The following is an 83,026-nucleotide window of genomic DNA, read 5'->3' on the forward strand; positions in this document are numbered from 1 at the left end:
TCCGGTGTGACCGTGGTGACTGTTACTGGCATGGCTTGTTTTTCTGCCCTGCCAGGCTGCGGGCGCATTGGGCGCCCGGCATTCCCTGCGCCCTCTGATCGGAGGGTTGAGGATTTCTAGCAAAACTCGGACGCATCGCGCCGCGAGAATGCGAAGTCATATTCCGTCGTCATTGCGAGCGAAGCGAAGCAATCCAGCTTTCTTTGCGAAGGGCAAGAAAGCTGGATTGCTCCGTCGCTTCGCTCCTCGCAATGACGTTGGGCTGTTTGAAATTCGAATCGACCGACCATGCGTCGTTCCTGCGAACGCAGGGCGACTCGTCAACCCGCCGGTAACGAGTTTTGTTTACACTCCGCCAACGATAGACCGCAGCGGTCGCGGTTTGCCGGCGAGCGAGAGCATCATGTTGCGTTTCAAGATCCTGGCCTCGGCTGTCCCATTGATCGTTGCCGCGGTGTTCGCGGGCGGCGGGTTGTTACCGGGCCCGCATCCCTGCGTCGCGATCGGCGAAGCGTCCGTACAGATCAGCTCGATGCCCTGGCATGCCCACCTGCATGTCGCCTTTACCGACGATCCGGCGCTCGCCACCGTGCGGGTCCAGATCACCGATCAAGCCGAGGCCGCCGATTTCGCCGTGATCGACGATATCGACAGCCCCGACGCCAGCGCCTGCGAGGCGTCGCCGGCGACGCGGTTTATCGCGGTCTCCGCCAGCCCCTCGGCATCCGGGCCGGTGATCTATCTGTCACCGGACGGCCCGGCCGACTACCGGATCTTCGTGAAGTCAAAGACCTTCTCGCTGCGCGACGCCGCGGCGCTGATCGTCGGCGCCGGAGGCGGCCGCCGCCTCGCCTCCGCCTCGCTCTAACGGTCCGCTGCGAAAACCGGCATCCGCTTTTCGCAATCACGCCCGCTTAACATTTCATTAACCCTGTTCTCATTGGACGGCACGAGAACTCCCGGCCTCAAGCACTTTGCAAGGTCGCCGCCGCATCGTCGTCGCCGGGGCGGGCGCGGCAAGATCGAGACGGCTTCAAGGTAATCGGCGATGATGGATCGGGCTTTCCGGATCAAGATACGCATACGCCGCTTCACGCGGCGCCATCCGTGGCTCACTTTCGCGATCCGCTCGTTCATGATCTTTTCGGCGGCCTTCGGCGGCGCCTATGGCTTCATTGCCGGCAGCCGCTCGGAGAGTTCCGGTTACGACCCGCACGCCTTTGCGATCGGCGCGAGCTTCCTGTTCGCCATCGCCTGCGTCGCACTGGCGACGCTGAGCTTCCGGCTGCGCTGGATGCGCCGTAAACTCCGCAAGATCGCCCTGCACAATGAAACGCTGGCCGACCGCAATTGGGAATTGAAGGAGGCCGAGGAGCGCGCCCGCAGCCTGTTCGAATCGCAAGGCGACCTGATCGTGCTGCGCGACGCCGACGGCTGCATCACCTTCGTCAACGATGCCTATTGCGAACTGGCGCAGCAGCCACGCAGCGCGCTGGTCGGCACTCATTTCAACCTCGTCGTGCTCGAGCAGGGCACCTCGGCGCTGGAGCGCAACGGCACCCGGATTCACGACCAGAAGATCGCAAGCCCGCTGGGGCCGCGATGGATCGCATGGCGCGAAGGCCTGGTTCGATCGGATGCCGGCCGGCCGGCCGAAATGCAATGCGTCGGCCGCGATGTCACCGATCGCGCGGAAACCGAACGTGCGCTGAGCGACGCCCGCGACCAGGCCGATGCCGCCAGCCGCGCCAAGTCGCGCTTCCTCGCGATGGCCTCCCACGAAATCCGCACGCCGCTCAACGGCATCATCGGCATGAGCGGACTGTTGCTGGACACGCCCTTGACGCCGGAACAGATCACTTACGCCAGGGCGGTGAAAACCTCCGGCGACGCGTTGCTGTCGCTGATCGAGGAGCTGTTGGATTATTCCAAGATCGAAGCCGGCAAGATCGACCTCGAGCAGCGCCCGTTCGCACTCGCCGCCCTGATCGAGGACATCACCGAACTATTGGCGCCGCGGGCGCAAGCCCGAAAGCTCGAGATCGCGGCCTATGTCGACGAACGGCTGCCGATGGAAGTGGTGGGCGATGCGGCGCGGCTTCGCCAGGTGCTGCTCAATCTCGCCGGCAATGCCATCAAGTTCACCTCGACCGGCGGCGTGGCGCTGATCGTCGAGCCGGGCATCTGGCCCAACGAGATCAGCTTTTTGGTGCGCGACACCGGCATCGGCATCGCGCCCGAGGCGCAGCAGCGGATTTTCCGCGAGTTCGAACAGGCCGACGAACGCATCGCCCGCAGCTATGGCGGCACCGGATTGGGACTGAGCATCTCCGAGCGCATCGTCAAGCGGATGGGCGGCCGCATCACGCTGGAGAGCAAGCCAGACGTCGGCTCGACGTTCGAGGTATCGATCCCGCTTGCTGCGTCCGACCGCGAGAACAGCGGACAAGAGGCCTTTGCGGCTCCGGATCTGACCGGCCAGTCGATCATGCTGGTCGCGCCGCAAACCATCGAGGCCTCATTGGTCGCGCACCGGCTGCAACGCTGGGGCGGCCAGACCTGCGTGGTCTCGGATGCCGCGGTGGCGCAGGCCTTGCTGCCGGAACGCTCCTGGCACGCGGTGCTGCTCGATCGCGCACTGGGTACGGCCGACGTCGAATGGCTCGGCGAGGCGGCGCGCCCGCATGCCTCGCACCGGATCGTGATGTTCACGCCGGCCACCCGACATGAAATTCAGCCCTCCTCCGCCTTCACCGGCTATCTGGTCAAGCCGTTGCGCGCGGCCTCGCTCGCGGCGCGCCTTTCGCTGGCGCCGGAAATTGCCGCACCGAATCTTGCCGGCGACGAACTGATCGAGACGGTCGAGGCCGCGGAGCGCCGGGCCGCCGCACCATTGAAAGGTCTTTCGATCCTGGTCGCGGAAGACAACGAGATCAACGCGCTGCTGATGCGTTCGCTTTTGACGCGGCTTGGACATCACGCCGTCGTCACCACCAATGGCGAGGAGGCGATGGAATCCTGGCTGGCGGCGAAATCCGCCGGCGCGCCCTACGATCTCGTCCTGATGGACATCCAGATGCCGCAGCTCGACGGCATCGAGACCACCAGGCGCATCCGCGCGCATGAAGCCGGCCAGTCCGGCCGCCGCACGCCGATCCTGGCGCTGACCGCGAACACGCTGGTGGAGGATCGCTACGCCTGTTTCGAAGCCGGCATGGACGGTTTCCTGATCAAGCCGCTCGATCGCGAGAAGCTCGCCGAGGCGCTCGCCGGTCTCGCCGCCTCGCGGCACCTCGCCGCCTGAAGCGCTATAGCCGCCGCAGCGCTACGGTTTCGACGACGTGATCGGCGCCCTTCTTCAGGATCAGCTTGGCGCGCGGCCGCGTCGGCAGGATATTGTCCTCGAGATTGGCAAGGTTGGTGCGTTCCCAGATCGCCAGCGCGGTCGCGGCGGCCTCTTCGTCCGACAACAGCGCGTAGCGATGGAAATACGATCGCGGATCGGTAAAGGCGGTATCCCGCAGCGTCAGGAAGCGCCGGACGTACCAGTCGCGCAGCACCGACACTTCGGCATCGATATAGACCGAGAAGTCGAAGAAGTCCGACACCACCGGCACCGCCTTGCCGTCGCGCGGGAGCCGGCCGGTCTGCAGAACGTTGATGCCCTCGAAGATCAGGATATCCGGCCGGTCGACCTCGATCCATTCGTTCGGAACGATGTCGTAGGTCAAATGCGAATAGACCGGCGCGCGCACCCGCTGCCGCCCCGACTTGATATCGCTCAAAAACGCCAGCAGCGTCGGCAGGTCGTAGCTCTCCGGAAAACCCTTTTTCTGCATCAGGCCCTGCCGTTCGAGCACGGCATTGGGAAACAGAAAACCATCCGTCGTCACCAGGTCGACCTTCGGCCGCGGCGACCATCGCGCGAGCAGCGCCTGCAGCACGCGCGCGGTGGTCGATTTGCCGGCCGCTACCGAGCCGCCGACGCCGATGATGTAGGGCATCTTGCGGTCTTCGATGCCGAGAAAGCGCCGCTGCGCGAAATACAGCCGCTGCGCGGCATCGACATAGATCGACAGCAGACGCGACAGCGGCAGGTAGATTTCCTCGACCTCCTTGAGATCGAGCCGATCGTGCATCGAGCGCAACGCCGCGATCTCGCCGGCTTCGAGCGTCATCGGGGTATCGTCGCGCAGCCGCGCCCATTGCTCGCGCGAGAAGATGCGATAGGGGTTGTACTGTTGCTCGACCGCCCGAATATCCATCACGTGCCTTTGAATATCAAATATCGCGCTTGCGCGCGGCTTTCTCTTCGAGACCGGACATGTTGGTGCGCTGCGCCAGCGCGGCCTCGACATCTTCAAGACTTACGCCGCGCGATTTCAACAGCAACAGCAAATGAAACAGCAGGTCCGCGCTTTCCGCGATCAGCTGATCGCGGTCGTTCTCGACCGCGGCGATTACGGTTTCCACCGCCTCTTCGCCGAGCTTCTTGGCGCAATGCTCCGCGCCCTTGTCGAGCAGCTTGCGGGTATAGGACGCCTCTCCTCCCGACGCCGCGCGGGCGTCGATGGTGGCGGCAAGATCATGGATCGTGAAACGCGACATCAACTCAACTCAACACGCGCCCGCCAAAGGGCGCCATTCGTCAGCCGGATTTAGCACTTCTGCGGTCCAGAGTCGTCAGGGATCGAGCCGCATCGGCAACCCGGCACGCACCATGTGGTCCTTGGCTTCACGTATGGTAAATTCCCCGAAGTGGAAGATCGACGCGGCCAGTACGGCCGTCGCGTGCCCCTCGCGGATACCGTCGACCAGGTGATCGAGGTTGCCGACGCCGCCGGAGGCGATCACCGGAACCGTGACACTGTCGGCGACGCCTTGCGTCAGCGGAATGTCAAAGCCCTGGCGGGTGCCGTCCCGGTCCATCGACGTCAGCAGGATTTCACCGGCGCCGAGCGAGACCACTTCCTGGGCATATTCGATGGCATCGATCCCGGTGGAATTGCGGCCGCCATGGGTGAAGATCTCCCAGCGCTCCGATCCGCCGCCGCGTTTCACCCGCTTGGCATCGATCGCCACCACGATGCATTGCTCGCCGAATTTCTCGGCCGCTTCCTTGACGAATTCGCGGCGGCTGACGGCGGCACTGTTGATCGAAACCTTGTCGGCCCCTGATCGCAAAAGCGTGCGGATATCGTCGACCGTGCGTACCCCGCCGCCCACCGTCAGCGGCATGAAACAGGCCTCCGCCGTACGCCGCACCACGTCCAGCATGATGCCGCGATTTTCGTGGGTAGCGGTAATGTCGAGAAAGCATAGCTCGTCGGCGCCAGCGGCGTCGTAGGCGATGGCCGCTTCGACGGGATCGCCGGCGTCGCGCAGGTCGACAAAGTTGACACCCTTGACGACCCGACCGTCCTTGACGTCGAGACAGGGAATCACGCGCACCTTGAACATCAAGAACTCCTACGCCGCGGCGCGCGCGTTGCGGATCAGCGCCAGCGCCGCAGTTGCATCGAGCCGGCCGTCGTAGAGCGCGCGGCCCGCAATCGCGCCGGCCAGTTCCTTGGCGCGCGGCGCCAGCAACTCCTCGACATCCCTGATCGAGGCGAAGCCCCCCGACGCGATGACGGGTATCGAGATTCGCTCGGCCAGCGCAATGGTCGCATTGAGATTGAGGCCCTTGAGCAGGCCGTCGCGCGCAATATCGGTAAAGACGATCGCGGCGACGCCGGCGTCCTCGAATCGCCGCGCGATTTCAAGCGCGGTGACTTCGGAAGTTTCGGCCCAGCCTTCGACCGCAACCTTGCCGTCGCGCGCGTCAAGACCCACTGCGACACGGCCGGGGAATCTCTTCGCGGCAGCCTTCACCAGCGCCGGATCGCGCACCGCCGCGGTGCCGATAATGACGCGCGCGATGCCTTTCGCCAGCCAGGCTTCGACCGTCTTCAAATCACGAATCCCGCCGCCGAGTTGCACCGGCATGGTGACCGCCTTGAGCATGGCTTCCACCGCCTGCGCGTTCATCGGCTTGCCGGCAAAGGCGCCGTCGAGATCGACCACGTGCAGATATTCGAACCCTTGGGTGGCAAAGGCGCGCGCCTGCGCCGCCGGATCAAGGTTGAACACGGTCGCGCGCGCCATGTCGCCCTGTTCCAGACGCACGCACTGGCCGTTCTTCAGGTCGATGGCGGGGAACAGAATCACGGCTTCCATTTCAAAAAATTTGAAATCAGAGCCAGCCCGAACCGTTGGCTCTTCTCCGGGTGGAATTGGGTGCCGATGGCGGTGTCCTTGCCGACGATCGCCGTCACCGGCCCGCCGTAATCGGCACGCGCCAGCACGTTGCCCTCGTTGGTGGCGTTGAGATGATAGGAGTGCACGAAATAAGCGTGGCGGCCCTTTGGCCCCAGCGGCAGACCCTCCAGCACCGGATGCTCCCGGACCACATCGAGGGTATTCCAGCCCATATGGGGGATTTTCAGATTCTCCTCGCGCGGCGAAATTTTCTCGACGTCGCCGGCGATCCAGTTGAAGCCTTCCGTGGTGACGTGCTCCTTGCCGCGGGTCGCCATCAACTGCATGCCGACGCAGATGCCGAAGAACGGTCGCGCCTTTTTGCGCACCGCTTCGGTCATCGCCTCGATCATGCCGTCAAGCGCGTCGAGGCCGCGGCGGCAATCGGCGAATGCGCCGACGCCGGGCAGCACGATGCGGTCGGCGCGAAACACCGCTTCGGGATCGCGCGTCACCACGATCTTTTCCGGATTTTCCATGCTCCGCGCCGCGCGCTCGAACGCTTTCGCGGCCGAGTGCAGATTGCCGGAGCCGTAATCGATGATGGCAACGCTCACCGCGATGCTCCCGGTTCCGGAAACAGTCCGATGATCTCGCTCTGCGATGACGGCGGCCGCGAAAACGGCTGGCCTGGAATGTCCCGCGTCGGTGGTGGTGCGCCGCGATCGATCGCCGATTGATCGTTGAGGAGCGCGCGCTGGCTGGCGGTCCAGCGATCGAAGAAGCGCCGTTCGGCGGATTCCTCGTCATCGGCCACCACGATGTCGAGCTGGCGCCAGTTGCGCCGCGACAACGTCCAGCGCTGCAGGCTGGCCGCCTCAAATCCCAACAGCAGCGCGATCAGCACATTCGCCGCAAACACCGTCATCCGGCCGGCACCGGCGGCCGTCATTCCGAAATCCATGGCGCCGATCACCACGATCCAGCCGATCAGCGCCAGCCACAGGCGGTGCCAGGCCAACCAGACCAAGCCAAGGACAAAAGCCCAGAAGTGGAAACCATCGCGAACGAATACGAATCGGTCGGTCGCGGCGACACCCGCATTGGCCGTCACCGGAGCATGAACTGTGTAAACCGGCATCGCATCTCTCCGCCGATGAAACCAAAAATCAGCCGCCGAGCTGACCCTTGGTGGATGGCACTTCGCCCGCGGCGCGCGGATCGATCGCCACCGCCGCCCGCAGCGCCCTCGCCAGACCCTTGAAGCAGGATTCGGCGATATGATGGCTGTTCTCGCCATATAGGGTCTCGACATGCAAAGTCACGCCGGCATTGATGGCAAAGGCGTTGAACCATTCGCGCACCAGTTCGGTGTCGAATTGGCCGACCTTGTCGCGCGGAAACTCCACCTTGAACACCAGCACTGGCCGCCCCGAAATGTCGATCACGACGCGCGACAGCGTCTCGTCCATCGGCATGTGGACAGAGGCATAGCGGGCGATGCCGACCATGGTGCCGAGTGCCTGCTTCACCGCCTGTCCGAGCGCGATGCCGACATCCTCGGTGGTGTGATGATGGTCGATGTGGAGGTCGCCAACCGCTTTCACCGTGATATCGATGCGCGAATGCCGGGCCAAGAGGTCGAGCATATGGTCGAAAAAGCCGATGCCGGTCGCGACGTTGGCCGCACCGGTGCCGTCGAGGTTCACCGTCACCTCGATATCCGTCTCTTTGGTCTTGCGCTTGATGGTCGCCGTGCGCATGAAAAATGTGCTCTCTCTTGACCGGCGTTTGGCCGAAAACGCGGCCCTTTTAACAGGCCGGTCCCGCCTTCGCTACCGCAGGATGGCCCGCTCGGGGCTGAACTTCGGCCTATGGTGACCGAAATCCGGCGTTAAGGCACGCCGATTGCAACCGCCCCCGCCAGTCCCTAGATCTGGCCGAACCAAAGGGTATTCCATGCAAGCATCGCAACCCCCGTCGCCGGTCTGGCACGGCACCACCATTTTGACGGTCCGCAAGGGCGGCAAAGTGGTGATCGGTGGCGACGGACAGGTCTCGATCGGCCAGACCGTCATCAAATCCAACGCCAAAAAGGTCCGCAAACTCGGCAAAGGCGACGTCATCGGCGGTTTTGCCGGCGCCACGGCGGACGCCTTCACGCTGTTCGAGCGGCTGGAAAGCAAGCTTGAGCAATATCCGGGGCAGTTGACCCGGGCTGCCGTCGAGCTTGCCAAGGACTGGCGCACCGACCGCTATCTGCGGCGGCTGGAGGCCATGATGATCGTCGCCGACAAGGACGTGTCGCTGGTCCTGACCGGCACCGGCGACGTGCTGGAGCCAGAAGCCGGCGTGATGGCGATCGGGTCCGGCGGCAACTATGCCCTGGCGGCCGCCCGCGCTCTGGTCGATTCGGACAAAGACGCCGAGACCATCGTGCGCCGCGCGCTCGATATCGCCGCCGACATCTGCGTCTATACCAATCGCAACGTGACCATCGAGACGCTGACGGCGAGCTAAGCATGACCACCTACGCGTTGCGCCCGATGGCCGCCACCGACTTGCCGACGATCCGGCGCTGGCTCGAGACACCGCATGTCTGGCAATGGTGGCACGATCCGTCCGAACAGTTCGAACTCATCAGTGGTGATCTCGGTCATCCTGACATGGCGCAGTTCACCGTCAGCGCGGATACGCGGGAGTTCGCTTATTTGCAGTGCTACAATATAGGCGCCTGGGATACCGGTTTCGGCCCGCAGCCGCAGGGTACGCGTGGGCTCGACCAGTTCATCGGCGAAGCTGACATGGTTGGCTGCGGCCACGGTTCGGCATTTATCCGGACCTTTACCGATCAACTGCTCGCATCCGGAACGCCGCGTGTCGTGATCGACCCGGATCCCGCCAATGAACGGGCGATACGGTGCTATGAGAAGGCGGGATTTTGCCGCGACCGCCTGGTCGATACGCCGGATGGACCGGCTTTACTGATGATGCGCAACCGATGACGCTGGAACGCAGCGCGCCCAACGCCAGTCGCGCGCCATGGCAGTGGCTGCTGATCGCCGCCGGCTTGCTGGCGTTGCAAGCGTCGATCCTGTTCGCGATGGGCCGGCTGCCGATCTGCGCCTGCGGTTATGTGAAGCTGTGGCACGGCGTGGTGCAGAGCTCGGAGAATTCGCAGCACATCACCGACTGATACACGTTCTCCCATATCATCCACGGTTTCCTGTTCTATGCCGCAACCTGGTGGCTGCTGCCGCGCCTGTCCTGGCCCGGCCGCCTGATAGTGGCGATGCTGATCGAAGGCAGCTGGGAGGTCGTCGAGAATTCCAACTGGATCATCGAGCGATACCGCGCCTCCACGATGTCGCTGGATTATTTCGGCGACAGCATCGTCAATTCGCTCTCCGATACGCTGTCGATGGTCGCGGGCTTTTTGCTGGCGCGAAAGCTTCCGGTTGCGGCAACGATTGCACTGGCACTGGCGTTCGAGGTTGTGGTCGGCCTTCACATTCGCGATAATCTGACCCTGAACATCATCATGCTGATCCACCCCGTTGACGCGATCCGCCAATGGCAGGCGGGGCCACCGATCATCTAGCCGCTTGTCCCCGGCGCTTTCCAACCTAGCTAAAGGCCCATGACCGACTTTTCTCCCCGTGAAATCGTTTCCGAGCTCGACCGCTTTATCGTCGGGCAAACCGACGCCAAGCGCGCGGTTTCGATCGCGCTGCGCAACCGCTGGCGGCGGCTGCAACTCTCGGGCTCGTTGCGCGAGGAAGTGCTGCCGAAGAACATCCTGATGATCGGGCCGACCGGGGTCGGCAAGACCGAGATCGCGCGGCGGCTGGCAAAACTTGCCGGCGCGCCGTTCATCAAGGTCGAAGCCACCAAGTTTACCGAGGTCGGCTATGTCGGCCGCGATGTCGAGCAGATCATTCGCGATCTGCTCGAAGTCGCGATCGCGCAAACCCGCGAACGCAAGCGCAAGGACGTGCAGGCCCGCGCGCAGCTTGCCGCCGAGGAGCGCGTGCTAGACGCCCTGGTCGGCGCCAACTCGGGTGCCGCGACGCGCGATTCGTTTCGCAAGAAATTGCGCGCAGGCGAGCTCAACGACAAGGAAATCGAGGTTGAGACGCAATCCTCCGGCGGCATGCCGATGTTCGAGATTCCGGGCATGCCGGGCGCGCAGATGGGCGCGATCTCGATCGGCGATATCTTCAGCAAGATGGGCGGCCGTACCAAGACCCGTCGCCTCACGGTTGAGGACTCGCACGAGCTTCTCGTCAACGAGGAATCCGACAAGTTATTGGACAGCGACAAGCTGACCCAAGAATCGATCCATGCGGTCGAGAATAACGGCATCGTGTTTCTCGACGAGATCGACAAGATTTGCGTGCGCGACGGCCGCACCGGCGGCGATGTCTCGCGCGAAGGCGTGCAGCGCGACCTGTTGCCGCTGATCGAGGGCACCACGGTGTCGACCAAGCACGGCGCGGTCAAAACCGATCACATCCTGTTCATCGCGTCAGGCGCGTTTCATATCGCCAAGCCCTCCGACCTGCTGCCGGAATTGCAGGGGCGGCTGCCGATCCGCGTCGAGCTCGAAGCTTTGACGCGTGACGACATGCGTCGCATCCTGACCGAGCCCGAGGCATCGCTGATCAAGCAATATGTCGCGTTGATGCAGACCGAAGGCGTGACGCTGGACATTACCGATGGCGCCATCGATGCGCTCGCCGACGTGGCGGTGGCGGTCAACTCCACGGTCGAGAATATCGGCGCGCGGCGGCTGCAAACCGTGATGGAGCGCGTGCTCGACGAGATCTCGTTTGTCGCCCCCGACCGCAACGGCGAGACCATCCGGATCGACGCGGAATACGTGCAGAAGCATGTCGGCGATCTCGCCAAGAACGCCGACCTCAGCCGGTTTATTCTCTGATCGTTTAGACCCGCAATCGCCGGATCCGCACGTAAAGCGCACCCTCGCCGCCATGGCCGACATGCGCTTCCTCGAACCCGACCACCAGTGCACGGAATTCCGGCAGATTCAGCCACTGCGGCACCTGACGGCGCAACACGCCCCGCTCGGATTCGGGCCCGGTTGTCTTGCCTTTGCCGGTGATGACGAGGACGAATGTCAGGCCATCGCTGTGGGCGCGTTGCAAAAAACCCGACAGCGCGCGGTGGGCGCGGGTCTGCGTCATGCCATGCAGGTCGAGCCGGGCATCGATTTCTTTCCGGCCGCGTGAAAGTTGCGAACGTTCGCGGCGGCCAAGCGGCGCCAGCGGCGGTGCAACCGGCCTTGGGGCTCTCGACATTTTGGCTGCCGGAAGTGGTTTCGGCGGCGATCCGGGTTTTGCGGCAAGCAGGGTTTCCGCGGCCGGCGAACCGTCCGGCAGCTTTGCGGCACGCGACTTTTTACGCAACGGCCTGGTTTGCCTGGCAACGCTCTCCCACAGCACACGCTCCTCTTCGCTGAGCGCGCGCTTGCGTCGTGGGGCAGCGAACAATTCCGGGATCGGTGTTGCGGGTGGACGTTTCATCGGCAAGGTCATCGGCCGATGCGGCTGCGACGATGGTAACGGATGCGCCGCATGTCACGGTCCGGCTTGATGTCCGGTCGCGCCACCGGCAACGGCACCGTTATCGCAGCAACCGCTTGCGGGGCCGAAGGATGCGCCGCGGCCGGCGCAGCGCCGGCAGTATTTTTTGAGCTCCCTGCCACGGAAGCCTCCGGCGGCTTGATGTCATTCTTCTGATCTTTCGGTTGATCCTTCAAGGGATCCACCTGCGGAAACAGTTTGGCGATCTTCTCGGACGGCCTCGGGTCAGGCGTCGGCATCTTGCGGCCTCGGGCCACCGGATCGAGGCTCTTCGGAACAAAGATGACGAACCGCGCGCTGTTCCTCAGGCGGCCGGAAACCCGTCCGGCATCCGCGCCGGCGCCAAAATAAATATCGGCGCGCGCCGGCCCCGTGATCGCAGAGCCGGTGTCCTGCGCCACCATCAGCCGCCGGAACGGCGTCTTCGATTGTTCCGACTCGATCGGCAATTCGCCTTCGATGAAGAACGGCGTGCCGTAAACATGGAGCGATTTATCGACCGCAATCGACCGGCCCGGCGTCAAAGGGACGCCCTGTGCACCGACCGCTTCATCCTTGTCGGAAAGTTGCACTTCGCGGAAGAACACATAGGCCTGGTTCTGCCGCCGCAATTCGTTGGCGCCGTCGGGGTTCTGATTCATCCACTCCCTGATCCGCTGCATCGACATCTCTTCCTTCGGAATGATGCCGCGGTCGATCAGGATCCGGCCGACCGGCGTGTAGGGATAACCGTTATGCGCGTCGTAATTGATGCGGATGGTCGAGCCGTCCTCGAGGCGGACCCGCGCCGAGCCCTGAATTTGCGAGAACAAGAGATCGGTCTGATTCTTGAGCCAGCAGATTTCGAGGCCGCGGCCCGCGATCGCGCCATCCTCGATCGCGGCGCGGTCATAATACGGCACCAGTTTGCGGCGGCCGATCTTGCGAAACACCTGCCCCTTGTTGGGCAGTCCGACCGAGGCCTGGCTGAAGCCGCGAACGAACAGGTTCGAAGGCCGGCGATAGACCGGCACATTGTAGACATCGGTCTGCGTCCGCGATCCGTCGATGACGGGTTCATAGTAGCCGGTCACGAAGCCATCGGCTTCTCCAAGCCGCGAGATTCTCAAAGGGAGAAAATGTTCCTCGAAGAAGGCCCGTGCCCTGGCGTCGTCGGAAATGTCGGCGGCCCTGGCCAAGCGGCAGGGCTCGCGCAGCGAGGTGCCCAACGCCTTGGGATCGGAGGGAGGCGTGCTTTGCGCGGCGATCGGCGAACAACTGATGCGAAACGCCTTGTAGGCTGCCAGATGATCGTCCTGGTTCCAGCCGGCGATATCGGCCCACCCCAGCGGCGCATATTGACCGCCATTGATCTCAAACGGCCAGTCGAGAGCAGGATATGGAACGGCGCGAGGATGCGGCAGATCGGGACGCGCGGCGTGAGTAGCGTGGACGACACGCCGCGCCTGCGCGATAAAGGGAGCCAGCGACAATGCAATGACGATCACACACGACGCTGCGGCGTATCGCCGAAAACCGCGCGCGTTAGTGAGCGCTGCCCGTGCCAACCAGCTTCCAGTTCGGATCGCGTGAGGTAATGTCACGGGCGAATGTCCAAACATCGGTGATATCGGTGACTTTGTCGGGATTGCCATCGACAATCGTGCCGGCCTTGTCGCGGGTGACCGAAACCATCTGCGACACAAAACGAACCGTCAGTTGCGCCGAACGATCCCGTGTCTCCGCATTCACAAGCTCGGCCTTGTCGATCGAAACAAATCGCGTTTCGGTCTTTTGCTCGTGTTTTTCGCGATCCCTGATCGCGCTGTCGAAACTGTCATAGACGTCGGACGACAGCAGGTCCTTGAGGGCGCGGCGATCGCCGTTGGCGAATGCCAGCACGATCATCTCATAGGCGCTACGCGCGCCGCTGAGGAAATGCCGCGCGTCGAACGAGGAGTCCTGGACTGCAATGGCATCAAGCCCTTGCGCGAGGGCCGTGCCGGGCTCGGCCAGGCCTTTCCACCGATCGGTCGGCGGCACCACGTCCGCCGTGGGCGCCAGCGGCGCCTGCTGATCGATGACGGCGCCGGGCATCGGAACCACATTGGTATTGTCCTGCGCGCCCTGCACCAGGTTGCGCGCGGCGCGGTCATACGGCGGACGCTCGCTTCCGGTGCGTTGTCCAAGCACGCTACGCAGGCGCAGGAAGATAAAGACCGCCAGCGCCAGGAAGATGATGGTGTAAATATCAAACACGTCGCATTCGCTTTCTGGTCGGCACCGGCAATGGGTCCGGCGATAGAGCATACCTCTTTGACAAACGGCAGAGGTCACGTCTTGGATGTCAGCAGCATGTAGGCACGAAACTTTGCCCAGCCAATGGCGCGTCTTGGCTCGAAAAGCCAAAGCGGTCGAAACAGGGCCAAGCCGATGGCTTTTGCCGGTTTACCGCAAGCGGATTGTAGCGCGTTTTGACCGCAAGGGGAAACCCGATCATGCCCGGAAATCGCGCATATTCAACAATTTAGGATAGCCTTCCGGGGCGGATCGGTTCGCACTCCGGCCATCTGCCGGGATATTAACCCAGTTGGCGCGCTTGAGGGGAGTGCGCCACGGCCAGCGCTGCGCGATTGTCGTCCTTGTAGAGTGAGGCGGGGCTATGATAGCCACTCGCCCGATAGCGGCACTTTCACGCCTCATTGGCGAATTCAGACGCAAAAGCGGTCCATTCGCTCGTAAACGCTCCAGGAGAGACTTCCATGACCAACGGCAATGGCACACCTCCCGAGGCGGCCCCTCCTCCCCAGTTGAACGTGCTGGCGCAATATACCAAGGACCTGTCGTTCGAAAATCCGAACGCGCCGGCCTCCCTGGCGCCGCAAACACAGCAGCCTGCGATCAACATCCAGATCAACGTCAGCGTCAACAGTGGCTCCGAAAACGAGTACGAAGTGATCCTTTCGGTCGAAGGCAAGGCTGAAAACGCCGGCAAGGTGATGTTCAGCTTCGATCTCGCCTATGCCGGCGTGTTCCGCCTTCAAAACGTGCCGAAAGAAAACCTGCATCCGCTGCTCATGATCGAATGCCCGCGGCTGCTGTTCCCGTTTGCGCGCGAAATCATCGCGACTTCGGTGCGCGACGGCGGCTTCCCCCCGCTGATGCTCGATCCCGTCGATTTTGTCGGTTTGTATCGCCAGACCCTGGAACGGCAGGCCGCCGCGCAGGCGGCGCAGGCCAAACCGAGCTAATCAGGCGCTTAACAGGAAATCATTCCAGATCGGCTTGTCGCCCAGCGTGGCGACAAAGTCCCGATGCGCGGCGCGATCGGCCTCGGTAATCCGCAGCACGAGCGGCACGGTACGTTGCCGCCGCGGCATTTCGCCGTATCCGCCGGCGCGCGCATCGCGGACCTCGGTCGCCAGGATCAATTGCGACTGCCGCGCCCCGATCAGATCGATGTAAACTTCGGCCAGAAGCTCGGCGTCGAGCAATGCGCCATGCTTGGTGCGGCGGGAATTGTCGATCGCATAGCGCGAGCAGAGATCGTCGAGACGGTTCGACACCCCTGGATGCTTGCGCCGCGCCAGCAGAAGCGTATCGACCAGCCGCTCGCGCGCGATCGGAGGCTGCTTGATGCGGTCAAGCTCGGCGTTGATGAAGCTGATGTCGAACGAAGCGTTATGGATCACCAGCGGCGCATCGGCGATGAATTCCAGGAAATCCTCGACGACTTCGGCGAACAGCGGCTTGTCGGCGAGAAACTCGGTGGAAAGGCCATGCACCGCGAAAGCTTCGGCCGGCATCTCGCGTTCGGGATTGAGATGCCGGTGAAAGGTCTGCCCGGTCGGCATGCGGTTGAAAATCTCGACACAGCCGATTTCAACCAGCCGATCGCCCCGCAAGGGGTCGAGGCCGGTGGTTTCGGTGTCCAGGATGATTTCGCGCATGAACCAAAGACCGCAGGGATTGACGAATCAGGATCGCCGCCGCGGCATCCTAGCAGCCTGATCCAGAATGTCGCGGATCCGCGCCCGCACGGGGTCGAGGCCGTGCGAGGTATCCACCACGAAATGCGCGCGCTGGCGTTTTTCAGCGTCCGGCAATTGCCGCGCCAGGATGGCATCGAGCTTTTCGCCGGTCATGTTGTCGCGCGACAGGATCCGCTCGCGCTGGATTTTCGGGGTCGTGGTCACCACCACCACCGCATCGACGCGGTTCTCGCCGCCGGTCTCGAACAACAGCGGTACATCGACCACCGCAACCGCCGCGCCGGATTGCTCGGCCTCGCTGAGGAATTTCTGGCGGGAGGCGCCCAGCATCGGATGAACGATCTGCTCAAGCAGCTTCATCGCCGCCGGATCATGGACCACCCTCGCTGAAAGCTTGATGCGATCGACCCTGCCATCGGCGGTCGTGCCCGGAAACGCCGCTTCGATGGCGGGCGCCGCCTCGCCTTCGTACAGCCGGTGTACGGCCGCATCGGCGTCGTAAACCGGGACGCCGGCCTCTGCGAACAGCTTTGCGGTGGTCGATTTCCCCATGCCGATCGAGCCGGTCAGGCCAAGCACTATCATCTGGATATCGCCATTCGCTTCGTTGTTCGGGACTTCATACATTGAGCAACCGCTCGCTGCGCAGAAACGCGAGCAATGACAGCAGCGGCAGGCCGAGGATGGTGAAGTGATCGCCCTCAATCCGCTCGAACAAGTGAACACCGAGCCCCTCGAGCTGGTAGGCGCCGACGCTTGACGTAACCGCCTCTCCTGCCTGATCCAGATAGGCGTCGATTTCGGCATCGCCAAGCTGCCGCATCGTCATGCGCGCGGTGGCTATCGCTTCAAACAATATCTTGCCGTCGCGCGCCACCGCAACCGCGGAGTGCAGCTGATGGCTGTGGCCGGCAAGGACGCGCAACTGCTCGGCGGCCTGTTTGCGGCTGGCCGGCTTGCTGAAAAGCCGTGTTCCCAGCGCCAGTGTCTGGTCCGCGCCGACGACCAACCTGCCGGAATGCTGCGCCGACACGACAACCGCTTTCTGGCGCGCCAAAAGTGCTGCGACGTCGCCAGGCGCCGAAAGGCTTGAGGCTTGCTGAGCCGCGCGCTCATCGAGTTTGGCTGGAACAGCTTCGAAGTCGATGCCGGCATTGGCGAGCAGCGTCTGCCGCGCACGGCTTTGCGAGGCGAGGATCAACGGATATTTACTCCGCCATAGCGTCATTCCGAAAGCCGCTGCCGCTGCCGGTCGGCGAACAGTTTCAACACCGCGGCGGCGGTTTCCTCGATCGACCGCCGCGTGACGTCGAGCAGCGCCCAGTTGAACTTGACGCTTAACTTTCGCGCGAACGCGACTTCATCGGTGACTGCCTGGCGATCGATGTAGGTGTCGTTATCCCGATCGCCCATGCTCAACAGCCGGTTCTGCCGGACCTGGATGAGCCGCTCCGGCGTGGCATGGAGGCTGACCACGAGCGGCTTTTTCAGCGTTTCCAGTTGATGCGGAATAGCGATACCCGGCACCAGCGGAACGTTCGCAGTGCGCACGCCGCGATTGGCAAGATAGATCGAGGTCGGTGTTTTCGACGTACGGGAAACGCCGACCAACACCACGTCGGCTTCTTCCAGGCCTTCGACATGCTGGCCGTCATCGTGGATCATCGTGTAATTCAATGCATCGATGCGTTTGAAATATTCCGCATTCAACGTGTGCTGGGCACCTACGCGCCCGGTGGTCGCCGCCCCGAGATAGGCCTGAAACAGTTGCATGACCGGACCGATGATCGAAAGGCTGGGGACATTGATCTGCTTGCACTTGGCTTCCAGCCGGCCGACCAGATCTTTCTCCAGCAGGGTAAACAGCACGATGCCCGGCGCTTCCTCGATTTCGTCCAGCACGCGATCGAGCTGCTTCTGGCTGCGCACCAGCGGATAGACATGTTCTACCGGCGTCACATTGGCATATTGCGCCGCGACCGCGCGCGCCACAGTAATCAGCGTTTCACCGGTCGAATCAGAGACAAGATGCAGGTGAAAATAGTTGTTGTTGTTGGCCACCATGACCGTGTGTGTCCTGTGAATCGCTGTGGAGCTTACTCGACAGAATCGCATGCCGGTCGAACGGCCCGGGATAACCCGGTCTTTTCTTCACAGGCGCTCGCGGAAGGATAAGTCCACATGTCGAAGGCAATGATAGTGCGGTTCTGTGGACTTGTCTCTTCATAAGGTTGCCGTGACGCAGCCCAAGCGCTTGAAGCCAGTGACGTTATTCGGTTTGCCCGACGCGGGGCTGGAATTGTTGATGAATGTGAACAAGCCCGGAAGAGTGCGGGACAGTTTTGCGTGGGCCCAATTCACCGCTACTTAGACTCAAACCTAAGATTCTAAAATTATTGTTTTAGAAAAGGCGTGCTTGCGGATATGTCTCTGCCCAAGGCTTGGAAGGGCTTGCGTGCAACGCCGATTCCAGCCAAGCGTTCCCGACCGGATAAAGTATTTGAGTTTGAGCGAGACATCCTGGATGTACGAATGGATCAAGGCGCTGCACGTGATCGCCGTCATCGCGTGGATGGCGGGCATGCTCTATTTGCCGCGGCTGTTTGTCTATCATTGTGACGCAGAGATCGGATCGAAACAGTCCGAGACGTTCAAACTGATGGAACGGCGGTTGCTGAAGGCGATCATCAATCCGGCGGTGATCGTCACCTGGCTGGCCGGACTTTACCTCGCCTGGGCCGGCCATTGGTTCTCGGCAGGCTGGTTGCATGGAAAGCTTTTATTGGTGCTGGTGTTGTCGGGTGTCCACGGGTTTTTCTCTCGCTGGGTCAAGGATTTTGCCGCCGATCGCAATACGCGAAGTCAAAAATTTTATCGTATTATCAACGAGGTACCGACGGTTTTGATGATCGGTGCGGTTATCCTGGTGGTGGTGAAGCCATTTTGAAGGATGTTTCCCGTCAACACCTCGAACTGTCGGCCGCCTTGCAGAAAGCCGGCCGATTTTCTATATTGGCAAAATCCCACCCCACGCAGGCGGATGTGGTTGTGTTCCGGTTTCCTCGTTGAACCGGCCGCCGCATCAGGTTTGAAGCCTCTCCGGCACTTTCCTTGCTCAGACCTGCGGACCTTCCTTTTGCTCGCGTCCGCATTTTCTTAAAGCCACCTTGCAACCCCCTTCCCCCGTTACTCCACAGGACCATCCCAATGCGGGAAATGAAACTTCAAGACCTCAAGGCTCAAACGCCGGCCGAACTCGTCACGTTCGCCGAAGAGAAAGGGGTCGAAAACGCCAGCACGATGCGCAAGCAGGAGCTGATGTTCGCCATTCTCAAACAACTCGCGATCCAGGAGACCGACATTATCGGTGAAGGCGTCGTTGAGGTTCTCTCCGACGGCTTCGGCTTCCTGCGCTCGCCGGATGCCAATTACCTGCCCGGACCGGATGACATCTATGTCTCGCCGTCGCAGATCCGCCGTTTCGGGCTTCGTACCGGCGACACCATCGAAGGCCACATCCGCAGCCCGAAAGAAGGCGAACGCTATTTTGCGCTGCTCAAGGTCAACACGCTGAATTTCGAAGATCCGGAAAAGTCCAAGCATAAGGTCAATTTCGACAACCTGACGCCGCTGTTCCCAGACCAGCGCTTCCGGCTCGAGCTGGAAGACCCTACCAGAAAAGACCTTTCTGCAAGGGTTATCGACATCGTCGCCCCGATCGGCAAGGGCCAGCGCGCCTTGATCGTCGCTCCACCGCGCACCGGCAAAACCGTGCTGATGCAGAACATCGCGCACTCGATCACCGCCAATCATCCGGAATGCTACCTGATCGTGCTGTTGATCGACGAGCGTCCGGAAGAAGTCACGGACATGCAGCGCTCGGTGAAGGGTGAAGTCGTTTCGTCGACGTTCGACGAGCCGGCCGTGCGTCACGTCCAGGTCGCGGAAATGGTCATTGAGAAGGCCAAGCGGCTGGTGGAGCACGGCCGCGACGTCGTGATCCTGCTGGACTCGATTACGCGCCTGGGGCGCGCCTACAACACCGTGGTGCCGTCATCCGGCAAGGTACTGACCGGCGGCGTCGACGCCAACGCGCTGCAGCGGCCCAAGCGTTTCTTCGGCGCCGCGCGCAACATCGAGGAGGGCGGTTCGCTGACCATCATCGCCACCGCGCTGGTCGATACCGGCAGCCGCATGGACGAAGTGATTTTCGAAGAATTCAAGGGCACCGGCAATTCCGAACTGATTCTCGATCGCAAGGTTTCGGACAAGCGTACCTTCCCGGCGATCGATATCTCGCGTTCCGGCACCCGCAAGGAAGAACTGATCACCGATCCGCAACTGCTGAAGAAAATGTACGTGCTGCGCCGGATTCTCAATCCGATGGGCACCATGGACGCGATCGACTTCCTGCTCGACAAGCTCCGCAACACCAAGAACAACTCGGAATTCTTCGAATCGATGAATACCTGAGACTTTTTGCCGGGGTTGGAGGGCGTCCGCCGGTCGCGGACGCCTTTTTTCGTGCCCGTGCCGTGTTGCGGCCTATGCTGCAGCAAAACTGCAGCATAGCGGAACACAGGGCCGCTCCATAAATCCTTTGCCCTAGCGGAACCGGTTTGGCCGAAATTTCGTTGCCTTTTCAAGGGCTCGGGCACAAATAGGCGATGCATCCGCGGGAACAAACTATCTTCGCGCTGTCATCGGGCCGGCCTCCGAGCGCGATCTCCATTGTGCGGGTATCCGGACCGCAGGCCGGCCCGGCGCTGACGGCGCTTGCGGGCAGGATTCCAGCACCGCGGACGGCGGCGCGGGTGTTGTTGCGCGACGCGAATCAGCGGCCGATAGATGACGCGGTAATCTTGTGGTTTCCAGGGCCGGCCAGTGCGACCGGCGAGGACGTCGCGGAATTTCATGTCCATGGCGGGCGGGCGGTGCTCGCGGCATTGTTCGCAGCGCTCGCCACGTTTGAGGATATGCGCGCGGCGGAGCCGGGCGAGTTCACCCGCCGCGCGTTCGAGAACGGCAAGCTGGATCTTACCGAGGCGGAAGGCCTTGATGATTTGATACATGCCGACACCGACCGGCAGCGCCGCCAGGCGCTGCGCCAGTTGAAAGGTTTGCTCGGCGACAAAGCGCGGAACTGGCGCGCGCAGATCATCGAAGCCTCGGCGTTGATCGAGGCCGGAATCGATTTCTCCGACGAAGGCGACGTATCGGCTGAATTGGTCGCGCCGGCGCTGGCCAGAATCAAAACGCTGCTGGGCGAGATTGAAGAAGTGCTGGCGGCGCAGGGACGAAGCGAACGGCTGCGCGACGGGCTTGTGGTCGCCATCGCCGGGCCGCCGAATGTCGGCAAGTCGACGCTGATGAATCAACTGGCGCGGCGCGAGGTCGCGATCGTCTCGCCGCATGCCGGCACCACGCGCGACGTGATTGAGGTGCAGCTCGACCTCGACGGTTATCCGGTGACGGTGATCGACACCGCCGGGATTCGAAAGACCGATGATCCGGTGGAGCAGGAGGGCGTGCGTCGCGCCCAAGCGCGCGCTGCGGAAGCCGACCTCGTGTTGTGGCTGGCCGACTCAGAGTGCGAAAAAACCCTGCGCGAAGATGCCGTACCGGCCTGGACGGTGCGAACCAAGATTGATCTCGACGGGGCGAGCCGAAGCGGCGGCGATTTCGATTTCCGGATTTCAGCAACCCAAGGCGACGGGATCAAGGAACTGATCGCAGCCCTGGTCGGGTTTGCGCAGAATTATTTTGGCTCGGGTGAGGGCGGCCTCTTCAGCCGGCAGCGGCAACGGGAATTGCTGCAGCAAACGGCGGATTTGTTGCGACGCAGCATAAGTGAATTCGACAACGGGGAGGAGTTCGTGGCGGAGGAGCTGCGAGCGGCCGCTCAATCGCTCGGGCGACTGCTCGGTAGGGTGGATGTCGAGGATGTCCTTGATCAGATTTTCCGGGAGTTTTGTATCGGTAAGTAATGATTATAAATTCATTTCTTTATTTGTCGGGAAGGCGCTTGAAACGACGTAGTTCCATGATTGGAACTCGGCTGTTTCACGTGAAACGTCGAAGCCACCAAGTTCTACTTTCTGCTTTTACCATCCCGCGATAGAAGTCGCGGCATGATCGCGGACCAGGAATCATTCGACGTTATCGTCATCGGCGGAGGCCATGCCGGCTGCGAAGCCGCGGCCGCAGCGGGGCGCCTCGGGGCCGGGACCGTGCTCGTCTCCCATCGCTTCGCGACCGTCGGCGCGATGTCCTGCAATCCCGCGATCGGAGGACTCGGCAAGGGGCATCTGGTCCGGGAGGTCGATGCGCTGGACGGACTGATGGCGCGGGTTACTGACGCCGCCGGCATTCAATTTCGCATGCTCAATCGCCGCAAGGGTCCGGCGGTACGCGGCCCGCGTGCGCAGGCCGATCGCAAGCTCTACGCCGCCGCCATGCAGGCCGCCATCAACGAGACCGCCAATCTCAGCGTGATCGAAGGCGAGGCGGATGAACTGATCGTCTCAAACGGCCGCGTTACTGGCATTCGCCTGGCCGATGGCCGCGCACTATCGGCCGGCGCTGTCGTCATCACGACCGGCACTTTTCTGCGCGGACTGATCCACCTCGGCGAAAAGAATTGGCCGGCTGGACGCGTGGGTGAAGCACCAGCCATGGGTCTTTCGAAGTCTTTCGAGCGCGCCGGATTTACCTTGGGGCGGCTGAAGACCGGCACCCCGCCGCGGCTCGATGGCAGCACCATCGATTGGACGGCGATCGAAATGCAGCCCGGCGACGATCCGCCGGAGCCGTTTTCGGTGATGACCGATCGGATCACGACGCCGCAAATCCAGTGCGGCATCACCCGCACCACGCCTGCGACCCACGAGGTGATCCGCGCCAACGTGCATCGCTCGCCGATGTATTCCGGGCAGATCGCCAGCCGCGGGCCACGCTATTGCCCGTCGATCGAGGACAAGATCGTCCGCTTCGGCGACCGCGACGGACATCAGATTTTTCTGGAGCCGGAGGGACTGGACGACAGCACAGTCTATCCCAACGGCATCTCAACCTCGCTGCCGGAAGAGGTGCAGCTGGCGATCCTGGCGACCATTCCGGGCCTTGAGAAGGTGCGGATGGTTCGTCCGGGTTACGCCATCGAATACGATCACGTCGACCCGCGCGAACTTGATCCGACCTTGCAGACCAAGCGGCTGCCAGGTCTGTTTCTCGCCGGGCAGATCAACGGCACCACGGGTTACGAAGAGGCGGCGGCGCAGGGGCTTGTGGCAGGCCTCAACGCCGCATTGGCGGCCAGCGGAGCCGCGCCCGTCATCTTCGACCGTGCCGACGGCTACCTCGGCGTGATGATCGACGATCTGGTGACGCGGGGGATCACCGAGCCGTATCGGATGTTCACCTCGCGGGCCGAATATCGGCTGACGCTGCGGGCCGACAACGCCGATCAGCGCCTGACCGACAAGGGCATTGCACTTGGTTGCATAGGGCAGGCGCGCTCCGCCCGGCATCGCGCCAAGATGGGAGACCTCAACGCCGCAAAGGCCCTGACCAAATCGCTGGCGATCACACCGAACGAAGCCGCCAGGCATGGGCTGGCGCTCAACAAGGACGGCCATCGACGCTCGGCCTTTGAACTACTGGCCTATCCGGAAATCGGCTGGGCTGAGATACGCGGGATCTGGCCTGAGCTGTCGGCCATTGACCCAGCGATCGCGGTTCATTTGGAGATCGATGCCAAATACGACGTCTATCTGCGGCGCCAGACCGCGGATGTCGATGCTTTCCGCCGCGACGAGGGGTTGATCCTGGTCGACATCGACTATGACCTGGTGCCAGGCCTTTCCAACGAGGCCCGTTCAAAACTGGAAGCGGCACGGCCGAGAACGGTGGGGCAGGCGGGCCGGCTCGATGGCCTGACTCCGGCCGCGCTCGGCATCCTGGCGGCCTATCTGCGCCGCGAAGCGCGACGGAAGACTGCCGCCGTATCCACATAGGAGCCGTTTCACGTGAAACACGCCGGCTCTCCGATCCTCGTTTCCGACAAGGCCGCGGCGTTGGCGCTCACCCCTGTTTCACGTGAAACAGAGGCGCGACTGGATCGCTATGTCGAACTGCTGCTGGCATGGCAGGCCAAAACCAACCTGGTGGCGTCGTCCACGCTGCCGAACCTGTGGACCCGGCACATCTCCGATTCGCTGCAACTTTTGACCCTCGCTCCACCGGCCAAAACCTGGGCCGACCTCGGCAGCGGCGGAGGTTTTCCCGGCGTGGTGCTGGCCTGCACGCTAGCTGAAACGCCCAACGCCATGGTCCATCTGATCGAGCGCAACGCCAAAAAGGCCGCCTTCCTGCGCGAGGCGCTGCGGGTTACCAACTCGCCCGGCACGGTTCATCTGTCGGATATTGGGGATAATGTGGATAGAATTACTGGCCCGGTCGATTGCGTGACTGCACGCGCGGTGGCTCCGCTACACCAACTCATCGGTTTTGCCGAGCCGCTGGTGCGCCAAGGGGCAAAAGCCTTATTTCTCAAAGGCCAAGATGTAGAGGCTGAATTGACCGAAGCCACTAAATATTGGAAGATCAAGCCGCATCTGTATTCCAGCCGCACCGGCGGACATGGCTGGATCGTCGAACTCGACCACATCGAACGTCGCATTCAGTCCGCGACCATTCATGGCACCCGCGCATGACCGTAATTGATCAAGTCTATCAGGGGGATAAATCGTCTTCCGGTCACCCGCGCATCCTGGCGCTGGCCAACCAAAAGGGCGGCGTCGGCAAGACCACGACAGCGATCAATCTCGGCACCGCGTTGGCGGCCATCGGCGAGCGCGTGCTGATCGTCGATCTCGATCCGCAAGGCAACGCCTCCACCGGCCTCGGCATCGATCGCCGCAGCCGCAACTGCTCGACCTATGACGTGCTGATCGGCGAAGCGCAGCTGCGCGATGCGGTGGTGCCGACGGCTGTGCCTCGCCTGCATATCGCGACTTCAACCATGGACCTGTCGGGGCTCGAGCTTGAGTTGGGATCGACCCGCGACCGCGCGTTTCGGCTCCGCGACGCGATCGCGGCCTTGAACACCAACGCCACCCCGGAATCCGACTACACCTACGTGCTGATCGATTGTCCGCCGTCGCTCAATCTTCTCACCGTCAATGCGATGGCGGCGTCGGACGCGATTCTGGTGCCGCTACAGTGTGAGTTCTTCGCGCTCGAGGGATTGTCGCAATTGCTGCAGACCGTGGAGCAGGTGCGCACCACGCTCAATCCAAACCTTTCGATCCATGGAATCGTGCTGACCATGTTCGACTCGCGCAACAACCTGTCGAACCAGGTCGTCGCCGACGTCCGGCAGTTCATGGGCAGCAAGGTCTACAAGACCATGATCCCGCGCAATGTGCGCATCTCCGAGGCGCCGTCCTATGGCAAGCCGGTGCTGGTGTACGATCTGAAATGCGTCGGCAGCGAAGCCTATCTCAAGCTTGCGACGGAAGTGATCCAGCGCGAGCGTGAATTGCGCGCGCCTTGAAAATGCCGCCGTCCAGCGGTGCGAGGGCATCGTCCCGCGCCTCGAAGGATAACTGAAAAACACAGGCGTCTAAATCCGGAGTAGTGACGTTGAGTCCAAGGGAGCTGGCGATGGCCGACGAAGCGCGTTCGCGACTGGGCCGCGGTCTTGCAAGTCTGATCGGAGATGTCGGCGGCGAGGCCGCGCATCTGGATCGGCCGCGCGCGCAACGTAAGGTGCCGATCGAATTTCTCAAACCGAATCCGCGCAATCCGCGTCGCGATTTTTCCGATGCCGAACTCGGCGAACTCGCCGATTCGATCCGGCAGCACGGCGTGATCCAGCCGATTGTGGTGCGTCCGGTCAAGGGCGCGCAGGACCGTTTCGAGATCGTCGCCGGCGAGCGCCGCTGGCGTGCATCGCAGATCGCGGGCCTGCACGAAGTACCGATCGTACCGGTCGATGTCAGCGACTCTGACGCGCTTGAGATCGCGATCATCGAGAACGTGCAGCGCGAAGACCTCAACGCGATGGAAGAGGCGCAGGGCTATCACGCACTCGCCGGCGAATTCAAACGCAGCCAGGAGGAGATCGCGAAGGTCGTCGGCAAGAGTCGCAGCCATGTCGCCAACATGATGCGGCTGACGAAATTGCCGGCGGAGGTGCAGGCTTATATCGCATCGGGTAAATTATCCGCGGGCCATGCGCGGGCGTTGATCGGCGTGCCCGATCCGGCTGCCGCGGCCAAACGCATCGTCGACGGAGGTCTCAATGTACGACAGGCCGAGGCGCTGGCGCATGTCGAGGGCGTGCCCGAGCGCAAGCCGCAAAAGGTCCGCGGCGGCAAAGTGAAAGACGCCGATACGATCGCGCTTGAAAAACGCGTGAGCGACGCGTTGGGCCTGGCCGTCACCGTCGATCACCGCGCTCCTGGCGGGACCGTGCATATTCGTTACCGCAACCTCGAGCAGCTCGACGAGATTGTGCGGAGACTGGATACGAAGGGGTAGGGACGCGCCTTTCTTCTCCCTCCCCCGCAAGCGGGAGAGCTGAGGGTCACTCATCCCCTTCGCTTCGCATTCACCGCAATCGACAGCAATGCGCGCTGCGCGATCGCGGCCGCGATCGCGGCCTGCTTGCGGGTTTCCAGCGCGGCGGCGGCGAGTTGTTCGATGACCAGCACCAGCCGGGCCGCACTGAAATTGCGCAGCGCCGTTTCGACATTTGCCTTCCGCGAAAAATGCAGCCGCGGAAACCCGCTGTCGAACAACGTCGATACCGGTGTTCCCTCCGCAACGGCGAGCGCCGATTTATGCAGCCACGCCGCCTGGCGCTGCGCCGCCGAGATGATCATGCCCGGGTAGGTGCCGGCGATCATGGCCTTGGCAAATTCGGTTTCGACCAGATCCGGCTTGCCTGCGAACGCGCCATCCACGATCGGATCGATCTTGAGTTCGGATGCATCCGCAACCACCGCCATCACGTCGTCCAGCGTGACTTCGCTGCCGCCGTGGGCATAGAGCGTCAATTTGCGCAGTTCGTTGCGCGAGGCCTGACGATCGCCACCGAGGAGCGCCATCAGGGCGGCGCGCGCGTCGGGCGCAATGTGCAAATTCGAGACCCGCAACTCGTCGTCGATCAGTTTGGCAAGGTCGCGTTCGCCGTCGGGATAGCAGCCGATCGCAACCGCGGTCCGGGCGCGCTCGCAGGCCTTGCGCAGCGGCGATTCGGGCCGCAGCTCGCCGGCCTCGATCACGATGCGGCAATCCTTCAAATTCTGCTCGGCCAGCGTGTCGATGCCGCTGGCGAAGCTGCGCGAGCCGGCGCGGACGCGTATGGCGCGGCGTCCGCCGAACAGCGGCACCGTCATTGCTTCATCGATGAGCCGTGACGGCTCGGCCGAAAGTTCGTCGCCGTCCAGCCGGACCAGCGAAAACGGATCGCTGGGGTCGTCGACCGCGGACGCCAGCAGGGCCTCGGCGCGTTCACGCACGAGCCCGGCATCGGGACCGTAGAGCAGGATAATCGGGCGTGCCGGATCGGGTCGGGACAGAAAAGCGTCGATCTCTTTTCCGCGAAGCGCGACCACTTGCAGCCCTTTTGGAGTTGGGTTCGCCGCTGCCGGACGCGCGCCTTCGCGTGGATCCGGAATGACGACCGATCAGGTGCCGGCGTAGAAGAACGACGCCAGCCGGGTCTGGATATTCTCCGCGATTTCCTGGCACGCGCGATCCTCGGCGTCGCGGAAGGCCCGGGCCCGGGCGAAGCGCTGGTAGCTGCCGGGGATATCGTAGGAGACGCGGGTGAACGTGCTGCCCGTCATCACCGATTTGTTCGACGCGATGTCGATCAGGTTGTATTGCGCATTGATGCCGTAACTTTCAATCGACGGCAGCGCCGTGGCCGGATCGACGATCAGCGACGAGTGGTTCGTGGCAAGCTTGATCTCCAGCCGGTGGGTTGGCGGCATGCCGGTGGCGTTGCCGTACATCTTGAACGCCAGCGCGTTGCGGATCTCCACCCCGAGCCGGGCTTCGCGCGAGGCGTTGGGATAATTGAGCGGAGGAACCTCCACCCCCAGCAGTTTCTCCCGTAAATCCGGCGTGCCGTCGGTGTGGGCAGCGTACATCGGCTGGAAACAGCCGGCCGTCAGCGCCGCCAGGGCGGCTACGGCAACAAGCCGAGCGGCGATGCGGATGCTAGCCAACGACATTCACAATCCTCATGGGCACCACGATCACTTTGCGGACGGGGTTGCCGGCCAGCGCCTGTTTTACCGCATCGAGGGCCAAAACGGCACCCTCAATTTCCGGATTCTGGGCATTGCGCGCCACCGTAACCTCACCCCGTTTCTTGCCGTTGACCTGAACCACCAGCGTCACCGTGTCTTCAACCAGCAAATCGCGTTCGATTTTGGGCCAATTGGCCTCCGAAACCAGGCCCGGCTGCCCCAAGACCCTCCAGCACTCCTCCGCCAGGTGGGGCATCATCGGGGAGAACAGTTGAACAAGGATGACCGCGGCCTCGTGGACCGACCACGCCAGATCCGGCGAGGGTTGCCCCCCGTGCCCCAGCACCTGGGCCAGCGCATTGGTAAATTCCCTGATGTAGGCGAGGCAGACGTTGAAATGCAGCTTCTCGATGCCGGTCGAGACCTTGTCCAGGGCCCCATGCGCCGCCTTGCGGAGGCCTAGCGCGTCGGCACCGAACGCCGCCGGCCGCGCCGCCGGCGCCGCCTTGGCGATATCGGCGGATTCATTCACCAGCCGCCATAACCGCTGCACGAAGCGCGACGCGCCCTGCATCCGCTCGTCGCTCCAGATCACGTCGCGATCGGGAGGCGAATCCGACAGCATGAACCAGCGCGCGGTATCGGCGCCATAGGTCTCGATGATGTCGTCGGGGTCGACGGTATTGCGCTTCGACTTCGACATCTTCTCGATCGCGCCGATGCTGATGTCTTCGCCGGTCGTGACCAGGTTGGCCCGCCTGCCGTTGCCGCCGACCTCGATCTTCACCTCGGCGGGCGTGACGTAGGAGCCGTCGGCCTTCTGATAGGTCTCGTGCACCACCATGCCTTGCGTGAACATGCCGGCGAACGGTTCCTCCATGTCGATATGGCCGGTCGCCTTCATCGCGCGGGTGAAGAAGCGGCTGTACAACAGATGCAGGATCGCGTGCTCGACACCGCCGATATACTGATCAACCGGCATCATCCGGTTCGCAACCGGCGGCGTGGTCGGCGCGTGTTCATTCCATGGATCGGTGAAGCGCGCGAAGTACCACGACGAATCCACGAACGTGTCCATGGTGTCGGTCTCACGCGTGGCGTTGCCGCCGCATTGCGGGCAGGTGACGTGCTTCCAGGTCGGATGATGGTCGAGCGCGTTGCCGGGCTTGTCGAAACTGACATCCTCCGGCAGCACCACCGGCAGGTCCTTGTCGGGCACCGGCACCACATCGCATTTCGGGCAGTGGATCACCGGGATCGGGCAGCCCCAATAGCGCTGGCGCGAGATACCCCAGTCGCGCAGGCGGAAGTTCACCTTGCGCTCGCCCACCGGCGTGGTGCCGCGCACTTCCTTTTCGAGCCGCTTTGCGACTTCTTCTTTCGCCTGCTCGATGGTCATGCCGTCCAGAAAACGCGAATTGATCATGCGGCCGTCACCGTCATAGGCGGTGTCGGTGATGACGAACGTCTTGGGATCCTGTCCCTCAGGGCAAACCACCGGCGTGTTGCCGAGGCCATATTTGTTGACGAAGTCGAGGTCGCGCTGGTCGTGCGCGGGACAGCCGAAGATCGCGCCGGTGCCGTATTCCATCAGCACGAAGTTGGCGACGTAGACCGGCAGTTTCCAGTTCGCATCGAACGGATGCACGGCCTTGATACCGGTGTCGAAGCCCAGTTTCTCGGCGGTGTCGATGATTTCCTGAGCGGTGCCGTGACGTTTGGCTTCCGCGATGAAGGCGGCGAGCCCTGGATTCTTCGCAGCCACGGCCTGCGCCAGCGGATGATCGGGTGCGATCGCCATGAACTTCGCCCCGAACAGCGTGTCATGCCGCGTCGTGAATATCCTGAGCTCGCTCTCGCCGTCGGGCGCGGTTGCCGGATCGAGCGCGAAGCGGACCAGCATGCCTTCGCTGCGCCCGATCCAGTTGCGCTGCATCAACCGAACCTTGTCTGGCCAGCGATCGAGCGTGTCGAGTGCGTCCAGCAATTCCTGCGAATACCGGGTGATCTTGAACACCCACTGGTTCATTTCGCGCTGCTCTACGAGTGCGCCGGAGCGCCAGCCGCGGCCGTCGATCACCTGCTCATTGGCAAGCACGGTCATGTCGACCGGATCCCAGTTGATCTTGCGCTTCTCGCGCTCGGCGAGACCCGCGCGCAGAAAATCCAGAAACATCTTCTGCTGATGCTTGTAATAGCCGGGATCGCAGGTGGCGAACTCCCTGCTCCAGTCGAGCGACAGCCCCATGGTCTGAAGCTGCTTCTTCATCGAGGCGATGTTGTCGTAGGTCCATGCCTTGGGCGCGACCTTGCGCTCGATGGCGGCATTTTCGGCCGGAAGGCCGAAGGCATCCCAGCCCATCGGGTGCAGCACATTGAAGCCCCTGGCCCGCATCGTGCGCGCCACCACATCGCCCATGGTGTAGTTGCGCACGTGCCCCATATGGATGCGCCCCGAAGGGTAGGGGAACATCTCGAGCACGTAATACTTCGGCCGCGGGTCGTCGTTCCTGGTGGCGAAGATGCCCCGGTCGGCCCAGGTCTTCTGCCAGTATTTTTCGGATTCGCGGGCGTTGTAGCGTTCGGAGGACATGGAATCTGAAGGGCTTTTGTGGATTCGAGGCCGGTCGAAATGACGGCGGACTAGGCCATAGAAGACCGCGAGGGGTCAACGCCTTAAGTGCCTTGATCGGGCCGGTGGGTGTGCCCTCAGCTCGCCAGCGCGATCTTGCCGACGCCATCCAGCATCCGCACGAACCCGTGCTCGACCACTGCGTTGCGGCCGCGATGTTTGGCGGCATAAAGGGCGGCGTCGGCGGCCTCGATCAGATCGCCCGGCCGCTGCATGTCGCTCGGCGTGGCGCCGGCAACGCCAATGCTGACGGTGACGGTTTTATGGCTGGAGGTGGCGTGAGGCATCGCGAGATTTTGAACCGCGCTGCGCACCATCTCGCCGATCTGCAACGCGCGGTTCGTATCGGTGTCCGGCAGCAGCAGGCAGAATTCCTCGCCGCCATAGCGCCCGGCAAAGCCCTTGGTCTCGGCGGCCACGCCGGCCAGCGTTTCGCCGAGCCGGGAGAGGCAGACGTCGCCTTCGGGATGACCGTAGGTGTCGTTGAACAGCTTGAAATGATCGACGTCGATCATCAATAGCGACAGTTCGCTGCTGTATTGCTGGGCCTTCATCCATTCGAAGTCGAGCCGGCTCTGGAAGCCGCGCCGGTTGGCGAGGCCGGACAGCATGTCAATCGACGCCATCACGGTGAGCCGGTCATTGGTGGCGACCAGTTCGCGCTCGCGCTGGCCAAGCTCGGCCGCCATCGTGTTGAAGGCGCGGGCCAGCGGGAAAAATTCCGCGGGCAGGCGGCTTTTCGCCGCCCGCACCGACCAGTCGCCCTGGCCGAAGCGTTTTGCTATCGCCGCCATCATTTCGATCGGCTGGATGATGAGCCTCTCCGCGGCGATCAACGCGCCGAGCAGCACGAACAGGCAGACGAACGCCAGTTGCAGATAGACCGTGCGAATCTCGCGATTGATGCTCGCGGCGATCTTCGCTTCGTCAAGGCTGACGATCAGGCGCGAGCCGGTGCCGGGAATACGGGCCGAATGCACCACGCGTTTGGAGCCATCGGCGGCGATGAATGAAATCGATTGCGTGGCCTGGTCCGAACCGATCGCCTTGTCGGCGATGGCCGCCAGCAACGGCACGTTGTCCAGCGCCCGGCCGACCATGCTGGCCTGATCGAAGGGTGCCGCGACAACGGTTCCCTCGCTATCGATCAGCACGGCCGAAACGCCAGAACGGCCGCCGAGGTCGGCCATGACTTTCGACATCCAGTCGAGATTGATGCCGGCAACAATAACCGCGTCCTCGCCGGCGGCGATCGCCGCCACCGGGTAGGCCGCCGTCATGATCGGCAGCTTGGCTGCTCTGGCGAGCAGATAATCGCTGAACACGAAGCCGCGGGTCTCCACCGCCTTTTTGAGATAGCTACGGTCGCTGAGATCCACGCCGACGAGGCTGGGCAATGTCGAGCATTGAACCCGGCCATTGCCGGCGACGATCGACATGCTTCTGATCCAGGGCAGCTCGACCTGCATGCTCGCGCGCAGAATATCGCAACTGCGGCTGACGCCGCCCGCCGAGGCCCTGATGTAGGCGGCCGATTTCATCATCGTCTCGACCGAGGAGACGATTTCGCGCTGCGCCTGGACGCTTTGCCGCGCGATCGTGGAAAATTCCTGGGTGGCCTGTGCGATCTGCTTGGCGCGGGTGTCCTCAAGCGAGCGGGCGCGTTCCAGCATCAACGGCGTCACCAGGATCAGCGCCAGCAATGCGAGCCGCGCGCGGATTCCGAGAAGCTTCTTGAGTTTCACTCTTTTGCGGTTGAAAGTAACGCGCGACATCTTCGTCCCCCGACCCCGCGCGCAAGCTAGACAGAAGGGTTCAAGAAGCCTTTCCTGAATTCGGTAAAATTCGAACGAACCGGCAAATTTACGACCGACCGATGACATGACAGCCGAAAACCCGCCGCCGATTACCCCGTCTTTACCAAACGCGCTTTCCGCCGTGCAGCAGGAGATCGTGCGCGCCTGCAAGCAAGCGCGTCGGGACCCGGCATCGGTGACGCTGATCGCGGTGTCCAAAACATTCGACGCCGGCGCCATCACGCCCGTAATCGTGGCGGGGCAGCGCGTATTCGGCGAGAATCGCGTGCAGGAAGCCAAAGCGAAATGGCCAGGGTTAATGTCGGCTTACCCCGGCGTCGCGCTGCACCTGATCGGGCCGCTGCAATCCAACAAGGCGAAGGAGGCCGTGGCGCTGTTCGATGCCATTCATTCGGTCGATCGCCCGAGCATTTGCCAGGCGTTAGCCAAGGAAATCGATTCTCAAAAACGGCGGCCGCAACTGTTCGTCCAGCTCAACACCGGCGAGGAGCCGCAAAAGGCGGGTGTCGCGCCATCAGAGGCGGACGCCTTCATTGCCGATTGCCGCGACCAGTATGGGCTGGCGATTTCGGGCCTGATGTGCATTCCGCCGGTCGATGACGCGCCGGCGCCGCATTTTGCGCTGACCGCCAAAATCGCCGCGCGCAATGGCCTGAAGAACCTGTCGATGGGCATGAGCGCCGACTTCGCCATCGCGATTCAGTTCGGCGCGACCCATGTACGCGTCGGCTCGGCGATCTTCGGGCACCGTTAGCCCAGCGTCGCCTACTTGAATGCGACCGACACCTTGCCGACCCCACCGAAGTCGGCCTCGAACAGATCGCCCGATTGAATCGGCAACGGCGGGTGGCAGGTACCGGTGGTCACGACCTGGCCCGCTCTCAGCGGGATGCCAAGCTGACGAAGTTCGTTGGCAAGCCAGGTCAGCGCAATCCGGGGATCGCCGAGCACATTCTTGCCGTGACCGATGAATTGTTTTCCGCGCAGCTTGATAACCGGTCGCTCTTCGACGAGATCGAGCGTGCGCCAGTTCGAATTTGTCGCCGCGCCGAGAACGAACAAATGGGCGCAGGCATTGTCGGCGATGATCTGCGCGGCTCCGGCGCGGACAAAATCCGCGAATCTCGAATCCGGAATCTCGATCGCCGGATGAAGCGTGTCGACTGCGTCGAGAACCTGTTGCACGGTGTAAGGAACCGATCGCGGCGGCAGATCCATCGCCATGCTGAAGGCGAATTCGGGCTCGGCGACGCGCATTTCATTTCCCGCCATGGAAGCCGTGCCGCCATCCGCAATGAGCGTCTCGGAAAAGATCCGGCCAGCCATCGGGCCGTCGACATTGATGTGCTTTTGTCCGGCTTCGCTGGTGGCCGCGATCTTCCAGCCGAACAGGGTCCCGGCCGCGTATTGTTCGATTGCCGCCTGAATCGCGTAGCCTTCGGCACGGTCGTGCGGCCGCTGCGACGGCTCAAGTCCTCCGAACTTTGTGCCGGCTCGCCAATGATCGTGCAGGGTTCGCGACGAAGCCGCTATCTGATGTTGATCGAGCATTGTTTTTGCGATCCCGCAATGACGCTCATCCAATCACAATCCTGGTGTTTGGACCCAATCGCGCCAACAATCGCAGCATCGCGGCCCTGGTCATCGAAACGCATCCGGCGGTTGGCGAAAAATCCGGGCGCGCCAGATGCAGGAATACGGCGCTGCCGCGGCCGGCGACGCGCGGCCGGGTATTGTGGTCGATCTCGACGATGAAATCATAAAGATGGTCGTCGCGCTTGAGCCGGTCGCCGCCGCTTTCGCGATCCCGCCACATCGGCTGGTTGTAATGGCGGCTGCGAGGATCTTCGCACCAGGCGTCGTCAGGCTTGATGGCGCGAACCGGCAGAAAAGTGCGGGGACGTGGATGGCGGTCGGCGCGCCACCACAATTGTCGCGGCCGGAACGTGCCTTTAGGGCTCCCGCCATCGCCTTCGCGCTTGTCGGCCCTGATGCCGCCGCGCCCAAGTGCGACGGGCACCGTCTGGCCGCCCGCCACGAGCCAGCCCCGGCGCGGATTGCCGGCGGCGGCGCGAATCCGGATCGCGGACAGCGGCCGGTCGCGCAGGCCGGTTGGATAAGTAGTTGAAATACTGGAGCTTCTCATCCGAAAGTAAACCCTGCGGTTGCGGCCAGGCCTGCAAACGTCCTATTTCGCGCCCATTACAGGACATTCATCAAAAGCCGCGGAATTCTGGAGTAGACTGCGCCGCGGCTTGTGAATCTGTAACAGTTCCCTACCTCAAGACGAACCAATACCTGACCACCCATTACCGGCTCGGCTGAAGGCGCTTTCCGCTCTCATCTGCCGCTTCCAAAGGATTGTACGCTATGGCCAACGCCCGCAAGATCCTGATCGTGGATGACGACACCGATCTGCGCGATACGCTGGTGGAACAATTGTCACTGCACGAAGAATTCGAGGCCTCCGCCGTCGATACCGGTGCCAAGGGTGCCAACGCCGCCAAGGCCAACGCTCCCGATCTGGTGCTGATGGATGTGGGGTTGCCTGACACCGATGGGCGCGAAGTCGTCCGCTCGCTGCGCAAGGGCGGCTTCAAAGCGCCGATCATCATGCTCACCGGACACGATACCGATTCGGACACCATCCTCGGACTTGAGTCCGGCGCCAACGACTATGTCGCCAAGCCGTTTCGTTTTGCCGTGTTGCTGGCGCGGATCCGGGCGCAACTCCGCCAGCATGAAGCCAGCGAAGACGCGGTGTTTTCCGTCGGTCCGTACAGTTTTCGGCCCGGTTCCAAGATGCTGACCGGCGCCAATGCCAGGAAAGTGCGGCTGACCGAAAAGGAAACCGCGATCCTGCGATTTCTCTACCGGGCCGGCCAGTTGCCGGTGTCGCGCGAGACGTTGCTGCAGGAAGTGTGGGGTTATAATTCGGGCGTCACCACGCACACCCTGGAAACCCACATCTACCGGCTGCGCCAGAAGATCGAAAAAGACGCCGCCAATCCCGAGATACTGGTGACGGAAGCCGGTGGCTACAAGCTGGTGCCGTGATACGATTCGGGCGGCGATTCGTAAAAATGGTACGCCAAGCGCTTCCCGATCCGGTTCTGCATGTCGATCGAAGATGATGTTGCCCTGCTCGAGCGCGTCCCGACACTGCGCCTGTTGGGGACGGCCGCCCTGCGCATGCTGGCGATCGGCTCCGAGCAGCGTGATGTTGCACGGGATGATGTGCTGTTCTCGATTGGCGATGACGCCGATTCAGGGTTCATCGTTCAGCATGGCACGTTCCAGATCAGTTTTGAGGACGGTAGCGGCGCCGAAATCGTCGCGGGTCCTGGGGCGTTGATCGGCGAGCTGGCGCTGGTCGTTCCGATGCAGCGGCCCGCTACCGCGGTCGCACTGGAGCATTGTTCGGTGATTCGCATCGCGCGCAGCCTGTTCCAGCGGGTGCTGGAAAGCGATCCGGCCGCGGCGCGCCGGCTGCGCGATGAATTCGCCAGCCGCACCAGCCAGATCGCCAGCGATATCGTGATGGCCGGCGCGAAACTGAGCACTTAGCTCCGCACCATTTCCCGCCGTCTCCGCGAAATGCAGCGACGACGAATAAAGCGGACACGGCGCTCAGACCTCGAGCGTTACCGTGACCGGCACATGATCGGACGGCCGGTTCCAGCCACGCGCGTCTCGCGTGATCCTGAAATCGCTGACGCCGTCCTTGAGCGCGCGCGACACCCAGATGTGATCCAGCCTTCGGCCGCGATCGGCCAGCGTCCAGTCGGCGGCGCGGTAACTCCACCAGGTGTAGACTTTTTCCGACATCGGAATACGCATCCGCGCGACGTCGACCCATTCGCCGTGGCTTTGCGCCGCCAATAGTTTCTCGCATTCGATCGGGGTATGCGACACGATTTTCAGCAACTGCTTGTGCGACCACACGTCGTTCTCATGCGGTGCCACATTGAGATCGCCGACCAGGATATGCCGGTCGTCGCCGCGCGGATGCAGCGGCTCGCAGGCCTTCATCTCGTCGAGAAACCGGAGCTTGTGTTCGAATTTCGGATTGAGCGCGGGATCGGGAATATCGCCGCCGGCCGGCACGTAGAAATTGTGGACTACCAGCGGTTTCGACAGCTGCGCCTTGTCGCCGAACGCAACCGAGATGTGCCGCGAATCGATCTTGTCGCAAAAGGTGCGGATATCCGTGGTCTGGAATGGCAGTTTCGAGATCACGGCGACGCCGTGATAGCCCTTCTGCCCGTTCAGTGCGACGTGTTCATAGCCGAGGCGTTTGAAGCGTTTCAGCGGGAAGGCATCGTCGATGCATTTGGTTTCCTGCAGGCACAGGACATCCGGCCTCACCGACTTGAGAAACCTGGCGACGATATCGATGCGCAGGCGCACCGAATTGATATTCCACGTGGTCAGGGAGAAGCGCATGGAAAGGATGTATCAGCGCAAGGGCAGAAAGACACGTCTCATCACACCCTTCGCGCGCGTCTCGAACGATCGCGGCAGGATGGGAGCGGGACTAGTTGTTCGATCCCGGATAATTGGTGAAGTCGATCTTGAACAGGCCTGGATCGATTTTCTTCGAGGAATCCAGATTGTAGACCGCAACCGTGGTGTCATAGCCTTGCGGATCGGTCACCGTCCATTGCTTGAGCTGGCCGTCCTTGGCCCCGATCATCAGCATCAGGCGGCTGGTGCCGATCAGCGCCTGCTTCTCCTCGATGGTGACGCTGGTGAAAACACTGTCCGATGTCACGTTCACGACATTGGTGTCCTTCATGAGATCGATGCGATCGGACAGCAGATAACGCAGCGGCGTCTGCGACAGCGGGTAGATGTCCTGGGTCGCAAGCTTGCGATCGCGCACGGCTACCGACGATCCGTCGGCGATAATGTCGATCGGACTCGGCTCATCATATTCGAAGCGCACCTTGCCGGGCTTCTGGATGTAAAAATCGCCCTTGGTCCTGCTGCCGTCGGGCCCGACCTGAACGAAATTTCCAACCAGCGTTTGCAGCGACGACAGATAGGAACTCACTCTGCCGGCCTGCGCCTTTTGACTGGCATCGAAGGTCGCGAAAACATTGGCGGGCAGATTCCGGCGCGGATCGGGGATCACCGGATTCGGCACCGCCGCCGGTGTTGCCCCGGTCGTCAGCGGGCCTTTTTGCAAATCCGACGCACTCATCTGGACGCCGTCGCGGGCCTTCGGCGCGGGTTTTGGGATCGGTACGGTCTGGGCTGATGCCGGGATTACCGTAGCGGTCACAAACGCCGCGATCAGCATGGCCAACCCGGGGCGCATGCGAGGATTTGCGAATCGCTTTGCCGCCGGGAATTTGAGATTCCTGTCCAACGCGTCGTCCTGCCTGATTCTCGGCCGTTTTATCGTGCTTTCGGCAAAAGGGGATATCGTTTTTCCGTGAGAATACAGAGCCAACTCCAACAGTCCTTTTAACCCGCTTATGCCTTCAGAAGCGGCTTTCTTCTTCTTCGACCAGAATTTCGCGTTTACCGGCGTGGTTGGCCTGTCCGACGATGCCTTCGAGTTCCATTCGTTCCATCAGCGAGGCAGCGCGGTTATATCCGATTTGGAGCCGGCGCTGAATGTAGCTGGTCGAGGCCTTGCGGTCGCGCTTGACGATCGCCACCGCCTGCGAGAACAGATCGCCGCCGCCGTCGCCGCCCATGCCGGTGGAATCGAACACCGCGCCGTCTTCGTCGGTCGGCTCTTCAGCCGTGACCGCTTCGAGATATTCCGGCTGGCCCTGCGTTTTGAGGTGGCGCACCACCTTCTCGACTTCTTCGTCCGACACGAAAGGCCCGTGGACGCGGCTGATGCGTCCGCCGCCGGCCATATAGAGCATGTCGCCCTGTCCGAGCAATTGCTCGGCGCCCATTTCGCCGAGAATGGTGCGGCTGTCGATTTTCGAGGTGACCTGAAACGAGATGCGGGTCGGGAAGTTGGCCTTGATGGTGCCGGTGATGACGTCGACCGACGGACGCTGGGTGGCGAGAATCACATGCAGCCCGGCGGCGCGCGCCATCTGCGCCAGCCGTTGTACCGCGCCTTCGATATCCTTGCCGGCGACCATCATCAGGTCGGCCATTTCATCGACGATGATGACGATGTAGGGCAACGGATCGAGCTCGAGCTTCTCGTCCTCGTAGACCGCTTTGCCGGTTTCCTTGTCGAAGCCGGTGTGCACGGTGCGGGTCAGCTCTTCGCCCTTGGCTCTGGCTTCCACCAACCGCGCATTGTAGCCGTCGATGTTGCGCACGCCGAGCTTGGACATTTTCTTGTAGCGCTCTTCCATTTCGCGCACCGCCCATTTCAGCGCGACCACGGCCTTCTTCGGATCGGTCACGACCGGCGTCAGCAGATGCGGAATGCCATCATAGACCGAGAGCTCGAGCATCTTCGGGTCGACCATGATCAGCCGGCATTGATCGGGCCGCAGGCGGTACACCAGGCTGAGGATCATGGTGTTGATGGCGACCGATTTGCCGGAGCCGGTGGTGCCGGCGATCAACAGATGCGGCATCCGCGCGAGATCGACGATGATGGATTCGCCGCCGATGTTCTTGCCGAGACAAAGCGGAAGTTTGGCGACCGACTCGTTGCCGTCCTTGACCGACAGCAATTCGCGCAAATAGACCTTCTCGCGATGCGGGTTCGGCAGTTCGATGCCGATGGCATTGCGGCCGGGCACCACGGCGACGCGCGCCGAGAGCGCGCTCATCGAGCGCGCGATGTCGTCGGCCAGGCCGATAACGCGGGACGATTTGATGCCGGGCGCGGGCTCCAGTTCGTACAGCGTCACCACCGGGCCGGGATGGGCCTTGACGATTTCACCGCGGACGCCGAAATCGCCAAGCACGCCTTCCAGTGCCCGCGAATTGGAGTCCAGCTCCGATTTGCTGAGCGGCTGGCGATCCGAGGCCCTCGGCGCGGTCAGCACCGAGACCGGCGGCAGTTCGAACTTGTCGGACGATCTGCGCGCCGTCGCGCGCGGCGCGGCCTTCTTGCGCGGCGCGCGGACGGCAGCGGGGGTTTCCTCATCGTCTTCGTCGAAATCCTCATCGGAACCCGGCGCCAGCGATGGGTTGGCGCGGCCGCCCAGATTCGGCTCCTGGCGCTCGAATGAGCGTGGTGCCGGCGCACTGGCGACTAACCAGCCATAGGCCAGGGTCAGCAATCGCCACAGCCGCACCTTCGCGCTCATGGCGGCATGAAATGCCCATCCGAGCGAGATCGCGCCGCGATCGTCCTCTTCGACGAATGGCGCGTCATCGTCCTCGATCGGCGTCAATTCCTCCTCGCGTGGGCGCGAACCGATGCCGCTTGCGACCAGGAATGTTGCGACAACAACGGCGCACAGCACGATACCGAGCACGAGACGATAGAGGATGCCGGGCGGACCGAATACCACGGCGGGTGCGCGCACCAGCGCGTCGCCGACCACGCCGCCGAGCCCGGTCGGCAGCGGCCATGTCCCGCCATGCGGCCAGCAGCTTGCGAATCCGGCAGCCGTGACCGTGCAGAGGATCCAGCTCGAAATCCGCAGCGCCTCGCGGTCGAACGTGCGATGGGTCAGCATGCGCCAGCCCCACACCGCCACCGGCAGGATCAGCATGATGGCACCGAGGCCAAGAATCTGCATCAGGAGGTCGGCGCCGATCGCGCCGGGATAACCGACGACGTTGCGGATCGCGCGCGAAGTGGCGTGGCTGAGGCTCGGGTCCTGCACCGACCAGGTCATGATCGCCGCCGCGGCGACCCCGGAAAGCGACAGCAATGCGAGGCCCGCCAGTTCGCGCAACCGCCGCGCCAGCGCGTCGCGGACCGACGCCGGCAGTTGACCGACCAGGGGAATCACACGTTCGATCGCCGGCATGCTCACGGGCCTTCGCGATTAATCCAGAATTTCGACCAGCCGGTGCAACGCCTCGGCTGTTGTTTCACTGTCCTGCACCAGCGCCAGGCGAATATAGCCCGCGCCGGGATTGCTGCCGTCGGGTTGCCGCCGCGCCAAATAACTTCCGGGGATCACGCGCACGCCGGCATCCCTGTAGAGTTTCACCGTCGCGGCTTCGTCGCCGCCATGGGCCGACACGTCGAGCCAGACGCAGAAGCCGCCGGCGGGACGATGATAGCCGTAGCGATTGCCGAGGATCTGGTCGGCGAGATCGAACTTGATTCGGTACAGCCGGCGATTTTCCTCGACATGCGCCTCGTCGCTGTAGGCGGCGACCGCGACCTGCTGCAGCGGCATCGGCACCTGGGGTGCGGCGACATTGCGCAACTCGTGAAACGCACCGAGGAAGTTCTTGTCGCCAGCAGCAAAGCCGACCCGCATGCCCGGCAGGTTCGAGCGCTTCGACAGCGACTGAAATGCAACGACGTTGGTAAAATCGGGCCCGGCGCATTCCAGCATGCTGCCCGGCGCTTCGCTGGTGTAGATCTCCGAATAGCATTCGTCGCTCAGGATCATGAAGCCGAAGCGATCGGCGAGTTTTTTCAGGCGGCCGAAATATTCCCGTGAGGCCACCGCGCCCTGCGGGTTCGCCGGCGAGGCGATGTAGATCGCGACGGTGCGCGCCAGCGTCGCATCATCGAGCGCATCGAGGTCGGGGAGGAATCCGTTGGCAAGCGTGGTCGGCAGATAGATCGTTTCGCAGCCCGCGGCGCGCGCCCCGGCGCCGTAGGCTGGATAAAACGGATTGGGCACCAGGATCGCGGGCTTGCCCTTGCGCTCGCCGACATAGCGGACGGCCGTGAGCGCGGCGAAAAACAGGCCCTCGCGGCTGCCGTTGAGCACCAGAAGCTCGGTCTCGGGATCGATCCCGCGGGGCAGGCTGAATCGGGTGGAAAGCCAGTTCGCTGCCGCCCGGCGAAACGGCTCGATGCCCTTGATCAACGGATAGCGGCCGAAATCGGCGATGTGCTTGGCCAGGACCGGGCCGACGAAGGCGGGAACCGGATGCTGTGGCTCCCCTAACGATAGTGTAATCAAGGGCTTAGCTGGCTGATACGGCGCCAAGAGTTCGGTCACCCGGGCAAATGGCGAGCGTTCGCTTTCCTGATTGCCGACGCCCTGGGGCGCGCGGGATGAAGCGGTCATTGCCATGCGTGAAGCGCCAGAACTCTTAAAGGTAGCCGATCGCAGGTCGAGACCGGCCAAAAACAGATCAGACCACCATAGATACGGCGAGGTTAAGACGCGATTAACCATCGAGGCCAGCGGCGATTTTGCTGCGGGATCGCCGCCGCTCCGCGAGGATTGTGCCCCCCTCAAACCCCGCCTCGTTGAAAAGAATAGCGCGAGCCCAAAAAAAGAGAGGGGCTCCAGCTTGCGCTGAAGCCCCTCAACGGTCGGGGCATTGCCGGGTATGTGCCCAAACCGTAGTTCTGGGCGCGATCTTGCGAGATCGCGCCCCGGGAGAACTCACATGTTGTAGGCGCGCTCGGTGTGCTCGGTGATATCGAGGCCTTCACGCTCCACTTCGACGCTGGCGCGCAGGCCGACGATGACATCGACGACCTTGTAGAGGATCGCCGAGCCGACGCCCGACCACACCAGCGTGGTGGCGACGCCCCAGCACTGCGAGATCATCTGGTCGGCGAACACGTAGTCCTGGACCTTGCCGATGGTGTAATCCATCACGCCGGTGCCACCGAGCGCCGGATTGACCAGGATGCCGGTGCCGAGGGCGCCGACGATTCCGCCGATACAGTGAACGCCGAACACGTCGAGCGAGTCGTCGTAGCCGAGCGCGTTCTTGATCACGGTGACGAAGAACAGGCAGACCACGCCGACCACCAGACCGAGCACGATCGCGCCCATCGGACCGGAGTAACCGGCCGCCGGCGTTACCGCCACCAGTCCCGCTACCGCGCCCGAGATTGCGCCGAGCACCGAGGGGTGGCCCTTGGTGATCCATTCGGCGAACATCCAGGACAGCGCCGCCGCCGCGGTCGCGACGAAGGAGTTGGTCATGGCGAGTGCGGCGCCGCCATTGGCTTCGAGATTCGATCCGGCGTTGAATCCGAACCAACCCACCCAGAGCAGCGAGGCGCCGATCATGGACATGGTCAGCGAATGCGGAGCCATCAAATCCTTGCCGTAACCGGTGCGCTTGCCGATCAGCAGTGCACCGACCAGACCGGCGATACCGGCGTTGATGTGCACCACGGTGCCGCCTGCGAAGTCGATCGCGCCCTTCTTGAAGACCCAGCCGCCGTCGGCCAGGAAGTCGGTCTTCGCCGTTTCAAAGGCGGCTTGCGCGGCCGTCTTGGCAGCGCCGTCCGCCGCGGTTTCGACCGCCTTGAGCGCCGCCGAGATCGCATCCGGTCCGGCCCAATACCAAACCATGTGCGCAATCGGGAAGTAGATCAGCGTCACCCACAGCGGAATAAACAACGCGACCGCGGCGAACTTCATGCGTTCGGCGAACGCGCCGACGATGAGGGCCGGGGTGATCGCCGCGAATGTCATCTGGAAGCAGACATAGACCAGTTCGGTGATGTTGACGTCGGCGCTGAATGTCGCCGCCTTGGAGTCCGGCGTCACGCCCATCAGGAAGGCTTTCGAGAAGCCGCCGATGAAGTCAGACCCGCCGGTGAAGGCGAGGCTGTAGCCGTAAAGCGCCCACAGGATGGTGACAATGCAGACGGTGTAGAATACCTGCATCAGCACCGAGAGCATGTTCTTGGAGCGGACGAGACCACCGTAGAAAAGTGCGAGGCCCGGGATCGTCATCAACAGCACCAGCACCGTCGATGTCAGCATCCAGGCATTGTCGCCCTTGTTGACAGTTGGCTCCGCGTAGGCAGCGGTCGCGGCGAACAGGCCGACTGCGAGGGCCACCAATCCCGCGCTATAGGGACGCTTGAACGTCATTTTGTTTTACTCCTGATTGGATAAGGTTGAGCGCGAAATCAAAGTGCCGCGGCATCTGCCTCGCCGGTGCGGATGCGAACCGCATGGTCGAGATTGATGACGAAGATCTTGCCGTCGCCGATCTGTCCGGTTTTTGCCGCGGACGTGATGGCTTCGATGGTCTTGTCGACCTGGTCCGAGGCTACAGCGACCTCGATCTTGATCTTGGGCAGGAAGCTCACCGCGTATTCAGCACCGCGATAAATTTCCGTATGGCCTTTCTGCCGGCCATATCCCTTGACTTCCGTCACCGTAAGACCGTGAACGCCAATGGCGGTCAGGGCGTCACGGACTTCTTCGAGCTTGAATGGCTTGATGATCGCCATAACGATTTTCATGGGTCTTAATCCCCGCTTGGGTCCGGTCCAGACGCGACCGGACGTTCTCGACTGAGGTTCACCACGCGGAGAAATTCACTACGCGGGCACAGCCGGTCCCATAGAATCAAATGCCGTGCCAGATCGGCCGCATTCCCTAACGGATTATGAAAGCGGACCTTTTCGCGCTTTATCGGAACTCGCTTAGGCCGCGCCCATCGGGCCCGCTCAATGCCTAATCACGCCTGATGAAATTGTAGGCAGGTCGGGCTCCCGACATAATCGTGCCCATCGGGAGAGCAAGGAAAAGGTATTGGGATAGTGAATTACCACCAAGCCTCGCCGTGCTGCGAAATATCGAGGCCTTCCAGCTCATGTTCGCGGGGCGACCCGTAAACGAATATCTTGCCGCCGGACCAAACCAGGGTAAGCCGCGACACCGACGCGACGCATTGTGATCCTAGAGCGCGTCGCTGTCGGTTTCGCCGGTCCGGATACGCAAGGCGTGATCGATCGGGGTGACGAATATCTTGCCGTCGCCGATCTGGCCGGTGCGCGCGCTGGAAGTGATGACGTCAACCGTCTTGTCGGCAAGCTCGGACGAGACCGCGACTTCGATCCGCAGTTTCGGCAAGAAATTCACGACATATTCGGCGCCGCGATAGACTTCGGTGTGGCCCTTCTGGCGGCCGTAACCCTTGACCTCGGTCACGGTCATGCCGCTGACCCCGATCGCGGTAAGCGCTTGTCGCACCTCGTCAAGCTTGAAGGGTTTAATAATGGCGACAACGAGCTTCATGGTCAGGCCTTCATTTCCAAAATTCCGGGACATCACGCGACGCTTTGATGCGCGCCGCGCTCAAGTTTGGCATCTTTCCGCGCCAATGGCACAAAAAGTTGTAGGACCCAACGAAAAACAATGGCGATAGCCATATGGCCCCGCGCCGCCCGATCCGGATTTTTGACCCACATCATTGATATCAATAGTGTTTTTTAGCGCCTTTTGACGTGGGCCATCAGGTCGCAAATTCGAAACGGTAAACGGCTGCACTCCTCACCTGCGTTCGCGGAGCGAACCTTCCTGCGCGACCGAGGCCACCAGCGTGCCGTCCTGCTTGAAGATCATGCCGCGGGTCAGGCCGCGCCCGTCTTGCGCGCTCGGAGAGTCCTGGGCGTAAAGCAGCCATTCGTCGGCCCGGAACGGGCGATGAAACCACATCGCGTGATCGAGGCTCGCCGGCATCATGCGCTTGTCGAACAAGGTGCGGCCGTAGCGCGCCATCGCCGCGTCGAGCAGCGAAAAATCCGACGCATAGGCCAGCGCGCACATGTGCAGCGCCGGATCGTCCGGCAGTTTCGAGGCGGTGCGGATCCAGACATGGATGCGGCCGTCCTCGATCTTCTGGCCGAAATAGCGTCCGAGCTCGACCGGGCGCAGTTCGATCGGGCGGTCGGATTCATAGTAGCGGCGGATGAATTCCGGCATATCGCGAAACATCGGCTGCTTGGCGACTTCTTCGGCGGTGAGTTTCTCCGGCGGCGGCACCTCCGGCATCTTGTCCTGATGATCGAACGAGGCTTGCTCGTTGACATGAAACGACACCATGATCGAAAAGATCGCGTTGCCGTGCTGGATCGCAGTGACCCGGCGGGTCGAATAGCTCTTGCCGTCGCGCAAGCGTTCGACCTCGTAGATGATCGGAATCTGCGGATCGCCCGGCAGGATGAAATAGCAGTGCAGCGAGTGCGGCAGGCGGCCTTCGACGGTGCGGCAGGCGGCCACCATCGCCTGCCCGATCACCTGGCCGCCGAACACCCGCTGCCAGCTCGTCTTCGGACTGTTGCCGCGGAACATGTTCACCTCGATCGGCTCGAGATCGAGGATGGAAATCAGGTCAATCAGGCCCTTGGACATCGACGCGCTTTCGATTGGGTCGTCATTTGCGGGTTCGAAGCGTGGCTTCGTCCCGCAGTGACGGGTGTTTGGTGAACCTGTTTCGCCCAGCTATACTCCGGGTGCAAGAGCGTGAGTGCAAGAGCGTGAGTGAGCAGGTTTGACATGTCGGGACAGCGAAGCATTGTCATTGGCGGAGGCGCGTTTGCGGGACTGGCGCTGGCGCTGGCGCTGCGACAGGGCCTCGGTGCGGATATTGCAATTATCGTGGCCGATCCGGCGCTGGCGACGCGGCCGAGCCGCGACCCGCGCACCACCGCCATCGTCGCCGCCTGCCGCCGGCTGTTCGCTGCCATCGGGGTGTGGGACCAGGTCGCGGGGGACGCCCAGCCGATCCTCGACATGGTGGTCACCGATTCCAGGCTGGGAGACGCGACCCGTCCGGTGTTCCTGACCTTTGCAGGCAATGTCGAGCCGGACGAACCGTTCGCGCACATGATCGAAAACCGTCATCTGATCGATGCGCTGGTCGCACGCGCGAAGGCCGACGGCATCGACCTTCGCGCAACCGCGGTGACGACATTCGATTCGCGTCCCGAGGGCGTGGATGTAACGCTCGGTGACGGCAGCATCGTCGAGGCGAGCCTGATGGTGGCGGCCGACGGCGCGCGCTCGAGATTGCGCGAACGCGCCGGGATCGCCACCCATGGCTGGGATTACGATCAATCCGGGATTGTCGTCACGGTCGGCCATGAACGCGATCATCACGGCCGCGCCGAGGAGCATTTTCTTGCCGCCGGGCCGTTCGCGATCCTGCCGCTGACGGGGCAGCGCTCCTCGCTGGTGTGGACCGAGGACCGCGCCGAGGCCGCGCGCATCATCGCCTTGAGCGAAGACGAGTTTCACGGCGAACTCGAGCAGCGCTTTGGATTGCATCTCGGTGAGATCAGGACGCTGGACCAGCCGCGGGCGTTTCCGCTTTCCTATTTCGTCGCGCGCTCTTTCATCGGCGAACGGCTGGCGCTGGTCGGCGACGCTGCGCACGTGATTCACCCGATCGCGGGCCAGGGGCTCAATATGGGCCTGAAGGACGTCGCGGCGCTCGCCGAGGTGATCGTCGACGCGGCGCGGCTCGGCATCGACCTCGGTCAGGCCGATGTGCTCGATCGCTATCAGCGCTGGCGGCGGTTCGATACCATGGCGATGGGGCTTGCCACCAATTCGCTCAATCTGTTGTTCTCGAACAAATCGAGTTTGTTGCGCGCGGTGCGCGATATCGGACTGGGTCTGGTCGATCGCGCTCCACCGCTGAAAAGTCTGTTCATCCGCCAGGCCGCCGGGCTCACGGGCGAGGTGCCGCGGCTGCTCAAGGGCGAGGCGTTGTAACGATCAACGCGCGCCGCCGGCGAGAATGAAAGCCGCCACCGAATCGACCAGGGTCGCATCCAGCGCCCGATCCGGCTGGTTGTAGGCTTCAAGGTCGTCCGTCTCATCGGCAACGTCGACCAGGACATGGTTCATGTCCGGAATCCACACCGTCTTCGCCACCGGAGACGCCGCCGAAAGTGCGGCAAAATCCACGCGCGCCACCTGCCGGTCGCGGCCGCCGCCGACGATCAGCGTCGGCTGATCGACCAGTTTTAGCGGATCGATCGGGTCTTCCGTAAAGGCCGAGGCGACCCCGGGCTGCATCGATGGGGGGATCGACAGCCCCCGTGGCGGCGGATCGACGATCTGGCCGGCCATGATGGCGTCGATGGCGGCCTCGATCGGCTTGAGCACGTCGGAGGGGAGTTCTTTCTTTTCAAGCTGAGCCTTGACCAGGTCGCCCTGCCGACGTGCCGCGGTGACCAGCAAGACAAGCCGGTCGATCGGTACCCGCCGCGCCGTCAGGATCGCGACCAGTCCGCCCTCGCTATGCCCGACCACGACTATCTTGGAGAATTTCCCGCCGCTGCGGAGATGGTTCACCAGCGCCGTTGCATCGTCGACATAATCCTTGAAGCGGAAATCCTCCGGTCGCCCGAATTCCGGCTTCCATCCGCCGGCGCCGCGCTTGTCGTAACGAAGCGTCGCTATTTTGCGCGCGACCAGTTGCTCCGAGAGTTTCTTCAACGTCGCAGGTTTGACCTGCGGTCCATTGCCGTCATGGTCGGTGGATCCGGAGCCTGCGATCAAAAGTGCCACGGGCGGGTGCTCGACATCGGGCGGGACCGTCAGCACGGCGTCGATGGCGCCGACCCGGATCTTGCTTTCTTCGGCGGATGCGTTCACGGCCATATCGCAGAGGCCAAGCATCACGAGCGCAGGAATAAGGGTCCAGGCGCGCATCGGCTAATCGATCTTCCGCGCCTCTTCCGGCAGCATGATCGGAATGCCGTCGCGGATCGGATAAGCGAGTTTCGCCGAGCGCGAGATCAGCTCCTGCCGCGCCGAATCGAATTCGAGCGGCCCCTTGGTCAGCGGGCAGACCAGAATTTCCAGGAGCTTGGGATCGACGGTGGCTTCGGGGCGTTCGGGCGAGGTGGTCATGCGCGGCTCCGGCGTGGGTTTTCGCATCTGTAGCATATCGTATCAAAGCCCGCAGTCGCGTGCCTATTGCGAGGCGAACCGGAGCAGTTCCGCAACGACTTTCGCCTGCCCTGCTTGCGACAGCGGCTTGTCGGACAGCGCAAAGCCGACAAACGCCCAATAGAGAATCTGCGCGCGCGCCCGCGCCACATCGGGCGAAAGCCCGGATGACTTGAGAAGGTTTTCCACATAGCCCAGCCGGCGCCGGTCGATCGCCTGCACGGTGGTCCGCGCCAGCGGATCGAAAGTTGCCCAGGTGCGCACCGCATTTTCCAGCGCCAGCCTGCCGCCGAACGCCCGGCGCAGCAGCGCGGCCGTCAGGTTTTGTTCCGGCGAAGCCTCGAGATCCCTGATGATCTGCTCGGCAGCGACCTCGCGCCAATGCTTGAGGATTGCAGCGTGATAGGCGCCGATGTCGGTGAAATGCCAGTAAAAGCTGCCCCGCGATACGCCCATCGCCTTGGCCAGCGGCTCGGCCTTCAGCGCCGTGAAGCCGCTCCTGGCGAGGGTCTTGAGGCCTTGGTCGAGCCAGTCCCCGGCCGAGAGCTGATCGGTCATGCTGTCACCCCTGCGACAAGTTACCATACACTACTGTATTGACAGTCGCCAGCGGCTTCGGCATAGACCATACAGTTATGTATGGAGCATGATAAGGGAGTTGCCGATGCGCGATCTTCTATTGCAATGCTCGGGGTTTGCCGCCATCGCGGTGGCGATCATCCACGGCGTGCTCGGTGAGACCAGGGTATTCGCCCGCGCTACCATCGAGCCGCCGCGGCTGCGCAACCTGATCCGGTTATGCTGGCAGGTCGGCACCATCGGCTGGATTTGCGGCGGAATATTGCTGATCGCGGCTCCCTCGATGGCATCGGAGCCGGCGCGACACTGGATCATCGCGACCATGGTCGTGATGTACGGTTTCGGCATCGTCGGCAATGCCTGGGTCTTGCGGGGCCGTCATTTCGGCTGGATGGCGCTAAGCGCCGTGGTCGCGCTGGCCGTGGCGGGCTATTAGGGCACGCAATTCTCAGGGATGCGTGATCCGCCAGATCGTGCCGTTGCCGTCTTCAGAGACCAAGAGCGCGCCATCATGCGCAACGGCCACTCCCACCGGCCGTCCCCAAACCCGGGAATCGTCGACCACGAAGCCGGTGACAAAATCCTGGTATTCGCCGGTCGGAACCCCGTCTTTGAGGCGGATGCGGACGACTTTATAGCCCGTGCGTGTCGACCTGTTCCACGAGCCATGCTCGGCGGCGAACCCGTCGCCGCGGTATTCGGCGGGAAACGCGCCGGCGTTGTAAAACGTCAGGCCGAGAGAGGCCGAGTGGGACTGCAGCAGAACGTCGGGGATCGTGATTTTTACCTTGAGGTCGGGACGTTCTTCGCGATGCCGCGGATCTTCATTGCCGCCGATGTAAAACCACGGCCAGCCGTAGAACGCCCCTTCGCGCACCCGCGTGACGTAATCCGGCACAAGGTTATCGCCCAGGCCGTCGCGTTCGTTGGTCGAACAATACACATCGCCGGTGTCGGGATGAACGGCGAGGCCCACGCAATTGCGGATACCGGTGGCAAAAACGCCCAAGCCTTTTCCCGCGGGATCGAACGCCAGCACGTCGGCGCGATCGGTCTCGCTTCCCCAGCTTGCGCCGGGCGGATGCCCGCCGATCCACGACGGCAATCCGCCTGCCGGATTTCCCATTCCTTCCGCATCGTTACTCGCCGATCCGACCGATACCAGCATCCGCTTGTTGTCGGTGGTAAAGACGATATCCCGGGTCGAGTGTCCCCACCCATGCGGCAAGTCGGCCACCACGGTTTCAGGTTTTCCCGCAGCCTGGGTGTCGCCGGCGCGATAGGGGAAGCGGACGACGCTATCGGTATTGGCGACGTAGACCCATTGCGGATTATCTCCACTGGGGAAAAAAGCGATCCCGAAAGGCCTGTGCAGGCCGCTTGCGTAAATCTCATTGATCGAGGGTTTTGCCGCTCCATCAGCGGCCCGCAGCACGCGGATGTTTCCCGGCCCGGTTTCGGCGACGAAGATGTCTCCATTTGGCGCGACCCGCAGTTGGCGTGGTCGGCTCAATCCCTCGGCGAACAACTCGATCTTGAATCCGGCAGGCACTTGCGGAGCGGCGTCGCGCGGACGCGAAACGACACGGGAGCTGTTGACGGCCGAAGGCGTGGCGCCTGGCCGGGGCAAGTCTTCAGGCCTGATCAGCCGACTCACGCCGGGTCGGTCGGCGCGCCAGTCGCCAAACGCCTCGCTGCCGGTCAGCAGTTCCGGCTGCGCATGTGCCTCGCCCGTGCACGCGAGCATCACGATCAAGGTCGACAGGCCGTGATGGAACCGCATGTGTTTCTCTAGCGGCGCTTTGGTTGAGCCGCTACTGCAACCCGGTATCGCCGCTGGTGTTCTTCCTGGCGAGGTCCATCTCGGTCACCGCGATCAGGATCTCGGCGCGGGTCTTGAGGTCGGGCGCTTCCAGCATCGCCTGCTTTTCCGGCGGCCCGTAGGGCGACATCATCGCCAGCGCGTTGACCAAAGCTTCATTGGGCGCACTCTCGACGCCTTCCCAGTCCACTTTGAGGTTGTTGGCTTTCAGAAAATCCGTCAGCACCACGAGCAGCGCTTCGCGGTCGACCGCTTCCTCGCCCTTGCGCGCGGTGAAATCGTCGAGATAAGGGAAATAATCCACTTTGCACTGCCGATAGGCCGTCAAGACGGACATCTCTTCCACCACCTTGAAGCGCACAATGCCGGTCAGTTCAAGGATGTAGCGGCCATCGCCCGCCTCGGCGAGCTGGGTGATGCGCCCGACGCAGCCGACGCGAAACAGCGCCGGCCTGGCTTCGTCCTGGGAATGGGAAATGTCGGGCTGGATCATCCCGATTAGCCGGTGGCCGTCGCGCAATGCATCGTCGACCATGGCGAGGTAGCGCGGCTCGAAGATATTGAGCGGCATCTGGCCGCGTGGCAGCAGCAGCGCACCGGGCAGCGGAAATACCGGTATCACCTGGGGAAGGTCGGCGGGCCCGCGGTAATCGGCATTGATCGGCATTGGCGGTCCCGATGCTAACTCGCGGAAGCTCTAGTACGCGCTATGAGAACAGAATCGTCGACAGCCGCTTTCGCCCCTCAACGGTGGCCTCATCGGTCGGCCCCCACGCCTCGAAGAATTGCACCAACTGCTTGCGTGCGCTGTCCTCATTCCATTTGCGGTCGCGCTTGACGATTTCGAGGAGCTGGGCGGTGGCCTCGCTGCGCTTGCCAGTGGCGTTGAGCGCCGTCGCCAGATCGAATCGCGCCTGATGATCGAGCGGGTTTGCGGCGACTTTCTGTTCCAGTTCGGTCACCGGGCCGAGCGTCTTGGCCTGCTCGGCAAGGTCGATCGATACCTGAACGGCCTTGACCGCCGCATCGTTGCGCTTCGACTCCGGCACCATGGCGAGGGTTTGCTTGGCCTGCTCGATGGCGCCGGTCGCCATGTAGCATTTCGCGAGCCCGGCAAGGCCTGCGATGTTGGTGGCGTCCGCCGCCAGCACCTCGGCGTAGATCTGGGCCGCGGTGGCGGGATCGCCCTCGGCCAGAACCGCCTCGGCCTCCTTGAGGATTTCAGCGATATTGGGCTCGCCCGCGCCGGGCATGCCCGCGGTCAGCTTGTCGATGAAGGCGGTGACCTGGCTTTCCGGGACCGCGCCCATGAAGCCGTCGGCAGGCTGGCCATTGACGAACGCGATCACGGCCGGGATCGACTGGATGCCCATTTGGCCCGGAATCGCCGGATGCTCGTCGATGTTCATCTTGACCAGCTTGACGTTGCCCTTGGCGGCGCGGACGGCTTTCTCGATGATCGGCGTAAGCTGGCGGCAGGGGCCGCACCACGGCGCCCAGAAGTCGATCAGCACCGGCTGGCGCTTCGATTCCTCGATGACGTCCTTGACGAACGTCTGGGTGGTCGTTTCCTTGATCAGATCGGACGCCGCCTGCGGCGCCGGTCCGCTGCCCTGCTCTACTATCGTCACGCGATCCTCGTCTGTGTCCTGGCCCGGATGTCTTGCGGATTGGGCCCGTTCTAGCACGGCCCAGCCTTAATTGGCGGTTGCAAGCCCAATTTGCAATCCGCGGAACGCTGCCCGCCCGCTTTCGGGCTGTTTTATGTGAATTGGCTCCGATATCGGACGATACGGCCGGTTCGGGCCCGCGTCCGGCCTGTTGCATTCACGGACCGCATTTGGCATAGCTTTGCCCGTTGCCGGGGAGCAATCGCCGTCAATCTCTCGGATGCGGGTGTAGCTCAGTGGTAGAGCACGACCTTGCCAAGGTCGGGGTCGAGGGTTCGAGCCCCTTCGCCCGCTCCAGATTTTCAAAATTGACAAAGTTTGACGAAGGCCCGCTGCGTATCGGCGGGCTTTTCGTTTTCCACGCCCGTCACGGAAGCAGCGCGATTTCTCGTTCTGGCTCGAGATGCTCGCTTCCATCCAAGCTCGCGTCGCGCCTTCGCGCCGCTCAGCCGCTGGTCAAGCGCATAGCCCTTGGCCCATGCGCCAAGCTCAGCCGCGATCATTTCCGCGGGAATGATCTGCGGCTGCTGACGCCGCGTGCCACGGCGCATCGCGAAGGCGCGCGCGATGCGGCCGACCGCCAGTCCATCGATCGCAGCACCGATATAGCTCGATCGTGCGGGAGCTTTCTCGAGCGCCAGAGCATAGAGATTCGCAAGATCCCGGCTATGAACGAGCGGCCAGCGCACTGCCTCGCTCTCCACCACTCGGATCGCTTCGCGCTCGATGGCCTCGCGGGCGAAACGAAGGAAGACGCCGCCGCCGGGCGTGTAGACCATCGCCGGGTGGATAACGATGCCATCGATTTCCGCCGTTTCAAGAATTCGCCGCAGATGTGGCACCATCCACGCGAAATCTGGAAGCGGATGAAACGGTGTTTCCTCCGTAGCGACATCGTCGCCGGCCGCTCCGAACAGCCAGCAACCGCCGGTGTAAATAAAACGCGGCCTTTTCGGCTGCGCGGCGAGCGCGGGAAGCAGCACGTCGAGCAGATGACGATCGATCGCGTCCATCCCGGTATTGAAATCGCAGGAGGCGTGAATGACCGCGTCGACTTGCAGGAGTTTTGCGGCCCATACCTCAGGTGCTGCGGCGTCGCCAGCGACGGGCATGGCCCCCAATTCCCGCAGTCTCGCCGCCGACACCTCGGATCGCGCCAGGCCCCAGATTTCGTGCCCGCGCTGCACCAGTTCCTGCACCACGGCAGAACCGATGGAACCTGTCCCGCCCAGAACGAAAACGCGCACGATTCCCACTCGCTTCCTAAAAATTCGCGCTGCAAATGTCGCAATGCGAACATAGCTGCGGCGCAGCGAACGATATCGCAGTGCATGTTCCCGAGTACGAAACTACCACGCGACCGCAAGCCTGAAGAAATTTCTTCTTAATTCGTTCGGGTCTGACAGGGCCGCGCGGCGCGCGCTTCTCTCGCAACGGAGATGTGATAGCATTTTGCGGTCTGACAAACCTCACGGCAGACCAAAAAGTTCGTCTCTCGAGAACGTTCAAATAAAACAAGCGCAGCCGCCTTGGCTGCATAGGGAGTGACGCGATGAAATCGGCTTTCAATCGATCCGTTTTTGCGCTCGCAGCAATCATCGTTGTTGCTGGGGCCGGCCAGGCCAGCGCGCAACAAAAGGCTCTCCACAGTTATCAGTCCGGCACCAAGGAATTCTGGACCCATCCGCCGGACGACTGGTTCCTCGGCGACGAGACCGAAGCCCAAAAGGGCCTCGCGCCGCCCTCAGGTCCGCCGACCGGCGCATCGGAGGCCGAACTTGCGGCCTTGATCAAGAAGATCAAGCTGCCGCCAGGCTTCAAGATCGAAGTCTACGCACCGGGCGTGCTGGCGGCGCGCCAGATGGCCTGGGGCGACAAGGGCACGCTGTTCGTCGGCTCGTTCGGCCTCGGCAACGTCTATGCCGTCACCGACAATGGCGGCAAGAAAGAGGTCAAGACCATCCTCAAAGGGCTCAACATGCCCACCGGCCTCGCGTTTCGCGACGGCGCGCTTTACGTGATCGCGGTCGAGAAGCTGATCAAATACGAAAACGCCGAAGCCAATCTCGACAAGCTCGGCGACGGCAAGGTCGTGTATGACGACATGCCGTCCTATGCGGCGCACGGCTGGAAGTACCTCGCCGCCGACAAGGATGGCTGGTTCTACGTGCCGTTCGGACCTCCCTTCAACATCGGGATTCCACCGACCAGCGTGTCGCAGATCCGCCGCGTCGATCCCAAGACCGGCAACGCTGAACTGGTGGCGCTTGGCGTCCGCAACAGCGTCGGCGGCGACGTCGATCCACGCTCCGGCAAATACTGGTTCACCGAAAACGCCCGCGACTGGATGAGCGACGACATGCCGAGCGACAAGCTCAACATGATCTCGAAACCGGGCGAGCATTTCGGCTATCCCTATTGCCACCAGGGCGATACGCCGGATCCCAAGTTTGCGATGGGTCACAAATGTTCGGAATTCACCCCGCCGGTGCTTAACCTCGGCGCGCACGTGGCTCCGCTCGGCATGAAGTTCTACACCGGCAGTCAGTTTCCCGCCGACTACAAGAACAACATCCTGATCGCTGAACACGGCTCGTGGAACCGGCACAAATATCAGGGTGGCCGGATCATGCGCGTGATCGTCGGTCCTGACGGCAAGAACGCCAAGCAGGAGGTGTTTGCCTCCGGCTGGATCGAAGGCGACCAGGGCTATATCGGCCGCCCCGACGATATCATTCTGGACAAGGACGGTTCGATCCTGGTCGCGGATGACTGGGCCGGCGCGATCTATCGCATCAGCTACAAGAAATAAGCGCCGATTCACTGCAGGCTGCGGCCGCTCGGGAACGAGTGGCCGCAGTTTCGCGTTTTTAACGTCTCCGTCATTCCGGGCCAGCGCCAAGTGGCATCCCGGAATGACAAATTAAATGAGAGCGGGAATGCCGATCATGCGCCACCAAATTGGTATCAATGCGCTGCTCGGCCTTGCCTTGGGATTATCGGCGCTTGCGAGCCTTTCGGCCCGGGCTGCCGACATCGCCGCGGGCAAGGAAAAGGCCGAATTGTGCGTCGGCTGCCACGGCGAAGCCGGCATTTCGCAGACCGAGAACATCCCCTCGCTCGCCGGCGAGCCCGATCAGTTCGTTCAGTGGCAGCTGGTTTTCTTTCGTGCCGGCAGCCGCAGGAACGAGCAGATGCAGCCGATTGTCGAGCAGATCAACAATGATGACATCCGCAATCTCGGCGCCTACTTCGCTTCGCTGACGCCGCCCAGGGCATCGGCACCCGACGACAATCCCGACCTGTCCAAAAAGGGCGCGCAGGCGGCCGTGGGACGGCGCTGCGCGTCGTGCCACACCGATTCATTTGCGGGAACCAAGGCCGTGGCGCGCCTCGCCGGCCAGCGCGAGGAATATCTGATCAAGGCGCTGCATGACTACAAGTCAGGCGTACGATCCGGCGGCGGCATGGCGGCGATGGCCGAAGTCGCCTATCCGCTCAGCGAAGAAGAGATCACCGCGCTCGCGCATTATCTCGCGCATCTATAGTCGACCCTCCCCCCTCAAGGTGAGGGTAAGTATCAGCCGCGCTGCTTCTCATACGCCTTGAGATGGATGTAGGCGGTGCGCAGCTTGGGCACGGGCACCTTGGCGGCATCGCCGCGCGCGATCAGGTCGCCGATCACGTGATCGGCTTCGACCGGTGCGCCCGCTCTGATGTCGCGGAACATCGATGCCGTCATCGGCGATCCTTCCGCGGTGAACATGCCGCGCGTCCGCTCCAGGAATGGCGCGCGGGGCGCATGGCCTTCGGCCGTCGCGATCGCACCGCATTCATCGAGCATGCCGAGAAGAAAGTCCTTGCCGCCCGGTGCAGCCAGGATGTTGCCGACCGAGGTGCGCATCAGGCAGGTCGAGGCGGCCAGCGCGGCGAGGAACACCCATTTCTCCCACATCTCCTGAATGACATGTTCGCTGGCGACCGCGCCGAATTTGCCGGCAGCCATGACTTCGGCGATAGCGCGGACACGGTCGGACATTTTACCGTCGCGCTCGCCGAAACTGAGCGATTGCATCGGCTGGAGATGGACCACCTCACGCTTGTCGTTGAGCGTGACCGCGATGGCGCAGAGGCCGCCCAGCACGCGCTCGCGGCCGAATCTCGCGTCGAGTACATCGAGGTGCAGCATGCCGTTGAGCAGCGGGATGATCGATGTCTGCGGTCCGACCGCCGGCGCAAGCGACTTGATCGCGTCGTCGAGATCGAAAGCCTTGCAGCTCAACAAGACCACGTCGAATTTCCCGGTGAGCTTGTCGGCCTGCACCGTCGGCGGATTCTTCAGCGTCGCGTCTCCAAGGGGACTTTTGATCACGAGACCGGCGTCAGCCAGTTCAGCGGCGCGTCTGGGGCGAACCAGAAAGGTCACATCGCTGCCGGCCGCGAGCATCCTGCCGCCGAAATAGCCGCCGATGGCGCCGGCGCCGACCACGAGAATACGCATTTGGAAGCTCCTTGTTGTTCTCGGCTCAATCAGCGGAGTTGGGATGAGATGGAGGAGGCCGTCATGGCCGGGTCGGGCCCGCCATGACGAGCGAATAAGGTAGCTCTACCATTTTTCCCCGAACGGACGGATTTCAAGCTCAAAGGTCCAGGCGCTACGCGGCTGTTGATACAGTTGCCAGTAGGAGGCGGCAACCGATGCCGGCGGCATCAGCAAATCCGGATTGTCGAGCGCTTCCTTGCCCCAGAGCTGCGCGCGGCGCTCGCGTACCCAGGCGGTATCGACGCCGGAATCGATAATCAGGTGCGCGACATGGATGTTCTTCGGTCCAAGCTCGCGCGCCATCGATTGCGCCACCGCGCGCAACCCGAATTTGGCGCTGGCGAAGGCCGCAAACCCACTGCCGCCGCGCAGGGAGGCGGTGGCGCCGGTGAAGAAGATGTTGCCCCTGCCGCGCGGCACCATCAGCCGTGCCGATTCGCGGCCGGCGAGAAAGCCGGCCCAGCAGGCCATTTCCCACACCTTGCGGAACACCCGGTCGGTGGTCTCCAGGATCGGGAAATTGACATTGGCGCCGACGTTGAAGATGCAGACTTCCAGCGGCGCGAGCTTGTCCGCGTCGTTGAGAAAAGCTGCGACCTCGTCTTCCTTGCGCGCGTCGAGCGTGCGCGCCACGATCGAACCGCCCGCCGCTTCGACATCCCGGACCAGCGGCTCGAGCTTGGCGCCGTCGCGCCGTCCCGCGAACACGGTAAATCCTTCGGCGGCGAATTTCTTGGCAATCTCGGCGCCGATATAGTCGCCGGCGCCGATCACCGCGACGGTTGCGTTGCGCTTTTGCATTTGACGTTCTCCACTTGCCCTCGTCGTCGCGAGCAGCAGGGCGACGAAGCAATCCATTTCCAAATGAGCAAGAAGCTGGATTGCCTCGCTTCGCCCGCAATGATGGGATCACTTGCCTGAAATCAGTTCCTCGACCTCGCGCAACTGCTCCTTGCCGAAAAACATTTCCTTGCCGACGAAGAAGGTTGGCGAGCCGAACGCACCGCGCTCGACGGCGGCTTGCGTGTTCTCGATCAGTTTCGCCTTGAGGTCGGCCTCTTGCGCGCGGGCGAACAGCTTTGCCGCATCGAGGCCGGAGGCCGTAAGCGCTTTGAGCGCGATCTCGGGATCGTCCATCTTCTTTGGCTCGCGCCACATGTGGTGAAACGCGGCATCGACATATTTCTCGAATACGCCCTCGAGCTGTGCTGCGATGGCGGCCCGCATCAAATTGAGGGTATTGACCGGAAAGAACGGATTCCAGACATAGGGCTGGACCTTAAACCGCCGGACAAACCGCTCCGTCTCGAGCGCCTGAAATTCGCGCTTGTTCTTGACGCCGGCAAGCGTTTCGGCGGGAGATTTGTTGTTGGTAGCCTTGAAGATTCCGCCGAGCAAAATCGGCACATAGTCGAATTTCACCCCGGTGCGCTTTTCGATCGCCGGGATGGCCTCGTGGCTGAGGAAGGCGTTGGGGCTGCCGAAATCGAACATGAATTGCGGGGCGGTTGAGCTCACGGCGGTCTCCCTGGGCAATGATGACGGTTCTTATATGATCCCTATCATCTAACCAGCCTATCGGTTCGTATCTGCGGGATCAACCGCTGCGCGCCTGCGGATGGCGGCGAAAGGCTCGTTCTGCCAGCCTCGAGGCGTGGCTGCGCACATCGGCGGGCCATCCGGCGATCAATTTTTCGAAACCGGTGGCGTCTGCTGCGAACAGCGCGCGGATCGCGTCTTCGTAATGCGGTGCGTTGCCGGCCATGGCGGACATGAAACGATAGGCTGCGTCCTGCGCCTGCCGGATGCGATTCCCCTCCTCGCCGGTCCGCCGCGCCTCCTCGACCAGTTTGCGAATCGCAACCGAGGCGCCGCCGGGTTGTTGCGCCAGCCAGTCCCAGTGCCGCGGCAGCAACGTGATTTCGCGTGCGACCACGCCTAGTTTCGGCCGGCCCGGACCACGCGGGGTGGCCGGTGCGGCATCGTCACTGGTGGGGGTCGCGTCGTTGTTGTTAGGCAGCCGCGCCAGGACATCGTCGATGGTGCCGCGAAAATCGATATCGATCGGATGGCTGGTGCCGCCGTCGAACACGAGAATCGACGCATCCTTGCGCCGCTCCAGCAGCTCTTTCGCCGCTCGGGCGACGTCGCGCAGGTCGCCGGAGGCGATGCAACGGCTGCCGTCGAAGGCAATGGTGGCAATGTCGGGCTGCAGAACCAAAACGAATCTCCTCATTTGAAGCTTGGATTTATCCGGGTAAATTAGTCTTGTCAATAATATCCGGGTAATATTAGGTTCGCTTGGGGCGTCTCGACTTTCCGGTCCCCGGCTGGCACCACCAGACAAACGCGCCAAAGCTTCGGGGGAACGCCATGCTCACCGTCCATCACCTCAACAATTCCCGCTCCCAGCGCGTGCTGTGGCTATTGGAAGAACTTGGGGTTCCCTACGAGATCGTCCGCTATCAGCGTCAGCCGGACATGCGCGCTCCGGCCGAGCTGCGCGCGATCCACCCACTCGGCAAGTCGCCGGTCATTACCGACAATGGCAACACCGTCGCCGAATCTGGCGCGATCATCGAATACATCATCGGCACCTATGGCGAGGGGCGGCTGATCCCGCCGCCCAACACCCCGGAGCGGCTGCGCTACACCTATTGGCTGCACTATGCCGAAGGGTCCGCGATGCCGCCGCTTCTGCTGAAGTTGTTGTTCACGCTGATGCCGAAGCGCGCGCCGGCGTTGCTGCGTCCGCTGGTCCGCAAGGTCTCCAATCAGGCGCTGACCGCTTTGGTCAATCCGCAGCTCAAGCAGCACATGGCGTTCTGGGAAGGCGAGCTCGAAAAAAGCCAATGGTTCGCCGGCAGCGAGATCACCGCCGCCGACATCCAGATGAGCTTTCCGCTGGAAGCGGCCGCGGCGCGCGCCGGGCTCGATCAGGGCCATCCCAAAGCGATGGCGTTCCTCGAACGCGTTCACGCCCGCCCGGCCTATCAGCGCGCGCTCGAAAAGGGCGGGCCCTATACGGTGGGGCGCTAACGGTTCATCGCCCGGTCGCCGCGATCGCTTCCTTGACCAGGCGTCCGAGACCGCGGATGTCGCCGGTGGGATCGACGGCGTCGCCGAGCCTCACAATCACCATGTGCTGCGTCGGCAATATCACGACGCGCTGGCCGAGGTCGCCGGAGGCAAAGAATGCGTCGTGCGGCATCCCGAGCCGGACACGTCCCTTGGCATCGGGATGTTCGCTGCGATTGGTCCAGAACCCGGCGCCATAATCGGTGCCGAGGGTTGCCGCGGCGGAAAAGTCCACCCAGTCCTCGTGCAGAATGCGCTTGCCGCCGACCTCGCCGTTGTTCAGGTAAAGCAACCCGAACCGCGCCCAGTCGCGGGCGCTGGCCAGCATGTAAGTCGACGCCTGCAGCGTGCCGGCGCCATCGAACTCGAGCGTCACCGTTTGCATCCCCAGCGGGTTGAACAACTCGCGCCACGCGAACGCCAGCGTCTGCTCGGGGCCGCCGGTGATGTCGCGGATGATCCGCGCCAACAGCTGCGTCGTGGGGCTGCTGTAAGCCCATCGCGTTCCCGGCGGGGCGATCATGGCGGCCTTCGCGGCAAATCCGGCCATGTCGTTGTGCAGGTAGATCATCTGGCTGGAAGGATCGAAGCCGGAATTGGTTTCATCGAGCGCAAGCCCCGTGGTCATGCGCATCAGATGCTCGACCTCGATCTCGTGGCGCGGGTCGGTGGCGGCCCGCCATTCCGGGAACGGCGCCGGCAGCGACGGAGAGATGCGGCCCTGCTCGGTCAGGATGCCGAGCAGCGCGTTGACCACGGACTTGGTCATGGAGAATCCAAGCAGCGGCGTATCGACGCCGATGCCGTCGGCATAGCGTTCGGCGATGACCTTGCCGTCATGCACCACCACCACCGCCTTGGTTCGGCGAAACGGCGGTGTTGCCGGTTCTTCGAAGGCATGATCAAGCGCGGCCTTCAATGCTGGATCGGACGGTTCGACAACGGATGCACCGGCGATTTCCGGCAGCAGCGGCGGATTTTTCGCCGCCTTCAACGCGTCGATGTCGCTCTTGGGAATGTAAGGCTCGCTGGCTCCGTGCAGCAGCACGCAGCCGAACCCATCATGGAATGCCGCGCGGCTGCCAAGCCAGCCCAGCAGTGACGCGTCGACGATTTTGCCGGCGCGATCGACGCTATATCGCAAACCCCGGCGTAACCGGCGGAGGCCCTCGCGATCCGTGGTTTCGGTAAATACCGTTTGCGGATCGAGGCCGGAAACAAAGGTCTTCGAGCAGACATTATGCGCCACCACGCCGGTCGCGACGCGGATGGCGCGATCGGGACGGAACACGACGCCTGCCGCGGCCAATGCCGCCACAACCAAGACGCTTGCGACCAGCTTTCGCGAAACCACGGATTTTCCTTACGCGTCGCGGCTAGCCCGCCTTCTGGACTCCGCCGACCGACGGCAGCGCCATCACGGTGACGCCCGGCGGCGGCACGTCATCGTCGGGCACGAAGAAGTCCGACATCAAGGGCACCGTGGGATCGACGCGATAATGCTCGAAGTCGCGGACGCCGCTGGCGCTCAGTATCTTGCCATCGATGCAGAACTGCCCGGTGAATTCGCGGGACGGCTTGGTGAAAATCGCATAGGCCGCGTCGCCCATGATCTCCGGCTTGCGGCTGGCGCGCATCATGGCGTCGCCGCCGAGCAGATTGCCGACCGCGGCGGTCGCGATGGTGGTGCGCGGCCACAGCGCGTTGACGGCTACGCCTGCGGCCTTCAACTCGCCCGACAGGCCGAGCACGCACATGCTCATGCCGAATTTCGCCATCGTGTAGGCGGTGGAGTGCTCGAACCATTTCGTCTTCATGTCGAGCGGCGGCGACAGCATCAGGATGTGCGGGTTGCCGGCCTTCTTCAAATGCGGGATGCAGTATTTCGACACCATGAAAGTGCCGCGGGTGTTGATGCCCATCATCAAATCGAACCGCTTCATGTCGGTCATCTGCGAATCGGTCAGGCTGATGGCGCTGGCGTTGTTGACGCAGATATCGATGCCGCCGAATTCGGCGACGGTCTTGTCGATCGCCGCCATTACTTGCGTTTCGTCCCTGATATCGCAAAGCACCGGCAGCGCCTGGCCGCCGGCGGCGCGGACTTCCTCGGCAGCGGTATAGATGGTGCCCTTGAGTCTGGGATGCGGCTCCGCGGTCTTGGCCGCGATCGCGACATTGGCGCCATCGCGCGCGGCGCGCAGCGCGATCGCCAGCCCGATGCCGCGGCTGCCGCCGGATACGAACATCGTCTTGCCCTTGAGTGACGTCATCGTTCCTCCTTGCGAGTGGTTCTCGCCGGTTGTGCTTTTGCGCTACTCTCCCGCCGCTTCCGCGCCACGGAGGCGCGGATCGGGCGCGCCGAGCAATCCGTGTTCGGTGACGGCGATCGAATTGGCCGAGGTCTGGCCCATCGGCTCGACCACGCGATGGCCCATCGCCCTCAAGGCTGCCAGCGTTTGATCGGAAAAGCCATGCTCGGTTCTTACCTCGTCCGGCAGCCATTGATGATGCAGGCGGGGTGCGGCCACCGCGGCGGCGATATCCATGTGATAGTCGAGTACGTCGACGATCACCTGCAGCACCGTCGAAATGATACGGCTGCCGCCGGGCGAGCCCGTCACCAGCACCGGCTTGCCGTCCTTGAGCACGATGGTCGGCGTCATCGATGACAACGGCCGCTTGCCGGGGCCGGGCAGATTGGCCTCGAACCCCACCAGGCCGAAGGCGTTGGATGCGCCCGGTGCCGCCGTGAAATCGTCGAGCTCGTTGTTGAGCAGCACGCCGGTGCCTTCGGCGACCAGGCCGACGCCGTAGGGGAAATTCAGCGTATAGGTGTTGCTGACCGCGTTGCCCGAACTATCGACTACGGAAAAATGCGTGGTGTTGCTGCCCTCGCGTGGCGGCGACAGCACCTCGGTCGAAGGCGTCGCATGATCGGGATCGATGCTGGCCCGCTGCCTGGCCGCGTAGTCTTTCGCAATCAGGGTTGCAATCGGCGCGTTGACGAAGGCGGGATCGCCGAGATAGCGCGCGCGATCGGCGTAGGCGCGCTTCATCGCTTCGATCATCACATGCAGCGAGGGCGCCGTCCCCTGCTTCATGTCCGACATCGGGAAGCCCTCGAGGATATTGAGCATCTCAAACAGCACGACGCCGCCGGACGACGGCAACGGCATCGAGACAAGGTCATAGCCGCGATAGCTGCCGCGCAACGGCTCACGGATGGTCGCCCGGTACGATTTGAGATCATCCAGCGTCATGATGCCGCCGCCATCGCCGATCGCCCTCACCAGCTTTTCCGCAACCGGGCCCTGGTAGAAGCCGCGCGGCCCCTGTTTGGCAATCGCCGAGAGCGTCGCCGCCAGATCGGTCTGCACCAGCCTGTCGCCTTCTTGCAACGGCGTGCCGTCGGCGCGGGAAAACAGTTTCGCCGACGATGGCCAGCGCGCCAGCCAGCGATGCTCGTCCGGCAGCGTGTCGGCGATGTCGTCGGCGACCAGGATGCCGTCGCGGGCCAGGTCGATTGCGGGTTTCAGCAAATCCGCCAGCGTGAATTTACCCGAACCGTATTTCTCCAGCGCCAGCGCCAAACCGGCGGGCGTGCCGGGGACACCGATGCCGAGTGCCGATTCGCGCGACTTTGCGGCATCGGGCTTGCCGTCGGGCCCGAGAAAGATCCCGGGCGTGGTCGCCGCCGGCGCGGTCTCGCGGTAGTCGATCGCGATATCCTCGCCGCGATCCCTGGAATGGATCACCATGAAGCCGCCGCCGCCGATGTTGCCCGCGCGCGGATAGGTCACGGCCATGGCGAAGGCGGTTGCCACCGCGGCGTCGACCGCATTGCCGCCGCGCTTCAATATATCGGCGCCGATGTCCGCGGCGATTTTCTCCTGCGCGACCACCACGCCGTGTTCGGCGGCAACGGCATGGATGGTGGTGGTGGCGGGAGGCGTGTGAAAGTCACGGTAATCCTGCGCCGCCGCCGGCATGCAAGCTGCGGCCACCAGCAGGAGGCCTGCGAATATCCGGCGCCGCTCGGTTGCAAAAATGGTCATCAAATTCCGTTGCAGGTTGAAGCCAATCCGGTGCTAGCACATACCATCGCGTCCGCGGATGCTATATGGGGTTCGTCGCTGCAGGCAAAACGCCTCCTCGTGATTCGGCGGTATTTCGAGTATGGCGATGAAAGATTCGGTCGCGGGCAAAGCCGAAACGCAGCAGATTTATCCGCCCCGTGCCGCCGTTATAAGCTGGATTTTCTTCGATTGGGCGGCGCAACCTTATTTCACGCTGATCACCACCTTCGTGTTCGCGCCCTATTTCGCCACCCATGTGGCGCCGGATGCCGCGAGCGGACAGTCATTGTGGGGCTTTGCCACCGCCGCGGCCGGCTTGACGATCGCGCTGATGTCGCCGGTGCTGGGCGCGATCGCCGACGCCAGCGGCCGCCGCAAGCCGTGGATCGCGGCGTTTGGCGCGCTATTGGTGCTCGGCTCCGGCCTGATGTGGTTCGGCAAGCCCGGCGACACTAAAGTGATTGCGCCGCTGCTGCTCGCCTACGGGATTGCGACCGTCGGCGTCGAATTCGCCACCGTGTTCAACAATGCGATGATGCCGACGCTGGTGCCGCCGGAGCAGATCGGGCGATTGTCCGGCACCGGCTGGGCCACCGGCTATGTCGGCGGCATCCTGAGTTTGATCCTGGTGCTCGGCTTCCTTGCCGCCGACCCTGCCACCGGCCGCACGCTGTTCGGATTTGCGCCCTTGTTCGGTCTCGATCCCGTCACCCATCAGGGCGACCGCATCACCGGCCCGCTGACCGGCATCTGGTTCGTCATTTTCGTGCTGCCGATGTTTGCGCTGACGCCGGATTATCCGGCCAGGCAAAAATTGCGCGACGCATTGCGATCGGGATTGACCGGGCTCAGGCAGACCCTTGGCGAACTGCCAAAGCAACAATCGATGGCGGCGTTTCTGCTCGCCAACATGATCTACACCGACGGCCTGGTGTCGCTGTTTGCGTTCGGCGGCATCTATGCCGCCGGCACGTTCAACTGGCAGACGATCCAGATCGGCAGCTTCGGTATTCTGCTGGCGATCGCCGGCACCCTGGGGGCGTGGCTCGGCGGCAAGCTCGACGACTCCTTAGGGCCAAAGCGCGTGATTGCCGGCAGCATGCTGATCCTTTTGCTGTCGATCGTTGCGATATTGCTGGTGGACAAGGATTCGATCCTGTTCATCAAGGTCGCGCCGCCGGCGCCGGGCGGTGCGCTGTTCGCGAGCGCCGCCGAACGCGCCTACCTGGTGCTGGGATGCCTGATTGGCGCAGCCGGCGGGCCGCTGCAGGCGGCGTCGCGCACGCTGCTGATACGCTTGGCGCCGAAAGACCGCATCGCGCAATATTTCGGGCTGTTCGCGCTGACCGGAAAAGTCACGTCGTTCGTCGGGCCGTTCTTGATCGGGATCATCACCGCCGTGACTGCAAGCCAGAAAGCCGGCATGGCGGTGCTGGTGGCGTTTTTCGTGGCCGGCCTGGCGCTATTGGGAAGGGTGCGGGAGTAGCATTCAAATTTCAACGTCGTCCCGGCCAAGCGGAGCGCGAGCCGGGACCCATACGCCGTGTCGTGTCGTTCGTGCAGGAAGGTAGAGACCTTCCATCACAACCAACGTCTGTGGTTAGGGGTCCCTGCTTTCGCAGGGACGACCATGGACCGTTCAATGCCTGAAATGCCGCACGCCGGAGAACACCATGGCGATGCCGTGGTCGTCGGCGGCCTTGATGACTTCCTCGTCGCGGATCGATCCGCCGGGCTGGATCACCGCGGTGGCGCCGGCTTCGATGGCGACCAGAAGCCCGTCGGCAAACGGAAAGAACGCATCGGAGGCAACCACCGAACCCTTGGTCATCGGGGCGGCGAGCCTGGCTTCGTCGGCCGCATCCTGGGCCTTGCGGGCCGCGATGCGTGCAGAATCGACCCGGCTCATCTGCCCGGCGCCGATCCCGACGGTGGCGAGATCCTTGGCATAGATGATGGTGTTCGACTTGACGTGCTTGGCGACGCGGAAGGCGAATTTGAGATCGCGCAATTCAGCGTCGGTGGGTGCGCGCCTGGTCACCACCTTCAGCGTCATGTCGTCGACCACGGCGTTGTCGCGGCTCTGCACCAGCAATCCGCCGGCAACGGTCTTGGCGGTCAGCCCGGCGCCGCGGGGGTCGGGCAAGCCGCCCGCCAGCAGCAGCCGCAAATTCCTGCGCTTGGCGATGATCGCAATCGCTTCCTCGGTGGCGTCGGGTGCGATGATGACCTCGGTCAGAATTTCGGTGATGGCGCGCGCGGCATCTGCGTCGAGCGTACGGTTGACGGCAATGATGCCGCCATAGGGTGCCTGAGTGTCGCAGGCGAATGCCTTGCGATAGGCGGTGACGAGGTCGGGACCTTCCGCGACACCGCACGGGTTGGCGTGTTTGACGATGACGCAGGCGGCGGTGCGCGCCGCATCGAATTCGCCGATGCATTCATAGGCGGCATCGGTGTCGTTGATGTTGTTGTACGACAGTTCCTTGCCCTGCAGCTGTCGCGCCGTCGTCACGCCCGGTCGGCGATCCGGCGTGCGATAGAACGCCGCGGTCTGATGCGGGTTCTCGCCATAGCGCAGCGGCTGAATCAGCCGGCCGCCGATGGCGCGGAAGTCCGGCGCGTCGGTTCTGAGCTGGACGGCGAACCAGTTCGAGATCGCGGCGTCATAGACGGCGGTGCGGGCATAGGCCTTGGCCGCAAGATGGCGGCGCAGCGCGAGCGTGGTTGAGCCGTTGTTGGCCACGAGTTCATCGAGCACGGCCTGATAGTCTCCGGCTTCGACCACGACGGCGACATCATCGTGATTTTTCGCCGCCGCGCGAATCATCGCGGGCCCGCCGATGTCGATGTTTTCGATGCACTCCTCGAAGCCGGCACCTTTGTCGACGGTCGCCTCGAACGGATAGAGATTGACGACCAGGAGGTCGATCGGCGCGATGCCGTGATCCTTCATGGATTGCGCGTGCGCGGCGTTGTCGCGGATCGCCAGCAACCCGCCATGCACTTTCGGATGCAGGGTCTTGACCCGGCCATCCATCATTTCCGGAAAACCGGTGAGTTCCGAAACATCGGTGACCTTCAGTCCCGCGTCCGCGATCGCTCTCGCGGTGCCGCCGGTGGAGACGAGGTCGATGCCCTGCCCGGCCAGCGCACGGGCGAATTCAATCAGCCCGGATTTATCGGATACGGACAGTAAAGCGCGGGTCACGCGGCGCGGATGGTCGGTCATGCATCGGTCCTGGCTGGCAAGGACGCCGGGTAGCACGGTTTTGTCGGTCACGGAACCAGGGAAGGTCGCTTGTGGAAATCTCCCTCCCCCCTTGTGGGGGAGGGTGGGGTGGGGCGTAGACGCGAGTCAGGTGCTTGTAGCTTACTCCTCTCCCTGACCTCCCCCACAAGGGGGGGGAACGCGATTTCCTACAACGGCAATTCCGGTTCTCGGCGCGCGTTGCGCTTGGCCGTTGTCACCGAGGCCGAAGCGGTCGAGCGGACAAAACTCCAGCGGATGCTGGAGGCATGCCGCGCATCCTGCTGGATCACGATCTGGGCGGTGCGGCGCGGACCGTCGGTTCCCGCCAGGAAGACGCTGTCCTCCAGATCGACCTTGTCGTCCAGTGCCTCGAAGGTCCAGACGTCGCGGTTCGGCAGCACCAGCATGACGCCGCGCGCGTCGCTGAGCCGGCTCGCCTTCACCGAGGGGTGCAGATGAAACCGCAAGGCATAATCGGTAGCGACGCCCCTCATGCGCGCATCCGAGGCCGGCGCCAGCGTGTCCTCGCCGTCGAGCCTGGAGCCGTCATGCGCCACCATCAAGACGCGCCGGTGGATCACGCCGAACTGCGCCAGGTAGCCGTCATGCGATGTGGTCAGCAGTTCGCCATTGGCGACCATCTCGCGATGGCTTTCGACGTCCGTCGGGCCGCTGATGATGGGCGCGCCCTGCAACAGCCGCTTCATCGCCGAGAGTTCCACGAAATGGCAGGACGACGTGCCGTGATAGGTCAGGGTCGAATGCGCCGGCGTACCGCGCGCGAACGCCCGCCAGTTGTCGCGGCCGGTGGCCGGCATGCCGCAATTGATCACGATCCGGCTTGGGCCGGACGACATCTCGAAGGACAGACAGCCGGCATGGGCGTCGTGGCTGACACTCGGCGGCGGCGGCGGGCCGGTGTCCATGATCACCGTCATGGCCCCGGCTTCGAGGCGCTGGAAGCCGGTGTGCGGCATGCTGGCCATCGGCGCGCCGCGGGTATCGTCATAGGCGAGCAGGGTCGCCAGCAGGTCCGACGGCGCGTTGCTCATGCCGTTGAACAGCGCAAAACTGCCGTCGCCATGGCGGAAGAAGCGCAGCATCGGCATCATGCGGTCGATCGCATTCAACAACGCCGGCGGCGGGGCGATGTTGCGGGCGGCGAAAGTCTGGCGCAGCGGCAGCAGGTCGATCAACAGTTCAATCAACGCGCCGGGGTTGCGGGAAATATGCCCGCCATCGGGGAGAATCTGGCGCTGCAGTTCGTCGGAGAGCTTGCGCGTCGCGGCGCGGATGTGCCGCGCCTGGTTGGCAAGGCAGAGCGAGGCGTAGCACAGCGCGATCAGCACCTGCAGCCGCGGCACCCCGTCGGGAATATCCAGCATGGTGTAGCGCAGATAACGGATTTCGCGGGTCAATCCGCGCAGGTAACGGCGATAGAACTTGCCGTCGGTGTCGCCGAGCACCAATGGCGCCTGCGACAACAGCGAAATTACGCGGCGCGCCAGCACGTCGGCGCGGCGGCCGATCGCGCGCTTGCGCGCGGTGTTCGAGATCCAGTCGTCGACCAGCGAGCGCGCATTGGCGCGGGTGAGCGCGGTATCGGCGGCGCGCAAATGCCGCAGCCACCCGAAGCCGAGCAGCGCCACCTCCCAATCCTCCGATGGCGGCTCGAGGTCGAAGATCGAGCGGCCGTGGCAGGTGACGATCTTGCCGGCGAACACGAAGCGGCCGGCATAGATTTCGGCCGCGCGGGTGGCGTCGGCGGTGCGCAAATCGTGCGGCGCCATGATCAGGCGGTCGGTGCGGCCCGGCCACAGCCGCGACAGCGCGACCGAGCCGCCGCTGGCGCGCGCCATCAGATTCCGCGCGAAGCGGCCCATGATCAGCGTCGAGATGCGTCTGCGTTGAGCGACCGACACGCTTGCCCTTGATGTGGGGATTCCCTTGCGAATCTCTTTTTAGTCCGGAAACGCGATCAAGACACCATCTTGAAATATCTTGAAAAATATCTTGAACCCGGCCGAATCGGGCAGCCGAAGCGGCAATACCCTGTAATCTCAGGATTTAACCAGCCGCGCGGCGTAAAAGCCATCGAGGCCGCCCAGCCGGGGGTCGTCGTGCGGCAGATGGCAGGGCAGGGTGCGCAGGTCGCCTTCGGCGGTCACGATCTCGGCGAGGCCCGCGACCTCGCCGGCCTCGATCGGCGCCCGGCGCAGGGTTGCTTCGGCGGCGAGAAGCGCGGCTATGGCCTGCTCGCCTTCCTCCGGTTCCAGCGAACAGGTGCAGTAGATCAGCGTCCCGCCGGGTTTGAGCAAAGCGACCGCCTTCTGCAGCAACCGCTTCTGCAACGCCGTCAGGGCGGCGATGTCGGCATCCTGCCGCAGCCAGGCTATGTCGGGATGCCGACGGATGGTCCCGGTGGAGGCGCAGGGCGCATCGACCAGCACGCCGTCGAAGCGCTCGCCGCCATCGCCGCCGTTATCCTTGGGCCACTCGACGGCGTCGGCGACCCCGGTCTTCGCCTCCAGCGCCAGCCGCGCCAGATTGTCGCGCAGCCGTGCGACGCGGTTGGGCGAACGGTCGATCGCGGTGACGTGCGCGCCGGCCTGTGCGAGTTGCGCGGTCTTGCCGCCCGGCGCTGCGCACAGATCGGCGATGGTCTTGCCGGCGACGTCGCCGAACAGCCGCGCCGGCAACGCGGCGGCGGCATCCTGCACCCACCATTGGCCGTCGGCGAAGCCCGGCAGCATCGTCACCGGGCCCTGCAGCAGCGTGCGCACGGACCCGGTCGGCAACACCTCGCCGTGCAGCCGCGTGGCCCACTGTGCGGCGTCGGACTTGACGGTGATATCGAGCGAGGGCTCTTGCCCGATCGCGATGGCAATGGCCCGCGCGACGGTCTCGCCGTAATGGGCGGTCCAGCGCGCCAGCAGCCATGGCGGAACATCGAGCGTCTGCGACTTGACCTCGTCGATCAGCGGCTGGCCCTCGCGCGCGCAGCGGCGCAGCACGGCGTTGACGAGGCCGGCATATTTCGCGGCGCGCCGGTCGCTCTGCACCAGTCGCACCGCCAAATCGACCGCGGCATGGTCGGGCACATCCATCCACAGGATCTGCGCGGCACCGATCAGAAGCGCGCTTTGCGCGCGCGGCGCGTCGGTCGGGATACCGCGATCGAGCAGTCGCGACAGCACATGGCCGAGGGTGCCAAGCCGCCGCAAGATCGTCGCCACCAAACGGCGCATCAGCGCGCGGTCACGATCGGAGAGCGTCTTGAGGCCGGGATGGGCGGCGGCGCCGTCGAGCTGCTCGTCGAGCGTCCGGCGCTTATGCAGCACGCCATCAAGGATATCCGCCGCGATCCGCCGCGCCGCAAGACCGGGCACCTCGGATGGCAAAGCGAATCTTTGAGGAGGCATGGAGCGGGAACATCACGCGGGAGTGGGGGGATGGCGGTCAGGCGGGTTTGGCGCATGCCATCATGAGGAAAAACACCTGTGCCATGCGAATATGCCAAATATAAGAATCGCCACTATATTCTCACAGATATGTCCTCGACATGACGTGCCGCGGGCAGCAGGAAACTTTGCCGGGAAGCCATGACTGACGATCCGCCGCCGCCTGCAGCAACAGGCCAATCATCGCCGCAACGCAAGCCGCTGACGCCCGAGGCCCAGCGCGCGCTCGTCGAGGCCGAAGCGCGCCGTGCCGCGGCCGCCAAGGCCAGTGCCCAGCCCGGGACCAGAGAGTTCCAGGGACCGAAGGGCCCGGAACCGACGCGCTATGGCGACTGGGAAAACAAAGGCATTGCCTCGGATTTTTAGTCCCGCGTCATTCCGGGATGCGCCTTACGCCCACGCCGAGACGCGTGTGCCGGAACGACGGCGCGAAAAAAAGCCCCGGGCGATGCCGGGGCTTTTGCATTCTCAAAGAGCCAAGAACAAAGGAGCCAAGAACAAGGGCCCGGATCAGCGCGAAACCACCACGGTGGTGCCGACGGAGACGCGCCGGTAGAGGTCGGTAATGTCCGCATTCAGCATCCGGATGCAGCCATAGGAAACGAAGCCACCGACCGATCCCGGCATGTTGGTGCCATGGATCGCATACTCGCCGCCGGCCAGCGTCATGGCGGCAACGCCCATCGGATTGCGCGGCGAGCCGCCCGGAATGACATTCGGCATCGAGGGCTTGTCGCGCTTCACTTCAGCCGGGGGCGACCAGGCCGGATTGGTGTATTTGCCGTCGATCCGGGTGGTGCCGGCCCATTGCTTGCCGGCCTTGCCGACACCGACGGGATAGCGGACGGCATGGCCCTGATCGAGAACGAGATACAGCCGGCGCTCATTGGTCTTGATCACAATCGTGCCCGGCGAGTAGTCGCCCCGGAAACCGACCATATCCGGCCGCGCCTCGGCCGGCGCCACGGTCAACAGACCCGTCCCGATGATGGCTGATAACGCCACCGCAATCCTCAACGACATCATTCTCTCCACTTCGCTGCCGTCACCCCCCTTCGGGGCCGTCAAATCCCGCGCAAACCCTTGCAAAACGCCAGCCCGCACCGGGGTTGTTTGCGCACGTATTTTTAACCGCGTGCGTTAACCAACCGGTTTCCGCAGGTGCGCCCGGGACTAGTTCAGACGGGGCAACAAAGGAAATGTTGCAAACAAAGTAAATGACTTGAAAACAACACTCGTCAGGAAACGTACGGCGCGGGGCCGCCTGTCCCTGACGATTGCGTGAGATTTACCCCCCTCGCCGCGCATTTTGCGCGGTCGAGACGAGCGAAATTCGCTCTTGAAGGGCCTAGGCCGAGGCGCCCTTCTTGTTCTGGCGGTGCGCGACCAGGTCTTCCACCACCGCGGGATCCGCCAGCGTCGAGGTATCGCCGAGGCTTCCCGGCTCGTCCTCGGCGATCTTGCGCAGGATGCGGCGCATTATCTTGCCGGAGCGGGTTTTCGGCAGGCCCGGCGCAAATTGTATCAGGTCCGGCGAGGCGATCGGTCCGATGTCCTTGCGCACCCAGGCCACCAGTTCCTTGCGCAAGGCCTCGCTCGGCTCCTTGCCGGTCATCAGCGTGACATAGGCGTAGATGCCCTGTCCCTTGATGTCGTGGGGATAGCCGACCACGGCGGCCTCCGACACCGCATCATGCGCCACCAGCGAACTCTCGACTTCGGCGGTGCCCATGCGGTGGCCGGAGACGTTGATCACGTCATCGACGCGTCCGGTGATCCAGTAATAGCCGTCGGCGTCCCTGCGGCAGCCGTCGCCGGTGAAGTACTTGCCCTTGTAGGTCGAGAAGTAGGTCTGCTCGAAGCGCGCATGATCGCCATAAACAGTGCGCATCTGGCCCGGCCAGGATTTGGCGATGCACAGATTGCCCTGGCATTCGCCCGACAGAACCTTGCCGTCGGCGTCGACGATTTCGGGCACCACGCCGAAGAACGGCTGCGTCGCCGAACCGGGCTTGAGCCTGGTCGCGCCCGGCAGCGGCGTGATCAGGATGCCGCCGGTCTCGGTTTGCCACCAGGTGTCGACGATCGGGCAGCGTTCGTCACCGACCACGCGATGATACCATTCCCACGCTTCCGGATTGATCGGCTCGCCGACGCTGCCGAGCAGCCGCAGGCTCTTGCGCGAGGTTTTCTTGACCGGCTCGTCGCCGCCCTGCATCAGCGCGCGGATCGCGGTCGGCGCGGTGTAGAAAATGTTGACCTTGTGCTTGTCGACCACATTCCAGAATCGCGAATTGTCAGGGTAATTCGGCACGCCTTCGAACATCAGCGTGGTGGCGCCGTTCGCCAGCGGCCCGTAGAGAATATAGCTGTGGCCGGTGACCCAGCCGACGTCGGCGGTGCACCAGTAGACATCGCCGTCGTGATAGTCGAACACGTATTGATGCGTCATCGACGCGAACACGAGATAGCCGCCCGAAGTGTGCAGCACGCCCTTGGGCTGGCCGGTTGAGCCCGAGGTATAGAGGATGAACAGCGGATCCTCCGCGTTCATCGGCTCGGCCGGACATTCCGTCGTCACCATTTCGGCGGCGTCGTGGTACCAGAAGTCGCGTACCGGATCCATCGCGACCGGTGCGCCGGTGCGCTTCACCACCACAACCCAGTCGACGCCGCCGCTTTTGGCGATCGCCGCATCGACATTGGCCTTCAGCGGCACCTTCTTGCCGCCGCGCAATCCCTCGTCGGCGGTGATCACGATCTTCGACTGGCAGTCGGTGATGCGCTGGGCGAGGCTGTCAGGTGAAAAGCCTGCGAATACCACCGAATGGATGGCGCCGATCCGCGCGCAAGCCAGCATCGCGTAGGCGGCTTCCGGAATCATCGGCAGGTAGATCGTGACGCGGTCGCCCTTGCCGACGTTGCGGGTGCGCAGGATGTTGGCGAACTTGCAGACCTCATCGTGCAGTTGACGATAGGTGATGTGTTTCGATTCGGAAGGGTTGTCGCTCTCCCAGATGATCGCGGTCTGGTCGGCGCGCTTCTCCAGATGCCGGTCGATGCAGTTCCAGGCGACGTTGAGAACGCCGTCCTCGAACCATTTGATCGAAACCTTGCCGGGCGCGAACGAAGCGTTCTCGACCTTGGTGAAGGGCTTGATCCAGCCGATCCGTTTGGCCTGTTCCGACCAGAAGCCGTCGGAATCCTTGACCGAGCGCGCGTACATCTCGCGGTACTTGGCGCTGTCCACCCAGGCGCGCTTGGCCCATTCCGCGGGTACGTCGTAAGTCTTCTCGGACATTGGATTCCTCCACTCAAGCGGCATGGTTACGCGGCCCCGCAAGCCGTCTTGGTTATTGCCGCGGATTATGCGTTGCCGCGCCGTGCCGGGACAAGCCGGAAAACATCCTCGACCTGGTCGGTTTCGCGTTGCCGTCCGCCAGACCCCGGCGTCGGCGATCACGATCGCGTTTCGCCTGCCCGGAAAATCAACCCTATTGAGCGGGTCGTGCCGTTGCCGGTAACCAGTAACCGTAAGTCGCAAAAGCGGGGCTAGCGCTGGCGGCGATTACCCCCTAAATGGCCTCCCCGGGGCCGAGCGGCCTGCCGGAACCAAGGACCGATCATCGGCATTACCGGAAGAACAGTTGGAGCAAGGCGTCTAAACTCATGATGGATCAGCAGAATTTCGAGGCTACGCGGCCCGTATCCGCCGATCCCTCCGTGGCGTTGGCGAAAGCCTTGGGGCAACTGCCGGAAGTCGCACCCGCGGCGCCGCCGAAGCGAGCGCCCAACGCAACGCCCCAGACGTCGGTCGAAGACCTTGCCCAGGAGCTTGGCCTCAAGCTCGGCGACCAGAACGAGTTGACCATCCGCCGCATCAAACGCGGCAAAAGCTATTCCTTCATCCGCGCCAACGGCAAAGCGATCCGCCACAGCGGCACCATCAAGCGACTCAAGGCGATGGCGGTGCCCCCTGCCTACGCACATGTCCGCTACGCTCCGGATCCAGCCTCGCATTTGCAGGCGGTCGGCCGCGACGCCGCGGGCCGGCTGCAATACCGCTATCACTCCGATTGGGAGAAGGTTCGCGAGCAGCGCAAGGCGCACCGGCTGGCGCGGCTGGTCGCGGCCTTGCCGAAAATCCGCCGCAACGTCTCGGCGCATCTTTCCGGCGACGCGCCGACCCGCGAATTCGCGCTGTCGGCGGTGATCGAACTGATCGCGCGCACGGCGATCCGTCCCGGCAATGAATCCTACGCCCGCCTCAACGGCACCCGCGGCGCCACCACATTGCTGAAATCCAACGTCGTGCTGGAAGACGATTGCCTGGTGCTGACCTTCAAGGCCAAGGGCGGCAAGGCCGTGCGCAAGGAATGCGACGCCGCCAAGCTGGTGCGCGCCATCGGCATCCTGCGTGACGTGCCGGGCAAGCGGATGTTTCAGTACCGCGACAATTCCGGCACCGTCCGCGCGGTCTCTACCACGCAGGTCAACGCGTTCCTGCGCGAGATCGCCGGCATCAAGATTTCGCTGAAGGACTTCCGCACCTTGATGGCGTCCGCCGTGGTGCTGGAATCGCTGTCGCGGATTTCACCGGCGCAAAGCGCCCGCGGCCGCCGCAGGCAGGTGCTGGAAGCGGTCCGCGCCGCAGCCGATGAATTGTCCAATACCCCGGCGATCTGCCGCAAGAGCTACGTGCACGACACCATCGTTACCGCCTTCGAGGACGGCATCCTCGAACGCTTCGCCGCGACCATGAAGGGCTATCGCTCGCAATCGAAGCGCGAGCAGTTATTGGCGCAAGTGGTGACGGCGGCGGCGGCATAGGCAGCCGTCATGCGCGGGCTTGACCCGGCAATGACGCGTTACACCCCGCCCATCTTGCAGACGATCTTCCACTCTTCGGCCGTGACCGGTTGCACGGACAGCCGCGAATATTTCACCAGCGCCATGTCGGCCAGCCGTTTGTCGGCCTTGATGGCGGCCATCGTCACCGGCGTCTTCAAGGGCTTGTCAGCCTTGATGTCGACGCACACGAACTTGCCGGTCTTGTCGGTGGCGTCGGGATAGGCTTCCTTGATGATCTCGGCGATGCCGACGATCTCCTTGCCCTCGTTGGAATGATAGAAGAAAGCGCGGTCGCCTTTCTTCATCTTCACCAGATTCTGCCGCGCGGTGAAATTGCGCACGCCGGTCCAGGCTTCGCCCTTGGCGCCTTTGGCGACCTGCTGGTCCCATGACCAGCTCGAAGGTTCCGATTTCACCAGCCAGTAGTTCACGGGTCCACCATCCATCCACGTCTTCCTTCTAGCCTAAATTACCAAGACCTGGATGCGCGCGACAAGCGCGGCCATGACGGGAATGAAATCATTCCTCCGCCTTGAAGGGACGCGCCAGCAAGCCCTCGACCGCCTCGTCGATCGTCGAAGTGCGGCTCAGGATCGCCGCCACCGCCTGGGATACCGGCATATCGACGTCTTGCGAAGCCGCCAGTTCGATCAGCACCGGTGCTGTGAATTCGCCTTCGGCGAGTTTGTCGCGTGGCGGCTGCTCGCCGCGGCCGAGCGCCACGCCGAGCGCGAAATTGCGCGATTGCGGGCTCGAGCACGTCAGGATCAGGTCACCCAGCCCCGAGAGGCCCACCATGGTTTCGCTGCGCGCGCCGCAGGCGCGGCCAAGCCGCACCAGTTCGCTGAAGCCTCGCGTGGTCAACGCCGCCTGCGCCGAGGCGCCGAAGTTGCGGCCGACCACGATGCCGGCGGCGATCGCCAGCACGTTTTTCGCCGCACCCCCGATCTCGACGCCGCGCACGTCCGTGGTGTGGTAGGGCCGGAAGGTTGCAGAGCCCAGTGCATGAACCAGCGCGCGGGCGAGCGTTTCATCCTTTGCCGCCAGCGTCACCGCGGTCGGCAGGCCGCGCGCCACGTCCTGCGCGAAACTCGGCCCCGACAGGATCGCCGGGATCGCATCGGGTGCGGATTCCGCGATCACTTCGGTCATGAATTTGTGGGTGCCGCGCTCGATGCCCTTGGCGCAGGCGATGACAGGCGTCGCCTTGGCGAGATGAGAGGCAAGCGCCACGACAGCCTCGCGCAGGTTCTGTGCCGGCGTTGCGATCAGGATGACGTCCGCGCCCGCCGCAACGCCAAGATCGTTGGTCACCTGTATGCCGGCGTTCAATTGCAGGTCCGGCAATTTTGGATTGGCGCGCGTGGCCGCAATCTCCGAGGCGCGCTGCGGGCTGCGCCCGTAGAGAACGACATCGCGCCCGGCGCGCGCCGCGACAGCGGCCAGCGCCGTCCCCCATGCGCCGGCGCCGATCACGCTTATCGATTGGAATGACGTCATCGCTAGACTCGGTGCGCCCCCTCGCCCCGCGCTCTTGTCCGCCGAAGCCCGCCTTCGGGCGAAGGCGGATGCGGGGAGAGGGCTGGGATGAGGGGTTCTTCGATCCGCGAACAAGGATGGAGATGGGTATGCGGAGAGCCCCCCTCACCCGGACTGCTTCGCAGTCCGACCTCTCCCCGCAAGCGGAGAGAGGTGAGCAATATTTCGTCGCGCGAATCCTCATTCATGCGGAAGTCCCTGGAACGCTGCTCTTGTGTTGGCGAAGCCCGCCGGCGCCGTGGCGCTGGCATCGAGCAGCCAGCGCGCGCGGGGCGGAGCGTCCATCGCATCGATCATGCCCAGCGCCAGCCGTTCCGCGCCGGCCCAGGCGATCATCGCGCCATTATCGGTGCACAAAGCGGGCGGCGGTATGATCAGCGTGGTCTGCGCTTTGGCGGCGACGTCCTGCAACGCGCTGCGGATCGCCTGATTGGCGGCGACGCCGCCGGCGGCGACCAGCGCGCGGGGCGGACCGAACCGTTCGTGAAAGAGCTTCAGGCCGACGCGAAGCCGATCCGCCGTCGATTCCAGCACCGCCGCCTGAAAGCCGGCGCAGAGATCGCTGATGTCCTGCGGTTCCAGCGGGGTCAGCCGGCTGGCCTCGTTGCGCACCGCGGTCTTCAAGCCTGACAGCGAGAAATTGGCATCGGCGCGCCCGAGCATCGGCCGCGGAAACGCGAACCGTTTGGCGTCGCCGCTACCGGCGGCGCGCTCGACCTCGGGGCCGCCCGGATAGGGCAGCCCGAGCATTTTTGCGATCTTGTCGAAGGCCTCGCCCATGGCGTCATCGACGGTGGTACCGAGCCGCACATATTTTCCGACACCGATCACGGCGACGATCTGGGTATGGCCGCCGGAGGCGAGAAACAGGCAATAGGGAAACGCCAGCGCGCAAGTGAGCCGCGGCGTCAGCGCATGGGCCTCCAGATGGTTCACCGCGATCAGCGGCGTATTGTGTACCATCGCGATGGCCTTCGCAGTGGTCAGGCCCACGATCACGCCGCCGATCAGGCCCGGGCCCGCGGCGGCGGCGACCGCCGATAGCTGCCCAAAACCCGTTCCGGATTCCTTCATGGCGCTGGCGACGATGCCGTCGAGCACGTCGACATGGGCGCGCGCCGCGATCTCCGGCACCACGCCGCCGAACGGGGCGTGTTCCTCGGTTTGCGAGCGGATGATGTTGGATAAAATTCGCCCCGATCCGTCGCTTTGGCGCTCGACCACGGCCGCTGCGGTTTCATCGCAGGTGGTCTCGATCCCCAGCACCAGCATCGGTGTTCCGTTGTCCAATGTGAGCCCTTGCGTTATCGGCGAAACCGGCGTTTTTCCTTGTTTTCCTGAAGCGTTTTCAAGCGAAGTGGATGCCGGTTCGCGTAAAGAAAACGCGTCAAAACAATGTATAAGAGTCCCGGTTCCGATCTAATCGGAACCTGAGGCTCTAGCATTGCTCGGTCTCGAAGTGCAATCGTCCGATAAGGCAGATGCCCGGTTCGCGGAGACCTGAAGCTTGGCCATTCTCGTCACACGCGCGCATCCTGACGATGAGACCACCGCTGCAGGCCTGCGCGCCAAGGGCCTCGACGTTCTGCTGGCCCCGATGTTGCGGTTCGAAGCGGTCCCGTTCCACGACGATATCGACGCACGCTACGGCGCCGTGATCGTCACCAGCGCCAATGCCTTGCGCGGCATCGGGCCTCACCTTGAGGGGAGCCGGCTGCTCAAGCTGCCGTTATTCGCGGTCGGCGAACACACCGCATCCGCCGCGCGCCGTGCCGGATTCAGCAACGTGATTCCGGCCGGTGGCGACGCCGTTGCGCTACGTAACCTGGTGCTTGCCGGCGTGAAGGCGAAAACGCTGAAGAAAGCCAGCACATTGCTCTATCTGGCGGGCGCGGATCTGGCGCGCGATCTTGCCGGCGAACTCGGCGAGCACGGCTTCAGCGTCGTTACCCATACGACCTACCGGATGAATCCGGTAACCGGCCTGCCGCGCGAGGTGTGCGACGCCTTCGCCGCCAGCCGGATCGAGGCGGTGCTGCATTATTCGAGGCGCAGCGCGCGCGCCTTCCTGGAGGCAACACGCGCCGCGGGCGTCGAAATCTCCGCATTGGCGGTCCCGCAATGCTGCATCTCGGATGCCGTCGCCTCGATCGTGCGGGACGCCGGGGCCACGCAAGTCATGGTGGCGCGTTCGCCGGACGAAAATGCCTTGTTCGAGGCGCTGGATCGTGCTTTGCGCGCCTGATCGCGCTACAAGGCGTTTTCAAGCGAAGCAGGAACCGGAGAATTGTGGCAATGGTCGATGACAGGCCCGAAGACAACGAACGTTCGCCGGATTTGGGCCGGGCCAAACGTGCGCCGCCGACCATCGACCTCGAAGCGTCGGAAGTATCCGGCGAGACCCGGGATCCCGGCGACGGCGCGGGGCGCGCTCGCTGGTTCGCGGGGCCTTCGAAGGCTGCGATTTCATCGGCAATCGTTGCGATAATCGCCGGTGCGGCCACCGCCGCGCTGGTGATCGGCGTAGCCTGGTTCGCAGGCTGGCCCTCGGCTTCGCCGCCTGCCGCGCCCACGGTCGATAATGCCGTCATCGACGGTCTTGCCACCCGCATCGCCAGCGTAGAGTCCAAAACCAGCACGCCGACTGCCACCGCGTCCGATCCCGCGGCTGCCGCGCGCATCGAGGCGCTGGAGAAATCGGTTGCAGCGTTGCGCAGTGAACTGGCGGCGGCGCGGGCGCAGTCGGAGAAGCTTGCGGCAGCCATCAATGACGCCAAATCAGCGCCGCGCGAAGCCGCTCCAGCGCCGGACCTGGCCGCGATCAACGAGCGCCTTGCCCAGATCGAACGCACGACGTCCGCCCAGACCACCGAGATCGCGCAGGAAGGCGCCAGGATTGCGGACAGCAGGCCGGCGGACGACGCACCGTTGCGCCGCCTGGTGGTGACATCCATGCTCGACGTTTCGGTTCGGCAGGGCGATCCCTATGTCGCATCGCTCGCTGCGGCGAAATCGCTGGCCACCGATGCGGACCCATTGAAGCCGCTCGACGGCTTCGCGGCCTCGGGGGTGCCGAGCGCTGCGGCATTGAGCCGTGAGCTGTTGACGCTAGTGCCAAAACTGTCGCCGCCGGCGCCGGAGAATGCCACCACCGGATCGGGCGTTCTCGGCCGGCTCGAGGCCGGTGCGTCACGGCTGGTCCGCATTCAGCGCACCGATACCGTCGGCAACGACCGCGGCGCTATCGTCGCGCGGGTCACGGCGGCAGCGCTGCGCAACGACATGGCCGAGGCGCGGCGCGAGTTGAATACGCTGGCGCCGGACGATCGCGCCGCCGCGCAGGGCTGGCTCGACAAGGCCGATGCGCGCGACGCGGCGCTGGCCGCTTCGCGACAATTTGCGGCCGACGCCATGGCGGCGCTCGCCAAACCCCGGCCGTAGGATTCTGATGTTCCGGATCATTCTGTTTCTGGTGTTGATTGCGCTGGCAGCCGCGGGCGCGGCGTGGGTCGCCGATCAGACCGGCGAGATCGTGCTGTCATGGGGCGGCTGGCGCATCGAGACTTCGCTGCCGGTATTCGCGCTGATGCTCGGCGTCGCCGTGGTTGCCGCGATGCTGGCGTGGAGCATGATACGCGCGCTGTGGCGGACGCCCGAACGCCTCCGGCGCCTCCGGCGCGAACGCCGTCAGGCGCGCGGCCGCCACGCCATTACCCACGGGCTGCTCGCAATCGGCCACGGCGATTCGGCTTCCGCCCGCGCCCATGCCGGTGTCGCGCGCCGTCATGCCGCCAACGATCCGCTGGCGCTGCTGCTGCACGCGCAATCCGCCCAACTCGACGGCGACCGCGAAGGCGCGCGGCGTGCTTTCCGCGCCATGGCCGAACGCGAGGATACCCGGCTGTTGGGCTTGCGCGGGTTGTTCATCGAAGCCCAGCGCGCCGACGATCCGGTCGCCGCGGTCGGAATCGCGGAGGAAGCCCTGAAGCTGGCGCCGGCTTCGACCTGGGCGTCGCAGGCGGTGCTCGGATTTCGCTGCGCGCAGGGCGACTGGAGCGGGGCGCTGACCATCCTCGACAACAATCTTTCTTCTGGCCTGATCGACAAGGCGACCTATCGGCGCCAGCGCGGCGTGCTGCTGACCGCGCGCGCGCTGGAACTGGAAAATGTCGATCGCGACCTGTCGCGCGACAGCGTGATGGAAGCGGTAAAGCTGGCGCCGACCCTGGTGCCGGCCGCGGTGCTCGCCAGCAAATACCAGAGCGAGGCGCATCAGGTGCGGCGTTCGATGCGCATTGTCGAGGCGGCATGGCTGGCGCATCCGCATCCCGATCTCGCCGACGCCTACTCGCATGTGAAGCTCGGCGATTCCGCGCGCCAGCGCCTGGTGCGCGTCGAGACGCTGGCCGCCAAGGCGCCGGGACATCTCGAGAGCGCGCTGGCGGTTGCCCGCGCCGCGATCGATGCGGCGGAATTTACGCGCGCGCGCGAGGCGCTGGCGCCGTTCACGGCAGCACCAACCCAGCGGATGGCGATGCTGATGGCGGAAATCGAGCGCACCGAACATGGCGACAGCGGCCGGGCGCGGGCCTGGACCTTGCGCGCGGTGCGCGCGCTGCACGATCCGGTGTGGACCGCGGATGGCTATGTCAGTTCGTCCTGGCGGCCGGTGTCGCCGGTGTCGGGCCGGATCGACGCCTTTCAATGGGAGACGCCGCTGGCCGCACTGCCTTCGGACAAGGATCCGGCGATCGAATCTTCGCCGTTCGAGCAAGCGATGCTGGCGCCGCGCAGCACCACGCCGGCAAATGGTTCGGGAAGCGACGCTCCGGTCGAGCCGAAACCTTCCGCCGCGCAGGATAATGTTCCGGCCGCCGTCGAACCGACCCCCGTCGTGACATCTCCGCCGCCCTCCGATTCCGTTGCGGCGGCGCCATTGTTCCGCGCGCGCCAGGATATTCCCAAGGGGGTTCCGTCCGGCATTCCCGCCGTGATTCCCATTATTCGCGCGCCCGACGATCCCGGAATCGACGACGAGCCGGCGAGCGATGAATTCGCCGAACAGATCAATCCGGCGCAGGGCCAGGCCGGCGGCTGGCGCGGCTTTCTGTCCCGCTGGGGCGGCTAAATCACACCCCGCCGGCGCCCGTTTTTCTTGCCAAAGCGGGCGCTGGCCGATATCAGGTGCGGGCGTTTTCAGCCCTTGCTAGACGCGAAGCCGCTTGGTCCGCCGCAATAGCTCAGTTGGTAGAGCACGTCATTCGTAATGACGGGGTCACAGGTTCGAGTCCTGTTTGCGGCACCAGTGACTTTGCTGAACCGACGCGACTTGCCCTAATTGCCACTTGAACGCTCGCAAGATGTTTGAAAGGGTTTTCTCGTCTGCGGATAGTCCGGCAAGACGAGGGTGCAGCGTGGGGTTTGACCAAAGGTCCGCTTCGATCGTTCCCGGCCGGGCCGCCGTCATCTCGCTGATCGTATTTTTCTTGCTCGCGCACATCATCGGCATCGCGTTCGTCAATCGAGGCATCACCAATGGTCAGATTATCGCGGGCGACGGGCTGTTTTATTACGAGTACCTTCCTTCGCTGATCCTCGATGGCGATCTGGACTTCGGGAATCAGCGTGCCGCCGCGCAGCAACTCAATATTCCTTACAACTGGCAGGCTCCCCATCTTGCAAGAACAAGCACCGGCCTGCCCGGTACCCCGTTCGCTCCGGGTTGGGCGGCATTAACCGCGCCGTTTTTTATCGCTGGACACGCACTTTCGTTGAGCTTGTCCGCGGTGGGCGTACCGGTGCGGCTCGATGGCTACGGCTTGATCGATCAATTCGCGACCAACCTCGGGGCCGTGATCTACGGCCTCTTCGGAATC

General features: G+C 63.4%; 77 protein-coding genes, 2 tRNA genes and 2 pseudogenes. 31 read left to right on the plus strand and 50 right to left on the minus strand.

Annotation, left to right across the window (positions count from 1 at the left end):
• The first annotated feature begins 403 nt into the window (after positions 1-403).
• Positions 404-868, plus strand: coding sequence for a hypothetical protein (locus E7813_RS06290; protein ID WP_291571956.1), 465 nt, complete (start codon positions 404-406; stop codon positions 866-868).
• 173 nt (positions 869-1,041) lie between these two features.
• Positions 1,042-3,304, plus strand: a pseudogene (locus E7813_RS06295) (ATP-binding protein).
• Positions 3,305-3,308: 4 nt separating this feature from the next.
• Here E7813_RS06295 and coaA read toward each other — a convergent pair.
• The 7 genes from coaA to hisB form a co-directional block, all read right to left on the minus strand.
• The gene (gene coaA, locus E7813_RS06300; RefSeq protein ID WP_291572088.1) at positions 3,309-4,265 is read right to left on the minus strand and encodes a type I pantothenate kinase; all 957 of its coding nucleotides are present in this window, start codon (positions 4,263-4,265) and stop codon (positions 3,309-3,311) included.
• Between the two features lie 16 nt (positions 4,266-4,281).
• On the minus strand, positions 4,282-4,608 hold the full coding sequence (locus E7813_RS06305) for a phosphoribosyl-ATP diphosphatase (RefSeq protein WP_291571957.1): 327 nt from the start codon (positions 4,606-4,608) through the stop codon (positions 4,282-4,284).
• Positions 4,609-4,683: 75 nt separating this feature from the next.
• Positions 4,684-5,460 (minus strand): imidazole glycerol phosphate synthase subunit HisF, encoded by a 777-nt coding sequence (hisF, locus tag E7813_RS06310; protein ID WP_291571959.1) that lies wholly within the window; start codon positions 5,458-5,460, stop codon positions 4,684-4,686.
• 9 nt (positions 5,461-5,469) lie between these two features.
• The gene (hisA, locus tag E7813_RS06315; protein WP_291571961.1) at positions 5,470-6,219 is read right to left on the minus strand and encodes a 1-(5-phosphoribosyl)-5-[(5-phosphoribosylamino)methylideneamino]imidazole-4-carboxamide isomerase; all 750 of its coding nucleotides are present in this window, start codon (positions 6,217-6,219) and stop codon (positions 5,470-5,472) included.
• Positions 6,207-6,857 (minus strand): imidazole glycerol phosphate synthase subunit HisH, encoded by a 651-nt coding sequence (gene hisH / locus E7813_RS06320; RefSeq protein ID WP_291571963.1) that lies wholly within the window; start codon positions 6,855-6,857, stop codon positions 6,207-6,209. Before hisH ends, hisA begins: the two co-directional genes overlap by 13 nt.
• Entirely contained in the window at positions 6,854-7,381 is a 528-nt protein-coding gene (locus tag E7813_RS06325) for a DUF2628 domain-containing protein (protein WP_291571966.1), read from the minus strand. Before E7813_RS06325 ends, hisH begins: the two co-directional genes overlap by 4 nt.
• A 28-nt stretch (positions 7,382-7,409) precedes the next feature.
• Positions 7,410-8,003, minus strand: coding sequence for an imidazoleglycerol-phosphate dehydratase HisB (gene hisB, locus E7813_RS06330; protein ID WP_291571968.1), 594 nt, complete (start codon positions 8,001-8,003; stop codon positions 7,410-7,412).
• Positions 8,004-8,199: 196 nt separating this feature from the next.
• Here hisB and hslV point away from each other — a divergent pair, with 196 nt between their 5' ends.
• The 4 genes and pseudogenes from hslV (at position 8,200) to hslU (ending at position 11,182) form a co-directional block, all read left to right on the plus strand.
• Complete coding sequence (gene hslV / locus E7813_RS06335) at positions 8,200-8,760, plus strand: ATP-dependent protease subunit HslV (protein ID WP_291571969.1); 561 nt, start codon at positions 8,200-8,202, stop codon at positions 8,758-8,760.
• A 2-nt stretch (positions 8,761-8,762) separates the two neighbouring features.
• Positions 8,763-9,245: a GNAT family N-acetyltransferase gene (locus tag E7813_RS06340; RefSeq protein WP_291571971.1), complete on the plus strand. Its 483-nt coding sequence runs from the start codon at positions 8,763-8,765 to the stop codon at positions 9,243-9,245.
• Positions 9,242-9,841 (plus strand): annotated as a pseudogene (locus E7813_RS06345) (DUF2585 domain-containing protein). The gene E7813_RS06340 and the pseudogene E7813_RS06345 overlap by 4 nt, the downstream one beginning before the upstream one ends.
• Before the next feature lie 39 nt (positions 9,842-9,880).
• Complete coding sequence (gene hslU / locus E7813_RS06350) at positions 9,881-11,182, plus strand: ATP-dependent protease ATPase subunit HslU (protein ID WP_291571972.1); 1,302 nt, start codon at positions 9,881-9,883, stop codon at positions 11,180-11,182.
• Between the two features lie 4 nt (positions 11,183-11,186).
• Here hslU and E7813_RS06355 read toward each other — a convergent pair whose 3' ends face one another.
• From E7813_RS06355 to E7813_RS06365, 3 genes are read right to left on the minus strand one after another with little or no spacing between them, the layout of a single operon-like run.
• Positions 11,187-11,786, minus strand: coding sequence for a Smr/MutS family protein (locus E7813_RS06355; protein WP_291571974.1), 600 nt, complete (start codon positions 11,784-11,786; stop codon positions 11,187-11,189).
• An 8-nt stretch (positions 11,787-11,794) separates the two neighbouring features.
• On the minus strand, positions 11,795-13,333 hold the full coding sequence (locus E7813_RS06360) for an MltA domain-containing protein (RefSeq protein WP_363331154.1): 1,539 nt from the start codon (positions 13,331-13,333) through the stop codon (positions 11,795-11,797).
• Positions 13,334-13,370: 37 nt separating this feature from the next.
• A complete protein-coding gene (locus tag E7813_RS06365; RefSeq protein WP_291571978.1) occupies positions 13,371-14,084 on the minus strand; it encodes a Tim44/TimA family putative adaptor protein in 714 nt (237 codons plus the stop codon).
• A 503-nt stretch (positions 14,085-14,587) separates the two neighbouring features.
• On the opposite strand from E7813_RS06365, the gene secB reads away from it, so the two are divergent.
• Positions 14,588-15,076, plus strand: coding sequence for a protein-export chaperone SecB (gene secB / locus E7813_RS06370; protein ID WP_291571979.1), 489 nt, complete (start codon positions 14,588-14,590; stop codon positions 15,074-15,076).
• On the opposite strand, the gene dnaQ is transcribed toward secB, so the two are convergent.
• From dnaQ to E7813_RS06390, 4 genes are read right to left on the minus strand one after another with little or no spacing between them, the layout of a single operon-like run.
• Positions 15,077-15,775, minus strand: coding sequence for a DNA polymerase III subunit epsilon (gene dnaQ, locus E7813_RS06375; protein ID WP_291571982.1), 699 nt, complete (start codon positions 15,773-15,775; stop codon positions 15,077-15,079).
• A 27-nt stretch (positions 15,776-15,802) separates the two neighbouring features.
• The gene (coaE, locus tag E7813_RS06380) at positions 15,803-16,402 is read right to left on the minus strand and encodes a dephospho-CoA kinase (protein WP_291572090.1); all 600 of its coding nucleotides are present in this window, start codon (positions 16,400-16,402) and stop codon (positions 15,803-15,805) included.
• Between the two features lie 34 nt (positions 16,403-16,436).
• The gene (locus tag E7813_RS06385) at positions 16,437-17,045 is read right to left on the minus strand and encodes a Maf family nucleotide pyrophosphatase (protein ID WP_291571984.1); all 609 of its coding nucleotides are present in this window, start codon (positions 17,043-17,045) and stop codon (positions 16,437-16,439) included.
• Positions 17,042-17,878, minus strand: coding sequence for a pyruvate, water dikinase regulatory protein (locus E7813_RS06390; protein WP_291572091.1), 837 nt, complete (start codon positions 17,876-17,878; stop codon positions 17,042-17,044). The genes E7813_RS06385 and E7813_RS06390 overlap by 4 nt, the downstream gene beginning before the upstream one ends.
• Before the next feature lie 463 nt (positions 17,879-18,341).
• On the opposite strand from E7813_RS06390, the gene hemJ reads away from it, so the two are divergent.
• From hemJ to E7813_RS06425, 7 genes are all read left to right on the plus strand, one after another.
• Positions 18,342-18,764 (plus strand): protoporphyrinogen oxidase HemJ, encoded by a 423-nt coding sequence (gene hemJ / locus E7813_RS06395; protein WP_291572093.1) that lies wholly within the window; start codon positions 18,342-18,344, stop codon positions 18,762-18,764.
• Between the two features lie 260 nt (positions 18,765-19,024).
• The gene (gene rho / locus E7813_RS06400) at positions 19,025-20,290 is read left to right on the plus strand and encodes a transcription termination factor Rho (RefSeq protein ID WP_291571986.1); all 1,266 of its coding nucleotides are present in this window, start codon (positions 19,025-19,027) and stop codon (positions 20,288-20,290) included.
• A gap of 194 nt (positions 20,291-20,484) precedes the next feature.
• A complete protein-coding gene (mnmE, locus tag E7813_RS06405; protein ID WP_291571987.1) occupies positions 20,485-21,804 on the plus strand; it encodes a tRNA uridine-5-carboxymethylaminomethyl(34) synthesis GTPase MnmE in 1,320 nt (439 codons plus the stop codon).
• 144 nt (positions 21,805-21,948) lie between these two features.
• Entirely contained in the window at positions 21,949-23,832 is a 1,884-nt protein-coding gene (gene mnmG / locus E7813_RS06410) for a tRNA uridine-5-carboxymethylaminomethyl(34) synthesis enzyme MnmG (RefSeq protein ID WP_291571990.1), read from the plus strand.
• 12 nt (positions 23,833-23,844) lie between these two features.
• Positions 23,845-24,531, plus strand: coding sequence for a 16S rRNA (guanine(527)-N(7))-methyltransferase RsmG (gene rsmG / locus E7813_RS06415; RefSeq protein WP_291571993.1), 687 nt, complete (start codon positions 23,845-23,847; stop codon positions 24,529-24,531).
• Positions 24,528-25,373, plus strand: coding sequence for a ParA family protein (locus E7813_RS06420; protein WP_291571995.1), 846 nt, complete (start codon positions 24,528-24,530; stop codon positions 25,371-25,373). The genes rsmG and E7813_RS06420 overlap by 4 nt, the downstream gene beginning before the upstream one ends.
• A gap of 110 nt (positions 25,374-25,483) precedes the next feature.
• Positions 25,484-26,362 (plus strand): ParB/RepB/Spo0J family partition protein, encoded by an 879-nt coding sequence (locus E7813_RS06425; RefSeq protein ID WP_291571997.1) that lies wholly within the window; start codon positions 25,484-25,486, stop codon positions 26,360-26,362.
• A 50-nt stretch (positions 26,363-26,412) separates the two neighbouring features.
• Here the strand turns inward: E7813_RS06425 and holA are convergent, their stop codons facing one another.
• From holA to E7813_RS06445, 4 genes are all read right to left on the minus strand, one after another.
• On the minus strand, positions 26,413-27,441 hold the full coding sequence (gene holA, locus E7813_RS06430) for a DNA polymerase III subunit delta (RefSeq protein ID WP_291571999.1): 1,029 nt from the start codon (positions 27,439-27,441) through the stop codon (positions 26,413-26,415).
• Between the two features lie 72 nt (positions 27,442-27,513).
• Positions 27,514-28,065 (minus strand): LPS assembly lipoprotein LptE, encoded by a 552-nt coding sequence (gene lptE, locus E7813_RS06435; RefSeq protein ID WP_291572001.1) that lies wholly within the window; start codon positions 28,063-28,065, stop codon positions 27,514-27,516.
• The gene (gene leuS / locus E7813_RS06440; protein WP_291572003.1) at positions 28,052-30,676 is read right to left on the minus strand and encodes a leucine--tRNA ligase; all 2,625 of its coding nucleotides are present in this window, start codon (positions 30,674-30,676) and stop codon (positions 28,052-28,054) included. Before leuS ends, lptE begins: the two co-directional genes overlap by 14 nt.
• A 116-nt stretch (positions 30,677-30,792) precedes the next feature.
• Positions 30,793-32,490, minus strand: a complete 1,698-nt coding sequence (locus E7813_RS06445; RefSeq protein WP_291572006.1) for a diguanylate cyclase — start codon at positions 32,488-32,490, stop codon at positions 30,793-30,795.
• Between the two features lie 106 nt (positions 32,491-32,596).
• Here E7813_RS06445 and E7813_RS06450 point away from each other — a divergent pair, with 106 nt between their 5' ends.
• Entirely contained in the window at positions 32,597-33,286 is a 690-nt protein-coding gene (locus E7813_RS06450; protein WP_291572008.1) for a YggS family pyridoxal phosphate-dependent enzyme, read from the plus strand.
• A gap of 11 nt (positions 33,287-33,297) precedes the next feature.
• Here E7813_RS06450 and E7813_RS06455 read toward each other — a convergent pair whose 3' ends face one another.
• Positions 33,298-34,083 carry a fumarylacetoacetate hydrolase family protein gene (locus E7813_RS06455; protein ID WP_291572011.1) on the minus strand — a complete coding sequence of 262 codons (786 nt, stop codon included), beginning with the start codon at positions 34,081-34,083 and terminating at the stop codon, positions 33,298-33,300.
• Positions 34,084-34,108: 25 nt separating this feature from the next.
• Positions 34,109-34,678 (minus strand): L,D-transpeptidase family protein, encoded by a 570-nt coding sequence (locus E7813_RS06460; RefSeq protein WP_291572013.1) that lies wholly within the window; start codon positions 34,676-34,678, stop codon positions 34,109-34,111.
• Between the two features lie 224 nt (positions 34,679-34,902).
• Between E7813_RS06460 and E7813_RS06465 the strand changes: the two genes are divergently transcribed.
• Together E7813_RS06465 and E7813_RS06470 are read left to right on the plus strand one after the other, a co-directional pair.
• Positions 34,903-35,589 (plus strand): response regulator transcription factor, encoded by a 687-nt coding sequence (locus E7813_RS06465; protein ID WP_291572015.1) that lies wholly within the window; start codon positions 34,903-34,905, stop codon positions 35,587-35,589.
• Positions 35,590-35,649: 60 nt separating this feature from the next.
• Positions 35,650-36,099, plus strand: coding sequence for a cyclic nucleotide-binding domain-containing protein (locus tag E7813_RS06470; RefSeq protein ID WP_291572017.1), 450 nt, complete (start codon positions 35,650-35,652; stop codon positions 36,097-36,099).
• 63 nt (positions 36,100-36,162) lie between these two features.
• Here the strand turns inward: E7813_RS06470 and E7813_RS06475 are convergent, their stop codons facing one another.
• The 8 genes from E7813_RS06475 to tesB form a co-directional block, all read right to left on the minus strand.
• Positions 36,163-36,978, minus strand: coding sequence for an exodeoxyribonuclease III (locus E7813_RS06475; protein ID WP_291572018.1), 816 nt, complete (start codon positions 36,976-36,978; stop codon positions 36,163-36,165).
• Between the two features lie 91 nt (positions 36,979-37,069).
• Positions 37,070-37,855, minus strand: a complete 786-nt coding sequence (locus E7813_RS06480; RefSeq protein ID WP_291572020.1) for an outer membrane lipoprotein carrier protein LolA — start codon at positions 37,853-37,855, stop codon at positions 37,070-37,072.
• Between the two features lie 166 nt (positions 37,856-38,021).
• Positions 38,022-40,454, minus strand: coding sequence for a DNA translocase FtsK (locus tag E7813_RS06485; RefSeq protein WP_291572022.1), 2,433 nt, complete (start codon positions 40,452-40,454; stop codon positions 38,022-38,024).
• Between the two features lie 12 nt (positions 40,455-40,466).
• On the minus strand, positions 40,467-41,681 hold the full coding sequence (locus E7813_RS06490) for an aminotransferase class I/II-fold pyridoxal phosphate-dependent enzyme (protein ID WP_291572024.1): 1,215 nt from the start codon (positions 41,679-41,681) through the stop codon (positions 40,467-40,469).
• A 318-nt stretch (positions 41,682-41,999) separates the two neighbouring features.
• A complete protein-coding gene (locus E7813_RS06495) occupies positions 42,000-43,454 on the minus strand; it encodes an ammonium transporter (protein ID WP_291572026.1) in 1,455 nt (484 codons plus the stop codon).
• A 38-nt stretch (positions 43,455-43,492) separates the two neighbouring features.
• Positions 43,493-43,831 (minus strand): P-II family nitrogen regulator, encoded by a 339-nt coding sequence (locus E7813_RS06500; protein ID WP_213735856.1) that lies wholly within the window; start codon positions 43,829-43,831, stop codon positions 43,493-43,495.
• A gap of 439 nt (positions 43,832-44,270) precedes the next feature.
• Positions 44,271-44,609, minus strand: coding sequence for a P-II family nitrogen regulator (locus E7813_RS06505; protein WP_291572032.1), 339 nt, complete (start codon positions 44,607-44,609; stop codon positions 44,271-44,273).
• Between the two features lie 255 nt (positions 44,610-44,864).
• Positions 44,865-45,725, minus strand: coding sequence for an acyl-CoA thioesterase II (tesB, locus tag E7813_RS06510; protein ID WP_291572034.1), 861 nt, complete (start codon positions 45,723-45,725; stop codon positions 44,865-44,867).
• Between the two features lie 144 nt (positions 45,726-45,869).
• Here tesB and E7813_RS06515 point away from each other — a divergent pair, with 144 nt between their 5' ends.
• Positions 45,870-47,090, plus strand: coding sequence for a ubiquinone biosynthesis hydroxylase (locus E7813_RS06515; RefSeq protein ID WP_291572035.1), 1,221 nt, complete (start codon positions 45,870-45,872; stop codon positions 47,088-47,090).
• A gap of 3 nt (positions 47,091-47,093) precedes the next feature.
• Here the strand turns inward: E7813_RS06515 and E7813_RS06520 are convergent, their stop codons facing one another.
• The 3 genes from E7813_RS06520 to E7813_RS06530 form a co-directional block, all read right to left on the minus strand.
• Positions 47,094-48,035 (minus strand): alpha/beta fold hydrolase, encoded by a 942-nt coding sequence (locus E7813_RS06520; RefSeq protein ID WP_291572036.1) that lies wholly within the window; start codon positions 48,033-48,035, stop codon positions 47,094-47,096.
• Between the two features lie 3 nt (positions 48,036-48,038).
• Complete coding sequence (locus tag E7813_RS06525; protein ID WP_291572037.1) at positions 48,039-48,236, minus strand: Trm112 family protein; 198 nt, start codon at positions 48,234-48,236, stop codon at positions 48,039-48,041.
• A gap of 63 nt (positions 48,237-48,299) precedes the next feature.
• Entirely contained in the window at positions 48,300-48,833 is a 534-nt protein-coding gene (locus tag E7813_RS06530; protein ID WP_291572038.1) for a TetR/AcrR family transcriptional regulator, read from the minus strand.
• 106 nt (positions 48,834-48,939) lie between these two features.
• On the opposite strand from E7813_RS06530, the gene E7813_RS06535 reads away from it, so the two are divergent.
• Positions 48,940-49,290, plus strand: a complete 351-nt coding sequence (locus tag E7813_RS06535; RefSeq protein ID WP_291572039.1) for a hypothetical protein — start codon at positions 48,940-48,942, stop codon at positions 49,288-49,290.
• 12 nt (positions 49,291-49,302) lie between these two features.
• Here E7813_RS06535 and E7813_RS06540 read toward each other — a convergent pair whose 3' ends face one another.
• From E7813_RS06540 to trxA, 3 genes are read right to left on the minus strand one after another with little or no spacing between them, the layout of a single operon-like run.
• Positions 49,303-50,637, minus strand: a complete 1,335-nt coding sequence (locus tag E7813_RS06540; protein WP_291572041.1) for a sorbosone dehydrogenase family protein — start codon at positions 50,635-50,637, stop codon at positions 49,303-49,305.
• 31 nt (positions 50,638-50,668) lie between these two features.
• Complete coding sequence (locus E7813_RS06545; protein ID WP_291572043.1) at positions 50,669-51,343, minus strand: LON peptidase substrate-binding domain-containing protein; 675 nt, start codon at positions 51,341-51,343, stop codon at positions 50,669-50,671.
• 40 nt (positions 51,344-51,383) lie between these two features.
• Positions 51,384-52,307, minus strand: a complete 924-nt coding sequence (trxA, locus tag E7813_RS06550; RefSeq protein WP_291572045.1) for a thioredoxin — start codon at positions 52,305-52,307, stop codon at positions 51,384-51,386.
• Positions 52,308-52,568: 261 nt separating this feature from the next.
• Between trxA and E7813_RS06555 the strand changes: the two genes are divergently transcribed.
• Positions 52,569-52,643, plus strand: a tRNA-Gly gene (locus E7813_RS06555).
• Between the two features lie 5 nt (positions 52,644-52,648).
• Here the strand turns inward: E7813_RS06555 and E7813_RS06560 are convergent.
• Positions 52,649-53,593: an NAD-dependent epimerase/dehydratase family protein gene (locus E7813_RS06560; protein WP_291572046.1), complete on the minus strand. Its 945-nt coding sequence runs from the start codon at positions 53,591-53,593 to the stop codon at positions 52,649-52,651.
• A 305-nt stretch (positions 53,594-53,898) separates the two neighbouring features.
• Between E7813_RS06560 and E7813_RS06565 the strand changes: the two genes are divergently transcribed.
• Positions 53,899-55,158 carry a PQQ-dependent sugar dehydrogenase gene (locus E7813_RS06565; RefSeq protein WP_291572048.1) on the plus strand — a complete coding sequence of 420 codons (1,260 nt, stop codon included), beginning with the start codon at positions 53,899-53,901 and terminating at the stop codon, positions 55,156-55,158.
• Between the two features lie 136 nt (positions 55,159-55,294).
• Positions 55,295-55,894 (plus strand): c-type cytochrome, encoded by a 600-nt coding sequence (locus E7813_RS06570; protein ID WP_291572049.1) that lies wholly within the window; start codon positions 55,295-55,297, stop codon positions 55,892-55,894.
• A gap of 32 nt (positions 55,895-55,926) precedes the next feature.
• Here E7813_RS06570 and panE read toward each other — a convergent pair whose 3' ends face one another.
• The 4 genes from panE to E7813_RS06590 all read right to left on the minus strand — a co-directional run bounded on the left by panE (position 55,927) and on the right by E7813_RS06590 (position 59,110).
• Positions 55,927-56,847 (minus strand): 2-dehydropantoate 2-reductase, encoded by a 921-nt coding sequence (gene panE, locus E7813_RS06575; protein ID WP_291572051.1) that lies wholly within the window; start codon positions 56,845-56,847, stop codon positions 55,927-55,929.
• Positions 56,848-56,952: 105 nt separating this feature from the next.
• Entirely contained in the window at positions 56,953-57,690 is a 738-nt protein-coding gene (locus E7813_RS06580; protein ID WP_291572053.1) for an SDR family oxidoreductase, read from the minus strand.
• A 108-nt stretch (positions 57,691-57,798) separates the two neighbouring features.
• Positions 57,799-58,407 carry a 2-hydroxychromene-2-carboxylate isomerase gene (locus E7813_RS06585; RefSeq protein ID WP_291572055.1) on the minus strand — a complete coding sequence of 203 codons (609 nt, stop codon included), beginning with the start codon at positions 58,405-58,407 and terminating at the stop codon, positions 57,799-57,801.
• A 79-nt stretch (positions 58,408-58,486) separates the two neighbouring features.
• Entirely contained in the window at positions 58,487-59,110 is a 624-nt protein-coding gene (locus E7813_RS06590) for a DUF2239 family protein (RefSeq protein ID WP_291572057.1), read from the minus strand.
• Positions 59,111-59,262: 152 nt separating this feature from the next.
• Between E7813_RS06590 and E7813_RS06595 the strand changes: the two genes are divergently transcribed.
• Positions 59,263-59,928 (plus strand): glutathione S-transferase, encoded by a 666-nt coding sequence (locus E7813_RS06595; protein WP_291572058.1) that lies wholly within the window; start codon positions 59,263-59,265, stop codon positions 59,926-59,928.
• Between the two features lie 4 nt (positions 59,929-59,932).
• Here E7813_RS06595 and E7813_RS06600 read toward each other — a convergent pair whose 3' ends face one another.
• The 3 genes from E7813_RS06600 to ggt are packed head-to-tail and all read right to left on the minus strand — an operon-like array spanning position 59,933 to position 64,025.
• Positions 59,933-61,321: a serine hydrolase gene (locus tag E7813_RS06600; protein WP_291572060.1), complete on the minus strand. Its 1,389-nt coding sequence runs from the start codon at positions 61,319-61,321 to the stop codon at positions 59,933-59,935.
• Between the two features lie 22 nt (positions 61,322-61,343).
• Entirely contained in the window at positions 61,344-62,240 is an 897-nt protein-coding gene (locus E7813_RS06605; protein WP_291572062.1) for an NAD(P)-dependent oxidoreductase, read from the minus strand.
• A 42-nt stretch (positions 62,241-62,282) separates the two neighbouring features.
• On the minus strand, positions 62,283-64,025 hold the full coding sequence (gene ggt / locus E7813_RS06610; RefSeq protein ID WP_291572063.1) for a gamma-glutamyltransferase: 1,743 nt from the start codon (positions 64,023-64,025) through the stop codon (positions 62,283-62,285).
• Positions 64,026-64,146: 121 nt separating this feature from the next.
• Here ggt and E7813_RS06615 point away from each other — a divergent pair, with 121 nt between their 5' ends.
• Positions 64,147-65,532, plus strand: coding sequence for an MFS transporter (locus tag E7813_RS06615; protein ID WP_291572065.1), 1,386 nt, complete (start codon positions 64,147-64,149; stop codon positions 65,530-65,532).
• A gap of 153 nt (positions 65,533-65,685) precedes the next feature.
• Here the strand turns inward: E7813_RS06615 and purH are convergent, their stop codons facing one another.
• From purH to E7813_RS06630, 3 genes are all read right to left on the minus strand, one after another.
• Positions 65,686-67,278, minus strand: coding sequence for a bifunctional phosphoribosylaminoimidazolecarboxamide formyltransferase/IMP cyclohydrolase (purH, locus tag E7813_RS06620; RefSeq protein WP_291572067.1), 1,593 nt, complete (start codon positions 67,276-67,278; stop codon positions 65,686-65,688).
• Positions 67,279-67,466: 188 nt separating this feature from the next.
• A complete protein-coding gene (locus E7813_RS06625; RefSeq protein ID WP_291572094.1) occupies positions 67,467-69,182 on the minus strand; it encodes a heparinase II/III family protein in 1,716 nt (571 codons plus the stop codon).
• Between the two features lie 177 nt (positions 69,183-69,359).
• The gene (locus tag E7813_RS06630; protein ID WP_291572069.1) at positions 69,360-70,721 is read right to left on the minus strand and encodes an RsmB/NOP family class I SAM-dependent RNA methyltransferase; all 1,362 of its coding nucleotides are present in this window, start codon (positions 70,719-70,721) and stop codon (positions 69,360-69,362) included.
• Positions 70,722-70,901: 180 nt separating this feature from the next.
• Here E7813_RS06630 and E7813_RS06635 point away from each other — a divergent pair, with 180 nt between their 5' ends.
• A complete protein-coding gene (locus E7813_RS06635; RefSeq protein ID WP_291572071.1) occupies positions 70,902-71,126 on the plus strand; it encodes a DUF1674 domain-containing protein in 225 nt (74 codons plus the stop codon).
• A 144-nt stretch (positions 71,127-71,270) separates the two neighbouring features.
• Here the strand turns inward: E7813_RS06635 and E7813_RS06640 are convergent, their stop codons facing one another.
• Positions 71,271-71,783: a L,D-transpeptidase gene (locus E7813_RS06640; RefSeq protein ID WP_291572073.1), complete on the minus strand. Its 513-nt coding sequence runs from the start codon at positions 71,781-71,783 to the stop codon at positions 71,271-71,273.
• 325 nt (positions 71,784-72,108) lie between these two features.
• The gene (acs, locus tag E7813_RS06645; RefSeq protein ID WP_291572075.1) at positions 72,109-74,061 is read right to left on the minus strand and encodes an acetate--CoA ligase; all 1,953 of its coding nucleotides are present in this window, start codon (positions 74,059-74,061) and stop codon (positions 72,109-72,111) included.
• Positions 74,062-74,429: 368 nt separating this feature from the next.
• On the opposite strand from acs, the gene E7813_RS06650 reads away from it, so the two are divergent.
• Positions 74,430-75,590, plus strand: a complete 1,161-nt coding sequence (locus E7813_RS06650; RefSeq protein WP_291572076.1) for a DNA topoisomerase IB — start codon at positions 74,430-74,432, stop codon at positions 75,588-75,590.
• A 38-nt stretch (positions 75,591-75,628) separates the two neighbouring features.
• Here the strand turns inward: E7813_RS06650 and E7813_RS06655 are convergent, their stop codons facing one another.
• From E7813_RS06655 to tsaD, 3 genes are all read right to left on the minus strand, one after another.
• Entirely contained in the window at positions 75,629-76,042 is a 414-nt protein-coding gene (locus tag E7813_RS06655; RefSeq protein WP_291572095.1) for an EVE domain-containing protein, read from the minus strand.
• An 88-nt stretch (positions 76,043-76,130) separates the two neighbouring features.
• Positions 76,131-77,111, minus strand: a complete 981-nt coding sequence (locus E7813_RS06660) for an NAD(P)H-dependent glycerol-3-phosphate dehydrogenase (protein WP_291572078.1) — start codon at positions 77,109-77,111, stop codon at positions 76,131-76,133.
• 219 nt (positions 77,112-77,330) lie between these two features.
• Positions 77,331-78,422 (minus strand): tRNA (adenosine(37)-N6)-threonylcarbamoyltransferase complex transferase subunit TsaD, encoded by a 1,092-nt coding sequence (tsaD, locus tag E7813_RS06665; RefSeq protein WP_291572097.1) that lies wholly within the window; start codon positions 78,420-78,422, stop codon positions 77,331-77,333.
• A gap of 235 nt (positions 78,423-78,657) precedes the next feature.
• Here tsaD and E7813_RS06670 point away from each other — a divergent pair, with 235 nt between their 5' ends.
• The 5 genes from E7813_RS06670 to E7813_RS06690 all read left to right on the plus strand — a co-directional run.
• The gene (locus E7813_RS06670; RefSeq protein WP_291572080.1) at positions 78,658-79,395 is read left to right on the plus strand and encodes a uroporphyrinogen-III synthase; all 738 of its coding nucleotides are present in this window, start codon (positions 78,658-78,660) and stop codon (positions 79,393-79,395) included.
• A gap of 50 nt (positions 79,396-79,445) precedes the next feature.
• Positions 79,446-80,591 (plus strand): hypothetical protein, encoded by a 1,146-nt coding sequence (locus E7813_RS06675; protein ID WP_291572082.1) that lies wholly within the window; start codon positions 79,446-79,448, stop codon positions 80,589-80,591.
• A gap of 7 nt (positions 80,592-80,598) precedes the next feature.
• The gene (locus E7813_RS06680) at positions 80,599-82,278 is read left to right on the plus strand and encodes a heme biosynthesis HemY N-terminal domain-containing protein (RefSeq protein ID WP_291572083.1); all 1,680 of its coding nucleotides are present in this window, start codon (positions 80,599-80,601) and stop codon (positions 82,276-82,278) included.
• Between the two features lie 101 nt (positions 82,279-82,379).
• Positions 82,380-82,455: transfer RNA gene (locus E7813_RS06685), tRNA-Thr, on the plus strand.
• Positions 82,456-82,564: 109 nt separating this feature from the next.
• Positions 82,565-83,026: hypothetical protein (locus E7813_RS06690; protein WP_291572086.1), on the plus strand; the 462-nt coding region annotated here is incomplete at its 3' end.

The sequence above is a fragment of the Bradyrhizobium sp. genome (assembly GCF_004799405.1).
In the GTDB taxonomy this organism is placed as follows: Bacteria; Pseudomonadota; Alphaproteobacteria; order Rhizobiales; family Xanthobacteraceae; genus Bradyrhizobium.

Bases quoted from the DNA above. Each gene is read 5' to 3' on its own strand.
- E7813_RS06355 (WP_291571974.1), bottom strand. From the start codon at position 11,786: ATGAAACGTCCACCCGCAACACCGATCCCGGAATTGTTCGCTGCCCCA.
- E7813_RS06500 (WP_213735856.1), bottom strand. From the start codon at position 43,831: ATGAAAATCGTTATGGCGATCATCAAGCCATTCAAGCTCGAAGAAGTC.
- leuS (WP_291572003.1), bottom strand. From the start codon at position 30,676: ATGTCCTCCGAACGCTACAACGCCCGCGAATCCGAAAAATACTGGCAG.
- E7813_RS06325 (WP_291571966.1), bottom strand. From the start codon at position 7,381: ATGCCGGTTTACACAGTTCATGCTCCGGTGACGGCCAATGCGGGTGTC.
- E7813_RS06450 (WP_291572008.1), top strand. From the start codon at position 32,597: ATGACAGCCGAAAACCCGCCGCCGATTACCCCGTCTTTACCAAACGCG.
- E7813_RS06305 (WP_291571957.1), bottom strand. From the start codon at position 4,608: ATGTCGCGTTTCACGATCCATGATCTTGCCGCCACCATCGACGCCCGC.
- dnaQ (WP_291571982.1), bottom strand. From the start codon at position 15,775: ATGCGCGAAATCATCCTGGACACCGAAACCACCGGCCTCGACCCCTTG.
- E7813_RS06475 (WP_291572018.1), bottom strand. From the start codon at position 36,978: ATGCGCTTCTCCCTGACCACGTGGAATATCAATTCGGTGCGCCTGCGC.
- E7813_RS06490 (WP_291572024.1), bottom strand. From the start codon at position 41,681: ATGGCAATGACCGCTTCATCCCGCGCGCCCCAGGGCGTCGGCAATCAG.
- E7813_RS06425 (WP_291571997.1), top strand. From the start codon at position 25,484: ATGGCCGACGAAGCGCGTTCGCGACTGGGCCGCGGTCTTGCAAGTCTG.
- hslV (WP_291571969.1), top strand. From the start codon at position 8,200: ATGCAAGCATCGCAACCCCCGTCGCCGGTCTGGCACGGCACCACCATT.
- mnmE (WP_291571987.1), top strand. From the start codon at position 20,485: ATGCATCCGCGGGAACAAACTATCTTCGCGCTGTCATCGGGCCGGCCT.
- acs (WP_291572075.1), bottom strand. From the start codon at position 74,061: ATGTCCGAGAAGACTTACGACGTACCCGCGGAATGGGCCAAGCGCGCC.
- purH (WP_291572067.1), bottom strand. From the start codon at position 67,278: ATGACCGACCATCCGCGCCGCGTGACCCGCGCTTTACTGTCCGTATCC.
- E7813_RS06470 (WP_291572017.1), top strand. From the start codon at position 35,650: ATGTCGATCGAAGATGATGTTGCCCTGCTCGAGCGCGTCCCGACACTG.
- secB (WP_291571979.1), top strand. From the start codon at position 14,588: ATGACCAACGGCAATGGCACACCTCCCGAGGCGGCCCCTCCTCCCCAG.
- E7813_RS06520 (WP_291572036.1), bottom strand. From the start codon at position 48,035: ATGCGCGCCTGGACCCTTATTCCTGCGCTCGTGATGCTTGGCCTCTGC.
- E7813_RS06420 (WP_291571995.1), top strand. From the start codon at position 24,528: ATGACCGTAATTGATCAAGTCTATCAGGGGGATAAATCGTCTTCCGGT.
- E7813_RS06640 (WP_291572073.1), bottom strand. From the start codon at position 71,783: ATGTCGTTGAGGATTGCGGTGGCGTTATCAGCCATCATCGGGACGGGT.
- mnmG (WP_291571990.1), top strand. From the start codon at position 21,949: ATGATCGCGGACCAGGAATCATTCGACGTTATCGTCATCGGCGGAGGC.
- hisB (WP_291571968.1), bottom strand. From the start codon at position 8,003: ATGCGCACGGCGACCATCAAGCGCAAGACCAAAGAGACGGATATCGAG.
- E7813_RS06540 (WP_291572041.1), bottom strand. From the start codon at position 50,637: ATGCGGTTCCATCACGGCCTGTCGACCTTGATCGTGATGCTCGCGTGC.
- E7813_RS06460 (WP_291572013.1), bottom strand. From the start codon at position 34,678: ATGAGAAGCTCCAGTATTTCAACTACTTATCCAACCGGCCTGCGCGAC.
- E7813_RS06530 (WP_291572038.1), bottom strand. From the start codon at position 48,833: ATGACCGATCAGCTCTCGGCCGGGGACTGGCTCGACCAAGGCCTCAAG.
- E7813_RS06630 (WP_291572069.1), bottom strand. From the start codon at position 70,721: ATGCCTCCTCAAAGATTCGCTTTGCCATCCGAGGTGCCCGGTCTTGCG.
- hemJ (WP_291572093.1), top strand. From the start codon at position 18,342: ATGTACGAATGGATCAAGGCGCTGCACGTGATCGCCGTCATCGCGTGG.
- ggt (WP_291572063.1), bottom strand. From the start codon at position 64,025: ATGACCATTTTTGCAACCGAGCGGCGCCGGATATTCGCAGGCCTCCTG.
- E7813_RS06565 (WP_291572048.1), top strand. From the start codon at position 53,899: ATGAAATCGGCTTTCAATCGATCCGTTTTTGCGCTCGCAGCAATCATC.
- E7813_RS06515 (WP_291572035.1), top strand. From the start codon at position 45,870: ATGTCGGGACAGCGAAGCATTGTCATTGGCGGAGGCGCGTTTGCGGGA.
- E7813_RS06505 (WP_291572032.1), bottom strand. From the start codon at position 44,609: ATGAAGCTCGTTGTCGCCATTATTAAACCCTTCAAGCTTGACGAGGTG.
- panE (WP_291572051.1), bottom strand. From the start codon at position 56,847: ATGCGTATTCTCGTGGTCGGCGCCGGCGCCATCGGCGGCTATTTCGGC.
- E7813_RS06570 (WP_291572049.1), top strand. From the start codon at position 55,295: ATGCGCCACCAAATTGGTATCAATGCGCTGCTCGGCCTTGCCTTGGGA.
- E7813_RS06340 (WP_291571971.1), top strand. From the start codon at position 8,763: ATGACCACCTACGCGTTGCGCCCGATGGCCGCCACCGACTTGCCGACG.
- E7813_RS06545 (WP_291572043.1), bottom strand. From the start codon at position 51,343: ATGCCGATCAATGCCGATTACCGCGGGCCCGCCGACCTTCCCCAGGTG.
- E7813_RS06445 (WP_291572006.1), bottom strand. From the start codon at position 32,490: ATGTCGCGCGTTACTTTCAACCGCAAAAGAGTGAAACTCAAGAAGCTT.
- hisA (WP_291571961.1), bottom strand. From the start codon at position 6,219: ATGGAAGCCGTGATTCTGTTCCCCGCCATCGACCTGAAGAACGGCCAG.
- tsaD (WP_291572097.1), bottom strand. From the start codon at position 78,422: ATGCTGGTGCTGGGGATCGAGACCACCTGCGATGAAACCGCAGCGGCC.
- coaE (WP_291572090.1), bottom strand. From the start codon at position 16,402: ATGATAGTGCTTGGCCTGACCGGCTCGATCGGCATGGGGAAATCGACC.
- E7813_RS06650 (WP_291572076.1), top strand. From the start codon at position 74,430: ATGATGGATCAGCAGAATTTCGAGGCTACGCGGCCCGTATCCGCCGAT.
- coaA (WP_291572088.1), bottom strand. From the start codon at position 4,265: ATGGATATTCGGGCGGTCGAGCAACAGTACAACCCCTATCGCATCTTC.
- hslU (WP_291571972.1), top strand. From the start codon at position 9,881: ATGACCGACTTTTCTCCCCGTGAAATCGTTTCCGAGCTCGACCGCTTT.
- E7813_RS06385 (WP_291571984.1), bottom strand. From the start codon at position 17,045: ATGACGCTATGGCGGAGTAAATATCCGTTGATCCTCGCCTCGCAAAGC.
- E7813_RS06625 (WP_291572094.1), bottom strand. From the start codon at position 69,182: ATGGGCCGCTTCGCGCGGAATCTGATGGCGCGCGCCAGCGGCGGCTCG.
- hisF (WP_291571959.1), bottom strand. From the start codon at position 5,460: ATGTTCAAGGTGCGCGTGATTCCCTGTCTCGACGTCAAGGACGGTCGG.
- E7813_RS06580 (WP_291572053.1), bottom strand. From the start codon at position 57,690: ATGCAAAAGCGCAACGCAACCGTCGCGGTGATCGGCGCCGGCGACTAT.
- E7813_RS06525 (WP_291572037.1), bottom strand. From the start codon at position 48,236: ATGACCACCTCGCCCGAACGCCCCGAAGCCACCGTCGATCCCAAGCTC.
- E7813_RS06495 (WP_291572026.1), bottom strand. From the start codon at position 43,454: ATGACGTTCAAGCGTCCCTATAGCGCGGGATTGGTGGCCCTCGCAGTC.
- E7813_RS06465 (WP_291572015.1), top strand. From the start codon at position 34,903: ATGGCCAACGCCCGCAAGATCCTGATCGTGGATGACGACACCGATCTG.
- E7813_RS06635 (WP_291572071.1), top strand. From the start codon at position 70,902: ATGACTGACGATCCGCCGCCGCCTGCAGCAACAGGCCAATCATCGCCG.
- E7813_RS06535 (WP_291572039.1), top strand. From the start codon at position 48,940: ATGCGCGATCTTCTATTGCAATGCTCGGGGTTTGCCGCCATCGCGGTG.
- E7813_RS06615 (WP_291572065.1), top strand. From the start codon at position 64,147: ATGGCGATGAAAGATTCGGTCGCGGGCAAAGCCGAAACGCAGCAGATT.
- tesB (WP_291572034.1), bottom strand. From the start codon at position 45,725: ATGTCCAAGGGCCTGATTGACCTGATTTCCATCCTCGATCTCGAGCCG.
- lptE (WP_291572001.1), bottom strand. From the start codon at position 28,065: ATGTCGTTGGCTAGCATCCGCATCGCCGCTCGGCTTGTTGCCGTAGCC.
- E7813_RS06680 (WP_291572083.1), top strand. From the start codon at position 80,599: ATGTTCCGGATCATTCTGTTTCTGGTGTTGATTGCGCTGGCAGCCGCG.
- rho (WP_291571986.1), top strand. From the start codon at position 19,025: ATGCGGGAAATGAAACTTCAAGACCTCAAGGCTCAAACGCCGGCCGAA.
- E7813_RS06480 (WP_291572020.1), bottom strand. From the start codon at position 37,855: ATGCGCCCCGGGTTGGCCATGCTGATCGCGGCGTTTGTGACCGCTACG.
- E7813_RS06660 (WP_291572078.1), bottom strand. From the start codon at position 77,111: ATGACGTCATTCCAATCGATAAGCGTGATCGGCGCCGGCGCATGGGGG.
- E7813_RS06455 (WP_291572011.1), bottom strand. From the start codon at position 34,083: ATGCTCGATCAACATCAGATAGCGGCTTCGTCGCGAACCCTGCACGAT.
- E7813_RS06605 (WP_291572062.1), bottom strand. From the start codon at position 62,240: ATGACGTCACTCAAGGGCAAGACGATGTTCGTATCCGGCGGCAGCCGC.
- E7813_RS06675 (WP_291572082.1), top strand. From the start codon at position 79,446: ATGGTCGATGACAGGCCCGAAGACAACGAACGTTCGCCGGATTTGGGC.
- E7813_RS06595 (WP_291572058.1), top strand. From the start codon at position 59,263: ATGCTCACCGTCCATCACCTCAACAATTCCCGCTCCCAGCGCGTGCTG.
- E7813_RS06290 (WP_291571956.1), top strand. From the start codon at position 404: ATGTTGCGTTTCAAGATCCTGGCCTCGGCTGTCCCATTGATCGTTGCC.